Annotated in this window: 97 protein-coding genes, 1 tRNA gene and 1 pseudogene (2 of these 99 cut by a window edge); 50 read left to right on the top strand and 49 right to left on the bottom strand. The window is 62.1% G+C overall.

What is annotated here, in order from left to right:
- The 4 genes from KI242_RS28905 to KI242_RS28890 form a co-directional block, all read right to left on the bottom strand.
- A protein-coding gene (locus tag KI242_RS28905; RefSeq protein ID WP_065365119.1) for a FecR family protein crosses the window boundary here: on the bottom strand, window positions 1-63 show its start. It extends 915 nt beyond the left edge of the window; 63 of the gene's 978 nt are visible here — the first part of the coding sequence; its start codon is at window positions 61-63; its stop codon lies off the left edge, out of view.
- On the bottom strand, window positions 60-578 hold the full coding sequence (locus tag KI242_RS28900; protein WP_053154253.1) for an RNA polymerase sigma factor: 519 nt from the start codon (window positions 576-578) through the stop codon (window positions 60-62). The genes KI242_RS28905 and KI242_RS28900 overlap by 4 nt, the downstream gene beginning before the upstream one ends.
- Window positions 579-846: 268 nt before the next feature.
- Window positions 847-1,554, bottom strand: a complete 708-nt coding sequence (locus KI242_RS28895; protein WP_011063878.1) for a 3'-5' exonuclease — start codon at window positions 1,552-1,554, stop codon at window positions 847-849.
- Complete coding sequence (locus KI242_RS28890; protein ID WP_015637279.1) at window positions 1,551-3,485, bottom strand: putative nucleotidyltransferase substrate binding domain-containing protein; 1,935 nt, start codon at window positions 3,483-3,485, stop codon at window positions 1,551-1,553. The genes KI242_RS28895 and KI242_RS28890 overlap by 4 nt, the downstream gene beginning before the upstream one ends.
- A 258-nt stretch (window positions 3,486-3,743) precedes the next feature.
- Between KI242_RS28890 and KI242_RS28885 the strand changes: the two genes are divergently transcribed.
- Window positions 3,744-4,190 (top strand): response regulator, encoded by a 447-nt coding sequence (locus KI242_RS28885; RefSeq protein WP_015637278.1) that lies wholly within the window; start codon window positions 3,744-3,746, stop codon window positions 4,188-4,190.
- A 79-nt stretch (window positions 4,191-4,269) separates the two neighbouring features.
- On the opposite strand, the gene KI242_RS28880 is transcribed toward KI242_RS28885, so the two are convergent.
- Window positions 4,270-6,447: a malate synthase G gene (locus KI242_RS28880; protein WP_011063875.1), complete on the bottom strand. Its 2,178-nt coding sequence runs from the start codon at window positions 6,445-6,447 to the stop codon at window positions 4,270-4,272.
- Window positions 6,448-6,999: 552 nt separating this feature from the next.
- Between KI242_RS28880 and KI242_RS28875 the strand changes: the two genes are divergently transcribed.
- A complete protein-coding gene (locus KI242_RS28875; protein ID WP_011063874.1) occupies window positions 7,000-7,518 on the top strand; it encodes a glycine cleavage system protein R in 519 nt (172 codons plus the stop codon).
- 222 nt (window positions 7,519-7,740) lie between these two features.
- Here KI242_RS28875 and rarD read toward each other — a convergent pair whose 3' ends face one another.
- The 5 genes from rarD to KI242_RS28850 all read right to left on the bottom strand — a co-directional run bounded on the left by rarD (window position 7,741) and on the right by KI242_RS28850 (window position 13,560).
- On the bottom strand, window positions 7,741-8,628 hold the full coding sequence (gene rarD / locus KI242_RS28870) for an EamA family transporter RarD (protein ID WP_011063873.1): 888 nt from the start codon (window positions 8,626-8,628) through the stop codon (window positions 7,741-7,743).
- A 239-nt stretch (window positions 8,629-8,867) separates the two neighbouring features.
- Complete coding sequence (locus KI242_RS28865; protein WP_011063872.1) at window positions 8,868-9,842, bottom strand: serine/threonine protein kinase; 975 nt, start codon at window positions 9,840-9,842, stop codon at window positions 8,868-8,870.
- Between the two features lie 158 nt (window positions 9,843-10,000).
- Window positions 10,001-11,905 carry a PhoX family phosphatase gene (locus KI242_RS28860; protein WP_212805748.1) on the bottom strand — a complete coding sequence of 635 codons (1,905 nt, stop codon included), beginning with the start codon at window positions 11,903-11,905 and terminating at the stop codon, window positions 10,001-10,003.
- 84 nt (window positions 11,906-11,989) lie between these two features.
- Window positions 11,990-12,754 carry a TOBE domain-containing protein gene (locus tag KI242_RS28855; RefSeq protein WP_011063870.1) on the bottom strand — a complete coding sequence of 255 codons (765 nt, stop codon included), beginning with the start codon at window positions 12,752-12,754 and terminating at the stop codon, window positions 11,990-11,992.
- Window positions 12,755-12,819: 65 nt separating this feature from the next.
- Complete coding sequence (locus tag KI242_RS28850) at window positions 12,820-13,560, bottom strand: ComF family protein (RefSeq protein WP_077934884.1); 741 nt, start codon at window positions 13,558-13,560, stop codon at window positions 12,820-12,822.
- A 90-nt stretch (window positions 13,561-13,650) separates the two neighbouring features.
- Here KI242_RS28850 and bioB point away from each other — a divergent pair, with 90 nt between their 5' ends.
- From bioB to KI242_RS28800, 10 genes are all read left to right on the top strand, one after another.
- Window positions 13,651-14,706, top strand: a complete 1,056-nt coding sequence (bioB, locus tag KI242_RS28845) for a biotin synthase BioB (RefSeq protein ID WP_011063868.1) — start codon at window positions 13,651-13,653, stop codon at window positions 14,704-14,706.
- A gap of 123 nt (window positions 14,707-14,829) precedes the next feature.
- A complete protein-coding gene (gene bioF / locus KI242_RS28840; RefSeq protein ID WP_212805747.1) occupies window positions 14,830-16,008 on the top strand; it encodes an 8-amino-7-oxononanoate synthase in 1,179 nt (392 codons plus the stop codon).
- Window positions 16,001-16,732 carry an alpha/beta fold hydrolase gene (locus KI242_RS28835; protein WP_041120124.1) on the top strand — a complete coding sequence of 244 codons (732 nt, stop codon included), beginning with the start codon at window positions 16,001-16,003 and terminating at the stop codon, window positions 16,730-16,732. Before bioF ends, KI242_RS28835 begins: the two co-directional genes overlap by 8 nt.
- Entirely contained in the window at window positions 16,725-17,537 is an 813-nt protein-coding gene (gene bioC / locus KI242_RS28830) for a malonyl-ACP O-methyltransferase BioC (protein WP_212805746.1), read from the top strand. Before KI242_RS28835 ends, bioC begins: the two co-directional genes overlap by 8 nt.
- Window positions 17,534-18,214: a dethiobiotin synthase gene (gene bioD, locus KI242_RS28825; RefSeq protein WP_011063864.1), complete on the top strand. Its 681-nt coding sequence runs from the start codon at window positions 17,534-17,536 to the stop codon at window positions 18,212-18,214. The genes bioC and bioD overlap by 4 nt, the downstream gene beginning before the upstream one ends.
- A 107-nt stretch (window positions 18,215-18,321) precedes the next feature.
- Window positions 18,322-18,618 carry a hypothetical protein gene (locus KI242_RS28820; RefSeq protein WP_011063863.1) on the top strand — a complete coding sequence of 99 codons (297 nt, stop codon included), beginning with the start codon at window positions 18,322-18,324 and terminating at the stop codon, window positions 18,616-18,618.
- A gap of 296 nt (window positions 18,619-18,914) precedes the next feature.
- Entirely contained in the window at window positions 18,915-20,720 is a 1,806-nt protein-coding gene (locus KI242_RS28815) for a phenylacyl-CoA dehydrogenase (protein WP_015637270.1), read from the top strand.
- Between the two features lie 220 nt (window positions 20,721-20,940).
- On the top strand, window positions 20,941-22,233 hold the full coding sequence (locus KI242_RS28810) for a GGDEF domain-containing protein (RefSeq protein WP_011063861.1): 1,293 nt from the start codon (window positions 20,941-20,943) through the stop codon (window positions 22,231-22,233).
- A 91-nt stretch (window positions 22,234-22,324) separates the two neighbouring features.
- Window positions 22,325-24,121, top strand: coding sequence for an acyl-CoA dehydrogenase C-terminal domain-containing protein (locus tag KI242_RS28805; protein ID WP_011063860.1), 1,797 nt, complete (start codon window positions 22,325-22,327; stop codon window positions 24,119-24,121).
- Between the two features lie 183 nt (window positions 24,122-24,304).
- A complete protein-coding gene (locus KI242_RS28800) occupies window positions 24,305-26,083 on the top strand; it encodes an acyl-CoA dehydrogenase C-terminal domain-containing protein (RefSeq protein WP_019094528.1) in 1,779 nt (592 codons plus the stop codon).
- Between the two features lie 237 nt (window positions 26,084-26,320).
- Here the strand turns inward: KI242_RS28800 and KI242_RS28795 are convergent, their stop codons facing one another.
- Complete coding sequence (locus KI242_RS28795) at window positions 26,321-27,250, bottom strand: LysR family transcriptional regulator (protein ID WP_011063858.1); 930 nt, start codon at window positions 27,248-27,250, stop codon at window positions 26,321-26,323.
- Between the two features lie 102 nt (window positions 27,251-27,352).
- Here KI242_RS28795 and KI242_RS28790 point away from each other — a divergent pair, with 102 nt between their 5' ends.
- The 4 genes from KI242_RS28790 to KI242_RS28775 all read left to right on the top strand — a co-directional run bounded on the left by KI242_RS28790 (window position 27,353) and on the right by KI242_RS28775 (window position 30,512).
- Window positions 27,353-28,051, top strand: a complete 699-nt coding sequence (locus KI242_RS28790) for an MOSC domain-containing protein (RefSeq protein ID WP_015637267.1) — start codon at window positions 27,353-27,355, stop codon at window positions 28,049-28,051.
- Entirely contained in the window at window positions 28,048-29,331 is a 1,284-nt protein-coding gene (locus KI242_RS28785) for an aminotransferase class III-fold pyridoxal phosphate-dependent enzyme (protein ID WP_212805745.1), read from the top strand. Before KI242_RS28790 ends, KI242_RS28785 begins: the two co-directional genes overlap by 4 nt.
- Window positions 29,331-30,056: a type 1 glutamine amidotransferase gene (locus KI242_RS28780; RefSeq protein WP_011063855.1), complete on the top strand. Its 726-nt coding sequence runs from the start codon at window positions 29,331-29,333 to the stop codon at window positions 30,054-30,056. Before KI242_RS28785 ends, KI242_RS28780 begins: the two co-directional genes overlap by 1 nt.
- 297 nt (window positions 30,057-30,353) lie before the next feature.
- Window positions 30,354-30,512, top strand: coding sequence for a YqaE/Pmp3 family membrane protein (locus KI242_RS28775; protein WP_011063854.1), 159 nt, complete (start codon window positions 30,354-30,356; stop codon window positions 30,510-30,512).
- A gap of 36 nt (window positions 30,513-30,548) precedes the next feature.
- On the opposite strand, the gene KI242_RS28770 is transcribed toward KI242_RS28775, so the two are convergent.
- From KI242_RS28770 to KI242_RS28725, 10 genes are all read right to left on the bottom strand, one after another.
- The gene (locus KI242_RS28770; protein ID WP_212805744.1) at window positions 30,549-32,381 is read right to left on the bottom strand and encodes a S9 family peptidase; all 1,833 of its coding nucleotides are present in this window, start codon (window positions 32,379-32,381) and stop codon (window positions 30,549-30,551) included.
- On the bottom strand, window positions 32,347-33,516 hold the full coding sequence (pqqE, locus tag KI242_RS28765; protein ID WP_019094523.1) for a pyrroloquinoline quinone biosynthesis protein PqqE: 1,170 nt from the start codon (window positions 33,514-33,516) through the stop codon (window positions 32,347-32,349). Before pqqE ends, KI242_RS28770 begins: the two co-directional genes overlap by 35 nt.
- The gene (gene pqqD, locus KI242_RS28760) at window positions 33,488-33,763 is read right to left on the bottom strand and encodes a pyrroloquinoline quinone biosynthesis peptide chaperone PqqD (protein ID WP_011063851.1); all 276 of its coding nucleotides are present in this window, start codon (window positions 33,761-33,763) and stop codon (window positions 33,488-33,490) included. Before pqqD ends, pqqE begins: the two co-directional genes overlap by 29 nt.
- Window positions 33,760-34,512, bottom strand: a complete 753-nt coding sequence (gene pqqC / locus KI242_RS28755; protein WP_011063850.1) for a pyrroloquinoline-quinone synthase PqqC — start codon at window positions 34,510-34,512, stop codon at window positions 33,760-33,762. Before pqqC ends, pqqD begins: the two co-directional genes overlap by 4 nt.
- 91 nt (window positions 34,513-34,603) lie before the next feature.
- Window positions 34,604-35,515 (bottom strand): pyrroloquinoline quinone biosynthesis protein PqqB, encoded by a 912-nt coding sequence (gene pqqB / locus KI242_RS28750; RefSeq protein WP_212805743.1) that lies wholly within the window; start codon window positions 35,513-35,515, stop codon window positions 34,604-34,606.
- Window positions 35,516-35,619: 104 nt separating this feature from the next.
- Window positions 35,620-35,694, bottom strand: coding sequence for a pyrroloquinoline quinone precursor peptide PqqA (gene pqqA, locus KI242_RS28745; protein WP_003194766.1), 75 nt, complete (start codon window positions 35,692-35,694; stop codon window positions 35,620-35,622).
- Window positions 35,695-35,850: 156 nt separating this feature from the next.
- Window positions 35,851-38,313 carry a pyrroloquinoline quinone biosynthesis protein PqqF gene (gene pqqF / locus KI242_RS28740; RefSeq protein ID WP_053154226.1) on the bottom strand — a complete coding sequence of 821 codons (2,463 nt, stop codon included), beginning with the start codon at window positions 38,311-38,313 and terminating at the stop codon, window positions 35,851-35,853.
- 48 nt (window positions 38,314-38,361) lie between these two features.
- Window positions 38,362-39,156 carry a carbon-nitrogen hydrolase family protein gene (locus tag KI242_RS28735; RefSeq protein WP_041120107.1) on the bottom strand — a complete coding sequence of 265 codons (795 nt, stop codon included), beginning with the start codon at window positions 39,154-39,156 and terminating at the stop codon, window positions 38,362-38,364.
- Window positions 39,157-39,267: 111 nt separating this feature from the next.
- Entirely contained in the window at window positions 39,268-40,950 is a 1,683-nt protein-coding gene (locus tag KI242_RS28730; protein ID WP_212805742.1) for an NAD(P)/FAD-dependent oxidoreductase, read from the bottom strand.
- 168 nt (window positions 40,951-41,118) lie between these two features.
- The gene (locus KI242_RS28725; protein ID WP_011063845.1) at window positions 41,119-41,580 is read right to left on the bottom strand and encodes an Lrp/AsnC family transcriptional regulator; all 462 of its coding nucleotides are present in this window, start codon (window positions 41,578-41,580) and stop codon (window positions 41,119-41,121) included.
- 208 nt (window positions 41,581-41,788) lie between these two features.
- On the opposite strand from KI242_RS28725, the pseudogene KI242_RS28720 reads away from it, so the two are divergent.
- The 3 genes and pseudogenes from KI242_RS28720 (at window position 41,789) to KI242_RS28710 (ending at window position 46,281) form a co-directional block, all read left to right on the top strand.
- Window positions 41,789-44,163, top strand: a pseudogene (locus KI242_RS28720) (glucose/quinate/shikimate family membrane-bound PQQ-dependent dehydrogenase).
- 218 nt (window positions 44,164-44,381) lie between these two features.
- Window positions 44,382-44,687, top strand: a complete 306-nt coding sequence (locus KI242_RS28715; RefSeq protein ID WP_212805741.1) for a hypothetical protein — start codon at window positions 44,382-44,384, stop codon at window positions 44,685-44,687.
- 556 nt (window positions 44,688-45,243) lie between these two features.
- On the top strand, window positions 45,244-46,281 hold the full coding sequence (locus tag KI242_RS28710; protein WP_212805740.1) for a fimbrial protein: 1,038 nt from the start codon (window positions 45,244-45,246) through the stop codon (window positions 46,279-46,281).
- 681 nt (window positions 46,282-46,962) lie between these two features.
- On the opposite strand, the gene KI242_RS28705 is transcribed toward KI242_RS28710, so the two are convergent.
- From KI242_RS28705 to rpsU, 5 genes are all read right to left on the bottom strand, one after another.
- Window positions 46,963-47,039, bottom strand: a tRNA-Ile gene (locus KI242_RS28705).
- A gap of 15 nt (window positions 47,040-47,054) precedes the next feature.
- Window positions 47,055-50,798, bottom strand: coding sequence for an EAL domain-containing protein (locus KI242_RS28700; RefSeq protein ID WP_212805739.1), 3,744 nt, complete (start codon window positions 50,796-50,798; stop codon window positions 47,055-47,057).
- 116 nt (window positions 50,799-50,914) lie between these two features.
- Window positions 50,915-52,762, bottom strand: coding sequence for an RNA polymerase sigma factor RpoD (rpoD, locus tag KI242_RS28695; protein ID WP_011063840.1), 1,848 nt, complete (start codon window positions 52,760-52,762; stop codon window positions 50,915-50,917).
- A gap of 67 nt (window positions 52,763-52,829) precedes the next feature.
- A complete protein-coding gene (dnaG, locus tag KI242_RS28690) occupies window positions 52,830-54,803 on the bottom strand; it encodes a DNA primase (protein WP_212805738.1) in 1,974 nt (657 codons plus the stop codon).
- A gap of 483 nt (window positions 54,804-55,286) precedes the next feature.
- On the bottom strand, window positions 55,287-55,502 hold the full coding sequence (rpsU, locus tag KI242_RS28685) for a 30S ribosomal protein S21 (protein WP_002551877.1): 216 nt from the start codon (window positions 55,500-55,502) through the stop codon (window positions 55,287-55,289).
- Window positions 55,503-55,702: 200 nt separating this feature from the next.
- On the opposite strand from rpsU, the gene tsaD reads away from it, so the two are divergent.
- Window positions 55,703-56,728: a tRNA (adenosine(37)-N6)-threonylcarbamoyltransferase complex transferase subunit TsaD gene (gene tsaD / locus KI242_RS28680; protein WP_011063838.1), complete on the top strand. Its 1,026-nt coding sequence runs from the start codon at window positions 55,703-55,705 to the stop codon at window positions 56,726-56,728.
- Window positions 56,729-56,773: 45 nt separating this feature from the next.
- On the opposite strand, the gene plsY is transcribed toward tsaD, so the two are convergent.
- The gene (plsY, locus tag KI242_RS28675; RefSeq protein ID WP_011063837.1) at window positions 56,774-57,343 is read right to left on the bottom strand and encodes a glycerol-3-phosphate 1-O-acyltransferase PlsY; all 570 of its coding nucleotides are present in this window, start codon (window positions 57,341-57,343) and stop codon (window positions 56,774-56,776) included.
- Window positions 57,344-57,417: 74 nt separating this feature from the next.
- Between plsY and folB the strand changes: the two genes are divergently transcribed.
- Together folB and folK are read left to right on the top strand one after the other, a co-directional pair.
- Window positions 57,418-57,771 carry a dihydroneopterin aldolase gene (gene folB, locus KI242_RS28670; protein ID WP_011063836.1) on the top strand — a complete coding sequence of 118 codons (354 nt, stop codon included), beginning with the start codon at window positions 57,418-57,420 and terminating at the stop codon, window positions 57,769-57,771.
- On the top strand, window positions 57,762-58,277 hold the full coding sequence (gene folK, locus KI242_RS28665) for a 2-amino-4-hydroxy-6-hydroxymethyldihydropteridine diphosphokinase (protein WP_041120098.1): 516 nt from the start codon (window positions 57,762-57,764) through the stop codon (window positions 58,275-58,277). The genes folB and folK overlap by 10 nt, the downstream gene beginning before the upstream one ends.
- A 46-nt stretch (window positions 58,278-58,323) precedes the next feature.
- Here the strand turns inward: folK and KI242_RS28660 are convergent, their stop codons facing one another.
- The 11 genes from KI242_RS28660 to KI242_RS28610 all read right to left on the bottom strand — a co-directional run bounded on the left by KI242_RS28660 (window position 58,324) and on the right by KI242_RS28610 (window position 72,460).
- Entirely contained in the window at window positions 58,324-59,553 is a 1,230-nt protein-coding gene (locus KI242_RS28660) for a multifunctional CCA addition/repair protein (RefSeq protein ID WP_212805737.1), read from the bottom strand.
- 66 nt (window positions 59,554-59,619) lie between these two features.
- Complete coding sequence (locus KI242_RS28655; protein WP_011063833.1) at window positions 59,620-61,182, bottom strand: SpoVR family protein; 1,563 nt, start codon at window positions 61,180-61,182, stop codon at window positions 59,620-59,622.
- Window positions 61,179-62,453, bottom strand: a complete 1,275-nt coding sequence (locus KI242_RS28650; RefSeq protein ID WP_212805736.1) for a YeaH/YhbH family protein — start codon at window positions 62,451-62,453, stop codon at window positions 61,179-61,181. The genes KI242_RS28655 and KI242_RS28650 overlap by 4 nt, the downstream gene beginning before the upstream one ends.
- Before the next feature lie 118 nt (window positions 62,454-62,571).
- On the bottom strand, window positions 62,572-64,494 hold the full coding sequence (locus KI242_RS28645; protein ID WP_011063831.1) for a PrkA family serine protein kinase: 1,923 nt from the start codon (window positions 64,492-64,494) through the stop codon (window positions 62,572-62,574).
- 299 nt (window positions 64,495-64,793) lie between these two features.
- Complete coding sequence (gene glpE, locus KI242_RS28640) at window positions 64,794-65,123, bottom strand: thiosulfate sulfurtransferase GlpE (RefSeq protein WP_011063830.1); 330 nt, start codon at window positions 65,121-65,123, stop codon at window positions 64,794-64,796.
- A 33-nt stretch (window positions 65,124-65,156) separates the two neighbouring features.
- The gene (locus KI242_RS28635; RefSeq protein ID WP_015637253.1) at window positions 65,157-66,026 is read right to left on the bottom strand and encodes a symmetrical bis(5'-nucleosyl)-tetraphosphatase; all 870 of its coding nucleotides are present in this window, start codon (window positions 66,024-66,026) and stop codon (window positions 65,157-65,159) included.
- Entirely contained in the window at window positions 66,026-66,406 is a 381-nt protein-coding gene (gene apaG, locus KI242_RS28630) for a Co2+/Mg2+ efflux protein ApaG (RefSeq protein ID WP_011063828.1), read from the bottom strand. Before apaG ends, KI242_RS28635 begins: the two co-directional genes overlap by 1 nt.
- Before the next feature lie 124 nt (window positions 66,407-66,530).
- Complete coding sequence (rsmA, locus tag KI242_RS28625) at window positions 66,531-67,343, bottom strand: 16S rRNA (adenine(1518)-N(6)/adenine(1519)-N(6))-dimethyltransferase RsmA (protein ID WP_047289583.1); 813 nt, start codon at window positions 67,341-67,343, stop codon at window positions 66,531-66,533.
- Window positions 67,340-68,329 (bottom strand): 4-hydroxythreonine-4-phosphate dehydrogenase PdxA, encoded by a 990-nt coding sequence (gene pdxA, locus KI242_RS28620; RefSeq protein ID WP_015637252.1) that lies wholly within the window; start codon window positions 68,327-68,329, stop codon window positions 67,340-67,342. Before pdxA ends, rsmA begins: the two co-directional genes overlap by 4 nt.
- Window positions 68,326-69,642 carry a peptidylprolyl isomerase SurA gene (gene surA / locus KI242_RS28615; protein ID WP_036997049.1) on the bottom strand — a complete coding sequence of 439 codons (1,317 nt, stop codon included), beginning with the start codon at window positions 69,640-69,642 and terminating at the stop codon, window positions 68,326-68,328. The genes pdxA and surA overlap by 4 nt, the downstream gene beginning before the upstream one ends.
- A complete protein-coding gene (locus KI242_RS28610) occupies window positions 69,623-72,460 on the bottom strand; it encodes an LPS-assembly protein LptD (protein WP_015637250.1) in 2,838 nt (945 codons plus the stop codon). Before KI242_RS28610 ends, surA begins: the two co-directional genes overlap by 20 nt.
- Window positions 72,461-72,590: 130 nt before the next feature.
- On the opposite strand from KI242_RS28610, the gene KI242_RS28605 reads away from it, so the two are divergent.
- Genes KI242_RS28605 through KI242_RS28595 form a run of 3 tightly spaced genes read left to right on the top strand, consistent with a single transcriptional unit; the run spans window position 72,591 to window position 75,056 of the window.
- Window positions 72,591-73,616, top strand: a complete 1,026-nt coding sequence (locus KI242_RS28605) for a phosphotransferase (protein WP_212805735.1) — start codon at window positions 72,591-72,593, stop codon at window positions 73,614-73,616.
- Entirely contained in the window at window positions 73,613-74,287 is a 675-nt protein-coding gene (gene murU / locus KI242_RS28600; RefSeq protein WP_015637249.1) for an N-acetylmuramate alpha-1-phosphate uridylyltransferase MurU, read from the top strand. Before KI242_RS28605 ends, murU begins: the two co-directional genes overlap by 4 nt.
- A 1-nt stretch (window position 74,288) precedes the next feature.
- Window positions 74,289-75,056, top strand: coding sequence for a TerB family tellurite resistance protein (locus KI242_RS28595; protein ID WP_011063821.1), 768 nt, complete (start codon window positions 74,289-74,291; stop codon window positions 75,054-75,056).
- Window positions 75,057-75,101: 45 nt separating this feature from the next.
- Here KI242_RS28595 and KI242_RS28590 read toward each other — a convergent pair whose 3' ends face one another.
- Window positions 75,102-76,091 (bottom strand): alpha/beta hydrolase family protein, encoded by a 990-nt coding sequence (locus KI242_RS28590; protein WP_015637248.1) that lies wholly within the window; start codon window positions 76,089-76,091, stop codon window positions 75,102-75,104.
- A 74-nt stretch (window positions 76,092-76,165) separates the two neighbouring features.
- Here KI242_RS28590 and KI242_RS28585 point away from each other — a divergent pair, with 74 nt between their 5' ends.
- The 13 genes from KI242_RS28585 to trpE all read left to right on the top strand — a co-directional run bounded on the left by KI242_RS28585 (window position 76,166) and on the right by trpE (window position 92,652).
- A complete protein-coding gene (locus KI242_RS28585) occupies window positions 76,166-78,565 on the top strand; it encodes a sensor histidine kinase (protein ID WP_053154199.1) in 2,400 nt (799 codons plus the stop codon).
- Between the two features lie 13 nt (window positions 78,566-78,578).
- Complete coding sequence (locus KI242_RS28580; protein WP_011063818.1) at window positions 78,579-79,208, top strand: response regulator; 630 nt, start codon at window positions 78,579-78,581, stop codon at window positions 79,206-79,208.
- A gap of 262 nt (window positions 79,209-79,470) precedes the next feature.
- Entirely contained in the window at window positions 79,471-80,595 is a 1,125-nt protein-coding gene (locus tag KI242_RS28575; protein ID WP_011063817.1) for an ABC transporter ATP-binding protein, read from the top strand.
- 43 nt (window positions 80,596-80,638) lie between these two features.
- Window positions 80,639-81,682: an ABC transporter substrate-binding protein gene (locus tag KI242_RS28570; RefSeq protein WP_011063816.1), complete on the top strand. Its 1,044-nt coding sequence runs from the start codon at window positions 80,639-80,641 to the stop codon at window positions 81,680-81,682.
- A 148-nt stretch (window positions 81,683-81,830) separates the two neighbouring features.
- Window positions 81,831-83,078, top strand: coding sequence for an ABC transporter permease (locus KI242_RS28565; RefSeq protein WP_011063815.1), 1,248 nt, complete (start codon window positions 81,831-81,833; stop codon window positions 83,076-83,078).
- A gap of 13 nt (window positions 83,079-83,091) precedes the next feature.
- Entirely contained in the window at window positions 83,092-83,916 is an 825-nt protein-coding gene (locus KI242_RS28560) for an ABC transporter permease (protein WP_011063814.1), read from the top strand.
- A 102-nt stretch (window positions 83,917-84,018) separates the two neighbouring features.
- Window positions 84,019-85,392, top strand: a complete 1,374-nt coding sequence (locus tag KI242_RS28555; RefSeq protein ID WP_011063813.1) for a sigma 54-interacting transcriptional regulator — start codon at window positions 84,019-84,021, stop codon at window positions 85,390-85,392.
- Window positions 85,393-85,589: 197 nt separating this feature from the next.
- Window positions 85,590-86,738, top strand: a complete 1,149-nt coding sequence (locus tag KI242_RS28550) for an iron-containing alcohol dehydrogenase (protein WP_011063812.1) — start codon at window positions 85,590-85,592, stop codon at window positions 86,736-86,738.
- A 73-nt stretch (window positions 86,739-86,811) separates the two neighbouring features.
- A complete protein-coding gene (locus tag KI242_RS28545) occupies window positions 86,812-88,257 on the top strand; it encodes a hypothetical protein (RefSeq protein ID WP_125063642.1) in 1,446 nt (481 codons plus the stop codon).
- A 117-nt stretch (window positions 88,258-88,374) separates the two neighbouring features.
- Complete coding sequence (locus KI242_RS28540) at window positions 88,375-89,523, top strand: iron-containing alcohol dehydrogenase (RefSeq protein WP_011063810.1); 1,149 nt, start codon at window positions 88,375-88,377, stop codon at window positions 89,521-89,523.
- An 80-nt stretch (window positions 89,524-89,603) separates the two neighbouring features.
- Entirely contained in the window at window positions 89,604-90,278 is a 675-nt protein-coding gene (gene rpe, locus KI242_RS28535) for a ribulose-phosphate 3-epimerase (RefSeq protein ID WP_212805734.1), read from the top strand.
- Window positions 90,275-91,093, top strand: a complete 819-nt coding sequence (locus KI242_RS28530; protein ID WP_011063808.1) for a phosphoglycolate phosphatase — start codon at window positions 90,275-90,277, stop codon at window positions 91,091-91,093. Before rpe ends, KI242_RS28530 begins: the two co-directional genes overlap by 4 nt.
- Before the next feature lie 71 nt (window positions 91,094-91,164).
- Window positions 91,165-92,652: an anthranilate synthase component I gene (trpE, locus tag KI242_RS28525; RefSeq protein WP_011063807.1), complete on the top strand. Its 1,488-nt coding sequence runs from the start codon at window positions 91,165-91,167 to the stop codon at window positions 92,650-92,652.
- A 152-nt stretch (window positions 92,653-92,804) separates the two neighbouring features.
- Here trpE and KI242_RS28520 read toward each other — a convergent pair whose 3' ends face one another.
- Window positions 92,805-93,245, bottom strand: a complete 441-nt coding sequence (locus tag KI242_RS28520) for an Rrf2 family transcriptional regulator (RefSeq protein WP_015637243.1) — start codon at window positions 93,243-93,245, stop codon at window positions 92,805-92,807.
- Between the two features lie 238 nt (window positions 93,246-93,483).
- On the opposite strand from KI242_RS28520, the gene KI242_RS28515 reads away from it, so the two are divergent.
- The 8 genes from KI242_RS28515 (at window position 93,484) to KI242_RS28480 (ending at window position 102,705) form a co-directional block, all read left to right on the top strand.
- On the top strand, window positions 93,484-95,085 hold the full coding sequence (locus KI242_RS28515) for an ABC transporter substrate-binding protein (RefSeq protein ID WP_011063805.1): 1,602 nt from the start codon (window positions 93,484-93,486) through the stop codon (window positions 95,083-95,085).
- A gap of 52 nt (window positions 95,086-95,137) precedes the next feature.
- Complete coding sequence (locus tag KI242_RS28510) at window positions 95,138-96,097, top strand: ABC transporter permease (RefSeq protein ID WP_011063804.1); 960 nt, start codon at window positions 95,138-95,140, stop codon at window positions 96,095-96,097.
- A gap of 3 nt (window positions 96,098-96,100) precedes the next feature.
- A complete protein-coding gene (locus tag KI242_RS28505; RefSeq protein ID WP_011063803.1) occupies window positions 96,101-96,928 on the top strand; it encodes an ABC transporter permease in 828 nt (275 codons plus the stop codon).
- A 2-nt stretch (window positions 96,929-96,930) separates the two neighbouring features.
- Entirely contained in the window at window positions 96,931-98,562 is a 1,632-nt protein-coding gene (locus tag KI242_RS28500) for an ABC transporter ATP-binding protein (protein WP_015637242.1), read from the top strand.
- Between the two features lie 888 nt (window positions 98,563-99,450).
- On the top strand, window positions 99,451-100,044 hold the full coding sequence (locus KI242_RS28495) for an aminodeoxychorismate/anthranilate synthase component II (RefSeq protein ID WP_011063801.1): 594 nt from the start codon (window positions 99,451-99,453) through the stop codon (window positions 100,042-100,044).
- Window positions 100,045-100,053: 9 nt separating this feature from the next.
- Window positions 100,054-101,103, top strand: coding sequence for an anthranilate phosphoribosyltransferase (trpD, locus tag KI242_RS28490; RefSeq protein ID WP_011063800.1), 1,050 nt, complete (start codon window positions 100,054-100,056; stop codon window positions 101,101-101,103).
- The gene (trpC, locus tag KI242_RS28485; RefSeq protein WP_011063799.1) at window positions 101,100-101,936 is read left to right on the top strand and encodes an indole-3-glycerol phosphate synthase TrpC; all 837 of its coding nucleotides are present in this window, start codon (window positions 101,100-101,102) and stop codon (window positions 101,934-101,936) included. The genes trpD and trpC overlap by 4 nt, the downstream gene beginning before the upstream one ends.
- A gap of 67 nt (window positions 101,937-102,003) precedes the next feature.
- Window positions 102,004-102,705 carry a lipoate--protein ligase family protein gene (locus KI242_RS28480; protein ID WP_015637240.1) on the top strand — a complete coding sequence of 234 codons (702 nt, stop codon included), beginning with the start codon at window positions 102,004-102,006 and terminating at the stop codon, window positions 102,703-102,705.
- Here KI242_RS28480 and crp read toward each other — a convergent pair.
- Window positions 102,702-103,346, bottom strand: a complete 645-nt coding sequence (gene crp / locus KI242_RS28475; protein WP_011063797.1) for a cAMP-activated global transcriptional regulator CRP — start codon at window positions 103,344-103,346, stop codon at window positions 102,702-102,704. The genes KI242_RS28480 and crp overlap by 4 nt on opposite strands.
- Window positions 103,347-103,582: 236 nt before the next feature.
- Here crp and KI242_RS28470 point away from each other — a divergent pair, with 236 nt between their 5' ends.
- Window positions 103,583-104,005 (top strand): OsmC family protein, encoded by a 423-nt coding sequence (locus tag KI242_RS28470; protein WP_212805733.1) that lies wholly within the window; start codon window positions 103,583-103,585, stop codon window positions 104,003-104,005.
- A 72-nt stretch (window positions 104,006-104,077) separates the two neighbouring features.
- Here the strand turns inward: KI242_RS28470 and coq7 are convergent, their stop codons facing one another.
- The 6 genes from coq7 to hemJ all read right to left on the bottom strand — a co-directional run bounded on the left by coq7 (window position 104,078) and on the right by hemJ (window position 108,562).
- Complete coding sequence (gene coq7 / locus KI242_RS28465; RefSeq protein ID WP_011063796.1) at window positions 104,078-104,725, bottom strand: 2-polyprenyl-3-methyl-6-methoxy-1,4-benzoquinone monooxygenase; 648 nt, start codon at window positions 104,723-104,725, stop codon at window positions 104,078-104,080.
- Window positions 104,726-104,852: 127 nt separating this feature from the next.
- Window positions 104,853-105,191, bottom strand: coding sequence for a histidine triad nucleotide-binding protein (locus tag KI242_RS28460; protein WP_011063795.1), 339 nt, complete (start codon window positions 105,189-105,191; stop codon window positions 104,853-104,855).
- A gap of 70 nt (window positions 105,192-105,261) precedes the next feature.
- The gene (locus KI242_RS28455; protein ID WP_015637239.1) at window positions 105,262-106,050 is read right to left on the bottom strand and encodes an SDR family oxidoreductase; all 789 of its coding nucleotides are present in this window, start codon (window positions 106,048-106,050) and stop codon (window positions 105,262-105,264) included.
- A 62-nt stretch (window positions 106,051-106,112) separates the two neighbouring features.
- Entirely contained in the window at window positions 106,113-107,033 is a 921-nt protein-coding gene (locus KI242_RS28450) for a DUF805 domain-containing protein (RefSeq protein ID WP_077934863.1), read from the bottom strand.
- Window positions 107,034-107,129: 96 nt separating this feature from the next.
- On the bottom strand, window positions 107,130-108,098 hold the full coding sequence (locus tag KI242_RS28445) for a nitronate monooxygenase family protein (protein WP_019092762.1): 969 nt from the start codon (window positions 108,096-108,098) through the stop codon (window positions 107,130-107,132).
- Between the two features lie 32 nt (window positions 108,099-108,130).
- Window positions 108,131-108,562, bottom strand: a complete 432-nt coding sequence (hemJ, locus tag KI242_RS28440) for a protoporphyrinogen oxidase HemJ (protein ID WP_011063791.1) — start codon at window positions 108,560-108,562, stop codon at window positions 108,131-108,133.
- A gap of 135 nt (window positions 108,563-108,697) precedes the next feature.
- On the opposite strand from hemJ, the gene argC reads away from it, so the two are divergent.
- Both argC and erpA read left to right on the top strand, forming a co-directional pair.
- The gene (argC, locus tag KI242_RS28435) at window positions 108,698-109,732 is read left to right on the top strand and encodes an N-acetyl-gamma-glutamyl-phosphate reductase (RefSeq protein ID WP_053160213.1); all 1,035 of its coding nucleotides are present in this window, start codon (window positions 108,698-108,700) and stop codon (window positions 109,730-109,732) included.
- A 168-nt stretch (window positions 109,733-109,900) separates the two neighbouring features.
- Window positions 109,901-110,251 carry an iron-sulfur cluster insertion protein ErpA gene (gene erpA / locus KI242_RS28430; protein WP_011063789.1) on the top strand — a complete coding sequence of 117 codons (351 nt, stop codon included), beginning with the start codon at window positions 109,901-109,903 and terminating at the stop codon, window positions 110,249-110,251.
- A 70-nt stretch (window positions 110,252-110,321) separates the two neighbouring features.
- On the opposite strand, the gene KI242_RS28425 is transcribed toward erpA, so the two are convergent.
- Together KI242_RS28425 and KI242_RS28420 are read right to left on the bottom strand one after the other, a co-directional pair.
- Window positions 110,322-111,413 carry an anhydro-N-acetylmuramic acid kinase gene (locus tag KI242_RS28425; RefSeq protein ID WP_053154184.1) on the bottom strand — a complete coding sequence of 364 codons (1,092 nt, stop codon included), beginning with the start codon at window positions 111,411-111,413 and terminating at the stop codon, window positions 110,322-110,324.
- A 3-nt stretch (window positions 111,414-111,416) separates the two neighbouring features.
- On the bottom strand, window positions 111,417-112,838 hold the full coding sequence (locus KI242_RS28420) for a peptidoglycan DD-metalloendopeptidase family protein (protein ID WP_011063787.1): 1,422 nt from the start codon (window positions 112,836-112,838) through the stop codon (window positions 111,417-111,419).
- A gap of 209 nt (window positions 112,839-113,047) precedes the next feature.
- Here KI242_RS28420 and tyrS point away from each other — a divergent pair, with 209 nt between their 5' ends.
- Window positions 113,048-114,202, top strand: partial view of a tyrosine--tRNA ligase gene (tyrS, locus tag KI242_RS28415; RefSeq protein ID WP_212805732.1) — the 5' portion only. It continues 45 nt past the right edge of the window; only the first 1,155 of its 1,200 coding nucleotides appear in the window; it begins with the start codon at window positions 113,048-113,050; the stop codon falls past the right edge of the window.

Genomic DNA, 114,202 nt, shown 5'->3' with positions numbered 1-114,202 from the left:
CTGCCAGGCGATGGCGGCATCCAGCACCTGGGCCGACACCGGCTTGGAACTCATGGGGGTCATAGCGGCTCCCCGTACAGGGCGATGTAGCACTGGCGGATGCCCTGGGCCAGGTATTGGCGCACCCTTGGCACCGAGACCCCCAGGCGTTCGGCGATCTCGGCGTGGCTCAGGCCGTCGAGGCGGTTATAGAGGAAGGCCATGCGCGCCTTGCTGGAGAGCTTGCCCAGCAGGCGGTCGATGGCCTTGAGGTCTTCGAGGATCATCTGCTGTTCTTCGGGCGACGGTTGTTCGCCTTCGGGGATCAGCATCAGTTCGCTGAGGTATGCCTGTTCCAGCGCGGCGCGCCGGAAATAGTCGAACAGCAGGCCCTTGGCGATGGCCAGCAGAAACGCCCGCGGCTCCCGGGGCGCCTTGAGTTCGTCGCGGCCCAGCAGGCGCACGAAGGTGTCCTGGCTCAGGTCCTCGGCCCGCTGGCTGCAGGCAACGTTGCGCCGTAGCCAGGCCAACAGCCAACCACGATGGTCGCGATACAACGCACCAACCAGCTCATTGTGAGGGCTTTGGACTGACGACAACGGAACTCACCAATCGAGAAGTTTAAACTAACGAGAATTATTCGCGATTGTGGCAGAGGCGAAACAGTGGCGCAATTGACGCTGGTCGGCTGCCTGGTGGCTGAAGAGGGCGGGTGCCCAAGACAAGGAACCAGTTGTGTCGAGGGAACTGGCTCCCGTTGGCGTGCGCAGCACGCCCAAGGCGTTGTATCTGTTAGATCCAGGACTCCGGTTCTACGGCCGCGGCGCGGCCGAGCGGGAGCAAGCTCCTTCGCCACAGTGCGGCTGCTCAGAACGAAGGGGCCTGCTGCCGGCGTTTCCACTGGCCCAGGCGCTGTTGCAGGTTCAGCGGGCTGTGGATCTGCTGCTGGCGGGCGCGGTTGAACAGGATCAGCGCCAGCTCCGCGGTGGCCAGGGCATCGGCCGCCGCGTTATGGCGCTCCACCACTTGCAGGTTGAACCAGCGCACCCAGTCGTCCAGCCCGGCTTCGCGGATCTGGGCCTGGGGGCACAGCAACGGCGCCATGTCCGCTACATCGAGGAAGCTGTGTTGCAGGCGGTAGCCCAGGCTGTCCTTCAGCGCCCGGCCGAGCATGTGCTGGTCGAACGGGGCATGAAAGGCCAGCAGCGGGCTATCGCCGACGAACTCCATGAAATCCAGCAGGGCCTCCACCGGATCACAGCCGGCGGCGATGGCGCTGGGCCCCAGGCCGTGGATCAGTACGCTGGGGCTGAGCTTGTGGCCCTGGCGTTGCAGGGTGCGCTCGAACTGCTGGCTGAAGTCGATGGCACCGTCTTCGATCACCACCGCGCCAATGGACAGCACCTGGTCGCGGTTGAGGTTGAGGCCGGTGGTTTCCACGTCCACCACTACCCAGCGCTGCTCTCGCAGGCTGCTTTCATTCAGCTCGGTGAAGGCCGGTAGCCGATCGCGACGCTGTTGCTGCTCGGCACTCAGCAGGCTGACTGCGGGGCGGAACCAGGCAAACAGGCTCATAGCTGGTACCGCAAGGCCAGGCTGCTTTGCAGGCGCTGGGCCTGGCGCAGGGATTCACGCAGGATGCGCCGGTCCAGGTGGTTCAGGCTGTCCGGGTCGACCCGGTTGGAATAGGGCTGGTTCTCCCGGGTCTGGCGCTGGTGCTGCTGCATGCGGGTCTGCTGGATGAAGTGATAGGCCTCTTCATAGGCGGCGCCGTCCAGGGGCTCGATCACTTGTTTGGACACCAGCTGGCGCAGGCGCTCCAGGGTATTGATCGCGCCGATGCCGTTGGCCAGGGCCAGCAACCGGGCACCGTCGACGAAGGGGGTGAGGCCCTGGACCTTGAGGTCCAGGGTGGCCTTTTCGCCATTTTTCCTGGCCAGCACGAACTCGCGAAAACGCCCCACGGGCGGGCGCTGGCGCAGGGCGTTTTCCGCCATCATGCGTTGGAACAGACGGTTGTCCGCCACCTGGTCGAGGATGCCCCGACGCAGTTGTTCGGCGCTCTGTTCATCGCCCCAGACCACCCGCAGGTCGAAATAGATGCTCGAACCCAGCAGGTTTTCCGGGGTGGCCTCGCGGATGAAGGCCGCGAAGCGCCGGGCCCATTCAGCACGGGACAGGCACAGCTCGGGGTTGCCGGCCATGATGTTGCCCTTGCACAGGGTGAAACCGCACATGGCCAGGCTCTGGTTGATCTGCTGGGCGATGGGTAGCAGCTTGCCGCGGATTTCCGCGGCGTGGGCCGCGTCCCGGGCCTCGAACAGGATGCCGTTGTCCTGGTCGGTGTGCAGGGTCTGTTCGCGTCGGCCTTCACTGCCAAAGCACAGCCAGCTGAAAGGCACGCCGGGGTCGCCCTTGTCGGCCAGGGTCAGTTCGATGACCCGGCACACGGTGTGATCGTTGAGCAGGGTGATGATATGGGTGATCTGGGTCGAGGAGGCACCGTGGGCCAGCATGCGCTCCACCAACTGGCCGATCTCGCCCCGCAGCGCCACCAGGTGTTCGACCCGGGGCGCGTTGCGGATGGTCCGCGCCAGGTGCACCAGGTCGACCCGCTGCAGGGAAAACAGATCGCGCTCGGAAACCACCCCGCACAGGCGCTGTTCTTTCACCAGGCAGACGTGGGCGATATGCCGCTCGGTCATGGCGATGGCGGCGTCGAAGGCGCTGTGGTCCGGGCTGAGGAAGAACGGCGCCTGGGTCATGTGCTGTTCGATGGGCTGGTTGAGGTCCTGGGTGCCGTCGGCCACCACCTGGCGCAAGTCGCGCAGGGTGAAGATCCCCAGCGGGGCCTTGCGTTCGTCCACCACGACGATGCTGCCGACCTGCTGCTCATGCATCAGCGCCACGGCTTCGCGCAGCGGCGTCTGCGGTGAACAGGCCACCGGATGACGCATGGCCAGCTCGCCCAGGCGGGTGTTCAGCGAATACTGGGTGCCGAGGGTTTCCACCGCTTTCTGTTTGACTTGCTGGTTGACCTGGTCCAGCAGGCTGCTGACTCCACGCAGGGCGAAGTCGCGAAACTCCGCGGACAGGGCGAACAGCTTGATGAAAGCGCCCTTGTTCAGTTGCAGGCAGAACGTATCTTCGGCGGCGCGATGCTCGGTGCGGGTCGCGCGCTCGCCCAGCAGCGCGGCCAGGGGGAAACACTCGCCGGAAGTGATTTCGAAGGTGGTCTCGGTGCTGCCCTTGGCGGCGTGTGTGCGTTCGCCCACCACGCGGCCCTGCTTGACGATATAGAAGTGCTCGACCGGGCCGTCGGCCGGCTTGATGATGCTGTCGCCGGGGCCGTAGAAGCGCAGTTGGCATTGTTCTACCAGGTAGGCCAGATGCAGCTGCTCCATCTGGTTGAACGGCGGGAACCGTTGCAGGAACTGCACGGTCCCCTGGATGTTCTGCAACACCGCGGTCTTCCCGGCCTGGGTGAAGGCGTCCGCTTTACTCATAACGATTACCGCAGTCTTTTTGGATTTGTTGTGGTCGGATCACGGCATGGTCGGCTGCAACGTCTGGGGTGCCCATTGGACGTAAGTCTAGGTAGCGCCCTAGGGGCCGGACATTTGGCTTTGAAGCGTCGGCAATCAATGCGAAAAAGCTCTGATCAAGACTCTTGGCAATTTTTCCGACGAAGTGCACATTGGAGGCCTGCTTAGCGATGTCTGACCACTGTGCTAGGGGATTGATCTGTTCATGTAGAGAAATGTATGCCCGACCACGATATTTTGAGTGACGCCGAGCGCGAGGCCCTGAGTGCGGTCATGCTGGAACCGGATCTGCCGCCCCAGCGGGTGCTGATCGCCGATGACGACAAGGATGCACGGGAGCTGCTTGCGGAGATTCTTGGCCTGGATGGCATCCGTTGCATCACGGCGGCCAGTGGCAAGGCCGCACTTGAGTTGCTTGAATCGAATAAATCCATCGGCCTGTTGATCACCGATCTGCGCATGGCGCCCTGCAATGGCCTGGACCTGATCCGTCAGGTGCGTGAATCGGAGCGGGCGGCGCTGCCGATCATCATCATTTCCGGCGACGCCGATGTCCGCGATGCCATCGCCGCCATGCACCTGAGCGTGGTGGACTTCCTGCTCAAGCCGATCGACACCACCAAGCTGCTGGCCCTGGTCAAGCACGAGCTGGGCGTGGTGCTCTAGCCGATCCCTTGCCACACAGGCGAAAAAAAGCCCCGGCCTTGCGACCGGGGCTTTTTTAATTACTGCTGGTTACGCGGGCTTACAGACCGTTCTTGGCCTTGAACTCGCGACGCCGGCGGTGCAGGACCGGCTCGGTGTAGCCGTTTGGCTGCTTGGTGCCTTCGATCACCAGTTCCAGGGCGGCCTGGAAGGCGATGTTGCTGTCGAAGTCCGGTGCCAGGGGGCGGTACAGCGGGTCGCTGGCGTTCTGCCGGTCAACCACCGGAGCCATGCGCTTGAGGCTTTCCAGCACCTGCTCCTGGGTGACCACGCCGTGGCGCAGCCAGTTGGCGATGTGCTGGCTGGAGATACGCAGGGTGGCGCGGTCTTCCATCAGGCCGACGTCATTGATGTCCGGCACTTTCGAACAGCCCACGCCCTGGTCGATCCAGCGCACCACGTAACCGAGAATGCCCTGGGCGTTGTTGTCCAGTTCGTTCTTGATCTGCTCTGGCGTCCAGCTCGGGTTGACCGCCAGCGGGATGGTCAGGATGTCATCCACCGAGGCGCGGGCACGCTTGGCCAGTTCGGCCTGGCGGGCGAATACGTCGACCTTGTGATAGTGCAGCGCGTGCAGCGCAGCGGCGGTCGGGGATGGAACCCAGGCAGTGTTGGCGCCGGCCAGTGGGTGAGCGATTTTCTGTTCGAGCATCGCTGCCATCAGGTCCGGCATCGCCCACATGCCCTTGCCGATTTGCGCGCGGCCTTGCAGGCCGGTGCTCAGGCCGATATCGACGTTCCAGTTCTCGTAGGCGCCGATCCATTTCTCGGCCTTCATGTCGGCCTTGCGCACCATGGCGCCGGCTTCCATGGAGGTGTGGATTTCGTCGCCGGTACGGTCGAGGAAGCCGGTGTTGATGAACACCACGCGCTCGCTGGCCGCCTTGATGCAGGCCTTGAGGTTGACCGTGGTGCGGCGCTCCTCGTCCATGATCCCGACTTTCAGGGTGTTGCGCGGCAGGTTCAGCACCTCTTCGATGCGGCCGAACAGCTCGTTGGTGAACGCCGCTTCTTCAGGGCCGTGCATCTTCGGCTTGACGATGTACATCGAGCCGGTGCGGCTGTTCTTGCGCGACGTGTTGCCGTTGAGGTTGTGGATCGACGCCAGGCTGGTGACCAGGCCGTCGAGGATGCCTTCCGGCACTTCGTTGCCATCCTTGTCGAGGATCGCATCGATGGTCATCAAGTGGCCGACGTTGCGCACGAACAGCAGCGAACGACCGTGCAGTTTCACCGGCTCGCCATTGACCCCGGTGTATTCGCGATCGGCGTTCATGGTGCGGGTGAAGGACTTGCCACCCTTGGAAACTTCTTCCGCCAGGTCGCCTTTCATCAGGCCGAGCCAGTTGCGGTAGATCACCACCTTGTCGTCGGCATCCACTGCGGCGACCGAGTCTTCGCAGTCCATGATGGTAGTCAGGGCCGCTTCCATCAGCAGGTCCTTGACCCCGGCGGCGTCGGTCTGGCCGACCGGGCTTGTGGCGTCGATCTGGATCTCGAAGTGCAGGCCGTTGTGTTTGAGCAGGATCGCGGTAGGGGCCGCAGCGTCGCCCTGGTAGCCGATCAGTTGCGCGTCGTTGCGCAGGCCGCTGTTGCTGCCACCCTTGAGGCCGACCACCAGCTTGCCGCCGACGATCTTGTAGCTCACCGAGTCCACGTGGGAGCCGGCAGTCAGCGGCGCGGATTCATCGAGGAAGGCGCGGGCGAAGGCGATGACCTTGTCGCCGCGGACCTTGTTGTAGCCTTTGCCTTTTTCCGCACCATCGGCTTCGCTGATGGCATCGGTGCCGTACAGGGCGTCGTACAGCGAGCCCCAGCGAGCGTTGGAAGCGTTGAGGGCGAAGCGCGCATTCATCACCGGCACCACCAGCTGCGGGCCGGCCATGTGGGCGATTTCTTCATCGACGTTTTGCGTCGTGGCCTGGAAATCCGCCGCTTCTGGCAGCAGGTAACCGATGTCTTGCAAGAAGGCTTTATAAGCCACAGCGTCATGCGCCTGGCCGGCACGGGACTGGTGCCAGGCATCGATACGTGCCTGGAAGTCATCGCGTTTGGCGAGTAGGGCTTTGTTCTTCGGCGCCAGGTCGTGAATGACCTTGTCTGCACCGGCCCAGAACGAGTCGGCGGTGAGGCCGGTACCGGGAATGGCTTCGTTGTTCACGAAGTCGAACAGGACTCTGGCGACCTGCAGGCCACCGACTTGAACGTGCTCAGTCATTGCTTGCCTCACTCTGCTCAGCTATTTCGCTTTTCAGCTCTTCAAATTAACAATGAAGCCGGCGGCCATTTAAAGCACAACCCTGTTCTCCAGTACATGCCATCGCTGGCGGCTGGGTCCTTCCAATCAACGGCGGAGCCTTGCTGACGGGCTGTTGCGGGGGTTGCGATCAGGCCTTGGCGAACATCGTTCCAACGTTATGTAGTGCGCGCTGCGGCATACTACATGATGAACTGCGGTTGTGAAAATTAGACTAAAAGCGTCGTTCCGCGACTTTAAAGTGCAGTGCGGTCACGCAGGGGAATGCGATGTTCTCAAAAAACCGGTGGATTGTTCCATATAAATACAAAAAGTTGTACACGATTTGTGTTTTGCCTTGCGCACCCTCGTAGGAGCCGGCTTGCCGGCGAATGGGCCTTCGGGGTTTGCGTCGGCCTTGCGGGCGCATTCGCCGGCAAGCCAGCTCCTGCACAAGCTGCTGCTATGGGCTGGAAGGCGCGGGGAATGAGGCTGCCTATACTGGATCTTTCATTGCTCAAAGAGGGCTGCGCCATGGACCATCTCGTTCTCACGGTATTCGCCCCGGACAAGGCCGGCCAGGTCGAGCGCATTGCCCAGTGCATCGCCGAGCATGGCGGCAACTGGCTGGAAAGCCGCCTGTCACGCATGGCCGGGCAGTTCGCCGGGATCCTGCGGGTGGCAGTGCCGGCCGAAGCCTACGATGAACTGGTGGATGCCCTGCAAGGCTTGTCGGCCCAGGGCATTCGCGTGTTGATCGCCGAAAGCGGTGTGGAGCAATCCTGCACCTGGAAACCCATCGCCATGGAACTGGTGGGCAACGACCGCCCGGGAATCGTGCGCGACATCACCCGGCTGCTGGCCGAGCAGGGGGTGAACCTGGAGCGCTTGGTGACCGAGGTGCGCCCAGCGCCCATGAGCAGCGAGCCGCTGTTCCACGCCGAGGCGATCCTTGCGGTGCCGCTGACCCTGTCCCTGGAAGTGCTGCAGGCGCGCCTGGAAACCCTGGCGGACGACTTGATGGTGGAATTGGTCCTGCGCAGCGAGCCCTGAGCCTTGTGAGGGTTATCCCAGTAAACCGTGCATGTGCCTGTGGATAACCTGTAGAGACCAGGCCCTGGCCCAGAGCCAGCGCGGCGTTGCGCCAGTTGATCAAAAAACCAGCAGTTTCAAGGGCTTGTGCACAAAGGACGGGGATCAGGTTGTGGATAACCTTGGGAAGAACCGCTGCAAGCCACGAAGAACGTGGCCTGCAGGGCTTTGTGCGTTTATTGATCAGCGACGCCCGCGTAGGCTGAGCCAGGCATCCACGCTGTATACCGCCAGGCCGGCCCAGATAAACATGAAGGCCAGCAGGGTGCTGGAGGACAGGTGCTCGTCGAACAGCAGCACGGCCTGCAGCAGCACCAGGGTGGGAGCCAGGTACTGGAGGAAACCCAGGGTGGTATAGGGCAGGTCCCGTGCGGCAGCGTTGAAGCACACCAGAGGTACCAGGGTCACCGGGCCGGCGGCCACCAGCCACCAGGCCTGGGAACTGCTCCAGAACTCGGCATGGGCACTGCTGGCATCGGGGTGCAGCAGCAGCCAACCCAGAGCGATGGGCACCAGCATCCAGGTTTCCACCACCAGGCCGGGCAGGGCCTTGACCGGCGCCTGCTTGCGGATCAGCCCGTAGAAGCCGAAGCTCAGCGCCAGCATCAGCGAGACCCAGGGCAGGCTGCCTACCTGCCACACTTGCTGGGCCACGCCCACCGCCGCCAGGATCACCGCCAGCCACTGCATGCGCCGCAGGCGTTCGCCAAGAATCAGCATGCCCAGCAGCACGTTGACCAGTGGGTTGATGTAGTAGCCCAGGCTGGCTTCGAGCATGCGCCCGTTGTTCACCGACCAGACGTAGGTCAGCCAGTTGGCGGCGATCAGGGTGCCGCTCAGGGCCAGGATCGCCAGGCGCCTGGGGTTGTCCCGCAGTTCGCGCCACCAGCCGGGGTGCTTCCACACCATCAGCAGCAGGGCGCCGAACAGCGCCGACCAGAGCACCCGGTGGATGATGATCTCGACCGCGGGAACGCTGGCGATAGCTTTGAAATAGAGCGGGAACAGACCCCAGATGATGTAGGCGGTCAGACCCAGGATGTACCCGCGGCGCGGGTTGGCGGCTTGCATGCAGAATCCTTGCTTAGGCAGCTAACAAAGCCGCAATTGTAAGGACAATTGTCTAGACCTGTCCTGACTTTTACCCCGCTGCCCACTGTGGACGCCGGCTTGCCGAAGAGGGCAATCTCTCGGGCCCTTTCGCTGGCAAGCCAGCTCCTACGGCTGGCGCCCTTGTGTGGGTACCGGCTTGTCGGCGAAGGCGATTTCTCGGGTCCCCTTCGCTGGCAAGCCGGCTCCTGCAGGCCGGGTCAGAACAGCTTGAGGGGTTCTTCGTTGAGGGCCGCCAGCTGTTCGCGCAAGGCCAGCACCTGATCGCCCCAATAACGTTCGCTGCCGAACCAGGGGAAACTGTGGGGGAACGCCGGGTCGTCCCAGCGTCGTGCCAGCCAGGCGCTGTAGTGCATCAGGCGCAAGGCTCGCAGTGGTTCGATCAGGGCCAGCTCCCGCGGGTCGAAATCATGGAACTCGCTGTAGCCATCCATCAACTCGGACAACTGGCCCAGGCATTCCTGGCGGTCGCCGGCGAGCATCATCCACAGGTCCTGCACCGCCGGGCCCATGCGGCAGTCATCCAGGTCGACGATATGGAACATCTCGTCGCGGCACATCATGTTGCCGGGGTGGCAGTCGCCGTGCATCCGGATGTTCTGGTGTGGCGTGGCCTGGTAGACCTCTTCCACCCGCTTGAGCAGGTCCCGGGCCACCGACTCGTAGGCTGGCAGCAGGCTCTTGGGGATGAAGTTGCCCTGCAGCAGGGTTGCCAGGGAATCGTGACCGAAGTTCTTCACCCCCAGGGCTTCGCGGTGTTCGAACGGGCGGGTGGCACCCACCGCGTGCAGGCGGCCCAACAACTGGCCGAGACGGTAGAGCTGGTCCAGGTTGCCTGGCTCCGGGGCGCGCCCGCCGCGGCGGGGAAACAGGGCGAAACGAAAGCCCGCGTGTTCGAACAGGCTGGCGCCGTCGTGAATGATCGGCGCCACCACCGGCACGTCGCATTCGGCGAGTTCGAAGGTGAAGCGGTGTTCTTCCAGGATCGCTTCGTTGGTCCAGCGCTGGGGCCGGTAGAACTTGGCGATCAGTGGCTCGCTTTCGTCGATGCCGACTTGATAGACGCGATTTTCGTAGCTGTTGAGCGCCAGCACGCGGGCGTCGCTGAGAAAGCCGATGCTTTCAACGGCGTCCAGGACCAGATCGGGGGTCAGTGTTTCAAACGGGTGCGACATGCTTACTCCTGCGCGCAGCAGGCTGCCGCGTCCGGCCAAGCATGGTAACGCAGACGGGGAGCCAGCGGGGGAGGGTTTGCCGGTGGTTCGGCCGTGCGTCGGGTTCGCAACCCAGCCGGTTCCTGCGGGTGCAGAAGCCGGCCGGGCGCGAGGCGGGGTCAGGCGCCGATGACGCCGCCGTCTTCCCGGGTGATGGCCATGACCGAGGAGCGTGGCTTGCCGTTGGGCAGGTGTTCGGGGAAGGTCGAACCGCCGTTTTCCCCAGGGTGCTGGATACCCACGAACAGGGTCTTCTGGTCCGGGGCGAAGGCGATGCCGGTGACTTCGCAACCCACCGGCCCGACCATGAAACGGCGGATCTCACCGCTGTCCGGGTCGGCGCAGAGCATCTGGTTGTTGCCCATGCCGGCAAAGTCGCCGCTGTTGCTGTAGTCGCCGTCGGTGAGGATCCACAGGCGCCCGGCCTTGTCGAAACCCAGCCCGTCGGGGCTGTTGAACATGTTCTGCGGGGTGATGTTGGACGACCCACCCTTGGGTTGGCCGGCGTGCACCCCCGGGTTGCCGGCCACTACGAACAGGTCCCAGGAAAAACTCATGGCACCATGATCGTCGCCGCCGGTGCGCCAGCGCAGGATCTGCCCGTAGACGTTCTTCTCCCGCGGGTTGGGGCCGCCTACCGGCTGGCCGTCCTCGCCACGCTTGGAGTTGTTGGTCAGGGTGCAATAGACCTGGCCGTCCTTGGGGCTGACCACTATCCATTCCGGGCGGTCCATGCGCGTGGCCTGGACCACGCTGGCGGCCAGGCGAGCCTGGATCAGCACCTGGGCCTGGTCGGCGAAGCCGCTGCTGGCGTCGATGCCGTTCTTGCCGTGGGTCAGCTCGATCCACTGGCCCAGGCCCTTGGGGTGGTCCGGGTTGCCGTCGCCGGCATCGAAGCGCGCCACGTACAGGGTGCCGTGGTCCAGCAGGTCGCGGTTGGCCTTGGGGTTGCGGTGGTTGATCTTGTCGCGGCTGATGAACTTGTAGATGAATTCGCCACGCTCGTCGTCGCCCATGTAGACCACGGCGCGGCCGTCGCGGGTTTCGGCCAGGGCGGCGTTTTCGTGCTTGAAACGACCCAGGGCGGTGCGCTTGACCGGGGTCGATTGCGGGTCGAACGGATCGATTTCCACCACCCAGCCGTGACGGTTGAGTTCGTTGGGGTTCTTCGCCAGGTCGAACCGCGGATCGTACAGGTGCCAGTTGATCTCCTTGCTGGCCACCACGGCGCCGTAACGCTTCTGCGCGGCGTCGAATTTCTGCTCGGCGTTGCTGCTGCCGAAGCAGTCGGTGAAGTTCTCTTCGCAGGTCAGGTAGGTGCCCCATGGGGTCTTGCCGTTGGCACAGTTCTGGAAGGTGCCGAGGACTTTCCTGCCCTTGGGGTCGGCACTGGTCTTGAGCAGATCGTGACCGGCTGCGGGGCCACTCAGGCGGATCGGCGTGTTGCCATGGATCCGTCGGTTGTAGCGTGAGCCCTGGACGAACTGCCACTGGCCATTCTTGCGCTGCACTTCAATCACCGACACGCCTTCGCTGGCCTGGGCCTTGCGCACGTCTTCGGCGGATTGCGGCAAGCCGCCATGGGGGTAGAGGTAGCGGTAGTTGGTGTATTCGTTATTGATGGCCATCAGCGCGCGGTGGCGGTCGTCCGGGAAGGCGAACAGGCTCATGCCGTCGTTGTTGTCGCCAAACTGCACTTCCTGGGCCCGGGCGGTGCCATTGCCGCTGGGGTCGAAGGCCGGGCCGTTCTTGGCCAGGGGCTGGCCCCAACTGATCAGTACCGAGGACTTGTAGCCAGGTGGCAAGGTGATGCTGTCGCTGGTGGCGGCAGGGATGCCGGCAAAGCCCAGCAACTGGCTGGTGCCGGCGCTGACGCTGGCGGCCAGGGCGCTGCGGCTCAACAGGTTGCCGCCCAGGAACAGCGCTGCACCGCACAGGGCGCCGGCACCGATGAAACCGCGGCGGCTGAGGCCGACCATCTGTTCCAGGTCGGTGGGTTGGTCTTCTTCTAGTAACAGGCTCATATCAGGCTCCCTGCAGGTTTTTGCAGCCACCTTAATGAGCCCCCATGACGAATATGTTGCAGTGAAATGGCGGTGGAGCCTTGGTCAGAGCGGGGTTCCGATCAGCACGTGGGACGGTGAGAACTGCACCTGGACGGTCGAGGATTCCTTCAACTCCAGGGTCTTGAGCAGCAACGGCTCGGCCAGGGCGCACAACGTCTGACCATTGGGCAGGGCAATTCGCACCTCGCAGGGGCCGTCCTCGGCGTCGAGAATTTGCTCGATCGTGCCCCTCAGGCAATTGTGTCCAGTTGTTACTTGGGCGCCCGCGGCTTGTACGTCCAGCCAGCCAGCCTTGATCAGTGCCACCACTTCGGTCCCCGGCAGCAGTTCCAGGCGCAGGGTGCTGTCGTGGGTGATCTGCGCCTGGAGTTGCAGGCCCTCGGGTAGCTCCAGGACGATCAGGTCGTTGCAGCCCTGGCTTTCGACAGCCCGGACCTTGCCATGCAACTGATTGCGCGCGCTGGTGCGCAGCATCAGGCGGCTGAGCAAGTCGAGGTCGCTGGTGTCTTCCGCCGCTTCCAGTACCTGGGCCTGCAGAGCTTGCAGGCGCTGGTAAAGACGCAGCACTCGCTCACCCTCGGCGGACAGCTTGGCGCCGCCGCCGCCCTTGCCGCCGACGCTGCGCTCCACCAGCGGGCTCTGGGCCAGGTTGTTCAGTTCGTCGATGGCATCCCAGGCTGCCTTGTAGCTCAGGCCGGCGCTTTTTGCCGCGCGGGTGATGGAGCCTTGTTCGGCGATGTGTTGCAGCAAGGCAATGCGTTGCGGGCGGCGGACGATGTGCTGGGTCAACAGAGTGGGCAAGGACATGGCGGGGGGCGCTTTGAACACTGGGGGTGGACTGGGAGTTTGCGGCTTGGGCGACGAGAGTCAAGTCAGTCGCCGGTGCCGGGGCTTGGGGTCCTGGCCAGGCAGTAGATATCCACCCGACGGGCACCGGCGTTGATCAGCAAACGGGCCAGGGCCTGGGCGGTGGCTCCGGTGGTCAGGACATCGTCCACCAGGGCCAGGTGTCGTCCTGCAACCTGGGCCTGATCTGCTAGGGCGAAGGCCTGGCGCAGGTTGCGCTGGCGGGCCCGGGCATCCAGGCCCTGCTGGGCGGGGGTGTCTTGGGTGCGCAGGAGGAGCTCGGGTTGCACCACCAATTGCAACGAAGCGCCCAGCCACTGGGCCAGCATGCCTGCCTGATTGAAGCCGCGCTGGCGCAGCCGCCTGCGGGACAGTGGCACCGGCAGCAGGCAATCAGGCCGTGGCAGGCCTTCATCGAAGCGATAGTGGAGGAACTGGCCGAGAAGTTCGGCCATCAGCCGGCCAAAAGGCCATTTCTCATGGTGCTTGAAACGGCTGATCAGGCTGTCCACCGGGAAATCGTAGCGCCAGGGTGCGATCACCCGCTGAAACGCCGGCGGCTCTTGCAGGCACTGGCCACAGGTGAGGCCGGGCCCAGGCAGGGGCAGGGCGCAGACTGAACACTGGGCGCCGAGCCAGGGCAGCTCGTCCAGGCAGGGAGCACACAGGGCCAGGGCCGAATCGCTGGGTTCGTCACACAATAAACATGCCTGATTGTTTTTTAACCAGATGTAAACCGGTCCTTTGTATCTGGGTTGACAGTGCATGGCTCTTCCTTAAATATGCCGAACATCCGTGTCGCGGCTGTGGGCTTTCCTGTCCCGCACCGCTTGCCAAGCATAATCAAGGAATCGCCCATGAGCGCCAGCACCACCGCCACCCTGCGTCATGACTGGACTTTGGCTGAAGTCAAAGCCCTGTTCGTCCAGCCCTTCAATGACTTGCTGTTCCAGGCGCAGACGGTGCACCGCGCGCATTTCGACGCCAATCGGGTCCAGGTTTCCACGCTGCTGTCGATCAAGACCGGCGCCTGCCCGGAAGATTGCAAATATTGTCCGCAGTCCGGTCACTACAACACCGGCCTGGAAAAGGAAAAGCTCCTTGAGGTGCAGAAGGTCCTGGAAGAGGCCGCCCGGGCCAAGGCCATCGGTTCTACCCGTTTCTGCATGGGCGCGGCCTGGAAGCACCCTTCGGCCAAGGACATGCCCTATGTGCTGGAGATGGTCAAAGGCGTGAAGGCCATGGGCCTGGAAACCTGCATGACCCTGGGCCGTCTCGATCAGGACCAGACCGAGGCGCTGGCCAAGGCCGGCCTGGACTACTACAACCACAACCTCGATACCTCGCCGGAGTTCTACGGCAACATCATCACCACCCGCACCTACAGCGAGCGCCTGCAGACCCTGGCCTATGTGCGTGACGCGGGCATGAAGATCTGTTCCGGCGGCATTCTCGGCATGGGCGAATCCCTGGATGACCGCGCCGGCCTGCTGATCCAGCTGGCCAACCTGCCGGAGCATCCGGAGTCGGTGCCGATCAACATGCTGGTGAAGGTGGCGGGTACGCCGCTGGAAAATGCCGAAGAGGTAGACCCCTTCGACTTTATCCGCATGCTCGCGGTGGCGCGGATTCTCATGCCGCAATCCCATGTGCGGCTATCGGCCGGCCGTGAGGCGATGAATGAGCAGATGCAGGCCCTGGCGTTCTTCGCCGGCGCCAACTCGATTTTCTATGGCGACAAGTTGCTGACCACCGCCAACCCGCAGGCCGACAAGGACATGCAGTTGTTCGCGCGCCTGGGCATCCAGCCCGAAGCCCGCGAAGAACACGCCGACGAGGTGCACCAGGCCGCCATCGAACAGGCCCTGGTGGAGCAGAAAAGCAGCGAGCAGTTCTACAACGCCGCCGTCTGACCTTCTGCCGTAGGAGCCGGTTTGCCGGCGAATCTCGCGAGCCTCATGGATTTCGCGTCGCCTGCTTCGCCGGCAAGCCAGCTCCTGGCGATGAACTGTCCGTAAGCCAACATCGAGGCCTGCATGTCTTTTGATCTCGCCGCGCGCCTTGCTGCCCGCCGTGCCGAACACCTCTATCGCCAGCGCCCGCTGCTGCAGAGCCCCCAGGGGCCGCAAGTGGTGGTCGACGGTCAGCCATTGCTGGCCTTTTGTAACAACGACTACCTGGGCCTGGCCAACCATCCGCAAGTGATCGAAGCCTGGCGTTCCGGTGCCAGCCGCTGGGGCGTGGGCGGTGGTGCTTCCCATCTGGTGATCGGCCACAGCACGCCCCATCACGCACTGGAAGAGGCGCTGGCCGAACTCACTGGCCGCCCTCGGGCGCTGTTGTTTACCACCGGCTACATGGCCAACCTAGGGGCGGTGACGGCGCTGGTGGGGCAGGGCGATACGGTGCTGGAGGATCGTCTCAACCACGCGTCGCTGCTCGATGCGGGGCTGCTTTCCGGCGCGCGCTTCAACCGCTATCTGCACAACGATGCGCACAGCCTGGCCAATCGTCTGGAAAAGGCCACCGGCAATACCCTGGTGGTCACCGATGGGGTGTTCAGCATGGACGGCGATGTCGCCGACCTGCCGGCCCTGGCTCGGGCAACCAAGGCCCGTGGCGCCTGGCTGATGGTGGACGATGCCCATGGTTTCGGGGCGCTGGGGGCCAATGGCGGCGGGCTGGTGGAGCATTTCGGCCTGGGGCTGGATGAGGTGCCGGTACTGGTGGGCACCCTGGGCAAGGCTTTCGGCACCGCCGGAGCCTTTGTCGCCGGCAGCGAGGATCTGATCGAGAGCCTGATCCAGTTTGCCCGGCCTTATATCTACACCACCAGCCAGCCGCCAGCCCTGGCCTGCGCCACCCTGAAAAGCCTGGAGCTGCTGCGCAGCGAGCATTGGCGGCGCGAGCACCTGGCGGCCTTGATCCGTCAATTCCGCCAGGGCGCCGAGCAGATCGGCCTGCAGCTGATGGACAGTTTCACCCCGATCCAGCCGATCCTGGTGGGCGACAGTGCTCGGGCCGTGCGCCTGTCGCAGATGCTGCGTGAACGGGGAGTCATGGTCAGCGCCATTCGCCCGCCTACCGTGCCGGCCGGCAGCGCGCGGCTGCGGGTGACCTTGTCCGCGGCCCACAGCGAGGCCCAGGTGCAGCTATTGTTAAGCGCGTTGGCAGACTGTTTCAGAGAACTGCAAGCGGAGCCGAGCCATGCGTGATCGACTGATTCTGTTGCCGGGCTGGGGCTTGGGCGTGTCGCCGCTGGAACCTCTGGCGGCGGCCTTGCAGGGGCTGGATGAACACTTGCGGGTGGAGATCGAGCCCTTGCCGGAGTTGACCTCCAGCGACCCGCAGGACTGGCTGGACGAACTCGATGACGCCGTGCCGGACAATGCCTGGCTGGGTGGCTGGTCCCTCGGCGGCATGCTGGCTTCGGAACTGGCGGCGCGCCGTGGTGAGCGCTGCTGCGGCCTGCTGACCCTGGCCAGCAATCCCAGTTTTGTCGCCCATGAACAATGGGCCAGTGCCATGGCCGGGGAAACCTTCGACGGCTTCCTGGCCGGCTGCGCGGCCGATCCGCGAACCACCCTCAAGCGTTTTGCCTTGCTCTGCGCCCAGGGCGCCGCGGACACGCGAGGCCTGTCGCGGTTGCTCCTGAGCGGCGCGCCGACCACGGCGCCGGCGGTGCTGATGGCCGGGCTGGAGTTGCTGGCGCAGTTGGATACCCGCGAAGCCTTGCAAGGCTTTCGCGGGCCGCAGTTGCACTTGTTTGCCGGGCTCGATGCTCTGGTGCCTGCCGAGGCGGCCGGTGAATTGCTGGCCTTGCTGCCGGATATTGAAGTTGGCCTGATTGAACACGCCAGCCACGGATTTCTCCTGGAGGACCCCCATGGAGTGGCGGGAGCGATCCAGGCTTTCTTGCATGAGTCCGGTGATGACTGATCTTTCTCTGACTGCCTTTCCCGGTCGCCTGCCTGACAAGCGCCAGGTCGCGGCTTCGTTCTCCCGCGCGGCGGCCAGCTACGACAGTGTCGCGGAGCTGCAGCGTGCGGTCGGGCAACAATTGCTCAGCCGTCTGCCCCCGGGCCTTGAGCCACGGTGCTGGCTGGACCTGGGCTGCGGCACCGGGCATTTCAGCCGGGTGCTGGGGCAGCGTTTCCGTGCTGCCCAGGGGCTGGCCCTGGATATTGCCGAGGGCATGCTCAATCACGCCCGGCCTTTGGGTGGCGCGGACCATTTCATCGCCGGGGATGCTGAACGCCTGCCGTTGCAAGGCGACAGTTGCCAATTGATCTTCTCCAGCCTGGCGGTGCAGTGGTGCGACGATTTCTCTGCTGTGCTCAGTGAGGCTATGCGGGTGCTCAAGCCGGGCGGCGTGCTGGCTTTTGCCAGCCTGTGCGTGGGTACTTTGCAGGAACTGCGCGAAAGTTGGGCGCAGGTCGATGGCCAGGTTCACGTCAATCGCTTCCGTGAGTTCGAACATTATCGACAGCTGTGTGAAGCCAGTGGCTTGCAAGTGCGCAGTCTGGAAAAGGCGCCCCATGTCCTGTATTACCCGGATGTGCGCAGCCTGACCCATGATTTGAAAGCCCTGGGCGCGCACAACCTCAATCCCGGACGCCCGGGCGGCTTGACCGGACGGGCGCGGATCGCCGGGTTGATCGATGCCTACGAGGGTTTCCGACAGGCCAAGGGCCTGCCGGCGACTTATCAAGTGGTCTATGCCGTGCTGGAGAAACCGCTATGAGCCCTGCCTACTTCATTACGGGTACCGATACCGATGTGGGGAAAACCACCATTGCGGCCGGCTTGCTGCATGCGGCGCGTCTGGCCGGCCTGAGTACTGCTGCGGGCAAGCCGGTGGCTTCGGGTTGCGAGCTGACGGCCAAGGGCCTGCGTAACGCCGATGCCCTGGCATTGCAGGCGCAGTCTTCGTTGCCGTTGGCCTATGCAGAAGTGAATCCGGTTGCCTTCGAACCGGCCATCGCCCCTCATCTGGCAGCGCGAGAGGCCGGGGTTGCGCTGACCGTGCAGTCGCTGTTGACGCCCATGCGCCATCTGCTGGCCAAGGGCGCGGACTTCACGCTGATTGAAGGCGCGGGTGGTTGGCGGGTCCCCCTGGCAGACCAGGACAATCTGTCGGATCTGGCCATGGCGCTGGGGTTGCCGGTGATCCTGGTGGTGGGCGTGCGTCTGGGTTGCATCAATCATGCGTTGCTGACGGCCGAAGCCATCGCTCAGGACGGCCTGCAACTGGCGGGGTGGGTGGCCAATATCATCGATCCAAAGACCTCTCGTCTGGAGGAAAACCTCGCAACCCTGGCCGAGCGCTTGCCGGCCCCGTGCCTGGGCAGGGTGCCGAAACTCAAGCCGGCCAGCGCCGAGGCGGTGGCCGAGCATTTGCAACTGGATCTGCTGGACTAGATTTTGCCTATTGCAAGGCATATTGCCATTAGTGTTTTTGACGGGTGTTTTCTTGACGGGTCTGCTTCAATGACACCTGTCACTCATTCTCAAGGTCGAGTTCTCCCATGCAAATCTCCGGGAACACCGCTTTCTACGCCGGGCTGAACGCTATCCAGACCGGGCAGAATCGCGTCGATCAAGCCGCCGGCCAGATTGCCAGCACTGCAGTTGAACGCTCTGCCGGCAGCCAGTCGTCGGATGTTCAGGTTGACCGCCTGCGCGCTGTGGATCGCAGCCAGGAATCGGATCTGGCCAGCAGCATGGTGGAGATGTCCATGGGCAAGATCCAGGCAGAACTGGGCGTCAATGTCGCCAAGGCCTCGGATGAAGTCCTCGGCACCCTGATCGATACCTACGCCTGATTACCCTCTGCAAAAGCCCGGCCTCCCAGAGAGACCGGGCTTTTTCATGCCTTTTCTGTTGATAGCGGCTCTCGCTGATTCCTTTCCCTGACTGATTGCCGGTGCGTCGGCTCCTACACTTCATGGCAGTGCCGTGGGTGTTCGCCTGCGTATGCATTTTGTTTCGATGACGAAAGGCATTGGCGCGACGCTTGACAAGATTTGGGCGTAAACGTATGTTTCAAACAACTGTTTGACCGCTATAAAAACTCAACGCGGTTGTTCATTCCCGGTTACATCAGCAGAGGTTTATCGCTATGCCTGACTACAAGGCCCCCTTGCGTGATATTCGCTTCGTTCGTGACGAGCTGCTCGGCTATGAGGCGCATTATCAGAGCCTCCCGGCTTGCCAGGACGCCACTCCGGACATGGTTGACGCCATTCTCGAGGAAGGTGCCAAGTTTTGTGAGCAGGTGCTGGCTCCGCTGAACCGTGTGGGCGACCTGGAAGGTTGCACCTGGAGTGAATCCGGCGTTAAGACCCCTACCGGCTTCAAGGAAGCCTACAAGCAATTCGTCGAAGGCGGCTGGCCAAGCCTGGCTCACGACGTTGAGCACGGTGGTCAGGGCCTGCCTGAATCCCTGGGCCTGGCGGTCAGCGAAATGGTTGGCGAAGCCAACTGGTCGTGGGGCATGTACCCTGGCCTGTCCCATGGCGCGATGAACACCATTTCCGAACACGGTACTGCCGAGCAGCAAGAGGCCTACCTGACCAAGCTGGTGTCCGGCGAGTGGACCGGCACCATGTGCCTGACCGAGCCGCACTGCGGCACCGACCTGGGCATGCTGCGCACCAAGGCCGAACCTCAGGCCGATGGTTCCTACAAAGTCACTGGCACCAAGATCTTCATCTCTGCCGGTGAACACGATATGGCCGACAACATCGTCCACATCGTTCTGGCCCGCCTGCCGGACGCACCGGCCGGTACCAAGGGTATTTCGCTGTTCATCGTGCCCAAGTTCCTGCCTAACGCTGATGGCAGCGTAGGTCAGCGCAACGCCGTGAGCTGTGGTTCCCTGGAGCACAAGATGGGGATCCACGGTAACGCCACCTGCGTGATGAACTTCGACGCGGCCACCGGTTTCCTCATCGGCCCGGCGAACAAAGGCCTGAACTGCATGTTCACCTTCATGAACACCGCGCGCCTGGGTACCGCTCTGCAAGGCCTGGCCCATGCCGAAATCGGCTTCCAGGGCGGCCTGAAGTACGCTCGCGATCGCCTGCAAATGCGCTCCCTGACTGGCCCGAAAGCGCCGGACAAGGCTGCCGACCCGATCATCGTGCACCCTGACGTGCGCCGCATGCTGCTGACCATGAAGGCCTTCGCCGAAGGCAACCGGGCAATGGTCTACTTCACTGCCAAGCAGGTCGATATCGTCAAGTACGGTGTGGATGAAGAAGAGAAGAAGAAAGCCGACGCACTGCTGGCGTTCATGACTCCGATCGCCAAGGCGTTCATGACTGAAGTTGGTTTTGAATCCGCCAACCACGGTGTGCAGATCTATGGCGGCCACGGCTTCATCGCCGAGTGGGGCATGGAGCAGAACGTTCGCGACAGCCGTATCTCGATGCTGTACGAAGGCACCACCGGTATCCAGGCACTCGACCTGCTGGGCCGTAAAGTGCTGATGACTCAGGGCGAGGCTCTGAAAGGCTTTACCAAGATCGTCCACAAGTTCTGCCAGAACAACGAAGGCAACGAAGCCGTCAAGGAATTCGTCGCACCCCTGGCTGCACTGAACAAAGAATGGGGCGAGCTGACCATGAAGGTCGGTATGGCTGCCATGAAAGATCGCGAAGAAGTCGGCGCGGCCTCCGTGGACTACCTGATGTACTCCGGTTATGCCTGCCTGGCCTACTTCTGGGCCGACATGGCACGCCTGGCGGCAGAAAAGCTGGCAGCCGGCACCACCGAAGAGGCGTTCTACACCGCCAAGCTGCAGACTGCGCGTTTCTACTTCCAGCGCATCCTGCCGCGTACCCGCACTCACGTTGCAACCATGCTTTCGGGTGCCAACAACCTGATGGACATGAAGGAAGAAGACTTCGGCCTGGCTTACTAAGCCCGACCGCAGTGGTTCGAAAAGCCGTTCGCCCCTTGGGGCGAGCGGTTTTTTTATGCCCGCAGAATCTTCATGAAAATTCCCGACTAAATCGCTAAGCAGAAGCGATTTCCTGCCGTTAAAGAGATGGCAATGTGATGTCCATCACACCGCGTGTGCTTAACTTCAACAAATGAAGGCACAATGCCATTCATTGATCAGCCGGGTCGGAGTTTTACCCTTGCCGCGTTCTTTCGCTGTACGTTTCAGTCACTTTGTACCGTCTTTACTGCTTCTGCTTGCGGGGCTGGCGGCCGCCTACGTCAAGGACCTCAACGTCTTCTTCACCTCGCTGTTCAACGTGCTGCCAACCTTGGTGCTGTTGCTGGGCGGGGCGTATTGTGCGGTGTATCGGCGCCAGCGCGAACTGTTCTTGATGGTCACCGTGTACATCGCCTATTTCCTGCTGGACACCCAGACCGACTACTACCGGGACAACGGCAGGGTCCGGGAAGACGCGGCGGTGGTGTTCCATCTCTGCTGCCTGTTGCTGCCCCTGTTGTTCGGCCTGTTCGCTGCCTGGCAGGAGCGCACGCACCTGTTCCAGGACATGGTGGCGCGTTTTGCCGTGCTGCTGGCTTTCGGCAGTGTGGCTCTGGGGCTCGAGCAGAGTTACCCGCAGGCTCTGCTGAACTGGTTGGCGGAGATCCGCTGGCCGGCCCTGCATGGCAGTTGGATGAGTTTGATCCAGTTGTCGTATCCAGTGTTCTTCGCAGCCTTCCTGCTGCTGGCGATCCAGTACTGGCGCAGCCCGCGTCCGCTGCACGCGGCGCAGCTGGTGGGGCTTCTGGGGCTGTTCTGGATGCTGCCCAAGACCTTCATCCTGCCGTTCACCCTGAACATCATGTGCAGCCAGGTGATGCTGATGATCGCTGCTGCTGTCGCCCACGAGGCCTACCAGATGGCGTTCCGCGACGAGCTGACCGGCCTGCCGGGACGTCGGGCGCTTAATGAGCGCATGCAGCGCCTGGGGCGCAACTATGTGCTGGCGATGACCGACGTCGATCACTTCAAGAAATTCAATGACACCCACGGGCACGATGTGGGCGACCAGGTGTTGCGCCTGGTGGCCAGCAAGCTCTCGAAAGTCACCGGGGGCGGCCGGGCCTACCGTTACGGAGGCGAGGAGTTTGCCGTGGTGTTCGCCGGCAAGACCATGGACGAATGCATGCCGCATCTGGAGATGATTCGCGAGATCATCGCCACCTACAACATTCAACTGCGTAATCAGGACAACCGCCCTCAGGACGACCAGCAGGGTCGCCAGCGTCGCGGTGTCGCTGCCGCGTCCAGTGTCTCGGTGACCATCAGTATCGGCGTCGCCGAGCGGCTGGCAGAGCACCGGACTCCGGAGGAAGTGCTCAAGGCTGCAGACCAGGCGCTCTACAGCGCCAAGGGGGCGGGGCGTAACTGTGTCATTGCATTCGGGCAGAACCGCCGCGGTGCGGTGCGCATGGATACAGCTGCGGGTTGAGTGATGATGGCGCATTCAGCGCCTGCACAGTCATTGGCAGGCTGAGGGCGGCGGCAGTAGGTTGGTCTGATCTGCTGCCGGAGAAACCACCATGCCCGAGTATCAAGCCCCCTTGCGCGACATGCGCTTTCTGATCGATCACGTCTTCGACTTTCATGCCAGTTACGCGGCGTTGGGGGCCACTGACGCCAGCCCGGACATGGTCAGTGCCATCCTCGAGGAAGGCGCGAAATTCTGCGAAAACGTCCTGGCCCCGTTGAACCGTTCCGGTGACGAGGAAGGTTGCCACTTTGATAACGGCGTGGTCACCACGCCCAAGGGCTTCAAGCAGGCTTTCGCCCAGTACGTTGAAGGCGGCTGGCACGGGTTGGCCGCCGATCCGGCCTATGGCGGCCAGGGACTGCCCCACTCGCTGGGGCTGGTGATCAGCGAGATGGTGGGCTCCAGCAACACCTCCTGGGGCATGTACCCGGGCCTGACCCACGGTGCCATGTCGGCTATTCATGCCCACGGCAGCGCGGAACAGAAGCAGTTGTACCTGGGCAAGCTCACCGCCGGGCAATGGACCGGCACCATGTGCCTGACCGAAGCCCATTGCGGCACTGATCTTGGCATCATCAAGACTCGCGCGGTGCCCCAGGCAGACGGCAGCTATGCGGTGACGGGGAGCAAGATCTTCATCTCCGCCGGCGAGCACGACATGAGCGAGAACATCGTTCACCTGGTGTTGGCCAAGCTGCCGGACGCGCCGGCCGGAACCAAGGGTATTTCGCTGTTCATCGTGCCCAAGTTCCTGCCGGATGCGGCAGGTGAGGCCGGCGAGCGCAATGGCGTGAGCTGCGGCTCCATCGAGCACAAGATGGGGATCAAGGCGTCCGCGACCTGTGTACTGAACTTCGACGGTGCCAGGGGCTTTCTGATTGGTCAGGCCAACAAAGGCCTGAACTGCATGTTCACCATGATGAACCACGCCCGCCTGGGGACCGGAATGCAGGGCCTGTGTCTGGGCGAAACCAGCTTCCAGGGGGCGATCAGATACGCCAACGATCGTTTGCAGATGCGGTCGCTGACCGGCCCCAAGTCTCCGGACAAGGCGGCGGACCCGATCATCGTCCACCCTGATGTGCGGCGCATGCTGCTGACCATGAAGGCGTTCAACGAAGGCAACCGGGCCCTGGCCTACTTCACCGCCCAGTTGCTGGATGTGGCGCATCTGAGCCGCGATGAAGCCCAGCGCCAGGACGCCGAGAACCTCCTGGCGTTCCTCACCCCGATCTGCAAGGCCTTCATGACCGAGACCGGGCTGGAAGTGACCAACCACGGCATGCAGGTGTTCGGCGGTCATGGGTTTATTCGCGAATGGGGCATGGAGCAGTTGGTACGTGATTGCCGCATTGCGCCGATCTATGAAGGTACCAATGGCATCCAGGCCCTGGACCTGCTGGGCCGCAAGGTGCTGGGCAGCCAGGGCAAGCTGCTGCTGGGCTTTACCCGGATTGTGCACAAGTTCTGCAGCGCGCATGCCGAGCATCCGCAGCTCCAGGCTTATGTCGCGCAACTCGATGCCTTGAACCGTCAGTGGGGCGAGTTGACCACCAAGGTCGGCATGGCAGCCATGAACAACCCCGACGAAGTGGGGGCCGCGGCTTTGGATTACCTGATGTACAGCGGCTACATCGTCCTGGCCTATTTCTGGTTGCGCATGGCTCTGGTCGCCCAGCAGCAACTGGACGCCGGGCAGGGCGACCAGGACTTCGCCACCGCCAAGCTGATCACCTGCGAGTTCTATTTCAAGCGCCTGCTGCCCCGTACGGGGGCTCATCGGGCGGCCATCGAGGCCGGCAGTGATTGCCTGATGAAGCTTCCCGCGCAGTTGTTCGCCTTGTAACTGCTAGGGCGGCACGAACAAAGCCCGCTGCTGCGGGTTTTTTCGTGCTTGGGAATATCTGTGACTAAAAATTACATAAAGGTCACTAGTTGACCCTATGTGTCGCAAAAGTTGTTCGGGTACACTCTGGTTTTCTAAATGGGTCCGTTTCGGCCCGCTTTTTTAGTTCTTGCGAGGTTTGCCATGGCTGACTACAAAGCGCCCTTGCGCGATATGCGCTTCGTCCTCAATGAAGTTTTCGAGGTCGCCAAACTCTGGGCCCAGTTGCCGGCTCTGGCTGAGACTGTGGATGTCGAGACGGTCGAGGCGATTCTGGAGGAAGCGGGCAAAGTCACCGCCAGAAGCATCGCTCCGCTGAGTCGCGGTGCCGACGAGGAAGGTTGCCACTGGGACAACACCGTGGTGACCACCCCTGAAGGTTTCCCACAGGCCTATCAGACCTACGCCGAAGGTGGCTGGGTCGGCGTGGGTGGCGATCCCGAGTTCGGCGGCATGGGCATGCCCAAGGCGGTATCGGCCCAGGTCGAGGAAATGGTCAACTCCGCGAGCCTGGCCTTTGGCCTGTACCCGATGCTGACTGCCGGGGCCTGCCTGTCGATCAACGCCCATGCCAGCGAAGAGCTGAAAGCCACCTACCTGCCGAACATGTATGCCGGTGTCTGGGCAGGCTCCATGTGCCTGACCGAGCCCCATGCCGGTACCGATCTGGGGATTATCCGCACCAAGGCCGAGCCTCGGGCCGACGGTTCCTATGCCATCAGCGGAACCAAGATCTTCATTACCGGTGGTGAGCACGACCTGACGGAAAACATCATTCACCTGGTGCTGGCCAAGCTGCCGGATGCGCCGGCTGGTCCCAAGGGTATTTCCCTGTTCCTGGTGCCCAAGTTCATGGTCAATGCCGATGGCAGCCTGGGCGAGCGCAACCCGGTGACCTGTGGTTCGATCGAGCACAAGATGGGCATCCAGGCTTCGGCCACGTGCGTGATGAACTTCGATCAGGCCATCGGTTACCTGGTGGGTGAACCGAACAAGGGCCTGGCGGCCATGTTCACCATGATGAACTACGAGCGTTTGGGGGTAGGTATCCAGGGGCTGGCCACTGGCGAGCGTTCCTACCAGAACGCTATTGAATATGCCCGTGATCGCCTGCAGAGCCGCTCGCCTACCGGCCCGCAAGCCAAGGACAAGGTAGCCGACCCGATCATTGTGCACCCGGATGTGCGGCGCATGCTGCTGACCATGAAGGCTGCAAACGAAGGCGGCCGGGCATTTTCCACCTATGTGGCGATGCAATTGGATACCGCCAAGTTCAGCGAAGATCCGGATACCCGCAAGCGCGCGGAAAGCCTGGTGGCTTTGCTGACCCCGGTGGCCAAGGCTTTCCTGACCGACCTGGGTCTGGAAACCACGGTTCATGGCCAGCAGATATTCGGCGGCCACGGCTATATCCGTGAGTGGGGCCAGGAACAACTGGTACGCGATGTACGGATTACCCAGATCTACGAGGGCACCAACGGTATCCAGGCTCTGGATCTGGTGGGACGCAAGATCGTCGGGAGCGGCGGTGCGTTCTATAAGCTGTTTGCCGACGAGATCCGCCATTTCACCGCTACGGCGGATGAGCAATGGGGGGAGTTCACCCGCCCGCTGAACGCGGCGCTGGACAATCTGGATGAGCTGACCGCCTGGGTATTGGACCGGTCCGCCAGCAACCCCAACGAAATCGGGGCAGCGTCGGTGGAATACCTGCAGGTATTTGGCTACACCGCCTACGCCTACATGTGGGCACTGATGGCCAAGGCTGCGTTGGGCAAGGAGCAGGAAGACGACTTCTATGCCAGCAAACTGGGGACGGCGCGGTTCTACTTCGCCCGCCTGCTGCCGCGTATCCACTCGCTTAGCGCCTCGGTCAAGGCCGGTAGCGAATCGCTGTTCCTGTTGCAGGCTGAGCAGTTTTAACCAGCAAGGGCGTTTGTAAGTCATCTCTTACATAACGTGCTGCTGATCGTCCATATCGGTAGATGACGGCTGAAGCTAATCTACTTCACATGGACGTCGCGCAGGAAGCGCAAAGCAACAACACGGACACGTAGGATTCCGCCAGGATGGTGGAGTGAAAAGGATGTCAGGGAAACAGTCTGCAAAGCCCCGCTTCGGCGGGGTTTTCTTTTGTCCGGGTTTTTTATTTTGGCAGGCTTATCCCGGCACCTCCACGGCGGAAGTTCCCCCCAGGCGCGGCTCCTGCGCATTCATCGAGTCTTCCAACAAGCTGCGCAGCAGCTCCAGCGTCCCCTGTTGACGCTGCAGATCCCGGCAGACCAACCCCACCTTTAGCGGCACCCTGGGCTCGCTCAGCGGTTTCCACAACAGTTCCTTGTTGCCGTGCTGCTGTTGGGAGCGCCCGGGAAGCACGGTGGCCAGCCGTGTATGGGGCAGGCTGTCGAGAATCCCGGCCATGTTGTTCAGCTCCGCCTGCACCTGCGGGCGCCGCCCCAGATTGGCCAGTTGAGCCTGCCAGATCTGGCGGATCTGGAACTCCTCTCCCAACAACAGCATCGGCAACTCTGCTGCCTGGCTCATGGAGACCTTCTTGAACTCGCGCAGCGGATGCTGCTCCGGGATGACCAGAGTCAGTTCATCTTCGTACAGCGGTACCCCATGCAGACCTGGCTGGCGTGGCGGCAAGTAGCTGATGCCGATATCCAGCGAGCCATTGAGCAGGCGTCTTTCGATCTCCAGGCCGGTCAATTCATAGATCTGCACCACAAGATGGGGCTGGGCCTTGCGTACACGCTCAAGCATCTGCGGCACCAGGCTGGTATGCACGGTTTGCAGTACGCCGATCGCCAAGGTGCGCAGCGCCTGGCCCTTGAAGTTGCGCAAGGCTTCGCGGGCCTGTTGCAAGCCGTCGAGCAGGGGCAGGGCGTGGTTGTACAGCGTATGCGCCGCCAGTGTCGGCAACAGGCGTTTACTGCTGCGCTCGAACAGGCTGACGTCGAGGTTCTGTTCCAGCTGGCGGATCTGCTGGGAAAGCGCCGGTTGCGAGATCGACAGCCGTTCGGCGGCACGTCCCACATGACCTTCTTCATACACCGCGACGAAATAACGCAGCTGCTTAAAATCCATAAGTATTTCTTATCGAAAAAGCTTAAAAAACGAAATGGCCCGAAGCCCCGGAGGGGCCTAGTCTAGCGCCTATTCACAAGGCTTACAGGGCCACGAAGGGCGATGAATACCGTTTACGTCGATGGTGTTTACATAGGCAAGGCAAAAAATCTCGGCCAGGGTCTGGTCAGCGACACTGACAAGTACCCGGTTGCCAACCGACTCTGGTTGTGGCCACAAGGCCTGGGCAGCGATGAGCACGGCGATCCGCGCTTTCACACCGGTCCCGAGCGCGCCTTGCATCATTACCCCGCTGAACACTATGACCACTGGCGCAAACGTTACCCACAGTTCGCCTGGTGCGCGCCGGCCTTCGGTGAAAACCTGTCCACCCATGGCCTCACCGAAGAACAGGTGTGCCTGGGCGATCTGTTTCGCTGGGGCGGTGCACTATTGCAGGTCAGCCAGCCGCGTTCGCCCTGCTATCGCCTGAGCCATCGCTGGGGCCTGGCCAATCTGCCGCAACAGGCCCAGGACAATGGTCGTTGCGGCTGGTTTTACCGGGTCCTCAAGCCAGGTTTCGTACAAGCGGATGAACCTTTTGAACTGATTCAGCGCAGTTACCCCGGCCTCACCGTGGCCTGGGCCCTGCGCTGTTTTTTCCAGGAACCTCTGGAGCATGCTGGCTTGAAAACCCTCATTGATTGCCCGGCGCTTTCCTCGCGCTGGCGTGATATTGCTATCAAGCGCATGCGTACTGGCCGGGTTGAAGACTGGTCCGCGCGCCTGCTGGGGCTGCCGCTGGAGGGCCTGCGGGCATGAATCTGTTCAACCTGCGCCGCACTGTGCCGAGCCTGGAAGATCTGGCCGCCGAGCCCTATGCAAACGCTTCGGCCCCGGCCTTTTCCAACGAGTGCCTGATGCCCAGTGTGCAGCGTCCCCAACCGGTCTTCGTGCGCGGCCAGGGCTCTTGGCTATGGGACAGTGAAGACCGCACTTACCTGGACTTCACCCAGGCCGGGGCCGCCAACAGTCTTGGCCACAGCCCGTCGGTCCTGGTCGCCGCGCTTGCCGAGCAGGCGCAGTCGCTGATCAACCCGGGTTCCGGGTTCTACAACCGTGGCATGCTCAAGCTGGCCGATCGCCTGTGCCGCAGCACCGGCAGCGACCAGGCCTACCTGCTGAGCAGCGGCACTGAAGCTTGCGAGGCCGCAATCAAGCTGGCGCGTAAATGGGGGCAACTGCATCGTGGCGGCGCGGCTGGCATCATCACCGCCAGCCAGAGCTGCCATGGTCGTGGCTTTGCTGCGTTGTCGGCGGCTGGCAGCGGCGCTCCGGGCAATCGTTTCGGCCCCGGGCTGCCGGGTTTCAGCCAGGTGCCGTTCAACGATCTGCCGGCTTTGCACGCGGCGGTGGATGCGCAAACCGTGGCGATCATGCTGGAGCCGATCCAGAGTGAGGCTGGTGTCATTCCGGCGACCGAGCATTACCTCAAGGGTGTCGAGCGCCTGTGCCGTGAACTGGGCATCCTGCTGATTCTCGATGAGGTCCAGACTGGCATCGGCCGCTGCGGCACCCTGCTGGCCGAACAGCTGTATGGCGTGCGTGCCGACATCATCGCTCTGGGCAAGGGGCTCGGCGGTGGCGTGCCACTGGCGGCGTTGCTGGCACGGGGCAAGGCCTGCTGTTTCGAGGCGGGCGAGCTGGATGGTACTCACCATGGCAATGCGCTGATGACCTCGGCCGGCCTGGCGGTTCTGGACAGCTTGCAGGAGCATGGCTTTCTTCAGCAGGCGCGCCATAACGGCCAGTACCTGGGGCAGGAACTGACCCGCCTGGCGAGCCGGTATGCACAGGGCCAAGTGCGGGGGCAGGGTTTGTTGTGGGGCATGACCCTGGCGGATGAGTCCGCCGACGCGGTGATCAAGGCCGCCTTGCATGAAGGCTTGCTGCTCAGCGCGCCGCAACCGGACTGCCTGCGTTTTACCCCGGCATTGAGTGTCAGCAAAGGCAATATCGACGAAATGCTCCTGCGCCTGGCTCGGGCTTTTTCCCGGGTGCGCACGGCGCAATTGCAATGTCGCAAGGGAGTGGCCGTCTGATGCGTGTACTGATCCTGCAACATTCGCCTGCCTCCGGACCGGGGCGGATCAACCAGTGGCTGCTGGAGCGGGCGAGCGCCGTGCACATCTGCCATCTGTACGCCCAGGCACGTTTGCCGCGGCTCGACAGTTTCGACCTGCTGATCGCTCTGGGTGGGCCCATGAGTGTGCACGACGAGGCCCAGACTCCGTGGCTGGCTGCGGAAAAACGCCTGTTGCGCAAGGCCCTGTCTGCCGGCAAGCGCGTGCTGGGCATCGGCCTGGGTGGCCAGCTTCTGGCGCAGGCGCTGGGAGCGCAGGTTCGCCCCAGTGCAGCGCGGGAGATTGGCTGGTGGCCTGTGGAAAAGTACCCCAACGCCCAGGACTCGCCTCTGGGGCTGGCCTTGCCGGAACGTCTGATGGCCTTTCATTGGCACGGCGAAAGCTTCGATCTGCCCAAGGGCGCGTTGCCGCTCTATCGCTCGGCGGCCTGCGATCACCAGGGCTTTATCTGGCAGGAGCGGGCCATCGGCTTGCAATGCCTGTTGCAGAGCGACTTGCACAGCATCGAGGCACTTTTGCAGGCGCGCCCCAACGGTTGGCTGAGCGCTGAACACAGCGCCGAGCCCGATAGCGTCGAGGATCAACAGGCGATTCTCGCCGGAATCCCGCATTGCAGTGGTCTGGCACCCACGCTGTTCCGGGTGCTGGATTACCTTTCCGGGCCACATGCGACCTTACGTTGACTGACTTCCTGAACCGTCTCGCGGTATAACGCATCGCCCCGTGTCCGATTTTTCGCACGGGGCGTTTTTTTATCTCCAGCTTTTTCAAACCCCTTCTTTGTTCTTGCAACCTCCTTCAAGTACCGGCTCGTTGTACGGGCGCCATGGCCATCAAGCTGTTGAGCGTGGTGCAGGGACATGGCCTCCAGATCCTCGCCCGAGTGGCAGCGCGGCCTCGAATCGCTCTGAACCCTGGCGTATGGCCAAGGTCGATTGCAGGTAAGGCTCATTCGAGCCGATTGTTATCAGGAGCTGCCCATGGACTTGATCCGCATCATCTTCGCCATTCTCTTGCCGCCCCTGGGGGTCTTCCTGCAAGTGGGGTTTGGCGGCGCTTTCTGGCTGAACATCCTGCTGACCCTGTGCGGCTACATTCCGGGGATCGTGCATGCGGTGTACATCATCGCCAAACGCTGATGGTCTGCCCGTTCCAGGGGAACGGGCAGTAGCTGATCAGTGCTGTGCCTGCAGCACTCGGCGGTAAAACCGCCACTCCTGCTCCAGGGCGTGGGCCTGGTTGCTAGCCTTGCGAAAGCCGTGGCGCTCATCGGGATAGTAGTGGGCCTCGGCGGCGATGCCCTGGTCCTGTAGCGCCTTGAGCATGTCGCGGGTCTGCTTGGGCACCACCACCGCATCCTGCTCGCCCTGGAAAAACACCACCGGCACGCCGATGCTGCTGGCGTGGGCCAGGGGAGTACGGGCCAGATAACGTTCGCTGTCGCGTTCAGGATCGCCGATCAGCCAGTCCAGGTAGTCGCCTTCGAACTTGTGGGTGGCGCGGGCCAGGCTGATCGGATCGCTGACTCCGTAGAGGCTGGCTCCGGCGCAGAAGACCTTGGCGAAGGCCAGGGCGCAGAGGGTGGTGTAGCCCCCCGAGCTGCCGCCGCGTATGAATGCCTGTTGCGGATCGATCAGCCCCTGCTCATCCAGGTGGGCCACCACGGCGCAGGCGTCTTGCACATCCACCTCGCCCCAGCGCAGGTGCAGGGCCTGGCGATAGGCCCGGCCATATCCGGTGCTGCCGCGGTAGTTCAGGTCGGCCACGGCAAAGCCGCGCTGGGTCCAGAACTGGATACGCGGGTCGAGTATCGGGTAACAGGCCGAAGTCGGGCCGCCGTGGATGAACACCACCAGGGGCGGCCGGTTGACACCGTTCATGGCCGGGTAGAAGAAACCGTGGGCCTGGCCGTCGCCGCTGGGGTAGCACAGGGTCTGCGGGCGGCTGATGCGTTCCGCCGGTAGAGGGGCAATCCCTCCCGCCAGGACTTGGACCTGCCGGGTCTTGCGGTCTATGGCGATAACGGCCGAGGGGCTGACAGGCGAGGCCGCGATGCAGTACAGGTAGTGCTGGTGCAGCGCCAGGCTGCGGAAGCGGCTGTAGTTGCCGCTAAAGTCCTGCTGGAAACCGTCGTCCTGACGCAGCCCGAGGCGGCCAAAACCCTGCTCGGTCCAGCTGCCAAACCAGGCATCGCCGCCCAGGGGCAGCCAGGTGCAACTTCCCAGTTGCCAAGGCGCCGGGGCATGGTCCGCGGCGGTGCTGGGCAACGGCCGCAAACCATCGCTCGACTCGGTCCAGGGTTGCCAGAAACCGCCGCGATCGCTGAGACAATACAGATGATCGTGCTGGTCGAAGCGCGGCTGTTGCAGTGACTCTGGCTCGCCATCGCCCGCCACGCAGCGGGGATCCCCCCAGGTCCCGTTGCCCAGGCGCTCAGCAAGCATCAGGCGGGTGCTGGTCCAAGGTTGATGGGGCCGGTCCCACTCGATCCAGGCCAGGCGCAGACCATTGGGGCTGAGGGTAGGAGCGGCATAGAAGTCGGCCCCGGCAGCCAGTAGCCGGCGTTGACCGGTGATGCTGTCAATGCTCACCAGTTGGTGTTGTTCGGCGCACTCCTCGACGGCCAGCACCTGGCCAGCGTGGCATCGCAGGTCACCGTAGCGGCACGTGCCTTGAGTCAAGGCGCTGGGCGCTCCACCGGCCAGGGGCTGGCGATACAGCTGCTGGTCCGCCTCGTTGACGAACAGCAGGGCATCATCGCTGAGGCAGAAGGCGCCACCACCGTATTCATAGACCCTGCTGCGCACGCTGAAGCCGGTTGGCGTCAGGCACTGGGGCTGGCCCTGATGCCACTGCCAGATCCGACAGCGGCCGTCCTCGGGACGATATTCATTCCAGAACAGGCCGTGGGTCGTCAGTTGCAGTTCAGCAAAATCGACCCCGGCCGTAGTGGCCTGGCTGGCGCTGAAGGGCTCAACCCTTGGCGATGAGGCGGGAGTTTCGTTCATTGCGAAAAGCCAGTTGCTCGATGGTGTGGGTGGCCGTTTCAGATTCTTCACGGGCCTGGAGGATCATCCCATGGTGTGGCGATTTGCTGCACACCGGATCGGCATTGCTGGCATCTCCGGTGAGCATGAAGGCCTGGCAGCGGCAGCCGCCGAAGTCCTTTTCCTTCTCGTCGCAGGAGCGGCAGGGTTCGGGCATCCAGTCGTACCCGCGAAAGCGGTTGAAACCGAATGAGTCGTACCAGATGTGCTGCATGCTGTGGTCGCGCACATTGGGGAACTGCACCGGCATCTGCCGCGCGCCGTGGCAGGGCAGTGCGGTGCCGTCCGGAGTCACGGTGAGGAAGATGCTGCCCCAGCCGTTCATGCAGGCCTTGGGGCGCTCCTCGTAGTAGTCCGGAGTGACGAAGATCAGCTTGCAGGGATGCCCTTGGGCTTCCAGCCTGGCGCGGTATTCGTTGGTGATGCGCTCGGCGCGCACCAGTTGCTCCTTGGTCGGCAGCAGGCCCACGCGGTTGAGCTGGGCCCAGCCGTAGAACTGGCAGGTGGCGAGCTCGACGAAATCGGCTTCCAGTGCGATGCACAGCTCGATGATGCGGTCGATCTTGTCGATGTTGTGCCGGTGGGTGACGAAGTTCAGCACCATCGGATAGCCGTGGGCCTTGACCGCACGGGCCATTTCCAGCTTCTGCGCGAAGGCTTTTTTCGAACCGGCCAGCAGGTTGTTCACCTGTTCGTCGCTGGCCTGGAAGCTGATCTGGATATGGTCCAGGCCGGCTTTCTTGAAGTCGCTGATCTTCTGCTCGGTGAGGCCGATGCCGGAGGTGATCAGGTTGGTATAGAAGCCCAGCTTGCGCGCCTCGCCGATCAGTTCGGCCAGGTCCTGGCGCACCAGCGGCTCGCCGCCGGAGAAACCCAGCTGCGCTGCACCCATTTCCCGCGCTTCGCGAAATACCTTGATCCACTGCTCGGTGCTCAGCTCCTTGCCCTGCTCGGCGAAGTCCAGGGGGTTGGAGCAGTAGGGGCACTGCAGCGGGCAACGGTAGGTCAGCTCGGCCAGCAGCCACAGCGGCAGGCCAACTTCCGGTTTGCCGGGCAGAACCGCCGGTTCAGGCGAGTTCGATCCAGTGCTGAGCACGGGCGACCTCCATGAACTGCTCGATATCTTCACCGAGCTCGGCCACCCCCGGGAACTGGATTTCCAGCTCGCTGATGATCGCCGCCACGTCACGTTCGCCATCGATCAGGCCGCCAATCAGGGCGGCACTGTCGTTGAGCTTGATCATGCCCTCGGGGTACAGCAGGACGTGGCCCTTTTGCGCCGGTTCATACTGGAAGCGGTAGCCGGGGCGCCAGCGTGGGGTTTTACTGCGGTCGAAACTCATAGGGTGATCCCCTTATGCCAGACCCGCTGATCGGTGACGCTGTGATAGGGCGGGCGGTTCAGTTCATAGGCCATGCTCATGGCGTCGAGCATGCTCCAAAGGATGTCCAGTTTGAACTGGAGAATTTCCAGCATGCGTTCCTGGCCGGCACGGGTGGTGTAGTGCTGCAGGGTGATCGCCAGGCCGTGCTCGACATCGCGGCGGGCCTGGCCCAGGCGGGTGCGGAAGTACTCGTAGCCAGTGGGGTCGATCCATGGGTAATGCTGGGGCCAGCTGTCCAGGCGCGACTGGTGGATTTGCGGCGCGAACAGTTCGGTCAGCGAGCTGCTGGCCGCCTCCTGCCAACTGGCCCGGCGAGCAAAATTGACATAGGCGTCCACGGCAAAGCGCACACCGGGCAGCACCAGTTCCTGGGAGCGCAACTGGTCCGGGTCCAGGCCCACGGCCTGGCCCAGGCGCAGCCAGGCCTCGATGCCGCCGTCCTCGCCCGGGGCGCCGTCATGGTCCAGCAGGCGCTGGATCCATTCGCGGCGAATCTCCCGGTCCGGACAGTTGGCGAGGATCGCCGCGTCCTTCATGGGGATGTTCACCTGGTAATAGAAGCGGTTGGCGACCCAGCCCTGGATCTGCTCGCGGGTCGCCCGGCCTTCATACATCGCCACGTGATAAGGGTGATGGATGTGGTAGTAGGCGCCTTTGGCGCGCAGTGCCTGCTCGAATTCGGCGGCGGACAGCGGGGTGTCGGTCATGTGTGTTCTCCGGGGGCAGCCCTTTCGCGGGCAAGCCCGCTCCTACGCAAAGGGGCCAAGGCTCGTGGGGCGAGCTTGTGGGCGATTCGCCCTACAGCTCAATACTCATTCCGTCGTAAGCCACTTCCACCTTTCGGCGTACCAGTTCGGCACGTTCGGCGGAGTCTTCATCGAGGATCGGGTTGGTGTTGTTGATATGTATCAGCACCTTGCGCTGGCGGGGCAACTGTTCCAGCACTTCGAGCATGCCGCCGGGGCCGTTCTGCGCCAGGTGGCCCATTTCCCGGCCGGTACGGGTGCCCACGCCACGACGCTGCATTTCATCGTCTTCCCACAGGGTGCCGTCCACCAGCAGCACATCGCTGGCGGCCATGATCTCCAGGAGTGGCGCGTCGACCTTGCCCAGGCCCGGCGCGTAGAAGAGTTTGCCGCCGCTGCGCAGGTCTTCGACGATCAGGCCGATGTTGTCCCCCGGGTGCGGGTCGAAACGGTGGGGCGAATAGGGCGGCGCTGCGCTGCGCAGGGGCAGCGGCGTGAAGCGCAGGTTGGGGCAGGCGGGGATGCTGAAGCTCTGGTCCAGCTCGATGCGGTTCCAGCTCAGGCCGCCGTTCCAGTGGCTGAGCATCTTGAACAGCGGGAAACCGGTGCTCAGGTCTTCATGGACCATGTCGGTGCACCAGACCTGGTGCGGGCAGCCTTCACGCAGGCTGAGCAGGCCGGTGGTGTGGTCGATCTGGCTGTCCATGAGGATGATGGCGCCGATGCCGGTGTCCCGCAGTGCGCGGCCCGGTTGCATGGGGGCGAAGCTTTGCAACTGCGCGCGGGTATCCGGAGAGGCGTTGCACAGCACCCAGTTCACCCCGTCATCGGAAATCGCGATGGACGATTGAGTGCGCGCCTGGGCCCGCAGGCTACCGTCGCGAAATCCGGCGCAGTTCACACAGTTGCAGTTCCACTGCGGAAAACCACCGCCGGCGGCGGAACCTAGAATCTGGACAAACATGGACGCTCCCTGGGCTCAAGACTGAAAAAAGGACGGAGAACTGAAAATAAAAACGCCCCGGACGGGCCGAGGCGTTGCGCTGCGTTTCTGGCCAGAGGCAGAAATTAGCGGCTGGCGAAGTACATGGTGACTTCGAAGCCGATACGCAGGTCGGTGTAAGCAGGTTTGGACCAGGTCATAAAATTGCTCCTTTGAGGTGGGTGGGACGGGTGTTGCCTATACATATAGTCCACCTCCGGCGGGAGATGTTCAGATGCTTAGGAGGCTATCTTACTAAATTCCCGCGGAAGGTTGCCCGCAATTCTGAAGAAAGCTCATTGCAGCGCTGGTAATGATCATTCTGCCACTTGCCAGGGTGTACCCGGGCACGGCCTGTTGGCCAGCGCGCTGCAGCCGCCGGCAGCCTCTCTGAGTTGGCGGGCGGCCTGGATCACGATGGCGGGCGTCAGGGCCTCTATGCAGCCTTGCAACTGCGGCAGGTAATCCGACGAGTGGCCGGCCAGTTTTGCCTGCCACAACAGCTCCATGGCCTGGTCCAGGGGCAGGGTCGCGGGCTGCAACTGTTGAGCCAGGGCCTGTTGCTGATCATTCCAGCTGGGCTCGTCGAGTGCCTGGAGTTGTTCGGGCAGGTGCTCAAGGAATTGTGCGATGTGCTGAAGTATCTCGGTGACTGTCGCGCCGGGGGATTGCACGCCGAACAACAGACCCGTCCGGCCGTTGCGCTGGCGAACGGCACTGAAGACGCCATAGCCCAGTTGCAGCTCAACCCGCAGGCGCTGATAGAACGGGGTCTGGCAGAGCTGGCCGAGCAGGCGCCATGCGGCTTCATCGGCAAGGCTGGCGCTGGGCACGGGATAGAACAGCAGCAGGGCATGCTCACCGGCACTCCCGGGCAGGTTCTGCCACTGCTGGCCGGTGCCTGCTGGCACCGGCCGGCAGAGGGTGGCGTCCGCTGTGCCGGGCATCTGTTGCAGGGTTCGGCTCAAGGCTTCCTGGATGGCGGCTGGCAGCGCCAGGCCCAGTCCGTCCCAACGAGCGCTGGCCCAGAGTGCTTGCAAGGCCTCTGGGTCGGGCTGGGCCGGGCTGTCGGGCTGTGGCTGTTCGCTGAATGCCTTGAGCAATTGGCGGATCGGCAGCAGGGGCGCTTCAGCATTGACGCTTGCCTGCTCCTGCCAGAACGACTCGGCAGGTCGTCCCAGGGCTTTCAATGCTTGCAGTAGTACTGCGGGCATGGGGGACGGCAAACCGTGCAGTTTCAGCAGCCAGTCTTTGCCACAAGAGGTGAAAATCAGCTCTACGCCGGCCTGGCGGGCATCGTCGCGCAATGTCGCCAGGCTGCGCAGCAACCGGGCATGCAAGCCCATCGGAGCAGGCGAGGCCAGTTGCCAGCGCAGAGTCAGGGCGCTACCAGAAGGATCTGCTGGCAGCGCCTGGCTGAAGCTCAGGGCCGAGCTTTCCTTGCGGCCCCGGGAGCGATCCTGGGCAAAGGTGCGCAGCCCGCGATGAGCGCTGGTCTGCCCGCGAATCAACCCGGCCCGTGGTGCCTCGATCGTGCTGCGTAGAAAGGGGTTGGCAGGAGGCAGGCGCCAGTCGTGGCTGAAGTGCTCCACAGCCTGGGGTTGCAACTGCTTGAGCACCTGCTTGAGGGCGGCCAGCCCCGACTCATCCAGCCCATCGGCAGCTTGGCGGCTGTCGCGTCGGGACAGTTCCAGGGCGCTGGCAACTTCGATCTGGCGCTGTTGCAGCAAGACATATTCTTCGCGCAACGGTGCCCAGTCGGCCTGGGCACTGAAGAACCCCAGCCACTCTGTCAGCAGCTCGCGTACCTGAACCGGGGCTGATGCCGCCACGCTGGTCAGATCGAACTCCAGGTGCAGCAGGGCCTGGCCGGCGAACTCATACAGGAGCGTTGCCTTGAGGCTGTGAGCCAGTTGGCGCTGCTGGAGTTCCGCCAGCAACCCGCCGGGCTTGGCCGATTGCAGCCAGGTGCAGAGAAAATCCACAGCGGCAGTAGCGCCCGCGGGCAGCCGCTCTAGAGCAAACAGCAGGTCCAGCCGCTGGCCGCTGAGTTGTTGGTAAGTCTGGTTGCCCGTGGCCATTAGGGCGGGAGGCGCTGCCTGCTCAAGGTGTCGACCGCTCGGCAGGCAACTGCCGTAGCGTTCCGCCAGGGCTCGGAGCTCCTCCAGTGGCTGGGGGCCGGCGAGGCTCAAGACCATTTGCCCGGCCTGGTAATACTCGCGATGGAACTGCTGCAAGGCCTGCTGGAAGGCGTTATTGGGCAGGTTCAGGCTGTAGCGGTTGCCGGCATGGAAGGCCCTTAGCGGGTGCGCGGCATGAAGACCGTCAAACAGTGCGAACTGACGCTGCGCTGTCGCATCCCGGGACCAGGCGATGAACTCCGCGTGCAGGACTTCCCGCTCCCGGTGTTGGTCCTCCAGGCTCATGCGCGGTTGAGCGAGCATCTCGCACAGACGTTCCAGGCCACCGGCAAAGGCGCTGGCCGGCAGCTCGAAAAAGAACTCGGTGGCACGTTCGCAGGTTCGCGCGTTCAGTTGCCCGCCCTGGGCCCGTACATAGGCCATCAGCCCCAGTTCGACAGGAAAGCGCTCGGTCCCGAGAAACAGCAGGTGTTCCAGAAAGTGCGCCAGGCCCGGCCAGGCCAGCGGCACATCGTGGCTGCCGGCGGCGACGCGCAATGTCGCGGCACAGCGTTTCAAATGGGGAGCATGACGCAGGGAAACCCGCAGGCCGTTGGCCAGGGTCTCCAGTGGGGGCAGAGGGTGATTCGGCGCGGGCATGAGCACTTCCAGAACAGAGAAGCGCTCATGCTAGCGGATATCCCCGGATCAGCGCTTGCTCAGGTCGTCGTAAAGCTCGGGGCGGCGATCGGACAGGTAGCGGTTGAGCGCCCGGGATTCGCCCATCAGTTGGCGGTCCAGGGTGCCGATGATCAGGGCCTCGTCGAGACCGGCCAGGGCAATCCGGCTGCCGTCGGGGGCGGCGATGCTGCTCTGGCCGCAATAGCGGATCTGTTCTTCATGGCCACAGTAGTTGGCATAGGCCACGTAGCACTGGTTCTCGAAGGCCCGGGCACGGATCGTCACGTCGGCGACGAAGTCGTAGGGGATCATGTTGGCGGTCGGCACCAGAATCAGCTCCGCGCCTGCCAGTGCCAGGCGTCGTGCATTCTCCGGGAACTCGATGTCGTAGCAGATCAGAAAGCCGAGTTTCCAGCCGTCCAGTTCCACCAGGGGAAAGTCATCTTCGCCGGCGCTGAACATCGAGTGGTCGAGGTCACCGAACAGGTGGGTCTTGCGGTAGTTGCACAGGCGCTGCCCCTGGGCGTCGATCAACTGCACGGCGTTGTAGATCTGGCCGTCGTCACTGCGCTCCGGGTAGCCATAGAGGATCGCCGTGCCGGCGGCCTGGGCGATGGCGGCGATGCGCTGGGCCGAAGGGCCGTCCTGGGCCTCGGCCAGAGCGCCCACCGCTTCCAGGCCGATGTTGTAGCCGCTGAGAAACATCTCCGGCAGCACCAACAGATCGGCATCGGTGGCCTCCATGGCCACCTGATGCAGGCGTTGCAGGTTGCCGGCCACATCCAGCGGCCGTGGCGGGCACTGATACAGGGCGACGCGCATGGTCTTCACTCCACTCACTGACAGACCGGCCACTGTAGCCGCTGTCGCAGGTTCGTACGACATCCCCGCAGGGCAAGCCTGCGGGAACGAGCGCCTGCCCGGCCGCCGGTTTCAGTCGGCCAGGGCAATCGGCCCGATCTCGTGGAACACATCCCCCGGGCCCGGGTTCTCGGCGTGGGTAGCGCCACCGAAGTGCTTCATGATCCCCCACACCGCGTTCAGCGAGGTCTGCACCGCACCCTCGACCCAGGCCGGAGTCCAGGAGACATCGTCACCAGCGATGAAGATACCGCGCTGCTCGGCGGGCATGTCGTCCTGCATGAAGTGCGCGTACATCCGCTGGTTGTAGCGGTAGTGGCCCGGCAGCGCGCCCTTGAAGGCACCGAGGAAATGCGGGTCGGCCTCCCAGGAGACGGTGATCGGGTCGCCGATGATACGGCTGGCGATATCCACCTTGGGGTAGATCTTCTTCAGCGCATCCAGGGCCAGCTTCACGCGTTTTTCCACCGGCTGCGGGAGCATCTTCAGGGCATCGCTCATCCACGAGTAGGACAGGCAGATCACCCCCGGCTTGTCGTCGCCGTTGTCGAACAGGTAGGTGCCGCGGGTCAGGCGGTCGGTGAGGGTCATGCTCATCAGGTCGCGACCGGTTTGCGGATCCTTGTCCTTCCAGAACGGCCGGTCGACCATGACGAAGGTCTTCGACGACTGCATGTAGCGGGTGCGGTCCAGGGCCATCCACATCTTTTGCGAGAACAGCGATTCCTCGCATTCGATCTGGGTGGTCAGCAGCCAGCTCTGGCAGGTGGTCAGCACCGCGGCGTATTCCCGGGTGTCGCCCCAGTTGTCGGTGACGCTGAAACGGCCATCGGCGGCCCGGGCAATGCGCTTGACCCCGGTACGCGGCGCGCCGTGGTGCAGCGAGCTGAGGCTGGTACCGGCCGGCCAGTGGGCACAACGCTCCGGCACGTGGCGCCAGATGCCCAGGGGCACCTGCTCGACGCCGCCCACCACCAGGTGCTGGTGGTCGTCGCAGTTGGTCATGACCACGCGGAAGATTTCCAGCATCGAGTTGGGGAAGTCCGAGTCCCAGCCGCCGGTGCCGAAGCCCACCTGGCCGAACACCTCACGGTGATGGAACGACAGCTTGGCGAAGGCCTTGGAGGTGGCGACGAAGTCGTAGAAGGTGCGGTCGTCCCACAGCGGCACCAGGGTGTTCCACAGTTCCTTGAGGCGCGGCACGTCGCGGTCACGGATTGCCTGCTGGATTTCGCTGAAGCGCGAACCATCTTCCAGGGCATCGGCCCAGGCATCGGCGACTTCCTGGAACAGCGCCGGCAGGTCGGCGAGTTTCTGGGCGTAGTGGGTCTGGCCTTCGAGGTCGATGACGGTACTGCCCGAGGCCGGGGTCAGCGGGTTGGGAAAGGGCTTGGTTTCAAGGCCGAGCTTGTCGACGTAATGGTAGAAGGCCGTGGACGACACCGGAAAGCGCATGCCACCCAGCTCGGCGATGATCCCCTCGGCTCCCTCAAAGGCCTGGGAGCGCAGGCGGCCGCCCATTTTCGAGGCTTCATAGACCACTGGCTTGAGGCCCAGCTTCATCAGCTCGTAGGCCGCCACCAGCCCGGCGATACCGGCGCCGACAATCGCCACTTCGGTGCCGTGCCGTGTCTGGGGAATGCTGCCCAGGCCGGCAGGATGCTCGATCCAGTCGTCGAAGGCGAAAGGGAAGTCCGGGCCGAAAATGGTGATCGGCTTCTTACCGTCTGCAGGATGGCGATTGTTCTTGTTCATGGCTGACCTTGGCGGGCGGCTCAGCAGAGTGCTGAGTATAGGAAAAGATGGCAGCCATTCTAGAGAGGGTGAAACACGTAAATAAGACGCAAACTGTCGTCGTTATGCTCGGTTATTTATCGATATGACGAATTTGTGCGTCAGATTGGCTGATTGGCAGGGCGCACCTTACAGCGCGTGCCCGCGATCGATCTTGCTGCTGAGGATGATCGAGGTGGTGGTTTTCTCCACGCCGTCAACGCTGCCGATCTGGTCCAGCAACTGGTCCAGCTGTTCCGGTGAGTCGGTGCGCAGCCAGGCCACATAGTCGAATTCGCCGCTGACCGCACACAGTTGCTGGACCTGCGCCATGCCGCTCAGGCGCCGCAGCACTTCCTTGCCAGAGCGCGGCTGGACCTTGATGCCGACATACGCCTGCAAGCCGCCATCGACTACCCGCTGCCCCAGGCGCACGCCATATCCGGTAATGACCCGGGTCTTTTCCAGGCGGGCCAGGCGCGAGGTCACGGTGGTGCGGGCGATACCCAACTGCCGGGCCAGCATCGCCACGCTTTCGCGGGCGTTGATCTGCAAGGCTGCGATCAATTGACGGTCGACTTCGTCAAGAACGGGAGGGCGGCTATCGGACAAGGTGGGCTCCAGCACGGCTATCGGGGGAGCGCACATGTTACAGGCTCCCGTGAACACCCGCCGCAGCTCCCGGAGAACATGGCGCAAGCGACAGCTACGCTCTGCAAGTCGGGAATTTTTTTGAAACAAATGACCTGCGACAGATTGTCATAAGTAACTGGTTAGTACATTCTCGCCGTCAGGTTTTGAAGATGGGAGAGTTTTTAAGATGAAAAACATGGGGGCTGCCGCCGGCAGCAAATGGTTGCTCGGGGGCTGGGTATTTTGATTGCCCTGATTGGGCTGGGCCTGGCCGCAGGCGGGGGTTACCTCCTGAGCCTGGGCGGCAGTGCCTATTTCCTGTTGATGGGCCTGGCGATGCTGGTGTCCGGGCTGTTGATCGCGCGGCGCAACCCGCGTGGTGCCTGGCTGTATGGGGTGGCCCTGGTGCTGACGGCGATCTGGGCGGTCTGGGATGCGGGCCTGGAATACTGGCCGCTGGTCTCGCGGGTACTGACCTTCGCCGTGATCGGCCTCGTGGTGGCGCTGATCTACCCGACCCTGGTGCGTGCCTCCGGAGCCCATGCCGGGCGCGGTGCCTATGGCCTGGCTGGGCTGTTGGGGATCGGTGTGGTCGCGACCCTGGCCTACATGTTCGTGCCGACCCATGTGGTCAAGGCGGATAAGGTGCCAGCGGTCCAGCCGGTGGCTCCCGGGACGGAACAGAAAGACTGGGCCCACTGGGGCAATACCACTGCGGGCAACCGCTTCGCCGCACTGGACCAGATCAACAAGGGCAACATCGACCAGTTGCAGGTGGCCTGGACCTTCCGCACCGGTGACCTGCCCGAAAGCAACGGCGCTGGTGCCGAAGACCAGAACACACCCCTCCAGATCGGCGATACCGTCTACACCTGCACCGCCTACGGCAAGGTGTTCGCCCTGGACGCCGACACCGGCGCCGAGCGCTGGAAGTTCGACCCTCAGGGCTACGCGCCAAACTGGCAGCGCTGCCGCGGCCTGGGTTATTTCGACGCCTCTGCCACCCCGGTAGCCGATGCTTCGGCGCCCGCTGCTCCGGCGGCCTGCACCAAGCGCCTGTTCCTGCCGACCGGTGATGCGCGCCTGATCGCGATCAACGCTGAAACCGGCAAGCCCTGTGAAGACTTTGGCAACCAGGGCACGGTCGATCTGAAAACCGACATGGGCGAGATCAAGCCGGGCTATTACCAGCAGACTTCGACACCGTTGGTGGCGGGCACCGTGGTGATCGTCGGCGGCCGGGTGGCGGACAACTTCTCCACCGGCGAACCGCCGGGCGTGGTTCGGGCTTTCGATGTGCGCAGCGGCGAGCTGATGTGGGCCTGGGACCCGGGCAATCCGGCCACCACCAAGCGCCCGCCGGCGGGTGAAACCTACACCCGTGGCACGCCCAACGTCTGGTCGGCAATGTCCTATGACGCCAAGCTGGGCCTGGTGTACCTGCCCACTGGCAACGCCACCCCGGATTTCTTCGGCGGCCAGCGCACCGAGTTCGACGACAAGTGGAACTCCTCCATCGTCGCCATCGACGTGAAGACCGGCCAGGTTCGCTGGCACTTCCAGACCACCCATCACGACCTCTGGGACTTCGACCTGCCGGCACAGCCGCTGCTGTACGACATTCCGGACGACAAGGGCGGTGTGCAACCGGCGCTGGCCCAGGTCACCAAGCAGGGCGAGATATTCCTGCTCAACCGTGAGACCGGCAAGCCGATTGCCCGGGTGGAAGAGCGCCCCGTGCCCCAGGGCAATGTGCCGGGCGAGCGGTATTCGCCGACCCAGCCGTTCTCGGTGGAAATGCCGTCGATCGGCAACCAGACCCTCACCGAGTCCGACATGTGGGGCGCGACTCCCTTCGACCAGCTGATGTGCCGTATCCAGTTCAAGGGCATGCGCCATGAGGGTGTGTACACCCCGCCGGGCCTGGATCATGCGTTGCAGTTTCCGGGCTCCCTGGGCGGCATGAACTGGGGCAGCGTGTCGGTGGACCCCACCAGCAACTACATGTTCGTCAACGACATGCGTCTGGGCCTGGCCAACTACATGATTCCCCGGGACCAGATCGCCGCTGGTGCCAGTGGCATCGAGATGGGCGTGGTGCCCCAGGAAGGCACGCCGTTCGGCGCCATGCGCCAGCGCTTCCTCTCGGCGGCGGGCATTCCCTGCCAGAAGCCGCCGTTCGGTACCATGTCGGCCATCGACCTGAAGACCCGCAAGCTGGTGTGGCAAGTGCCGGTGGGTACCGTGCAGGACACCGGCCCGCTGGGGATCCGCATGCACCTGCCGATCCCGATTGGCATGCCGACCCTGGGCGCGTCCCTGGCTACCCAATCCGGCCTGCTGTTCTTCGCCGGTACCCAGGATTTCTACCTGCGGGCCTTCGATACCGGCAATGGCAATGAGATCTGGAAAGCGCGCCTGCCCGTGGGCAGCCAGTCGGGCCCCATGACCTACGTGTCGCCCAAGACCGGTCGCCAGTACATCCTGCTCACCGCTGGCGGTGCGCGGCAGTCGACGGATCGTGGGGACTACGTGATTGCTTACGCGTTGCCCAAGAAATAAGCGCAGCCTGGCAACACCATGAAAAGCCGCGCAATGCGCGGCTTTTTCATGGGCGCAGGCAACGGGCTTCAGCCCCGTGCGATTTGGGGAAGGCGGGGCATGTTCCGGGAGGGCGTTGGTGGTTGCCTGCAGGGGAGTGTAAATAAGAACTGTCTTAGATACTGTTTGTGGGCATTTTGCTAAAAAAGCCGCCTTTTCCAGGTCCCGAAATAGTGGGAATGAATATGGATTTCGGCATGACGTACAGGCTGTCTCTTTCAGGCTTTCAGGATGCGGTCGAGCATTTCCACACGGTGGTCGAGGCCCTGGCCTTCTATGAAAGCCTTCAGGAGAGGGAGGGGGATGCACCTGGCGCAGGCCGTGCAGAATTGCACTGTCTGCAAAGGAATACCTTCGTCGTCCTGCTTCCGGGAATCAGTGTGCAAACCGTCACCGAAGAACTGGAAACCGTGTGGGAGTGGGCGCCGGAAGATCGCCTGAAAATTCGCCCCATGTTGAAAGAGCGCTATCGGAACAAGACTTGATGAGGTTTGCTTTTCAAGCAATAACACAGAGCTGCGCATTGCATGGATTTTGTGTTTGGTGGGCTTCGAGACATACGCCCCGCCGCCTCTGCAGTCGGTAAGCGCCGCGATCTTGAGATGGGTAAAAAAGTGAGTGCAGAACTCGTCGGCGAGCGGGGAATGCTTTCTACATCCGATTTATGTGTGGTTACTAATGTATACCTATACGGATTATCATCGGTGGCTGCCTAAAAAAGTGTCCATCGGAGAGCGGAGGCTTGCAGCTGGAGGTTTATCGCCCACTACTACTTCCCCGTCATTAAGTAACTGCGATTTGGTCGGTCGGATGTTTCACAGTTGGAAATTCGATCTTTTCGATAGATACGAATTTTTGGGCGCTCTATTTGTTTTCAGGGTGCCGTATCACTCACTAAGAATTTAACTTGTTCAAGGTGTGTCCCACCTCCGAAAATCTGTCTTTAGGCGTGTTTTTTAAGAATTGCCTTAGATCGTGGTCGGTTTGAATGAAATAGAATTTTAAGAGGTGAGTTTTTCAAGCGACTAGGGCGATGAAGTCATGATTAGCTATTTAGGCGGTTACAGTTTTTTTCGGAGCTATCTTGTAATATTTTTTGTTTGTGTGATCTATTCCGGTTTCGTAAGTGCGGATTATCGAAATAATTACTGTAACTCCGGAGCGGAGTTGGGTAGTAACTCTATATCTTTTAAGCTCGGATACTTACGCCCTTTCTCTGAGGTGGAAGTTGGAGGTGTTCTCGGAACCGCAGCGCTGGTGGGTGCAGTGACATGTAACGCTGTAGAAGAACCTTACGGAAAGTTGGGCTTTAGTCTGCAAGTTGTTCCTGGTACAGGCGAGCCTGGTGACATTTGCAGCACGCCGATTGATGGAGTTGGAGTGCGATATAGATCGGCTTATGGTAGAGCCATACCATGTGACCATTGGGACGAAGTTTTCCTGGTCCAGCCAAAAAAAGGCGGGTACTACGCGGTCTCATTGGATCAAGCAGTGGAGTTCATTAAAACCAAGCCGAGAACCTCCCTCGGGCCAGGGTTGCATGAGCTGCGACTGCCTCCAAGTAGCTATATCTACTCATACTGGAAAGGTATAACCACTAGCAATACTTGGGGGCACTATGCATTTTATTCAGCCGCCAAACTGCTGGTAGCAGACTGCCGAATGGTTGACGCAAACAAAACAGTTGACTTCGAAGGAGTGAATCCATATCACCTTGCAGATGGCGGCATGGTAGAAAAGAAATTTGATCTTACGCTTGGGAGTTGTGGCAGCCAAAGCGCAGCCGAAGAATTCAACAGCGTTGCCAGTTTCCATTTTCAGTCGAAAAATATACGAACAGATGGAAGGCTGGAAAATGACCGATGCGAGGGGTGCGCCAAAGGCATATTGATCACAGTGGCAAATGCTAAGGGGGAAATGATTGATTTAAATAAATCTTATTTGATGAGAGGTGGTGATTATAGCCTGAGCGGAGAAAGAATAACGCACCACTTTTTGGCTAGGTTAGAGCGCGATTTTAAAAATATTGAAGCAGGAAGAATTCAGGTGGTGCTTACGCTGATAATAAGTTCGCTTTAATTGTGAATACGATGTAGTTGCTGTATGGGTATGCATGATGGTGTTTTTGCGTTGATGTTTGATTGTTGAATTGTAAGGTTCTGGCTGATTGATATATCTATTTAGGCTCTCTCTTGTAGTTGGTCGATAATGTGATGTTAATTGTTTTGTTGTCAGTTGACTTTTTAAAGCTTGGAATCGCATGAGTATATTTGAGTGCATTAGCATTGCTCGGCGGCAGGGCCTGCTAATAAATATGCTCGGCGAGTTGAGTGTTCATACCCGCCAGTGGGGTGAGCGTATTGCAAACAATCTTGAATAGATTCACGTCCTTAGATCGGATCCAGCTGTTTGGCGCTTGCAGGCTCTGACCATGCGCCAGGATCTGGACGTCTCACAGAACGACGTGCTTCAGATTCAGGAGCGGCGGATCGGTCAGGGTCGCCGCCAGTTCGCGTCAGACCAGTATCCGCCGCACGTCTTTAGTGGAGGTTTAACTCTCCGCGCAACTGATGAAGTTGCGCTATGGCAGTAGAAGTTGACTGTATGTATCGGCGGTCGGCGATGAGGGCAGAAGGGGCTTCTAGGGTCTATACCAACCCTGTCCAGGGTTAACTGAGCTTGTGTGGGTGGAAAGGAAAGGGGGCTATTTGTTGAACGATTCAGAAAAGCGAAAGCCGCGCATTGCGCGGCTTTCTTGTTTGGTGGGCCCACACGGACTTGAACCGTGGACCAAAGGATTATGAGTCCTCTGCTCTAACCAACTGAGCTATAGGCCCTCAGTAGGCGCCGGATTATAGCGATGGTTTCTCGGCTGTGCTATCCGAAAAATCGGAAACTCGGATTCGCAGGAAGGTCGTACAGAACTCCTCGGCTTCAAGGGGCAGGCTGACGATATAACCCTGGATCTGTTCGCAGCCTTCCAGGGTGAGGAAAGTCTGCTGCTCCTGGTTTTCCACACCTTCGGCAATCACCGTGAACTGCATGCTGCGCCCCAGGGCGATGATGGCGCGGACAATCGCCACGTCGTGGGGGTCGTCCGGCAGCCCGCGGACAAAGGACTGGTCGATCTTGAGAAAGTCCAGGGGCAGGCGTTTGAGGTAGCTGAGGGACGAGTAGCCGGTGCCGAAGTCGTCGATGGCCAGTTGCACGCCCAGGCGCTTGAGCTGATGCAGCACTTCCAGGGCTTCTTCTGCCTGGCTCATGATGAAGTTCTCGGTGATTTCCAGCTGTAGCATTCCGGGCTGCAGGTCATAGTCGCGCAGCAGTTGCTCGATGCGCCCCAGCAGGTTGGGCTGGCGCAACTGGGCGCCGGCGAGGTTCACCGACAGGGGGCCGAAATCCTCAAAGCGTCGGTTCCAGTTGTTGAGTTGCAGGCAGGCCTGTTCCAGTACCCAGTCGCCGATCAGCAGGATCATGCCGTTTTCTTCGGCCAGGGGAATGAAGTGCTCGGGGGGCACATCGCCGAAAGTGGGGTGATGCCAACGGATCAGGGCTTCGGCGCCCACCAGCTCGTGGTTGCTGAGGCTGATCTTGGGTTGGAAATACAGCGACAGCTCGTTGCGCTCAATGGCTCGCCGCAGCTCGTGCTCCAGGGCTACCCGTTCGCTGGCCTGGGCGGTCAGGTCGCGGGTGTAGCGCTCCACGCGGTTGCGGCCCTTGGCCTTTGAGCGATACATGGCGGCGTCGGCGTTCTTGATCAGGGTGGCGACATCGCAGCCGTCCTTAGGGTACAGGCTGGTGCCGATGCTGGCGCTGATGAAAAACTCGTGTTCGCCGGCCTGGAAGGGGGCGGTAAAGCAGTTCAGCAGCTTGGTGGCGATGTGATCGGCATCGCTGGCCTGGTGCAGGCCCGGCAGCAGGATGATGAATTCGTCGCCACCCAGGCGGGCCACGGTGTCGATATCCCTCAGCTGTTCCTTCAGACGCACGGCGATGCCCTTGAGCAGCAGGTCGCCCACCGGGTGGCCGAGGCTGTCGTTGATGTGCTTGAACCGGTCCAGGTCTAGGAACAGTACCGCGCCCTGGCTGCCGTTGTCCTGTTGACTATTGAGAGCACTGAGCAGTCGGCTTTCGAACAGGGTGCGATTTGGCAGGCCGGTCAGGGGGTCGTGGTGAGCCTGGTAGTCGAGCCGCGCCTGGGCGTGCTTGAGGCTGGAAATATCGGCGAACACCGCGACGAAATGGGTGATCTGGTTTTCCCGGTTGCGCACCGCATTGATGGTCAGCCAGTTGGGATAAAGCTCACCGTTCTTGCGCCTGTTGGAGATCTCACCCTGCCAGTGGCCCTCCAGGGTCAACTGATGCCACATCGCGGCGTAGAAGGCGCTGTCATGCAGGCCCGAGGCAAGTAGGCGCGGAGTGTGGCCCAGGGCTTCACGTTCGCTGTAGCCGGTGATTTCGCTGAAGGCGCGATTGACTGCGCTGATGCGCTGCTGGGTATCGGTGATCATCACGCCTTCGGCTGTGCTTTCGAATACGGTCGCCGCCTGTTGCAGCTTCTCCTGCATCAGGCGTCGGTCGGTGATGTCCCGGGCGATGGTCAGCATGCAGTCGTCACCGCCGATGGGCAGTGGCCGGCTCGACAGCTCGCAGAGGCGGATCTGGCCATCGTTGCGCCGGATATGGCAGTTGAAGTCGCGGACAAAACCATCGCGCTGCAGCAGGTCGAGCATCTGCTTGCGCTCATTGAGATTGACCCAGATGCCCAGGTCCAGGGTCGAGCGGTCCAGCGACATGGCGCTGTTGAAGCCGGTGATGCGACTGAAGCCTTCGTTGACCTCGATCAGTAGCCCGTCGCGCTGACGGGTCAGCAGCAGGCCATCGGGGGAGGCATGGAAGGCCTTGGCGAACTTCTCCTCGGAGGTCTGCAGTTGTTGCTGGGTCTCCTTGAGTTGGCTGATGTCGCGTACCACTACCACCAGCGCCGGCGTGGTGTCGAGGTCGAAGGGCTCGGCGGAGATCAGGCCGGTGAACAACTGGCCGTTATGCCGGCGAAAGGGCATTTCCAGATTGCGGATGCTGCCTGCCTGCAAGCGTTGCAGCAGCCCTGGCCCGACCCCGGGGATGCCCCAGATATTGAGCTCGGTGGCGGTCTGGCCAACCACGCTTTGCGCGCTCAGGCCGATCTGCTCCTCGAAGGCCTTGTTGACTTCCAGCAGGCAGCCGTCGGACAGCCGGGCAATCACCAGGATGTCCGGACATTGCTGGAACACCGAGGCGAACTTCTGTTCGGACAGGCGCAGGGCCTCTTCGGTGTGCTTGGTCTCGCTGATGTCGATCATCAACCCGCGCATCACCGGTTCGTGGCCATGCTCGATCAGGCTGACGATGTCGCGCACCCAGAGGCAGCGACCGTCGGCGGCGATCACCCGGTAATCGAGGCTGTGATCCCGCCCGGCCTGCACTTCGTGGTCGCAGAAGGCCTGGGCCCGGGTCAGGTCCGCGGGGTGGATGATGTTGCGCCAGAAACCGGGAATCAGCCAATGGGCCAGGGGATAGCCCAGCAGGGCTTCGGCATGGGGCGAGACATAGCTGTAGGTAAAGTCGCTGATGCGCGCTTCCCAGGCAATCGCGGACAGGCTTTCCACTAGGCTGCGGTAGTGGTATTCACTGCTGCGCAGTTCCTGTTCCAGGGCGACCCGCCGGGAAATTTCCGAGCTCAAGCGGCGGTTGATACGGATCACCACCGCGAGCACGGTCACCAGCAGCAGTAGACCGGGCAGGCCATACATCAGGACATCTGACCAGAAGGTCCTGTGGTCGAGCACGCTGCCCACCCAGTGTTGCTGGATGGTGCTGATTTCCTCGGGGCTGAGGTCGGCGAGCACCTTGTCGAGAATGCTTACCAGGACCTTGTTTTTCCGCGGGACGCCCATCGCCAACTGATAGCGATAGGGGGTTTCGCCGCTGACGTAGAGACCGTCGAGCTTGAGCTGACGCAGGCTCCAGACACTGGAGGCGAGGTCGCCGACCACGGCGTCCACTTCGTCGGTGGCCAGGGCCTGCAGCGCCGAGCTGACATTGGGCATGGCCACCAGGTTCAGGTCCGGGTGGTGGGTGCGCAACAGTTCGTGAGGGGCGTAGTTTTCCACCACCGCTATCTTGAGGCCGTACAGTTCCTTGAGGTTGTGGGGTTGCGCGCCGCCTTCATGGGCGAGGATGACGATGGGAAAGTCCAGGTAAGGCCGGGTGAAGGCCATGTAGCTCTGGCGTTCGGGGGTCGACATGATCCCGGGCAGCAGGTCCAGCTTGCCCTGCTTGGCGTCCTCTAGCACCGCGGTCCAGCTGGCGGGCTCGACGGGCTTGAGGTTTACGGACAGGCGTTCCTGGATCAGGTGGATGTAGTCCGCGGCCAGGCCCTGATAGCGGCCTTCTTCATCCCGATACTCGAAAGGCGGCCATGAAGCGTCCACACCCAGGCGCAGTTCCGGGTGAGTCTTGAGCCAGCTACGTTCTTCGTCGGTGAGAGTCAGCGCGCCAGCCGTTGCGGTCCAGGTGAGCAGCGCCAGCAGGAGCATGGCCGACAGTCTGGGCATAACCGTCTCGTTATGGCACGGGGAATGTTTCGAGTGTAGACCGGCTATGGGGCGGGGAAGGAAAGAAGGACGGGCTGCAAAAAGCAAAACCCCCAGCTGGGCTGGGGGTCTTGGGCTTACTCGTCGAGGAAGGAGCGCAGATGCTCGCTTCGCGTCGGGTGGCGCAGCTTGCGCAGCGCCTTGGCTTCGATCTGGCGGATCCGCTCACGGGTCACATCGAACTGCTTACCGACTTCCTCGAGGGTATGGTCGGTATTCATGTCGATGCCGAAGCGCATGCGCAGTACCTTGGCTTCACGGGCAGTGAGGCCGGAGAGTACTTCGCGAGTTGCTTCCTTCAGGCTCTCAACCGTGGCGACATCGATTGGCGACTGCATGGTCGAGTCTTCGATGAAGTCGCCCAGATGGGAGTCTTCGTCATCACCGATCGGGGTTTCCATGGAGATCGGCTCTTTGGCGATCTTCAATACCTTGCGGATCTTGTCCTCAGGCATTTCCATGCGTTCGCCCAGCTCTTCCGGAGTCGGTTCGCGACCCATTTCCTGCAGCATCTGCCGGGAAATACGGTTGAGCTTGTTGATCGTCTCGATCATGTGCACCGGAATACGAATGGTGCGGGCCTGGTCGGCGATCGAGCGAGTGATCGCCTGACGGATCCACCAGGTGGCATAAGTCGAGAACTTGTAGCCGCGACGGTATTCGAACTTGTCCACGGCTTTCATCAAGCCGATGTTGCCTTCCTGGATCAGGTCGAGGAACTGCAGGCCACGGTTGGTGTACTTCTTGGCGATGGAGATCACCAGACGCAGGTTGGCTTCAACCATCTCTTTCTTCGCGCGGCGGGCCTTGGCCTCACCGATCGACATGCGACGGTTGATGTCCTTGATCTCGGCGATCTTCAAGCCTGTTTCGACTTCAAGAGCGGTCAGCTTCTGCTGGCAACGGATGATGTCCGGCTGCAGGCGGGCGATGGCTTCGGCGTACTTGCTCTTGCCTTTGGCCAGGGCGTCGGTCCAGCTTTCATCCACTTCGTTGCCCGGGAACTGGCGCAGGAAGTCGGCACGTGGCATGCGGGCATCACGCACGCAGAGCTGCATGATGGCGCGTTCCTGCTGGCGCAGGCGATCCAGGGCACTGCGTACACGTTCAACCAGGCCTTCGAATTGCTTCGGAACCAGTTTGATCGGCATGAACAGTTCAGCCAGGGCCAGCATTTCGGCGATGGCTTGCTTGTTCTCGCGGCCGTGTTTCTTCAGCGCCTTGCGGGTGACTTCCATCTGGTCGGCGACGGCGCCAAAGCGCTGTGCGGCGATGACCGGATCCGGACCGCTTTCGGCTTCTTCTTCGTCTTCGGTCGCTTCCGCTTCTTCGTCTTCGCTGTCGTCATCCGCTTTCGCGGTCTTGGTGTCGACAGGCGGCGGCACTTCGGCGGCAGGCGGCGTAATGCCGTCATCCGGGTCGATGTACCCGCTTAGAACGTCGGACAGGCGTCCACCTTCGGTGGTGACGCGAGTGTACTCGGAGAGGATGTGATCAACCGTGCCAGGGAAGTGCGCGATTGCGCCCATCACTTCACGGATACCCTCTTCGATACGCTTGGCGATTTCGATTTCGCCTTCACGTGTGAGCAGCTCTACCGTGCCCATTTCGCGCATATACATGCGCACTGGGTCGGTAGTGCGACCAATGTCGGTTTCCACAGCCGCCAACGCTGCGGCGGCTTCTTCAGCTGCTGCTTCGTCGGTATCGGCTTCGGCCAACAAAAGGGCATCCGCATCCGGAGCACTCTCGAATACGTTGATCCCCATGTCGTTGATCATGCGGATGATGTCTTCCACCTGTTCCGGATCTGAAATATCCTCCGGCAGGTGGTCGTTGACCTCCGCGTAAGTCAGGTAACCCTGCTCACGTCCACGGCTGATCAACTCTTTGAGGCGAGACTGCTGTTGCGCTTTTCCGGACATAACACCCTATCCACTGAAGGTCTTGGCGGGCAAAAAACAAGCCGAGGATTATACCCGAGCTATGACCTCACGCGCCAGTTGAGGTCGGGTTTGATGCGGGAACATTGCGTTTTAGAAGCTCAACCAGCTGCTTTTTCTCTTCGCTGCTGAGCTCGCTTTGACGCGATTTCCTGAGAAGTTGCTCTAAAACACGCTCGCGTTGGCGAGCTGACAAACTATTAATGGTGTCGAAAAACTGTTGTTCAAGGTTATCTCCGTCGATCAGCCATTCTTTTTCCGCCAATGCGGTGAGCAGATGCCCTTGCTGGGTGCCGTGCCAGCGCGCCATCAATTGATGAATAGAGCGTAGCTTAGGATTTTTCTGCACGGCTTCGATCAGAGCCACCAGCAACTGGGTATTGGTGTTGTCGTCATCGGCAAAATGCCCGGCATCTTCAACTTTTTCTGCCAATTGCGGGTGATGCAGCAAAGTGCGCAAGGCTGAAAGGGTCGGCGGTTCCACTGCAGCGGGAATGCGCGGGCCGCGTGGCTGGTCGCGATCGCCCTGGCGCTTGCCCTTGCCGTTCTTGTCCCAGGGTTTGTTTTCCCATTTCTTGCCGCCGGCATTTTTCTTTGGCGTCCACTCTTGTTGTGGGGCGTACGCCTCCTGATGCGGCTCATGGTAGTCGGCATAATCCGGCATCGCGTCGTAATCGATGCCTGCGTCGTAGGCGGGTGGCGCTTCGGGCGGTGCGCTGTGGGCCAGTTGGTTGACCGTTTCGTTGGTCAGGCCGGTGATTTCGCTGAGGCGCTGGCGCATCAGGGTGCGCAGGTTGGCCCCGGGGATTTTCTCGATCAGGGGCGCGGCCAGGGTCGCCAGATGGGCCTTGCCTTCCAGTGAGCGCGGGTCGGCTTCATCGATCAGTTGCTGGAAAAAGTAATCGGCCAGCGGCTGTGCGTGCTGGTTGATTCGAGCGCGGAAGGCATCGGTGCCTTCGGCGCGGACCAGGGTATCCGGATCTTCGCCTTCGGGAAGGAACAGAAAGCGCGCGCGGCGCCCGTCCTGCAAGCAGGTCAGGGTCGCCTCCAGGGCGCGCCAGGCGGCCTTGCGCCCGGCCTGGTCACCGTCGAAGCAGAATAGTACGTTGGGTACGATGCGGAACAGGCGCTTGAGGTGTTCTTCGCTGGTGGCGGTCCCCAGGGTGGCCACGGCGTTGCGCAGGCCTTGCTGGGCCAGGGCGATGACGTCCATGTAGCCCTCGACAACGATGATTTCGTCGAGGTTGCGGTTGTTCTTGCGGGCTTCAAACAGGCCGTAGAGTTCCTGGCCCTTGTGAAAGACCGGGGTCTCCGGAGAGTTCAGGTATTTGGGCTTGTCGTCCCCCAGAACCCTGCCGCCGAAGGCGATGATCCGACCGCGAGTGTCGCGGATCGGGAACATCACCCGGTCGCGAAAGCGGTCATAGCGCTTGCCGGTCTCTGCGTTCTCGATCAGCAGGCCGGCATCGATCATGGCTTTCTGCTGCAGGGTGTCGCTGCTCAGGTGTTTGAACAGGTTGTCCCAGCCAGGCGGAGCGAAGCCCAGGCCGAAGTCCCGGGCGATCTCGCCGGTAAGGCCGCGCCCCTTCAGGTAGTCGACCGCAGCCTTGCGCGCTGGATGGCTTTTCAGGGCCTGGCGGTAGTAATCGGCGGCGGCGGTGAGCAGCGGATACAGCGGTGAGTCGGTGGGTTGCCGAGGCTTGCGCTGGCCGCGGCTGCTCTCTTCGCGGGGGATTTCCATGCCAGCCGCCTTCGCCAGTTCCTCGACGGCCTGGGGAAAGTCCAGGTTGTCGTAGTCCATGATGAAGCCGAGGGCGTTCCCGCCTGCGCCGCAGCCGAAGCAGTAGTAGAACTGCTTGTCGGGGCTGACGCTGAAGGAGGGGGTCTTTTCCTTGTGGAAGGGGCAGCAGGCGGTGTAGTTCTTGCCGGCTTTCTTGATTTGCAGGCGCGAACTGACGACATCGACGATGTCGGTGCGGTTCAGAAGGTCGTCAATAAAGCTCTGGGGAATAAGCCCGGCCATGGCGTTCTCGTCATCACTGCGCGCAAAGATAGCCCTGGCGACACTGTCGAAAGTTCGGGTGGCGGCCAAGCGTGAGGTTGCGCGGCTCGACCCTGGTTTTCGGCGTGATCGCAGTCGGGAAGTGTATCTGCCGAACGTCCACTGACGTTAGTTTCAATCAGTATTCGACTATTTGAAGGTGTTGCGCTGAGTCCGACAGTGGCTTTGGGCTGGCCTCGGATAGCTCATTAAGCGGGCGCTGGAGAAGGGCGCCTTGGGCTGATCGTCTGTAGGAATCAGATAAGGGTGTGCTCGTCAGTAGCCTTGGAAGGCTCGTCAGAAAAGACGTGCACCGCTGGCAAGAAGCCAGGTCTGACGTGGTGAAGCAGAATCGTCTGGGTCGCATGGGCGGCTTCGACGGTGAAGCATCAAGCGTATTCCGCAAATGCCATTAGCCCGGCTGAGGGCCGGGCTTGGCAGAAGCTTGCAACGAACGTCTGTGTATTAGTACAGACGTACGGCGCGGCGCTGTTCGCGCTGAACTTTCTTGGCGTGACGCTTAACAGCAGCAGCTGCTTTGCGCTTACGCTCAGAAGTCGGCTTCTCGTAAAATTCGCGGCTACGAACTTCAGCCAGAACACCGGCTTTTTCGCAGGAGCGCTTGAAACGACGCAGAGCTACGTCGAAGGGTTCGTTCTCTTTAACTTTGACGGCTGGCATCCAGAGCTACCTTCATTCATTACCGGGGTCAACGTTCTCGTCGCAAAAATCGCGGCTGAGGTCGTCGGTTTTTAAGGGTTGCGGATGTTAACCCCTCAACGCTCGGAATGCAAAGCCTCTGATCGAAAACCGCTGGTCGGGCGCGGGAGTGGCGACTATTATGCGCGCCTTCGAATTCAGCCTCTACAAGGCGCAAACCCATGCTAGTACTGGGATTAGAAACGTCCTGCGACGAAACCGGCGTCGCGTTATACGACAGTGAGCGGGGCCTGCTGGCCGACGCGCTGTTCAGCCAGATCGACCTGCATCGCGCCTACGGTGGCGTGGTGCCGGAGCTGGCCTCCCGGGATCACGTCAAGCGCATGCTGCCCTTGATCCGCCAGGTGCTGGCCGAGGCCGACTGCGTGCCTACCGAGATTGACGCGATTGCCTACACCGCTGGCCCCGGCCTTGTCGGTGCCTTGCTGGTGGGGGCTTCCTGCGCCCAGGCGCTGGCCTTTGCCTGGGGCATTCCAGCCCTGGGCGTGCACCATATGGAGGGCCACCTGCTAGCGCCGATGCTGGAGGAGCAACCTCCGCAATTCCCGTTCGTCGCTTTGTTGGTGTCCGGTGGTCATACCCAGTTGGTTCGGGTCGATGGTATCGGCCAATACGAGTTATTGGGCGAGACCCTGGATGACGCCGCAGGCGAGGCATTCGACAAGACGGCGAAGATGATCGGCCTGAATTATCCGGGCGGCCCCGAGATTGCGCGCCTGGCGACTCAGGGCGTAGCAGGGCGCTTTGTCTTTCCGCGGCCGATGACCGATCGCCCGGGGCTGGATTTCAGCTTCAGCGGCTTGAAAACCTTCGCCTTGAACACCTGGCAGCAGTGCGTCAGCGCTGGAGACGACGGCGAGCAAACCCGTTGCGACATCTCCCTCGCGTTCCAGCAGGCGGTGGTGGAGACTCTGACCATCAAATGCAAGCGTGCCTTGAAGCAGACCGGTCTCAAACGTCTGGTTATTGCGGGAGGTGTAAGTGCCAACAAGGCATTGCGCGCTTCGCTGGAAAAGATGCTGGCTGAAATGAAGGGCAATGTGTTCTATGCCCGTCCCGAGTTCTGCACCGACAACGGAGCGATGATCGCCTTTGCCGGTTGCCAGCGTTTGCAGGCCGGGCAGCAGGAAAGTCTGGCGATCAGCGTACAGGCGCGTTGGCCGATGGAGCAGCTGTCAGCTCTCTGATTTCATGCGGGGAGGCTCGGGCTGAGGCCTCTACATCTGAGGGATTCAAAAATGCCGTTCGCGCCCGGCAAACAGGTCGCGTAAATTGCCGCGGTGGCGCCAGACGATCAGCAGTGTCAGCACGCTCATCGGCAATAGCGCCTCCGGTTCCTGCCAGGCCAGCAGTGGCAAGGTCAGGGGGGTGGCGATCAGTGCGGCCAGTGAACTGGTGCGAGTGAGATAGAAGGTCAGCGCCCAGGCGGCGATGGCCAGCAGCGCGGCCGGGGGGTAGAGCCCCAGCAGCATGCCGGCGGCGGTGGCGACACCCTTACCGCCGCGGAAGCGGAAGTACAGTGGAAACAGATGGCCGAGGACGGCATAGAGCCCCACCCAGGCCTGTTGTTGCAGGGACAAGCCCGCGAGGTGGGCGATCAGCACAGGTGCCAGGCCTTTGCACAGGTCTCCCAGCAGGGTCAGGACTGCGAGTTTCTTGCCGGCCAGGCGCAGCATGTTGGTGGCGCCGGCATTACCCGAGCCACTCATTCGCGGGTCGGGATTACCCGTAAGGCGGCTGAGCAAAATGGCGAAGGACAGAGAGCCGAGCAGGTAGGCGAAAATCGCCAGTAACCAAAACATGCTAACTATTCCGGGCGAGGAAGCCCTGATTCTAACGGCGCATTGCGCCCTTGTCGTGCTGCGGAGAAGAGTGCTTGGACAGAGTGTTTATCGAAGGGCTGGAAGTGGACACCGTGATTGGTGCCTACGACTGGGAGCGCGGCATCCGACAGTGCCTGCGTCTTGATCTGAGCTTTGCCTGGGACAATCGCCCGGCAGCTGCTGGAGATGATCTGACGCTGGCATTGGACTATGCCAGTGTCTCCACCCGGATCCAGGCGTTTGCCGAGCATGCCCAGTACCAGTTGGTGGAAACCTTTGCCGAGCGTCTTGCCGAGGTTCTGATGAATGAATTTCACATCCCTTGGTTGCGCTTGAAACTGACCAAGCCTGGCGCCGTCCCGGCTGCCTCTGGTGTGGGTGTGGAGATCGAGCGCGGATGTCGCTGACTCAGGTGTATCTGGGGCTCGGTAGCAATATCGAGCGTGAAGTTCATCTGCGGGCCGGGCTCGATGCCCTGGCCGGTTTTCTGGTGGATATGCGTTGCTCGCCGGTGTTCGAAAGCCAGCCGGTGGGGATCAAGAGCGGCCCGTTTTTCAACCTGGTGGTGACGGCTTTTACCGACTTGCCTCTGATCGAGCTGGACCGGCGCCTGAAGTTCATCGAGGCCGATAACGGCCGTTATGCCCCTGATCGTAAAGGCCTGCCGCTGGATATCGATGTATTGCTCTACGGTGAACTGACCGGCAATTTCGATGGCCTGATCCTGCCCCGGGCAGAGATTCTGAAGAACGCCTTCGTGCTCTGGCCGCTGTCGCTGATGGCGCCCGAGCGGGTGCATCCGCTGGCGGGCAAGAGCCTCGGGGCGCTCTGGGCCGAGGCGCAGATCGATCAGGTGCTGGCCCCGGTCGCCTTCCAATGGCGGGGCATGCAACTGACCCCACCAGACCTGTAGCTGCGCTCGACTAATCGCGGACCCGGCGGGGCGGTTCGCGACTCACTCAAGGCGCGTGCTGTTCCTTGTAGGCCTTGATGACCTTCAGTCGTTCCAGCCTTAGTGCCTCGCCCAGTTGCGGCCCCTTGAACCTCTGTTCCAGCAAGGGTTGAACCGCCACCTCGCGCGCCGCCTCGGCGGCTCCTCGCAGGTAATCGGCTTGCGGATAAGGCCGCGACTCCAGCCCAAGACGGCCGCGAGCATCCATTTCGCATGCCGCTATGAACTCTTCGAAACGCTGTGGGCGTCGGAACACGTCGAAACTTTGCAATAGTTCCAGGAGTGTCGAGGCCTTGAGTTCCAGCGCCTTGTGGCCGTGGGTATGGTACTGGCCCACCAGCAGTGCCAACTCCTGGCATTCCCGGGGCGCCTTGAAGCGTTCATTGACCGCCTTGATCAGTTCCAGGCCTGTGCGCTCATGGCCAATGTGCCGTGGCCACTCCTCCTCGGGTGTCAGGCCTTTGCCCAGGTCGTGGAGCAGGCAGGCCCAGCGCACGCTGAGGGGTTGCTGATGCAACGCGGCTTGCAGCAGAACGCTGAGGGTGTGCGCGCCGGTGTCTATCTCCGGGTGATGGACCGCGGGTTGAGGTACGCCGAACAGTGCGTCGATTTCGGGCATCAGCACCGCCAGCGCGCCGCAGTCGCGCAATACCTGGATAAAGACCTGGGGCTGATCCTCCATCAGGGCGCGAGATATCTCTTTCCAGCTGCGTTCGGCCGTCAGGGCCTGAAGCTCACCGGATTCACTGAGTTCGCGCATCAGCTCGAGTGTCTCTGGCGCCACGCGAAAACCCAGCCCGGCGTAGCGGGCGGCGAAGCGGGCGACCCGCAGTACTCGCAGGGGATCTTCGGCGAATGCCGGGGAAACGTGGCGCAATAGCCGCTCTTCAAGGTCCTTCTGACCGTTGTAGGGATCGGTGAGGCGGCCCTGTTCATCTTCGGCCATGGCGTTGATGGTCAGGTCGCGACGGATCAGGTCCTCTTCCAGAGTGACTTCCGGGCTGGCATGGAAGGTGAAACCGCCATAACCCCGCCCACTCTTGCGCTCGGTGCGGGCCAGGGCATATTCCTCGCCGCTCTTGGGGTGCAGGAACACCGGGAAGTCCGCGCCCACGGGGCGAAAGCCCTTGGCGAGCATCTCCTCTGCGCTGGCACCCACTACCACCCAGTCGATATCGGTAACCGGCCTGCCGAGCAGGCGGTCGCGCACGGCGCCGCCGACTTTGTAAATCCGCATAAAAAAACCTCCGTTAGCGCGACAGGATAACCCTTGTATCGCGCATCCGGAGGCTTGTTATCGGGCTTAAAGGTGGATAACTGCCAGGTCCAGGCGACCGTAGTCGTTTTCGTTGTGATCGCTCTTTGGCGGTACGTGGTGGGTTTTCATCACCTGGTCGCCCTGCAGGGTTTCCAGGTGAATGTCGAAGCCCCAGAGGCGGTGCAGGTGCTTGAGCACTTCGTCGGTGGAATCCCCCAGGGGTTTACGGTCGTGTTGCTGATGACGCAGGGTCAAGGAGCGGTCGCCCCGGCGGTCGATGCTCCAGATCTGCACGTTGGGTTCGCGGTTGCCCAGGTTGTATTGCGCGGCCAGGGTTTCACGGATGATCCGATAGCCGCTTTCATCATGGATTGCCGGTACCAGCAGGTCGTCCTTCTGGTCGTCGTCCATGATGCTGAACAGCTTGAGATCGCGGATGACCTTGGGCGACAGGTACTGCAGGATGAAGCTCTCGTCCTTGAAGCTGCTCATGGCGAACTTGATGCTCGACAGCCAGTCGGTGCCGGCCAGTTCCGGGAACCAGCGCCGGTCCTCTTCCGTGGGCTCCTCGCAGATGCGTCGGATGTCGCGGTACATGGCAAAGCCCAGGGCATAGGGGTTGATGCCGTTGTAGTAGGGGCTGTCGAAGCCTGGCTGGAATACCACGCTGGTATGGGAGGTGAGGAATTCCATCATGAAGCCATCGGTGACCAGGCCTTCGTCGTACAGATCGTTCATCAAGGTGTAGTGCCAGAAGGTAGCCCAGCCTTCGTTCATCACCTGGGTCTGGCGTTGCGGGTAGAAGTACTGGGCGATCTTGCGCACGATGCGCACGATCTCGCGTTGCCAGGGCTCCAGCAGTGGCGCGTGTTTTTCGATGAAATAGAGGATATTTTCCTGAGGTTCGGCGGGGAAGCGCGCATTGTCCTTGTCGCTGTACTTGTCCGCACCCTTGGGAATGGTGCGCCACAGGTCGTTGATCTGTTTCTGCAGGTGTTCCTCCCGGTCTTTCTGCCGGCGCCGTTCTTCTTCGGCGGAAATCGGGTAGGGCCGCTTGTAGCGGTCGACACCGTAGTTCATCAAGGCATGGCAGGAGTCCAGCAGATCTTCCACGGCATCGATGCCATGGCGCTCCTCGCATTGCATGATGTACTGCTTGGCGAACACCAGGTAGTCGATGATCGAGCTGGCATCGGTCCAGGTGCGGAACAGGTAATTGCCCTTGAAGAAGCTGTTATGGCCATAGCAGGCGTGAGCCACCACCAGCGCCTGCATGCAGATGGTGTTCTCTTCCATCAGATAGGCAATGCAAGGGTCGGAGTTGATGACGATTTCGTAGGCCAGGCCCATCTGGCCCCGGCTGTAGGATTTTTCGGTGCTGAGGAAGTGCTTGCCGTAGGACCAGTGGTGATAGCCCAGGGGCATGCCCACCGAGGCATAGGCGTCCATCATCTGCTCGGCGGTGATCACTTCGATCTGGTTGGGATAGGTGTCCAGGGCATAGCGGGCCGCGATACGGCTGATTTCACGGTCGTAGGCCTGGATCAGCTCGAAGGTCCATTCCGAGCCGGTGGAGATGGGTTGGCGCTTCTGCTCTCTGGCGGTCATGTCACTAACCTGCGCTGGAAGAGTTCACGGAAGACCGGATAGATGTCTCCGGCCGAAACCAGTTGTTGCTGGGCGAATGTATCGGAATAGGCCTCGGCGATGCGTTCGTACTCGAACCACAGGGCCTGGTGCTCGCGCGGGGTGATTTCCACGTAGGTGTAGTACTGCACGAACGGCATGATCTGGTTGATCAGGATGTCGCGGCAGATCGGCGAGTCGTCGTTCCAGTTGTCGCCATCGGAGGCCTGGGCAGCGTAGATGTTCCACTCGTTGCTCGGGTAGCGTTCGGCCATGATCTCCTGCATCAGCTTCAGGGCGCTGGAGACGATGGTGCCGCCGGTTTCCCGGGAATAAAAGAATTCCTCCTCGTCCACTTCCCGGGCACTGGTGTGGTGGCGGATGAACACGACGTCGATCTTGTCGTAGTTGCGCTTGAGGAACAGGTACAGAAGGATGAAGAAACGCTTGGCGATGTCTTTGGTGGCCTGGGTCATGGAGCCAGAAACGTCCATCAGGCAGAACATCACCGCCTTGGAGCTGGGGTTGGGCTGTTTCACCAGCAGGTTGTACTTGAGGTCGAAGGTGTCGAGGAAGGGCACGCGGTGAATCCGGGCACTCAGGCGCTCGATTTCCGCCTCAAGCTCCTGGATATCGCCGAAATTGTCCGGTTCTTCCCGCTTCAGGCGCGCCAGTTCTTCCTTGGCTTCCCGCAGCTTGGCCCGGCTGCTGCCGGACAAGGCAATGCGTCGCGCGTGGGCCGACCGCAAGGTACGGATGATATTGATCCGAGCCGGGTTGCCTTCGTTGCTGATCCCGGCTCGTACGGTCTTGAAGGTGTCGGTTCCGGTCAGGTTGCGTTTCACCAGGTTGGGCAGTTCCAGGTCCTCGAACATGAATTCGAGGAATTCCTCCTGGGTGATCTGGAACACGAACTCGTCCATGCCTTCGCCGGAATTGCCGGCCTTGCCCCGGCCGCCACCGCCCCCACCGCCGCCTTGAGGCCTGGCAATGTGCTCGCCGGCAGTGAATTCCTTGTTGCCAGGGTGAACCACGGTCTGCTTGCCGCCACGGCCGTGGTGCAGCACCGGCTCGTCGATATCCCGCCCGGGAATGCTGATTTGCTCGCCGTGCTCCATGTCGGTGATGGAGCGCCGGCTAACCGCCTCTTCGACGGCCTTTTTAATGTGGTCACGGTAGCGCCGCAGAAACCGCTGGCGGTTTACCGTGCTCTTGTTCTTGCCATTGAGACGTCGGTCGATCACATAGCTCATGGGCCCCTCCGGGGAGCTTCAAGACATAAGCTTCAAGCGGTAGGCAGCGTTGCAGCAGAGCCCCCAAGGGCTCTACGGCAAGGTGCCCGCAGCTTGGGGCTAGAAGCTTGCAGCTGCTTTACTGCGACTTTCTGACCCGCAGATACCATTCGGATAGCAGCCGTACCTGTTTGTCGGTGTAGCCGCGCTCGACCATTCGTGTGACGAAGTCGTTGTGCTTCTGCTGATCCTCCTTGCTCGCCTTGGCGTTGAAGCTGATGACCGGCAACAGGTCCTCGGTGTTGGAGAACATTTTCTTCTCGATGACCACCCGCAGCTTCTCGTAGCTGAGCCAGGTGGGGTTCTTGCCGTTGTTGTTGGCCCGGGCGCGCAGGACGAAATTGACGATTTCGTTGCGGAAATCCTTCGGGTTGCTGATCCCGGCCGGTTTTTCGATCTTTTCCAGTTCCTCGTTGAGGGCCACGCGATTGAGGATTTCGCCGGTCTCCGGATCGCGGTATTCCTGATCCTGGATCCAGAAGTCCGCATAGAGCACGTAGCGGTCGAAGATGTTCTGGCCGTACTCGCTGTAGGACTCGAGGTAGGCGGTCTGGATCTCCTTGCCGATGAATTCGATATAGCGCGGTGCCAGATATTCCTTGAGGAAGCGCAGGTAGCGCTCACGGGTTTCTGCCTGGAACTGCTCTTGCTCGATCTGTTGTTCCAGCACGTACAGCAGGTGCACCGGGTTCGCCGCCACTTCGTGAGGGTCGAAGTTGAAGACCTTCGACAGGATCTTGAAGGCAAAGCGAGTCGACAACCCGTTCATCCCCTCGTCGACGCCGGCGCTGTCACGGTACTCCTGGATCGACTTGGCCTTGGGATCGGTGTCCTTGAGGTTTTCGCCGTCATACACCCGCATCTTCGAGTAGATGTTGGAGTTCTCCGGTTCCTTGAGGCGCGAAAGCACGGTGAACTGCGCCAGCATCTTCAGGGTGTCGGGGGCGCAGTGGGCCTTGGCCAGGGAGCTGTTGAACAGTAGCTTGTCGTAGATCTTCACCTCATCGGTGACCCGCAGGCAGTACGGCACCTTGACGATATAGATCCGGTCGATGAAGGCTTCGTTGTTCTTGTTGTTGCGGAAGGTGTGCCATTCCGATTCGTTGGAGTGCGCCAGCAGAATGCCGGTAAACGGAATCGCCCCCAGGCCCTCGGTGCTGTTGTAGTTGCCTTCCTGAGTCGCGGTCAGCAGTGGGTGCAGCACCTTGATCGGTGCCTTGAACATTTCGACGAATTCCATCAGGCCCTGGTTGGCCCGGCACAGCGCCCCGGAGTAGCTGTAGGCGTCGGCGTCGTTCTGGGGGAATTCTTCCAGCTTGCGGATATCCACCTTGCCCACGAGGGCCGAGATGTCCTGGTTGTTCTCATCCCCAGGCTCGGTCTTGGCCACGGCAATCTGGTTGAGGATCGACGGATAGAGTTTCACCACTCGGAACTGGCTGATGTCACCGCCGAACTCCGACAGGCGCTTGGTGGCCCAGGGCGACATGATGGTGTTGAGGTAACGCCGGGGAATGCCGAAGTCTTCTTCGAGAATCGCGCCATCTTCCGTGGCGTTGAACAGGCCCAGCGGTGATTCGAAGACCGGAGAGCCCTTGATGGCGTAGAAGGGCACTTTCTCGATCAGTTGCTTGAGTTTCTCGGCGAGGGAGGATTTACCACCGCCCACCGGCCCCAGCAGATAGAGGATCTGTTTCTTTTCTTCCAGGCCCTGAGCGGCATGACGGAAGTAGGAGACGATCTGATCGATGCATTCTTCCATGCCATGGAAGTCTTCGAACGCCGGATAGCGGCGAATCACTTTGTTGGAGAAGATTCGCGACAGCCTCGAATTGGTCGAGGTATCCAGCAATTCGGGCTCGCCGATGGCCAGCAGCAGGCGCTCGGCGGCCGAGGCGTAGGCGCTTCGATCCTTCTTGCACAGCTCCAGGTATTCCTGCAGCGAAAACTCTTCCTGGCGTGTGGATTCGAAGCGTTGTTGGAAGTGGCTAAAAATACTCATGACGTCACCTCGCTCGATACGTGGAGCCGGCGTCGGATCAGTCAGTCAAGTGCTGGCATGCAGCTGAGTTTCCAGCTGCTGTTTACCCCCCAGAACACTTTCAAAGCTATCGACCTTGAAAGCTAGTACCGATGACCCGCTCGCCGGTGTACCGGCTCTCCCCTGATTTGGATGGCCTGAGGCTAAGGATAGTTCGGAATCCGGGAGGTCAAGGCGAGATGGGGAATTAGTTGCCCGCTACCGTTCGTCTGGTGCTGCGTCAGCCCGCGTCGTACGCGGGCTAGAGCGTCGGAAAAAAATTATTCAGGGTTGCCCTGAGCGGTTTCCGCTGGATAAGTGCTGCGCCACAGTTCGAAGCCGCCATCCAGGCTGTAGACGTCGGAAAAGCCCTGGCTGACCAGGTAGGCTGCCGCGCTCTGGCTCGAGTTTCCGTGGTAGCAAACCACCACTAGCGGAGCGTCGAGGTCAGCCGCGCGGATGAAGTCGGAAATGGAGTGATTGTCCAGGTGTTGCGAGCCACTGATGTGGTTCAGTGCGTAGGTTTGCGGATCGCGGATGTCCACCACCACGGCACCTTGCTCGCGCAGTGCCTGGGCCTGTTCTGGGGGGATGCGTTTGAATTCGCTCATGGCGGGCTCCTGGAGCTTGATAATCAGCGCCGGCTAGCGCTTTGCCGGTGCCGGCAGGGGTTCGGGGGAAAGAGCGGCGGTGCGGCCTTGGGCATCGCAGTCGCAGGTCAGGCGTACGCCGCTATCGACATTCAGCAGGGTCATGGCCCCGCCCCAGACGCAGCCGCTGTCCAGGGCGAAGATGCCGGGCTCGTTGCAATGGCCTTCCAGGGCTGCCCAGTGGCCGAAGATGATCTTCAGGTCCCGGGTCTTGCGCTCCTTGTGGCTGAACCAGGGGGCGTAGCCCGGTGGCGCGGTGTCCAGGCCCTCCTTGCTCTTGAGGTCCAGCTTGCCGTCGCTGGTACAGAAGCGCATGCGGGTGAAGTAGTTGGTGATGACCCGCAGGCGAGTCACGCCTTTGAGATCACTGTCCCATTTCGCTGGATCATTGCCATACATACCGTCCAGGAAGGGGTCGAAGAGGTTGTCGTCGCGCAACGCTTCTTCGACCTCGGCGGCACATTTCTGGGCTTTCTTCAGCGACCACTGGGGGGCTATGCCGGCGTGCACCATGGCGATGTTGCGGGCTTCGTCGTAATGCATCAGCTTCTGCTGGCGCAGCCACTGCAAGAGCTCCTCGCAATCGGGAGCCTCCAGGATCTCGCGCAGAGTGTCGGATTTCTTCAGGCGCTCGACGTTGCGCCAGACGGCCAGCAGGTGCAGGTCGTGATTGCCCAGCACGCAGACCAGCGAGTCGCGGATCGAATACAGGTAGCGCAGGGTTTCCAGCGACTGCGGGCCACGGTTGACCAGGTCGCCCACCAGCCACAGGCGATCCCGGGCGGGATCGAAGGCTACTTGTTCAAGCAGGCATTGCAGAGGTTCCAGGCAGCCTTGCAGGTCGCCGACGGCGTAGGTCGCCATCAGTGCAAGGCTCCGGGCACGGCCAGGCGGAAGGGCGCAATGACGGCGTCGAACTGTTTGCCATCCTCGGCGAGCATCTGATAGCTGCCCTGCATGTTGCCAACCCGGGTGGTCATTACCGTGCCGCTGCTGTAGGTGTGGCTTTTGCCTGCGGCGATCAGCGGTTGCTGGCCCACCACGCCGGCACCACGGACCTCTTCGACATGCCCGTCGCCATCGGTGATCACCCAGTGCCGGGACAGCAGCTTGGCTGGAAGCGAGCCATTGTTCTGCACGGTGATGGTGTAGGCGAAAGCGAAGCGGTTCTGCTCGGGTTGCGATTGGTCTGCCAGAAAGCGAGTGACGACGCTGACGTCGACCTGGTAACGAGGATCGGACATGCAAGAGGCCTTTAAAGCAAAGCGGGACGCGGGACGGGACTGATGGAGGTCAGTCTAGGTCAAGTATCGGGTAGTAGACCAGACATCCCGTCTGGCGTCCTACCCGATATCAGCCGAGGGCGTTTCAGTCGGCGGCGGGCTTGGGCTGGTCTGCCAGCTGATCGGCCAGGCGCACGAAGGCGGCCAGGTCCAGTTGCTCGGGACGCAGGCTGCCGTCGACGCCGGCCGCCTCGATCTCGGCGCTGCTGAGCAGTGCCTTGAGGGTGTTGCGCAGGGTCTTGCGGCGCTGGTTGAAGGCTTCGCGGACGATGCGCTCGAGCAGGCGATGATCCTTGGCCGGGTGGGGCAGTACGGCGTGGGGCACCAGGCGCACGATCGCCGAGTCGACTTTTGGCGGCGGATTGAAGGCGCCCGGGCCGACGTTGAACAGGTGCTCCACACGGCAGTGATACTGGACCATGATCGAAAGACGGCCCCAGTCACCACCGCCAGGGCCGGCAGCCAGGCGTTCGACCACTTCCTTTTGCAGCATGAAGTGCATGTCGCGGATCAGGCCGGCGTTCTGCAGCAGGTGGAAGATCAGCGGAGTAGAGATGTTGTAGGGCAGGTTGCCGACCACCCGCAGGCTGCCTGGCGCTGCGCCCAGGGTGTTGAAGTCGAACTTCAGGGCGTCGCCCTGGTGCAGGTTGAAGTTGCTCTTGCCGGCGAATTGCTGGTTGAGGATCGGGATCAGGTCCTTGTCCAGTTCCACCACGTCCAGCTGGGCGCCGCTGCCCAGCAGGCCCTCGGTCAGGGCGCCCTGGCCCGGGCCGATTTCCAGCATGCGGTCCTCGGGCTTGGCGTGGATGGACCGCAGGATGCGGTCGATGACGCCAGCGTCATGCAGGAAGTTCTGGCCGAAGCGCTTGCGCGCCCGGTGTTGGTATTGCTCGGTCATATACGGTTCTCGGCCATCTGGTAGGCGGTTTCCAGGGCGACCTGCAGGCTGCCGGTGTCGATCTTGCCGCTGCCGGCCAGGTCCAGGGCGGTGCCGTGGTCGACGGAGGTGCGGATGATCGGCAAGCCGAGCGTCACGTTGACGGCCGCGCCGAAGCCTTTGTATTTCAGCACAGGCAAGCCTTGGTCGTGGTACATCGCCAGCACTGCGTCGCAGTGCTCCAGATATTTGGGGGTAAACAGAGTGTCGGCAGGCAACGGACCGCGCAGGTCCATGCCTTCGGTACGCAGGCGCTCTAGGGTAGGTTCGATGATGTCGATTTCTTCGCGGCCCAGGTGACCGCCTTCACCGGCGTGGGGGTTGAGCCCGCAGACCAGGATGCGTGGCCGGGCGATGCCGAACTTGTGCTGCAGGTCGGCATGCAGGATCCGCGTGACCCGCTCCAGGCGCTCGACAGTGATGGCGTCGGCGATTTCCCGCAAGGGCAGGTGGGTGGTTACCAGCGCCACGCGCAGGCCGTGGGTGGCCAGCATCATCACCACTTGCTCGGTGTGGGTCAGGTCGGCGAGGAATTCGGTATGGCCGGAAAAGGCGATCCCGGAGTCGTTGATCACGCCTTTGTGCACGGGGGCGGTGATCATGCCGGCAAAGTGCCCGTCCAGGCAGCCCTGGCCGGCGCGGGTCAGGGTTTGCAGGACAAAAGCCGCATTGGCCTGGTCCAGCTGGCCGCTGATCACAGGTTTGGCCAGGGGCGTGTCCCAGACATACAGGCTGTTCGCCGGGGCGGGTTCAGTCGGCAGTTGCTCCAGGGTTACCGGCAGCAGATCGACGGCCACGCCCAGCTGCGCGGCCCGCTCTAGGAGCAGGTCGCGGCTGGTAATGGCAATCAGGGGGTGAGGCTGGGGTTGCGAAGCGAGCAGCAGGCACAGGTCAGGACCTATACCCGCCGGTTCGCCGGGTGTCAGAGCGAAACGTCTGGGTTTCACTGTGCGGCCTGTTCAGCGCCGGGCAGCTTGATTTCGACGTAGGCCTCGTCACGGATCTGCCGCAACCAGGTCTGCAGCTCTTCGTCGTACTTGCGGTTACGCAGGACGGTCATGGCTTGCTGTTCGCGGGCCTGGCTGGTGCTGTCGGTGGCGCGACGGCCAAGGACTTCCAGTACGTGCCAGCCGTAAGGGCTCTTGAAGGGCTTGGACAGTTGACCTTGTGGGGTCTTGGCCATCACTTCGCGGAATTCCGGCACCAGGGCGTTCGGGTCGATCCAGTTGAGGTCGCCGCCGTTGAGGGCGGAGCCTGGGTCTTCCGAGTAGCTTTTCGCCAGTTCGGCGAAGTCTTCGCCGGCCTCGATGCGATCGTAGAGTTTCTGCGCCAGGCGCTTGGTCTCTTCTTCGCTGCGAATTTCGCTTGGCTTGATCAGGATGTGACGCACGTGCACTTCGTCACGCACCTGATTGCCACCGCCACGCTTGTCCAGCAGCTTGAGGATGATGAAGCCGCCAGGGGTACGGGCCGGTTGGGTAATGTCGCCCACGGCCATGGCGCTCAGTTCGCGATCGAATGGAGGGGGCAGTTGAGCCGCTTTGCGCCAGCCCATGTCGCCGCCTTCCAGAGCGTTGTCGCTGCCGGAGCGGGCGATTGCCAGCTGGGCGAAGTCCGCACCCTGCTTGAGCTGCTGGTACACCTCCATGGCCTGGCGGGCAGCACTCTGAATGGCTTCGGAGTTGGCGCTTTCCGGGGTCGGGATCAGGATGTTGGCCAGGTGCAGCTCTTCGGAGAGCTGCATCTTGCCCAGGTCCGAGGCCAGGAAGTTCTTCACTTCCTGTTCCGATACCTGGATGCGTTCGGCCACACGGCGCTGGCGCACGCGGCTGATGATCATCTCGCGGCGAACCTGGTCACGGGCGTCCTCATAAGAGAGACCATCGTGGGCCAGGGCGGCACGGAATTGCTCGATGCTCATGCTGTTGCGCTGGGCAATGGTGCCGATCGCCTGGTTCAGTTCTTCATCGGTGATGCGGATGCCGGAGCGTTCGCCAATCTGCAGTTGCAGGTTTTCAACGATCAGGCGTTCCAGAACCTGTTGCTCCAGGACGCTGGTAGGCGGTACACCACCGCCACGCTTGGCGATGGTTTGCTGGACTTCGTGAACCCGTTGGTCCAACTGGCTCTGCATGACTACGTCGTTGTCGACGATGGCCACGACCTTGTCGATGGACTGTACTGCGGCGCTGGCCGCAGTACTCAGGAACAGCGCGCCCAGCATCAGCGGGCGCAGACAATCAGAAAGCTTGGTCTTCACGTTCACGATAACCTTGGATGCCTTTGTCGAGGAAGCTCTCTACTTTGGTGCCCATGACGCCACCGAGACCCTTCAGAACAATTTGGAGGAAGATGCCGCGGTCGCCTTTTTCGTTCTCCGGAGCGTTCTGACTGAACTCGTCATACTTGACCCAGTAACGGCTGATCAGGCGCAGTTTCCAGCAGCAGTTGTCGTATTCGAAACCACCGAAGGCCTCGAGCGTGCGGTTACGGTTGTAGTCGTACTGCCAACGGCTGATGGCGTTCCATTGCGGCACGATCGGCCAGATCACCGAGAAGTCATGCTGCTGGATCTTGTAGTAGTCCTTCACGTAGCCAGGCTGGCCTGGAGTGCCGTAGTCGCCACCCATTTTCCAGGTACCGCTGTTCTGGTCGTAGCGAATCTGGTCGTTGCGATAGCGATAGCCGGCGTTGACCACCTTGTTCGGGTTGTCTTCAGGCTGATAGTGGAACATCGCACTGCCGGAACGCGGGCTGTGGCTGTCCGGGTCCCAGTTGTAGTCGGCAGTTGCACGCCAGTCGCGGTTGTAGCGGTATTCGTACTCAAGTGCGTAAGGCGAGACGTTCGAGGTGGCGTCCGCGCGGGTACGGTAATCGATGCCCGGGAGCTGGACGGTACGGTCCTTGAAGTACAGAGCCTGGCCGACGCTGATGCGCTGGCGTTGGAAACCGTTGTCTTCGATCCAGCGGCTGGTCACACCCAAGGACAGCTTGTTCTCGTCGCCGACACGGTCAGAGCCGGAAAAGCGGTTGTCGCGGAACAAGGAGGCGTAGTTGAACGTGGGCTCGCCAGTATCGAATACCGGGATGTCTTTCTGATCCTCTTCAGGAACGTAGAGGTAGAACGCGCGTGGTTCCAGGGTTTGACGATAGTTCTTGCCAAACCATTGGGTGTTGCGGTCGAAGTACAGGCCACCGTCGAGGCTGGCGATCGGGACGCCGCGGTTTTGGTTTCGGCTGTAGTCGCCGCCGACATAGCGGGTGCCTGTAGCGGTCGCGTAGTTGCGTGCCGCGACGATGCCTTCTTTGCCAGTACCATCAAGATCAAGGTTGTATTGGGTGTACATGTACTTCAAGGACGGCGTCAGGTAGCCGTAGCTCCAGTTCAGCGGCAGGCTGACGCCCGGCTTGAGGTTCAGACGATCGCCATTCGCGCGGGCTAGCCCAGCGACGTTGGTATCCAGGCGTCGCGTGCCCACTGCACCGGTAACCGGATCGATCGGCCCACCGTCCTTGTCCGTATAATTGCCTGTCAGCAGATCCCGATCGAAGCGCACCAACTCGGTTTCATAAGTGAAATCCAGGCCTTGCGGATGGTACGGCAGCGCGCCGTTGAAGGTGATTTGCGGCAGCTTGTTGTACGGAGTGATGTTGGACACGCTGGCCAGCTCGTACGCCTGTACGTTCAGGCGTGCGGTGTAGCTGTCGCCACGGTAGGTCACGGCACCTTGCTGGTTGACGTAATCGGTGGACTTCACGCCGATCTGGTCGGTCTGCAGATCCTGGAAGTAGTACGGATCGCTGATCTTGGTGTAGTCGACTTCGGTCATCAGACGCGAATCAAGCCCGCCCTTGTGCTGCCAGTTGAGCATATAGCGGGTTTTTTCGTAGTCGGTCTGCTTCTTGCGATCGGTGTCGTCGTCGTTGAGGTAGGCCGCGCCGAACTGACCTTCGCTGCTTTTGGTCAGGTAGCGGAACTCGCCTTCCATCAACAGGCCGCGCTTGGCCATGTAGCGTGGGTACAACGTGGCGTCGTAGTTGGGTGCCAGGTTGAAGTAGTACGGGGTCACCAGCATGAAGCCGGTATCGCTGCCGGTACTGAAGCTAGGCGGCAGGAAGCCGGACTGGCGACGATCGTCGATCGGGAAGTAGATATACGGGGTGTAGAGCACCGGAATATCTTTGACCCGAAGGGTCACGTTGGTCGCGGTACCGAAGCCGGTGGCCGGGTTCAAGGTGATGTTGTTGCCCTTGAGCTGCCAGGCGTTGCTGTTCGGCTCGCACGTGGTGTACGTACCATCCTTGAGGCGGATGATGGCGTTTTCCGCACGCTTGGCGTACAGCGCATTACCGCGGACGCGGGATTTGTGCAGTACGTACTCGGCGTTGTCGACCTTGGCTTCACCGGTATCCAGCTGGATGTCGGCGTGGTCGCCCACCAGCAGCGCGCCATTGTCGCGTACGCGCACGTTGCCGCTTAGTTCGCCGCGGTTCTCGGCCTGATACAGGCTGGCCTCGTCGGCCTCGACCTGCATGCTGCCCTGGCGCATGACCACGTCACCGGCCAGGGTCGCCACCTGTTCTTCCTGCTGATAGCGGGAAGCCTTGGCGCCGATAAAGGTCGGAGCGTCACTTTTATTCGTCTTGTCATTCATGCCAGGACGAATCGGTTCGATATAGGAACCAGAGCAGTAAGGACCGGTCTCGGCCAATTGAGCGGCGGTGAGCTTCTCACGCGGTACCCAGTCGAGGTGGCTGTAGTCCGCACTGCGGGACTTCAGGCCACGGCCCTTGGCCTCGGTCACCAGCTTCGACTTGTCGCCGCTGGCTTCTTCGCCCGTAGCATCGGCTGCCGTGGCAACGCTGGAGCTGACCGAGTTGGCGTCGTGGACCGGGCGCGGCGGCAGTTGGGCGGCGCTGGTTTTCGGCGCACAGGCCCAGCCACCCGAAGCAGAGACTGAGCAGTCATACTGTTCCGCGGCGACCACGAAGGAAGTGGCTAGAGGTTGCAGGGCCAGCAAACTGCCGGTAACCAGCAACGGAAATTTTTTACGAAACGCGGGGGATTTCAATGCCATCTTATTAGTCCGGGCTTCCTGCGTGCCATCTGCCCGCGGTGTGGGCCGCACGCCTCTCGATGGTCTGAAAAAGATGCTGGATAATAAAGCATGACCCGCTTGACGGCTAGCGCCGTCGGAGACCCTTGTAATGCATGACCAAGATGTACGCTTGCAACACCTGAAAGTTTGGCTCGATGAGCAGTTGGCGATTGTTTATGCAACACAGGGCTGGGGTGAAGTGCCCCCGGCAACATTGACCGCAGCCAGCAGCGACGCGAGTTTCCGTCGTTATTTCCGTTGGCAGGGCGCGGGTCGCAGCTTCGTGGTGATGGACGCTCCGCCCCCCCAGGAAAACTGCAAACCCTTCGTGGATATCGCCCGTTTACTGGCGACTTGCGGCATCAACGTGCCGAAAATTTATGCAGAAGATTTGCCTCGCGGCTTCCTGTTGCTCAATGACCTGGGCAATCAGACCTACCTGGACGTGATCAACGAACATAATGCCGACGCACTGTTCGAGGATGCATTCCAGGCTTTGCTGGCCTTCCAGCAGTTGCCGATGGACACGCCCCTGCCCAGTTACGACGTGGCCCTGCTGCGCCGCGAACTGGAGCTGTTCCCCGAGTGGTACATCGGCCGTGAGCTGGGCATCAGCCTGAGTCCGCAGCAGCGCGAGCAATGGCAGCGTGCCAGCGACCTGCTGATCGACAGCGCCCTGGCGCAACCTAAGGTGCTGGTGCACCGCGACTATATGCCACGCAACCTGATGCACAGCGAACCGAACCCCGGCGTGCTGGACTTCCAGGATGCGGTCTACGGCCCGGTGACCTATGACGTGACCTGTCTGTTCAAGGATGCCTTCCTCAGCTGGCCGGAGTCCCGGGTACAAGGCTGGCTGAGCCAGTACTGGCACCAGGCGCGGGCGCGGGGTATCCCGGTGCAGGACGACTTTGACGAGTTTCTGCGGGCCAGCGACCTGATGGGCGTGCAGCGTCACCTCAAGGTGATCGGTATCTTCTCGCGGATTTGCCACCGCGATGGCAAACCACGCTACCTGGCCGACGTGCCGCGCTTCTTTGCTTATATAGAGGCGGTGACGTCCCGACGCCCCGAGCTTGCAGAGCTGTCGCAACTGCTGCTCAGCCTGCGCCAGCCGGCGGGAGCCCATGCATGAAGGCGATGATCCTGGCAGCCGGCAAGGGCGAGCGCATGCGCCCCCTGACCCTGACCACTCCCAAACCCTTGCTGCCTGTAGCGGGCATGCCGCTGATCGAGTACCACCTGCGGGCCCTGGCGGCGGCAGGTTTTCGCGACATCGTCATCAACCATGCCTGGCTCGGCCAGCAGATCGAGGATGCCCTCGGCGATGGCCAGCGCTGGGGCCTGAACATTCAGTATTCGGCCGAAGGCCAGCCGCTGGAAACCGGCGGCGGGATTTTCCAGGCATTGCCCTTGTTGGGGGACGCGCCGTTCCTGGTGGTCAATGGCGATATCTGGACCGACTACGATTTTGCCGCCCTGCGCCGGCCCCTGGCCGGGCTGGCTCATCTGGTGATGGTGGACAACCCGCCGCACCACCCCAGTGGTGGCGACTTCTGCCTGGTAAACGGCCAGTTGCACGACCGCCAGCCAGGCGTAGCGGCGCTCACGTTCAGCGGCATATCGGTGCTGCATCCGCGGTTATTCCAGGGTTGTGTTGCCGGTCCGTTCAAGCTGGCGCCGCTATTGCGCGAAGCCATGGCCCAAGGCCAGGTCAGTGGCGAACATATGCAGGGGCACTGGGTCGATGTCGGCACCGTCGAGCGTCTGGCCCAGGTTGAACACTTGCTGCAAGCGAGTCGCTGATATGTGGTGGCCAGGGACTCTGATCGGAGCCGGAGCTGGATTTGCAATCGCCAGTATTCCGGGGGCCATGCTCGGTGCGTTGCTGGGGCAGGCGCTGGACCGGCGCCTGCAACTGCACAGCTGGGCGCAGGTGCGTGAACGCCTGGGCGGTCGCCCGGCGTTGCGCAATGATGAATTGCTGTTCGTGCTGCTGGGGCGGCTGGCCAAGAGTGATGGCCGGGTGATGGACGGGCATATCCAGCAGGCGCGCCAGGAAATGCGCTCGCTGGAGATGAACGATGCGGCCCAGCGCCGGGCGATTGCCGCATTCAACCGCGGCAAGTCGGGCAATGACCGTCTGCGCGGCTATCTGCGTCGCCTCGCGGCTCAGCCCCATGCCGCCGAAGGCGTGCTGCGGGCCTGTTGGCGCATGGTCTGGGCCGACGGCCGGGTCGGGCCGGCGGAGCGCGAACTGATCCAGCTCTGGGGCAAATGGCTGGGCTGGACCCGTGAGCAGGTGCAGGCGTTGGCGCAGGACTACGGTCCGGCGAGGAAGTCACTGGCCGAAGGCGCCCTGACTTATCAAGAGGCGCTGCGCCTGTTGGGGGTTGCAGCTACCAGCGAGCCGGCGCAGATCAAGCGGGCCTATCGGCGCCTGCTCAGCCGCCATCACCCGGACAAGATCGCCGGCAACGGCGCCAGCGAGGCACAGGTGCGTGAGGCTACGGAAAAGACCCGGGAGCTGCACAGCGCCTATGCCCTGATACGCCAGCGCCGGGAATTCCGCTGAGGGTGCAGGCCGCGATTGCCGCTGCGGCAGTCGCGGCCTGTGGGCTCAGCTATCGGTGTTCTGAGGGTTCAACCAACCGCGTACCCGGCGAAACAGCTGCTCTTGCTGGGCGGTGTTGTTGCCGGGCAGGGCCTTGAGGGGAATCTGGCTGAAGTTCGAGTGCTTCAGGCGCTTGCTCGCTTGCAGTCGCTCCAGGGCGGCTTTTTGCGCCAGAGGCTTGTCGACATAGAAGAAGTCGGCAGTGGCCAGCTTCAACGTAGGCGTGATCTCCACCAGTTGCGGTTTGCCATTGGCCGGGGACTGGGCTGCTACCATCACCAGCTTCTGTACTTGGGCCGGCTGTTTCTCGCTGAGGTAGCGTGCGGCCCAGTAGGCACCCGTACCATGACCCAGGAGCACGATACTGCGGGCGTTCTGCTGTTCGGCAAAGGCCAGGGCAGCATCGACGCGGGTGAAGATGCGCTCGGCATCGGCCTTGATCTGCTCTTCCGTGCTTTCTGCTACTACCCGGTCGGCCACGTCGGCTTCGCCGCCAGCGACCTGCTCGATCGGCTTGGCCTCGGTGCTGGCATCCTTGGCGGTGTTGGCCTTGTCCGTAGGGGCCGGTGCGGCTTCGACCACCCGTGGTTGCGCGGCCTCGCTGAGCATGTCGGGCAGGGTCAGGCTCAGGCTGGCCCACTCGGTGTCCGGCAATTTGTTGCGCAAAGGTGCAATGGCTTGCGGCCAGTCAGCGGTTTCACCCGCTCCCGGGAGGATAATCACCACGCCCTTGGGGTCGCTGGTGTTGGCCGGCTTCCACAGGGCCAGGAAGGTATCGCCGCCGGCTTGCAACTGCTGCTGTTCCAGGGCGGGCAACTGGCGCTCCAGGGCGGCGGCGTCTTCCTGGCTACGCTCAGGCAGGGGTTGGCGTTGCGCCGGTTGTTCCTCGGGAGTCTTGGTTTCTGGAGCCGGGTCGGCAGCTTGCACAGAAAAGGTCCAGGGCAGGATCAGCGACAGGCACAATGCGGGCAGTGCCGAGCGGTGGACAAGGGGCATCGGATATTCCAGGCCAGAAGTAATTCCGGCAGCCTAATGGGTTGGTCAGTATTTGTCAGGGTGTGAGACTTCAGATGATGCGTTTTCGCTGCCTTCTGCTTATCGGCTGTCTGTGCCTTCCCTTGATAGGTCATGCGGCCCCGGCGCCCCAGGTGCCGACTGCGCCCTTGAGCCTGGAACAGCGCCAGTGGCTGGCGCAGCACCCCGAGTTGCGGGTGGGGCTGGTGTTGCAGGCGCCGTTCGCCCAGTACGACCGGCGCCTGCAGCGGCTGTCCGGGGCTAATGTCGAGTTGATGCAAGCCCTGGCCAAGGCGCTGAACATCGAGCTCAGCTGGCGCAACTTCCCTGACCAGGCACAGCTGGAGCGGGCCCTGCGCGACGGCGAGGTGGACATGGCCCCGGGCCTGACCCAGACCCCGGCCGGTCTGCGCCTGTGGTTGTTCAGCGACCCCTATATGCGCGTGCCGCAGCTGGTGGTCGGGGAGCGCAAGGGCGCAGGTGCGGTGGAGCTGGAAAAACTCGACAGCCAGGCCCGGGTCGCCGTGCGCATGCCCAGTGCGGTGGCCGATTACCTGCGCCTGACTTACCCCAACCTCAACCTGCAAGGAGTGCCCCTGGAGCGCCAGGCCCTGCAGTTGCTGCTGAGCCAGCAGGCCCGCTACGCGGTGGTGGACGAGGCTCAGCTCAGTCGCCTTTCGGGGGAGGCGGAGTTCGCCGGGCTGGCCGTGGTGGGGGATATCGGCCTGCCGCAATTGCTGCGGGTAGCCACTCGCCGCGATTGGCCGGAACTGGCGAGCATTGTCGAAGCGGCCTTGCATGCGATCCCGGCCAAGGAGCTGGAGCAGCTCCATGGCCGCTGGCTGCAGCCCAAGTACCCGCGGCTTGGCGAGTCCCCCGGAGTCTGGCAGAACCTCAGCCTGCTGTTGGTGATCCTGCTGCTGGCGAGTCTGGCGATCGTCTTCTGGCAGCGCCGCCAGCAGCGCAGCCTGGAGCAGCGCCTGCTGGCGGCGCGGGAGGACATCGCCTTGCGTGCCGCCAGCGAGGAAGCCCTGCGCCTGACCCAGTTCTCCATCGATCAGAGCACCGTGGGCATTCTCTGGGTCAATTGGGACAGCCATGTGCGCTACGCCAACCGGGCAGCCGAAGAGATGCTCGGTTACCCGGCGGGCGGGGTGATCGACCGGCCGCTGATCGATTTCGAGCCCAACCTGCATATGGATCGCTGGCTCAACCTGTGGAAGCGGGCCCGGGCCAGCGAGGAGGGCGTGCAAAGTTTCGAGACCCAGTGTGTGCGTGCCGATGGCAGCATCCTGCCGGCTGACGTGTCCCTGAGCTTCCTGCGCTTTCGCGACAGCGAATACCTGGTGGTCTATCTCAATGACGTGACCGAGCGCCGTCGCGCGCTGGCGGCCCTGCGCGAAAGCGAGGCGCGTCTGCAGGGGATTGCAGCCAACGTGCCGGGCCTGGTGTTCCGCCTGGAGCGGGCGCCGGTCACCGGGCAGATCGACTTCGCCTATATCAGCGAAGGCAGCGAGACCCTGGTGGGCTACTCGCCAGCAGTGCTGGCCCACCGGGACAAGGGCCTGCGCAGCCTGGTGCACCCGGACGACAAGGCCAGCTATCACCAGACCCAGGACCAGGCCCTGGACACCGACAGCGACTGGTCCTGGCAGGGCCGCATCCTCACTCGCCAGGGCCAGCAGCGCTGGGCCGAGATCAAGGCCATCACCCGGCGCCTGGATGACGGCGCGTTTGTCTGGGACGGCATTGTCTGGGACATCAGCGAAAGCAAGCGCATCGAGCTGGAACTGGCCAGCTCCCGTGAACAGTTGCGGGAGCTGTCGGCGCACCTGGAAAGCGTGCGCGAAGAGGAAAAGGCCCGCATTGCCCGGGAAGTCCATGACGAACTGGGGCAGATGCTGACTGTGCTCAAGCTGGAAACGTCCATGTGTGAGCTGGCCTATGCCCAGCTCGACCCGGGCCTGCATGAACGCCTCAACAGCATGAAGCGCCTGATCGCCCAGCTGTTCCAGCTGGTGCGGGATGTGGCTACCGCACTGCGGCCGCCGATCCTCGATGCGGGCATCGCCTCGGCCATCGAATGGCAGGCCCGCCGGTTCGAGGCCCGCACCCAGATCCCTTGCCTGGTGCAGGTGCCGGACAACCTGCCGCGCTTGAGCGACGCCAAGGCCGTCGGCCTGTTCCGTATCCTCCAGGAGGCCCTGACCAATGTCATGCGCCATGCCCAGGCGCATACTGTGGAACTCACCCTGACCCTGGAAGCACACGAGCTGTGCATGAGCATCAGCGATGACGGCCTGGGCTTCGACACCGCTTCGGCGCGCCCGACGTCCTTTGGCTTGGTAGGCATGCGCGAGCGGGTGCTGATCATGGGCGGGAGCCTGTCGCTGCACAGTGAGCGGGGCGAAGGCACCACCCTGAGTGTCCGGGTGCCCCTGGACCAAGAACAATAATGAGGAGACACGCGTGATCCGTGTACTGGTAGCCGAAGACCACACCATCGTTCGCGAAGGCATCAAGCAACTGATTGGCCTGGCCAAGGACCTGGTCGTGGTGGGCGAGGCGAGCAACGGCGAGCAGTTGCTGGAGACCCTGCGTCAGGTGCCCTGCGAAGTGGTGCTGCTGGATATCTCCATGCCCGGGGTGAACGGCCTGGAGGCCATTCCGCGGATCCGTGCCCTGAGCAATCCGCCGGCGATCCTGGTGCTGTCGATGCACGACGAGGCGCAGATGGCCGCCCGGGCGCTGAAGATCGGCGCTGCCGGCTACGCCACCAAGGACAGTGATCCGTCGCTGCTGCTGACGGCCATTCGCAAGGTGGCATCCGGCGGCCGCTATATCGACCCGGACCTGGCTGACCGTATGGTCTTCGAGGTCGGCCTGACCGATACCCGGCCCTTGCATTCGCTGCTTTCCGAGCGTGAATTCTCGGTTTTCGAGCGCCTGGCCCAGGGCGCCAATGTCAACGACATTGCCCAGCAACTGGCCCTGAGCAGCAAGACCATCAGTACCCACAAGGCGCGGCTGATGCAGAAGCTCAACATCACCTCCCTGGCCGAACTGGTGAAATACGCCATGGAACACAAGCTGCTCTGACACCCTCTGCGGTGCTCTCCCTCCCCTTGGGGGAGGGCACTTATCCATTTGCGACATTCCGCGCTTTCAGGCTTTCGCCGTTTCTTGCCGCTTGCAGCCTGCCGTTTGCCTCCGCCCTTATCCAATCGCGCCATTCTTGTAGGGCAATCCCTACACGCAACCTTCCAGAGGGCTGAGGCGAATCTCTCCTGGCCCCCGATTTGCGCGCTCTGCAGGCTCCTCTAGGCTTGTTCCACAGCCGTCTAAAACAAAAGGTGCGGGTATGAGCGAGGTCGTTTCAAGTGCTGGGGCCAACGATGTTCTGGTCAGCTTTCGTGGTGTCCAGAAGAGCTACGACGGCGAGAACCTGATCGTCAAAGACCTCAACCTGGAAATTCGCAAAGGCGAGTTCCTCACCCTGCTGGGGCCGTCCGGTTCCGGCAAGACCACCAGCCTGATGATGCTGGCCGGTTTCGAAACCCCGACCGCCGGCGAGATCCAGCTGGCCGGGCGCTCGATCAACAATGTGCCGCCGCACAAGCGCGACATCGGCATGGTGTTCCAGAACTACGCGCTGTTCCCCCACATGACCGTGGCCGAGAACCTGGCCTTTCCGCTGTCGGTGCGCGGCCTCGGCAAGACCGACATCAGCGAGCGGGTCAAGCGCGTGCTGAGCATGGTCCAGCTCGACGCTTTCGCCCAGCGCTACCCGGCCCAGCTGTCCGGTGGCCAGCAGCAGCGGGTGGCCCTGGCCCGGGCCCTGGTGTTCGAGCCACAGCTGGTGCTGATGGACGAACCCCTTGGTGCCCTCGACAAGCAACTGCGCGAACACATGCAGATGGAGATCAAGCACCTGCACCAGCGCCTGGGCGTGACCGTGGTCTATGTGACCCACGACCAGGGCGAAGCCCTGACCATGTCCGACCGGGTGGCGGTGTTCCACCAGGGCGAGATCCAACAGATCGCGCCGCCGCGCACTCTCTACGAAGAGCCGAAGAACACCTTCGTCGCCAACTTCATCGGCGAGAACAACCGCCTCAACGGCCGCCTGCACAGCCACAACGGCGAGCGTTGCGTGGTGGAGCTGGGGCGTGGCGAGAAGGTCGAGGCGCTGGCGGTGAATGTCGGCCAGGTCGGCGGCCCGGTGACCTTGTCCATCCGCCCGGAGCGGGTGAGCCTCAACGGTTCCAGCGAAAGCTGCGTCAACCGCTTCTCCGGCCGGGTGGCGGAATTCATCTATCTGGGCGACCACGTCCGGGTGCGCCTGGAAGTCTGCGGCAAGAGCGACTTCTTCGTGAAACAGCCGATTGCCGAGCTCGATCCTGCGCTGGCAGTAGGTGACGTGGTGCCGCTTGGCTGGCAAGTCGAGCACGTTCGCGCGCTCGACCCGCTTCTAGAGGCGAATTGATCGCCCCCCTGCAACACCAACCTGCACGTGGAGAACACAATAAATGTTGAGATCCCTGAAATTCACCGCCCTGGCACTGGGCATGATGGGTGCGGCGCACGCCATGGCGGCGGGCCCGGACCTGACCGTGGTGTCCTTTGGCGGGGCGAACAAGGCGGCCCAGGTCAAGGCCTTCTATGCCCCTTGGGAAGCGGCGGGCAAGGGCAAGATCATCGCCGGCGAATACAACGGCGAGATGGCCAAGATCAAGGCCATGGTCGACACCAAGAGCGTGTCCTGGGACCTGGTAGAAGTGGAGTCCCCGGAACTGTCCCGCGGTTGCGACGAGGACATGTTCGAGCAACTGGACCCGGCGCTGTTCGGTAACAGCGAAGACTACGTCAAGGGCGCGATCCAGCCGTGCGGCGTGGGCTTTTTCGTCTGGTCCACGGTACTGGCCTACAACGCCGACAAGCTGAAAACCGCTCCGAGCAGTTGGGCTGATTTCTGGGACGTCAAGCAGTTCCCGGGCAAGCGCGGCCTGCGCAAGGGCGCCAAGTACACCCTGGAGTTCGCCCTGATGGCCGACGGCGTCGCGCCCAAGGACGTGTACAAGGTCCTGGCCGGCAAGGATGGCCAGGACCGCGCCTTCAAGAAACTCGATGAGCTCAAGCCCTACATTCAGTGGTGGGAAGCCGGCGCCCAGCCGCCGCAGTACCTGGCTTCCGGCGACGTGGTCATGAGCTCGGCCTACAACGGCCGGATCGCCGCGGTGCAGAAGGAAAGCAACCTGAAAGTGGTGTGGAACGGCGGCATCTACGACTTCGACGCCTGGGCCATTCCAAAAGGCCTGGACAAGGCTCGCGCCGAAGCGGCGAAGAAGTTCATCGCCTACTCGGTGCAACCGCAGCAGCAGAAGACCTATTCGGAGAATATCGCCTACGGCCCGGCCAACACCCAGGCCGTGCCGCTGCTGGCCAAGGACATCCTCAAGGACATGCCGACCACTCCGGAAAACATCGCCAACCAGGTGCAGATCGACGTCAGCTTCTGGGCTGACAACGGTGAGCAACTGGAACAGCGCTTCAACGCCTGGGCAGCCAAGTAACCACCCCCTGCCGTTGTAGGAGCGAGCTTGCTCGCGAAGGCGTCATCAGCATCAACCTTGATGGTGAAGCACAGCCTTCGATGCGCGGCCAAGCCCGCTCCTGCCGCCTGGTGGTTTGTATTCGAAAGATCGATTCGCGGAGTTTGTCATGACCATCACCGTTCCCCTGAACGCGGTCACCGGCCCGACCCTCAAGCAGCGGCTGGCCCGTGCCGAGCGGGTCAACCGCTGGAAGGCCCAGGCGCTGATCGCGCCCCTGGTGCTGTTTCTGCTGCTGGTGTTCCTGGTACCGATCGTGGCGCTGCTGTACAAGAGCGTCGGCAACCCGGAAGTGGTCGGCGGCATGCCGCGTACTGTGGCGGCCGTGAGTGCCTGGGACGGTCGTGGCCTGCCTGCCGAAGGGGCCTACAAGGCGTTGAGCGAAGACCTGGCGGATGCCCGCAAGAATCAGACCCTGGGCGACCTGTCCAAGCGCCTGAACATGGAGTTGGCCGGCTACCGCAGCCTGCTGACCAAGACCGCTCGCGCCCTGCCGTTCAAGGCCGAGCCCGAATCCTATAAAGAAGCCATGGAAAGCCTGGATGAGCGCTGGGGCGACCCGGCCTACTGGCAGGCGATCCGCCGCAACACCAGCAGCCTGACCCCTTACTACCTGCTGGCGGCGGTGGACCATCGCATCGACGACCTGGGCGAACTGGCCCCGGCCACCCCGGACCAGTCCATCTACCTGGACATCTTCGCCCGCACCTTCTGGATGGGCCTGGTGATCACCGCCATCTGCCTGGCCCTGGCCTATCCCCTGGCGTACCTGCTGGCCAACCTGCCGGCGCGCAAGAGCAACCTCCTGATGATCCTGGTGCTGCTGCCGTTCTGGACCTCGATCCTGGTGCGAGTGGCGGCGTGGATCGTGCTGCTGCAATCGGGTGGCCTGATCAACAGCGCGCTGCTGGCCATGGGGGTGATCGACAAGCCCCTGGAACTGGTGTTCAACCGCACCGGGGTCTACATCTCCATGGTGCACATCCTGTTGCCGTTCATGATCCTGCCGATCTACAGCGTGATGAAAGGCATCTCGCCCACCTACATGCGTGCGGCGATCTCCCTGGGCTGCCATCCGTTCGCCAGCTTCTGGCGGGTGTATTTTCCGCAGACCTACGCCGGGGTCGGCGCTGGTTGCCTGCTGGTGTTCATCCTGGCGATTGGTTACTACATCACCCCGGCATTGCTGGGCAGCCCGAACGACCAGATGGTCAGCTACTTCGTCGCCTTCTATACCAACACCAGCATCAACTGGGGCATGGCCACGGCCCTGGGCGGCCTGCTGTTGCTGGCGACCATCGTGCTCTATCTGATTTACAGCTGGCTGGTGGGCGCAAGCCGCCTGCGCCTGAGCTAAGGAGAGAATCGAAATGCTGAGCCCCTACATGTCGCCCGTCGAACGGGTCTGGTTCTACAGCTTGCGGATTCTCTGCGGCTTGATCCTGTTGTTCCTGGTGTTGCCGGTGCTGGTGATCATCCCGCTGTCGTTCAACTCCGGCAGTTTCCTGGTGTACCCGCTGCAGGGCTTTTCGCTGCACTGGTACCAGGACTTCTTCGCCTCTGCCGAGTGGATGCGCGCGCTGAAGAACAGCGTCATCGTGGCGCCGGCCGCAACCTTGCTGGCCATGGTCTTCGGCACCCTGGCGGCCATCGGCCTGACCCGCGGTGATTTCCCCGGCAAGGCGCTGGTGATGGCCCTGGTGATTTCGCCGATGGTGGTACCGGTAGTGATCATTGGTGTGGCCAGCTACCTGTTCTTCGCCCCGCTGGGCATGGGCAACAGTTTTTTCTCGCTGATCATCGTGCACGCGGTGCTTGGGGTGCCCTTCGTGATCATCACCGTGTCGGCAACCCTGCAGGGCTTCAACCACAACCTGGTGCGGGCCGCGGCCAGCCTGGGCGCCTCGCCGCTGACCACGTTCCGCCGGGTGACCTTGCCGTTGATCGCCCCCGGGGTCATCAGTGGCGCGCTGTTCGCCTTCGCCACCTCGTTCGATGAAGTGGTGGTGACCCTGTTCCTCGCCGGCCCGGAGCAGGCCACCCTGCCGCGGCAGATGTTCAGCGGCATCCGCGAGAACCTCAGCCCGACCATCGCCGCTGCGGCCACGTTGCTGATCGCCTTCTCGGTGATCCTGCTGCTGACCCTGGAATGGCTGCGCGGGCGCAGCGAGAAACTGCGCACGGCTCAGGCCTGAGCCCCTTGGGCGGCCTTGTACTAAGGTCTGGGCCGTCCCGTCCCCTCTGCATGTCGTTCACCCGTAAACTGCGCGCTTCCCATGCTTACTGTGGAGTCGCGGGTGAACTTCAACGATGCCAGTTTCGAAGAGCTGCTCAATGCGCTGCATGACGGCGTCTACATCACCGATGGCCAGGGCCAGACCCTCAAGGTCAACCAGGCCTACGAGCGCCTCACCGGCCTGAACGGCGCCGAGCTGCTGGGGCGGCCGATGCAGGAGCTGGTGAAGAGCGGGGTGATTTCCCAGTCCGCTTCACTACGGGTACTGCAGGACGGTCGGCCGGTGTCGGTGATGCAGAGCCTCAGCCACGGCAAGAAGTTGCTGGTCAGTGCCACGCCGATCCTCGCCGCCGACCAGAGCATTCGCTATGTGGTCAGCACCGTGCGCGACATGACCGAGCTGCTGCGCATCAAGCGCGAGCGCGACGAGTTGCAGCAGCTCAAGCAGCTGCGCACCAGCACTGCGCGGCTGCATGCGGGCCAGCGTGACGACCTGTTGCAATCACCGCTGATGGCCGACCAGGAGGTTTCCGGGCGGGTCTTTGCCCAGGCCCGGCAAGTGGCCGACTGCGACGTGAAGGTGCTGCTGCAAGGGGAGACGGGTGTGGGTAAAACCCTGGTGGCGCAATTTATCCACAACGCCAGTGCTCGTGCCCGCGAACCGTTCCTGGCCCTCAACTGCGGGGCGCTGCCGGAGAACCTGATCGAGGCCGAGCTGTTCGGCTATGCCCCGGGTGCCTTCACCGGTGCCGGCAGCAAGGGCAAGCGCGGGCTGCTGGAACTGGCACACAACGGTACGCTGTTTCTCGATGAGATCGGCGATCTGCCCCTGGCGGTGCAGGTCAAGCTGCTCAAGGTCATCGAAGAGAACCGCTTCATTCCGGTGGGCGGCCTGGAGCTCAAGGAGGTGGATGTGCGCATCATCAGCGCCACCCATCACGACCTCAAGCAGCGGGTGGCCGAGGGCAAGTTCCGCGCCGACCTGTATTACCGCCTGAATGTGGTGCCCATCGCGATCCCGGCCCTGCGCGAGCGCAGCGAGGAAATCGGCCCCTTGCTGGAGTACTACCTGGAGCACTTCAACCAGCGCTATCAGCGTCAGGTGCAGTGGAGCCTGGAGGCCCTGGAACTGCTGGGCGAGTACGCCTGGCCGGGGAACATCCGCGAGCTGATCAACGTGGTGGAGCGCCTGGTGGTGACCTGCTCCGGCCAGGTGATAGAGGCCCTGGACCTGCCGGAGGACCTGATCGAGCAACAGGCCCGCAACACCGACGACAGCCGCCTGCCGCTGCGCAAGGTGCTGGAGAACGCCGAGCGCCAGGCGATTCGCGCGGCCCTGCAACTGCACAAGACCACCCGCCTGGCCGCCAAGGCGCTGGGGGTGAGCCAGGCCACGGTGGTGCAGAAGATGAAGCGCTGGGAACACTCTGATTAGGATTCTGATCAGAGCTGCCTGCAGCGATCAGCAATTCAATCGCGACGGCCCGGTCATTCCCCTGGATTTCCTTCCAGAGCCTTGTAGATCAAGGCTTTGCGTATCTTGGCACAGCTTTCGCTCTACAGCCTGCGAGCCCATTCGAGAGTGGCCGCCTGACGGCGCTCTTGCCACAACAATTAAACAAGGCCGAGCTGATGAGTATCTCTGCGTTCAAGATTGCCAACAAACTGATTACCGGCCAGGGCGCCATCGAGCAGCTGGACGCCGAACTGGCGCGCCTGCAGATCAGCAACCCGCTGATCGTCACCGATGCGATCCTGGTCAAGTCCGGCACCGTCGATCTGGCCCTGGCCCACCTGGGCGGGCGCGCCTACCGGATCTTCGACGAGGTCCAGCCGGAGCCGGAAATCGCCATAGTCCAGGCCTGCACCCAGGCTTACCGGGCCGGTGGCCACGATGGCCTGATCGGCCTGGGCGGCGGCAGCGCCATTGATATCGCCAAGGCGGTGGCGGCGTTCGCCGGCCATGAAGGCGCGCTGGAAGAACTGTTCGGGGTGGATCAGGTGCAGCGCAAGGGGCCGCCGCTGATTGCCATTCCTACCACTGCGGGCACCGGTTCGGAGGTGACCAACGTGGCGATCCTCTCGGACAAGGTGGCCCAGTTGAAAAAGGGCATCGTCAGCGATTACCTGCTGCCGGACGTAGCGCTGGTGAGCCCGGTGATGACCCTGACCTGCCCGCGCAGCGTCACCGCCGCCAGTGGCGTCGACGCGCTGGTGCATGCGGTGGAGTCCTACCTGTCGCTCAACGGTTCGCCGATCACCGACTCCCTGGCCCTGGGCGCGATCCGCCTGATCGTCAGGGCGCTGCCCAAGGCCTACGCCAACCCGGCCAACCTGCAGGCCCGGGAAGACATGGCCACCGCCAGCCTGATGGCCGGCATGGCCTTCGGCAATGCCGGAGTCGGTGCGGTGCATGCCCTGGCCTATCCCCTGGGCGGGCGCTTCAATATCGCCCACGGGGTGAGCAACGCGCTGCTACTGCCCTACGTCATGGCCTGGAACAAGATGGCCTGTGTCGAGCGCTTTCGCGATATCGCCCAGGCCATGGACCTGCCGATCGCCGGGCTCAGTGATGGCCAGGCCGCAGAGCAGGCGGTCCAGGCCATGGCTGCGCTGTGCGCTGCGGTGGACATCCCCACGGGCATGCGCAGCTTCGGTGTGCCCGAGGACGCGATCCCGGCCATGGCCGTGGAAGCGGCGGGTATCCAGCGGCTGATGCGCAACAACCCGCGCCAACTGAGCCCCGGCGATATCGAGCAGATCTACCGGGCTGCCTATTGATCGATCCTTGCCCGTGCCAACTGGCGCGGGCCGCTTTACACCGCCACCAATACCAATAAGACAGGTGCAGTTGATGCCAACGCCTTCCGACACTCGGCACGAAACGCCGTACATCGCCCTTGGCCCGTTCAAGGTGCGTTTGCCCTTTATCCACTACAAATTCGAGCTGCCGGACTACCTGCAAGGCTTGCTGATGTGCGCCGTCGACCTGGCGGCCATTCCACTGATGACCGAGTTCCTCGGCATGCCCTTCGAGATGGCCCTGGCCGTGGTCATGCTCAACGGCCTGTTGTACCTGGCCCACCATCTGCTGGGCGACCCCGTGGTGCCCGGCTGGATCACCCCGGCAGTGCCGCTGCTGATGGCCTATTGCGCGCAGTTTCCCGTGGGCCCGGAGCGTGTCCACGCGCTGATTGCCTTCCAGCTGATGCTCGGGGTGTTCTCCATCGCCCTGGGGGCCACCGGCATGGCACGCAAGGTGGTGGGCTTCGTGCCCTCGGCGATCAAGTCGGGAATCATTGTCGGCGCCGGGCTCAGTGCGGTGACCGCGGTGTTCCAGGTGGGCGGCAAATTCGACAGTTTTCCCTGGACCATTTCCATCGCCATCGGCATTGCCTTCTACCTGATCTTTTCCCAGCATTTTGCCCAGCTCAAGCTGCGCAACCGCTTCTGGTGGAACTTCGCCAAGCTGGGCATCCTGCCGATCATCCTGCTGGCGGTAGTGCTGGCGCCGCTGTTCGGTGAAGCGCCGTGGCCGACCATCCAGTGGGGCCTGAGCAAGCCGGACTTCATCGGCCTGTGGAACAACTACACCGTGTTCGGCCTGGGCATGCCGCCGCTGTCGATGTTCATCAGCGCGCTGCCAACCATGCTCGCGGTGTACATCATCGTCTTTGGCGATGTGCTCAGCGCCAAGGTGTTGCTGGACGAGGCCGAGCAGATCCGCACCGACGAAAAGGTCGACTACGACCCGGACCGCTCGCACCTGATCTTCGGCGGGCGCAACGCATTCATGAGCATCTTCGGTCCGGACATTGCCATGTGCGGGCCGAAATGGGCGGCGATGCTGGTGGTGGTGATCGAGCGCTTCAAGGGCGGGCCCAAGGCCATGAAGTCGATCTATGGCGGCATGGGCTCGTTCCGCTGGGGCACCAACACAGGCTTGCTGCTGTTGCCGGTAGTGACCCTGGTGCAGCCGATTCTCGGGGTCGCGCTGGCGCTGACCTTGCTGATCCAGGGTTACGTCAGCGTGCGCCTGGGCATTCTCGAGGCCCGTAGCCAGCGTGACCTGGGCATCGCAGGGGTGATCGGTGCAGTGCTGGCGATCAAGGGCGCCAGTTGGGGCTTTGCCATTGGCGTGGTGCTGTGCCTGCTGATCTACGGCAAGAACTTCTTCAAGGGCGAGAACGACCGGACTTTCAGCAAGGACCTGGGCGCCGCGGACGCAACTGCCGTCCCGGGTGCCCAGCCAGGGCCCCAGGCCAAGCCCGCCCGGGCGGTGGAAAGCGAGGTGGCTTGAGCCTTCGCGGGCAACGTGAGCACTGTCGTGATGCCGATCGGGCATCGCGACAGCCCGGTTGCGCAATCCCCAGCTACGCTTGTGCCGGCTCCCACCTTTATATAAGAGGCTGCGCACATGAGTATTTCCTCTTTCAAGATCGCCCATAAATTGCTGACCGGCAGCACCGCCATCGAGCAACTGGCTGCCGAGCTGACCCGCCTGGATGTCGATAACCCGCTGATCGTCACCGATACTGCCCTGCTCAGGTCCGGCACGGTGGAGCTGGCGCTGGCCCACCTGGGGGAGCGCAGTTACGAAGTCTTCGACCGGGTGCAGCCCGATCCGGAAATCGCCATCGTCGAGGACTGCATGCAGGTGTACCGCGAGGGCGGGCATGACGGGCTGATCGGCCTGGGCGGCGGCAGCGCCATCGATATTGCCAAGAGTGTCGGGGCCTATGCCGGCTATCACGGCGCCCTGGAGGACCTGTTCGGCATCGACCAGGTGCCGCGCAAGGGGCCGCCGCTGATCGCCATTCCCACCACCGCAGGCACTGGTTCGGAAGTGACCAATGTGGCGATCCTCTCGGACCGGGTCGCGCAATTGAAGAAAGGCATCATCAGCGACTACCTGCTGCCGGACGTGGCCCTGGTCAGCCCGCAGATGACCCTGACCTGTCCACCGCGTGTCACCGCGGCCAGCGGCGTCGATGCCCTGGCGCATGCCATCGAGGCCTACCTGTCCCTCAATGCTTCCGCGATCACCGACTCCCTGGCCATCGGCGCCATCAAGCTGATCGTCAAGGCTTTGCCCAAGGCCTTTGCCAACCCGGCCCACCTGCAGGCCCGGGAGGACATGGCCACCGCCAGCCTGATGGCCGGCATGGCCTTCGGCAATGCCGGGGTCGGTGCGGTGCATGCGATGGCCTATCCCCTGGGCGGACGCTTTCATATGTCCCACGGGGTCAGCAATGCCTTGCTGCTGCCCTATGTCATGACCTGGAACAAGATGGCCTGCGTCGAGCGTATGCAGGATATCGCCGAGGCCATGGGGGTACAGACCGCGCACCTGAGCGCCAGCGAGGCGGCCGACCGGGCAGTGGAGGCCATGGCAGCGTTGTGTGCGGCGGTGGAAATTCCCAGCGGCTTGCGCAGCTTCGGCGTGCCCGAGGATGCGATCCCGGCCATGGCCGTCGAGGCCGCGGGTATCGAGCGCTTGATGCGCAACAACCCGCGCCGGCTGAGCCCCGCCGATATCGAGAAGATCTATCGCGCGGCCTACTGATCATCGCGGTTACGGTGTGCGCTCCAAAGCATGAGGTATACAATGCGCGCCATCGTGATTCTGCTCAAAAAAGGTGCGTCATGCAGCCCTTCGCTATTGCTCCGTCGATTCTCTCCGCCGACTTCGCCCGTCTGGGCGAGGAAGTGGACAATGTCCTGGCCGCCGGCGCCGACATCGTGCATTTCGATGTCATGGACAACCACTATGTGCCGAACCTGACCATCGGCCCGATGGTCTGCGCTGCACTGCGCAAGTACGGGATCACCGCGCCGATCGATGCACACCTGATGGTCACTCCGGTGGACCGCATCATCGGTGACTTCATCGAAGCGGGCGCCACCTACATCACCTTCCACCCCGAAGCCACGCTGCATGTGGACCGTTCCCTGCAGATGATCCGCGAAGGCGGTTGCAAGGCCGGCCTGGTGTTCAACCCGGCAACTCCGCTGGACGTGCTCAAGTACGTGATGGACAAGGTCGACATGGTGCTGCTGATGAGTGTCAACCCGGGCTTTGGCGGGCAGAAGTTCATTCCGGGCACCCTCGACAAGCTGCGTGAGGCTCGTGCCGTGATCGATGCCTCCGGGCGGGATATCCGCCTGGAAATCGACGGTGGGGTGAACGTGGGCAACATCCGCGAAATCGCTGCCGCAGGCGCCGATACCTTTGTGGCAGGCTCGGCGATCTTCAATGCGCCGAACTATCAGGAAGTCATCGAGAAGATGCGTGCCGAACTGGCGTTGGCGCGACCATGAGCGCCTTTGAGCAGCTGTTCCAGGGGCGCCTGCCACGGCTGGTGATGTTCGACCTGGATGGCACCCTGGTCGATTCGGTACCGGACCTTGCGGCCGCCGTGGATCAGATGCTGCTCAAGCTGGGGCGCAAGCCTGCCGGTGTCGAGGCGGTGCGTGAGTGGGTTGGCAACGGTGCGCCCATGCTGGTGCGCCGGGCCCTGGCCAACAGCCTGGAGGCCCAGGGTGTCGACGATGTCGAGGCCGAGTATGCGCTGGAGCTGTTCAATACCGCCTACGAGGACAGCCACGAGTTGACCGTGGTCTATCCCGGTGCGCGCGAGACTCTCAAGTGGCTGCACAAGCAGGGCGTGGAAATGGCCCTGATTACCAACAAGCCCGAGCGTTTCGTGGCCCCCTTGCTGGACCAGATGAAAATCGGTCGGTATTTCCGCTGGATCATCGGCGGCGATACCCTGCCGCAGAAGAAACCCGACCCAGCGGCGCTGTTCTTTGTGATGAAGATGGCCAGCGTGCCAGCCTCGCAATCACTGTTCGTCGGCGATTCGCGCAGTGACGTGCTGGCAGCCAAGGCGGCGGGGGTCAAGTGCGTCGCCCTGAGCTACGGCTACAACCACGGCCGGCCGATTGCCGAGGAGTCGCCGGCGCTGGTGATCGACAACCTGCGGGCGCTGATCCCCGGTTGCTTAGAACCTGCCGCTGAGATAACGTTGCCCGACGCTGTTCCATCCCATTCTGGAAACTCCATCGTGGTGGTCACTCGCAAACTCTGGATGAAAGTCATCAAGGCCCTGGCCCGCTGGCGTTGGCGCGCCTGATTTTTGTCTGGCCGGCCCCGCCGGCGCGTTTGCATACCTGACTGTTAGACCCTCAAGCCACGAGGCACCCCATGATTCGCGAAGAATTCCTGCGTTTGGCCGCAGCCGGTTACAACCGTATCCCGCTGGCCTGCGAAACCCTTGCCGACTTCGATACCCCGCTGTCGATCTACCTGAAACTGGCCGACCAGCCCAACTCCTATCTGCTGGAGTCGGTGCAGGGCGGTGAGAAGTGGGGGCGTTACTCGATCATCGGCCTGCCGTGCCGCACTGTGCTGCGGGTGCACGGCTTCCAGGTCAGCGTGACCCATGATGGCGTGGAGATCGAAAGTCACGAAGTGGCCGACCCGCTGGCCTTCGTCGAGGAATTCAAAGCCCGCTACAACGTCCCGACCATTGCCGGCCTGCCGCGTTTCAACGGTGGCCTGGTGGGCTATTTCGGCTATGACTGCGTGCGTTATGTCGAGCCGCGCCTGGGCCCGTGCCCGAACCCGGATCCGATCGGTGTGCCGGATATCCTGCTGATGGTCTCCGACGCGGTAGTGGTGTTCGACAACCTGGCGGGCAAGGTGCACGCCATCGTGCTGGCCGACCCTGGCCAGGACAACGCCTTCGAAGCCGGCCAGGCACGTTTGCAGGAATTGCTGGCGCAACTGCGCCAGCCGATCACTCCGCGTCCGGGCCTGGATTTCAGCAAGCAGCTGGCCGCCGATCCGCTGTTCCGCTCCAGCTTTACCCAGGCTGACTATGAACGGGCCGTGGACACCATCAAGGAATACATCCTGGCCGGTGACTGCATGCAGGTGGTGCCGTCCCAGCGCATGTCCATCGATTTTTCGGCGGCGCCCATCGACCTGTACCGGGCGCTGCGCTGCTTCAACCCGACCCCTTACATGTACTTCTTCAACTTCGGTGATTTCCACGTAGTGGGCAGCTCGCCGGAAGTGCTGGTGCGGGTCGAAGACAACCTGATCACTGTGCGGCCGATCGCCGGTACCCGCCCGCGGGGCGCCTCCGAGGAGGCCGACCTGGCCCTGGAGCAGGACCTGCTGTCGGACGCCAAGGAGATCGCCGAGCACCTGATGCTGATCGACCTGGGACGCAACGACACCGGTCGGGTCTCGGAAATCGGTTCGGTGAAACTCACCGAAAAGATGGTCATCGAGCGCTATTCCAACGTGATGCACATCGTTTCCAACGTCACCGGCCAGCTCAAGGCCGGGCTGACGGCCATGGATGCGCTGCGGGCGATCCTGCCGGCGGGCACCCTGTCCGGCGCACCGAAAATCCGTGCGATGGAAATCATCGACGAGCTGGAACCGGTCAAGCGTGGGATCTATGGCGGCGCCGTGGGTTACTTCGCCTGGAACGGCAACATGGACACCGCCATTGCCATTCGCACGGCGGTGATCAAGAACGGCGAGCTGCATGTACAGGCCGGCGGCGGGATTGTTGCCGACTCGGTGCCGACCCTGGAGTGGGAAGAGACGCTGAACAAGCGTCGCGCAATGTTCCGTGCCGTGGCACTGGCGGAACAGACCCCTGCATCCAAGGCTTGAGGAGTTGCTGTCGTTGATTGGTTTTATGAGGATCCTGATGTCTATCAGGTCCTCATGAAATCCAGTGCTGTGGTGTATATCAATCGAGCGCGGGAGCGATAAGCGCCCAGCTGTTGCGCTGATGAAGGTCCCGAGCATTGCGCCCTAAGGTCTTAGGCCTGCCTGATATTTTCCTGCGGCTTTTCGAAGGCAACGAACAGTTGGTCTGCGGTGATAGTGCCAAGGTCCAGGCGCATGTTGGCTTCAAGCATGGCGAACAGGCGGGTGAATACATCGAATACCTTGCAATGTTCTTCCATGCCTGAGAACGGGTTGTCGATCTTCTCGGCGATCAGCGAGCTTTCCTGTACGGCGTCATAGACCTCACGCAAGGTGATATCGCTGGCTGGGCGTGCGAGGGTCAGGCCGCCGTGGGCGCCGCGCCATGACTTCAGAATATTGGCTTTGACCATCAACGACACGAGACTGCGTACCCGGGTGGGATGAGTCTTGACCCACTTGGCAATGGTCTCGGTACGCAACCTCTGCGGCGCGTTGGCCGCTACGAACGAGAGGATGTATGAGGCGGTGATCAGGCGGGTCGACTGACTCATCTAGTTTGAATTCTCTCTTCAGTGGTAGGGCAGTAGCGACATTCCGATCTGCCCCTTCGAACCGATAGTACTGACAAAACCCCGCCTAGCAAGAGCCTCGCTCGTAAAGAGAAGGGGATTGGCAGCGACCTGTTTTTGAGCTTAATGTATTTGTCACGATGACAATTACAAATATTTAGCATCAGTGCGTGCGAGGTCGGCTGAATCCTTTTCTCTGCGGTTCAACAGAGGCAATGCCATGAGCGATAACAACAACAAAATAACTCAAGCGATGCACGACAGCGGCCTGCCGCGTCGGGATTTTCTCAAGTACAGCGCAGCGGCGGTTGCCGTGGCCGGGGCGTTTTCAATGGGCTTGCCGCAACGCGGCTGGGCCGGGGAGGCCACCCCGAAAGCGGGCGGCGTGCTACGCATGGGCCTGGCCGGTGGCAGTACTACCGATTCTCGTGATCCAGGTTCATGGAGCGACACCTTTACCTTTGTCGGTTTCTCGGCGGTGTACAACACCCTGAGCGAAATCGGCGTCGATGGCACGGCGATCCCCGAGCTTGCCGAGCGCTGGGAATCCAGCCCCGATGCACGCATCTGGACCTTCACCTTGCGCCAGGGGGTGACCTTCCATAACGGCAAGACTCTGGATGCCGGCGATGTGGTCGCCTCAATCGGGCATCACCTGGGCGACAAGTCCACCTCGGCGGCCAAGACCGTGCTCGGCGATGTTGCCAAGGTCAGCGCCCAGGGCAATGACACCGTGGTGTTCGAACTGCATTCGGGCAATGCCGACTTCGCCTACGTGGTGGCCGATTATCACCTGGTGATCATGCCCGCCAAGGACGGCGCCGCCGACTGGCAGGCCGGGATCGGCACCGGCGGTTATCGCCTCAAGGGCTTCGAACCCGGCGTGCGCATGGACCTTGAGCGCAGCCCGGATTACTGGAAAGCCGGCCGCGCGCATTTCGCCAGCGCCGAGCTGCTGGCCATCGCCGATGGCGCCGCGCGGGTCAACGCCCTGGTCACCGGCCAGGTCGATGTGATCAACAAGGTCGATCTCAAGACTGTCGCCTTGCTCAAGCGCAACCCCAATCTGGTCATCGAAGAGACCAAGGGAGCCCAGCACTACACCTTCCCGATGCTGACCGACAGCCAGCAGTTCCAGGACAACAACATCCGTCTGGCGCTCAAACATGCGATCAACCGCGAAACCCTGCTGGCCTCGGTGCTTTATGGCTATGGCCAGATTGGCAACGACCACCCGATCCAGCCCGGTAGTCGCTTCATCAACAGCGCCCTGGAGCAGCGTGGCTATGACCCGGACAAGGCGCGTTTCTACCTGCGCCAGGCCGGGGTCGACTCTCTCAAGGTGCGCCTGCAGGCCTCTGATGCCGCTTACACCGGCGCGGTGGATGCCTCGGTGCTGTTCAAGGAGCAGGCACGCCAGGCCGGTATCGACATCGACGTGGTGCGCGAACCTGCCGACGGCTTTTTTTCCAATGTGTGGATGAAGCAGCCCTTCACCACCTCGTTCTGGTACAGCAGCCTGACCGCCGACCGCATGTTCAGCATCGGCTACGCCAAGGGCGCGGCATGGAACGAGACGCACTGGGACAACGCCCGTTTCAACCAGCTGCTCAACGCCGCTCGCGGCGAGATGAACGCGCCGCTGCGCCAGGAGATGTACAACGAAATGCAGGCCCTGTGCCGTGACGAGGGCGGGGCGATCGTGCCGCTGTTCGCAAGCTCCGTGGCCGCACGCTCCAAGCGCGTGGCCCACGGCGGGCTGACCGCGCCCTATGGCGAGCTCGACGGCCTGCGCTTGATCGAGCGCTGGTGGCAGGCGTAAGCCCGACACTTTTTGCACCTTTCTTCGTTGATCCTGTTCGAGGAGCTGTACGGTGAATAGCCTTTGCAAACTGTTGCTCCAGCGCCTGGCCCTGGGCCTGTTGTCGCTGTTGGCGGTGTCGGTGATCATCTTCCTGGCCGTTGGCATGCTCCCGGGCGATGTCGCCCAGGCCATGCTCGGCCAGGCGGCAACTCCCGAGACCGTCGCTGCCTTCCGTGCCCAACTGGGCCTGGACCTGCCGCCGCTGACCCGCTTCGGCCACTGGGCCTGGCAACTGCTGCACGGTGACCTGGGCCTGTCGCTGGCCAACCAGCGGCCGATTGCCGAGCTGATCGGCACGCGCCTGGGCAACACCTTTACCCTGGCCTTGCTGGCGGCGCTGGTGTCGGTGCCGGTAGCCTTGCTGCTGGGCATGCTCGCGGCGCTGTACCGCAACAGTTGGTTCGACCGCCTGCTCAACACCAGCGCCCTGAGCGCGGTGTCGTTCCCGGAGTTTTTCGTCGCCTATATCCTGATCCTGGTGTTCGCGGTCAAGCTCAACTGGTTGCCGAGTATCTCCAACCTGGCTCCGGGGGCATCGTTCGCCGAGGTGCTGGAGCGCTCGCTACTGCCGGTGCTGACCCTGAGCCTGGTGGTGGTCGCGCAAATGATGCGCATGACCCGCGCGGCCTTGATCAACGTGCTGGCCAGCCCCTATATCGAGATGGCCCGGCTCAAGGGCATCAGCCAGGCGCGGATCATCTTCCACCACGCCTTGCCCAATGCCCTGGCACCGATCATCAATGTGGTGGCACTGAACCTGGCCTACCTGGTGGTCGGCGTGGTGGTGGTCGAGGTGGTGTTCGTCTATCCGGGGCTCGGCCAGTTACTGGTCGACTCGGTGTCCAAGCGCGATATCCCGGTGGTGCAGGCCTGCAGCCTGATCTTCGCCGCCACCTACATCCTGCTCAATACCACGGCCGACGTGCTGTCGATTGCCAGCAACCCACGCCTGATGCATCCGAAGGGGTAAGCCATGAGCCTGATCAAAGCGTTGTTGCGGGCGCCCATGAGCGCCCAGTTCGGCCTGCTGGTGATTGTTGCCTACATACTGGTGGCGCTGTTCGCGCCGGTGCTGGCGCCGTATGGCGAGACTGAAGTGGTCGGCGAAGGTTTTGCGCCCTGGGGCGGGCAGTTCCTGCTGGGTACCGATAACCTGGGCCGCGACATGTTCAGCCGCCTGGTGTATGGCGCGCGCAACACTCTGGGGATTGCCTTCCTGACGACGCTATTGGCCTTTGCCGTCGGCGGTTTCTGCGGGCTGGTAGCGGCGATCAGGGGCGGCTGGATCGACCAGGGCCTGTCGCGGCTGGTGGATATCCTCATGGCCATCCCGCAGCTGATCTTTGCCTTGCTGATCCTCAGCGTGGTCGGCACCAACGCCACCTCGCTGGTGCTGGTGATCGCGCTGCTGGATGCCACCCGGGTGTTTCGCCTGTCACGGGCGGTGGCGATGACCGTGGTGGTCCAGGACTTCGTCGAGGCCGCCCGGCTGCGTGGGGAAGGGCTGTGGTGGCTGGTCAGCCGCGAGGTGCTGCCCAATGCCGCCGCGCCGCTGATTGCCGAGTTCGGCCTGCGTTTTTGCTTCGTGTTTCTGTTCATCAGTGCGTTGTCGTTCCTGGGCCTGGGCATCCAGCCGCCGACCGCCGACTGGGGCAGCATGGTCCGCGACAATGCCGTGCTGATCACCTTCGGCGATATCAGCCCGCTGCTGCCGGCCCTGGCAGTGGCGCTGATCACCGTCAGCGTCAACTTTGTCGTGGACTGGGTGCTGCATCTTTCCAGCGGCCTGAAGGAGTGCTGAGCATGACCGTTCATCCAAGTGACAAGCCGCTACTGGAAATCCACGACCTGCGTATTGAAGGCCATTATCAGGACGCTTGGCACCCGCTGATCAAAGGCATCGACTTGAGCTTGCAGCGGGGCGAAGTACTGGGCCTGATTGGTGAATCGGGGGCGGGAAAGTCGACTCTGGGCCTGGCCTCCATGGGTTATGTGCGCGACGGTTGCCGTATCACGGGTGGCTCGGTGCGCTTCGATGGCCAGGAACTGGTGGGCGCCAAGCCCGAAGCCCTGCGCAAGCTGCGCGGCCTGCGTATCGCCTATGTCGCGCAAAGCGCGGCGGCCTCGTTCAACCCCGCGCACCGGCTGATCGACCAGCATGTCGAAACCGCGGTAAGGAACGCTGGTATCGACCGTGCCAAGGCACAAGCCGAAGCAGTGGAGCTCTACCGCATACTGCGTCTGCCCAACCCCGAGCAGATCGGCCAGCGCTACCCGCACCAGGTCTCCGGCGGTCAGTTGCAACGGGTGATGACCGCCATGGCCATGGCCTGCCACCCGGACCTGATCATCTTCGACGAACCGACCACGGCGCTGGATGTCACCACCCAGATCGAAGTGCTGGTGGCGATTCGCGATGCGGTGAAAACCTACGGGAGCGCCGCCTTGTACATCAGCCACGACCTGGCAGTGGTGGCGCAAATGGCCGATCGCATCATGGTTCTGCGTCACGGCAAGTTGGTGGAGGAGGCCGACACCCGGACCATGCTCGACGCCCCGCAGCAGGATTACACCAAATCGCTGTGGGCAGTACGTAGCTTGCGCACCGAACCCAAGCCGTGCCCACCGCAGGCAACACCGCTGCTGGAGGTACGCAAGGCCAGCGCCAGCTACGGCCATCAGCCGGTGCTGCATGATGTCTCGCTCAAGCTCTATCGTGGCCAGACCCTGGCGGTGATCGGCGAGTCGGGCAGCGGCAAGAGCTCTACGGCACGCTTGATCACCGGGTTGTTGCCGCCGACCAGCGGCCAGGTGTTGTATGACGGAAAAGCGCTGCCAGCTGATTATCGCCAGCGCAGCAAGGAGCAATTGCGCCGATTGCAGATGATTTACCAGATCCCCGACACCGCGCTCAACCCGCGCCAGCGCATCGTCGACATCATCGGCCGGCCGCTGAGTTTCTACCTCGGCCTCAAGGGCCAGGCGCTGCGCCAGCGGGTCGCCGAGCTATTGGAGATGATCGAGCTGGACCCGGCGTTGTACATGGATCGCCAGCCCCGCGAACTGTCTGGCGGGCAGAAGCAGCGAATCTGTATCGCCCGGGCTCTGGCGGCCGAGCCGCAACTGATCATCTGCGACGAAGTCACCTCGGCCCTCGACCAACTGGTGGCCGAAGGCGTTCTGAAGCTGCTCAACCGCATCCAGCAGCAACTGGGCGTGGCCTACTTGTTCATCACCCACGACGTCGCCACCGTGCGCGCCATTGCCGACGAGGTACTGGTGATGCAGCGTGGGAAGGTGGTCGATCACGGCTGCCGGGAGGAGATCTTTACCCCGCCGTACCGCGACTACACCGGCTTGTTGTTCTCCAGTGAGCCAGAAATGGATCCGGACTGGCTCGACCATTTGCTGGAGAAAAGGGCGCTGGTTTCCTGACTTGGCCATGGTAAGAATAGCGCCCCTTTGATCAAGTGGCCGTGCTTCCTGTTCTGGCAGAGGCGTAATGCCCCTTGAGCCGCACGACAAAGGAGAGCAAGCAGGCGGCCACCACATTACGAACCGCGCCGTTTCGGTGATGGACTTGTGGCGTTTAAAGGGCCTCCAAGCCAGCTGCCGAGGCGGGCTGCGCAAAACGGTTTGCATGTCGTGCCGCCCGGCGCTCTGGAGCGCACGGCATACGCGGGGCCAGCCATGCATTGCGCTCCAACGGAGTGGGGCAGGTATCAACCATCGGAGTGAGTGCCGCAAGACCCAGCGGCAAATTGCAATCGACGCAGCCCCTTGATGAACGGTACAATCGCGCCTCGAAGCTCGGCTGCGGAACGCCGTCGAGTGCTCAATTACGGTTAGGTCCTATGCTTTACATTGCAACGATTCGTTTTAGTCAGTGGTGGCGCTTCCAATAGGAAGCGGCACGTCGTTGCGGTTTTTTAACCGAACCCTGCCGCCGTAATCGGCAAGCAGGGATCAAGGATCTAATAGCTCTCCGGCACGGCGGCTCCAAACCCCAGGAGAACGCTGCATGCCAATCAGTCTCCCCACGCAGTACACCTTCGCCCGGCGGCAATGCCATCGGGTGCATCGTCATGCCCAACGTTCTGCCGGCTTGCGCTGGCGATGGCCGACGATGGCGTGGCGAGCTGAGCGACATTGCATAGATAAGGCGGTTCAATTCCATCACCTTGTCTGCCCTGCCGACAGCTTGCAGCATTCGGGTGCGCAAGCTCGCCCGGCACGCTCCACTGCGCTTGTGTATATCAATGTGCATATCGACACCCTGAGTTGCATGCACACCTACTTTAAAATCAATAAGTTGGAGCATGTATGCTGCTGATGATTGATAACTACGACTCCTTCACCTACAACGTCGTCCAGTACCTGGGCGAGTTGGGAGCTGAGGTGAAGGTAGTGCGCAATGACGAACTGACCGTGGCTCAGATCGAGGCGCTCAAGCCCGAGCGCATCGTGGTCTCGCCCGGGCCTTGCACGCCGACCGAAGCCGGTATTTCCATCGAGGCGATCAAGCATTTCGCCGGCAAGCTGCCGATTCTCGGCGTATGCCTGGGGCATCAGTCCATCGGCCAGGCCTTTGGCGGCCAGGTGGTGCGTGCCCGGCAAGTGATGCACGGCAAGACCAGCCCGGTGTTCCACCGTGACCTGGGGGTGTTCAACGGCCTGAACATGCCGCTGACCGTAACCCGTTACCACTCGCTGGTGGTCAAGCACGAGAGCTTGCCCGAGTGCCTCGAAGTCACGGCCTGGACCCAGCTGGAAGACGGCTCCGTCGACGAGATCATGGGGTTGCGCCACAAGACGCTGAATATCGAGGGGGTGCAATTTCACCCCGAGTCTATTCTCACCGAGCAGGGCCACGAGCTGTTCGCCAACTTTCTCAAACAGAGCGGCGGCACGCGCTAAGGACTTTTCATGGATATCAAGACTGCCTTGAGCCGTATCGTCGGCCACCTGGACCTGAGCACCGAAGAAATGCGTTCGGTAATGCGTGAAATCATGACCGGCCAATGCACCGATGCGCAGATTGGCGCCTTCATGATGGCCATGCGCATGAAAAGCGAAAGCATCGACGAGATCGTCGGTGCGGTATCGGCAATGCGCGAGCTGGCGGACCGGGTCGAGCTGAAAACCCTGGATGGCGTGGTGGATGTAGTGGGCACCGGCGGCGACGGGGCGAACATCTTCAACGTGTCCACGGCTTCCTCCTTTGTGGTCGCAGCGGCCGGTTGCACTGTGGCCAAGCACGGCAACCGCGCGGTGTCCGGCAAGAGCGGCAGCGCCGACCTGCTGGAAGCGGCAGGGATCTATTTGAACCTGACCCCGGTCCAGGTGGCGCGCTGCATCGATAACGTCGGCATCGGCTTCATGTTTGCCCAGTCCCATCACGGGGCGATGAAATATGCCGCCGGCCCGCGTCGCGACCTTGGCCTGCGCACCCTGTTCAACATGCTCGGCCCGCTTACGAATCCGGCCGGAGTCAAGCATCAGGTGGTAGGCGTGTTCACTCAGGCGTTGTGCCGGCCCTTGGCCGAAGTCTTGCAACGCCTGGGCAGCAAGCACGTTCTGGTGGTGCATTCCCAGGATGGTCTGGACGAGTTCAGCCTGGCTGCGCCCACCTATGTGGCCGAGCTGAAGAATGACCAGATCACCGAGTACTGGGTACAGCCCGAGGATCTGGGCATGAAGAGCCAGAGTCTGTTCGGCCTGGTGGTGGAAAGCCCGGCGGCCTCCCTGGAGCTGATCCGCGATGCCCTGGGGCGCCGCAAGACCGAGCATGGCCAGAAGGCCGCCGAAATGATTGTGCTCAATGCGGGTGCGGCGCTGTATGCCGCCGATCATGCCAGTAGCCTGAAAGAGGGCGTGGCCCTGGCTCACGACGCCTTGCACACCGGCCTGGCCCGGGAGAAGCTCGAAGAGCTGGGTGCCTTTACCGCGGTGTTCAAGCAGGAGAATGAAGGATGAGTGTGCCGACAGTTCTGGAAAAAATCCTCGCCCGTAAAGCCGAGGAGGTTGCCGAGCGCAGCGCCCGCGTCAGCCTGGCCGAGCTGGAAACCCTGGCGCGTGCTGCCGATGCACCACGGGGTTTCGCCCGGGCCTTGCAGGATCAGGTCAAGCTCAAGCAGCCGGCAGTGATAGCCGAGATCAAGAAGGCTTCGCCGAGCAAAGGCGTGATCCGTGAGAACTTCGTTCCGGCGGACATTGCCAAGAGCTACGAGAAAGGCGGTGCCACTTGTCTGTCCGTGCTGACCGATGTCGATTACTTCCAGGGTGCCGATGCGTACCTGCAGCAGGCCCGCGCCGCCTGCAAGCTGCCGGTGATCCGCAAGGACTTCATGATCGACCCGTACCAGATCGTCGAAGCCCGTGCCCTGGGCGCCGACTGCGTATTGCTGATTGTCGCTGCGCTGGATGACGCGCGGATGGCGGAGCTGGCGGCGGTGGCCAAGGGCGTTGGCCTGGATGTGCTGGTGGAAGTGCATGATGGTGATGAGCTGGAGCGGGCGTTGAAGACCCTCGACACACCGCTGGTTGGGGTCAACAACCGCAACCTGCACACCTTCGAAGTCAATCTGGAGACCACCCTCGACCTGCTGCCACGCATTCCCCGCGAGCGCCTGGTGATTACCGAGAGCGGCATCCTCAACCGTGCCGATGTCGAGCTGATGGAAATCAGCGATGTCTATTCGTTCCTGGTGGGTGAGGCGTTCATGCGTGCCGAAAGCCCGGGCAGCGAATTGCAGCGTCTGTTCTTCCCTGAGCGCGGCGTGCCGGTCAGCGGCTCGACCCTGGACTGAACCCGTGACAATGAACAAGCCGGCGATGCCGGCTTTTTCATGCCTATCGCCAAGGATTTCTACTGCCATGACTCAACCCCTTGCCTTGACTGTCGAAGCCGGCCTGCAGGCCGAGCAAGATCTGCTGGCCCTGGTGTGTACCGGTGAACAAGAGTTCGGCCTGCTGTTCTGGCAGCCCAGTGACCGGGCGCTGGTGATGCCTCGGCGCTTGAGCCGCCTGCCTGGATTTGAACGGGCCTGCGAGGAGTCGGCCGCCAACGGCTGGCCGGTGCTGTTGCGCGAAACCGGCGGCGAGCCGGTGCCGCAGTCGGCGGCCACGGTGAACATCGCACTGGTCTACGCCCCGCCGCGCAGCGAAGGGGATCAGGGCCGGATCGAAACCGCGTACCGGCGCCTGTGTCAGCCGATCTGCGACCTGCTCAGCGAGCTGGGGGGCAACCCGTCATTGGGCGAAGTGGAAGGGGCGTTCTGCGATGGTCGCTTCAACGTCAACCTGGACGGGCGCAAGATGGTCGGCACCGCCCAGCGCTGGCGTCAGAGCAAGGGTGGCCAGCGGCCAGTGGGCCTGGTGCATGGTGCCTTGCTGCTGGATAACGAACGCGATTCGATGGTGAACGCGGTCAATACTTTCAATCAGGCCTGTGGCCTGGAACAGCGCTGCCGGGCCGAAAGTCATATCGCCCTGCACGAGGCCTTTGCGGCGCCCGATGCGCTAGTGCGGCTGGAGAGCCTGTACCGGCAGATGCTCAAGGGCTTCCTTGGGGATTAGCGGGTGCCGAATACCACCATGGTCTTGCCCTTGACGTGAACCAGGTTGCGTTCTTCCAGATCCTTGAGGACGCGACCGACCATTTCCCGTGAACAACCGACGATCCGGCCGATTTCCTGGCGGGTGATCTTGATCTGCATGCCATCCGGGTGGGTCATGGCGTCCGGTTGCTTGCACAGCTCCAGCAGGCAGCGGGCCACCCGCCCGGTCACGTCGAAGAATGCCAGGTCGCCGACCTTGCGCGTGGTGTTGCGCAGGCGCTGGGCGATCTGCCCGCTGAGCACATAGAGGATGTCCGGGTCGTTCTGCGACAGTTCGCGGAACTTGGCGTAGCTGATCTCGGCAACCTCGCACTCTACCTTGGCGCGCACCCAGGCGCTGCGCTGCTGCTCATGGCCGGCCTCTTCGAAGAGCCCCAGTTCGCCGAAGAAGTCTCCGGCATTGAGGTAGGCGATGATCATCTCCCGACCGTCATCGTCTTCGATGAGGATGGTCACCGAGCCCTTGATGATGAAGTACAGGCTGTCGGACACATCACCGGCGCAGATGATGTTGCTCTTGGCCTGATACCGGCGGCGTTGACAGTGCATGAGCAACTTGTCGAGATTTTTGATCTTGGGGGTGGGGGCAATAGCAACCATGGTTGTATCCCGAAAAGACTGCACGGTATGAGGTGTTTTTTTTATGGGGCGTAAAACGAAGGTGTTGAACGCTGGCGATGCGCCAGTCATTTGGCGTCAGCTTAACAGACACGTCCTTGGCTCAATTAAGATTTTTCTTATCGAAAACCGGTATTGAGGGACAAACGGTCAAAGCGCTGTGGCTGGAAAACCCTGTGCTAAGCTGGCGACCCTTTTTTAACAGTGGAGTCTTGGCGATGAAGGCACGCATCCAATGGGCTGGCGAAGCCATGTTCCTCGGCGAATCGGGCAGTGGCCACGTAGTGGTGATGGATGGCCCGCCGGAAGCCGGTGGCCGCAACCTGGGTGTTCGCCCTATGGAAATGCTCCTGCTCGGCGTGGGCGGTTGCAGCAACTTCGATGTGGTCAGCATTCTCAAGAAGTCGCGCCAGGCGGTTGATAGCTGCGAGGTGTTCCTGGATGCCGAGCGTGCCACCGAAGACCCCAAGGTCTTCACCAAGATCCACATGCATTTCGTGGTAAAGGGCCGAGGCCTCAAAGAAGCCCAGGTCAAGCGGGCCATCGAGCTGTCTGCCGAGAAATACTGCTCGGCGTCTATCATGCTCGGCGCGGCCGGTGTGGCCATCACTCATGATTACGAAATCGTCGAGCTGGGCTGAACCCGCGCGGATTCTGGCGGTAAAAGAAAAGGGCGCTTCGATAGCGCCCTTTTTGATGCCCGTGGTTTGGAATCAGATCCGGTAGGTGCTCTTGGTCATGACCTTGGCCAGCAGGCTCATGCCGAATTTCACCGGTGCCGGGAAGCGGAACCCGCCGGCTTCGAGCGCGGTTTCAGCATGATGTTCTTCGTCGATGCGCATCTGTTCGAGAATCGCTCGGGACTTTTCGTCTTCGGCCGGCAGTTGCTCCAGATGCTCGTTCAGGTGCTTGCACACCTGGTCTTCAGTGGCGGCAACGAACCCCAGGCTGACCTTGTCGCTGATCAGGCCTGCCGCGGCGCCGATGCCGAAGGACAAACCGTAGAACAGCGGGTTGAGCACGCTCGGGTGGCTGCCCAACTGGCGGATGCGCTGTTCGCACCAGGCCAGGTGGTCGATTTCTTCTTCGGCGGCATGTTCCATGGCCTGGCGTACCTGAGGCAGCTTGGCGGTCAGGGCCTGGCCCTGGTACAGCGCCTGGGCGCAGACTTCCCCGGTGTGGTTGATGCGCATCAGGCCGGCCACGTGCCGGGTGTCCTCGTCACTCATCTGCGCTTCCGGCTGCACGATGGCCGGCGACGGGCGATAAGGTTGGCCGCTGAAAGGCAGCAGCGTGCGCATCGCCATATCGGCTTGCAACAGCAGGCGGTCGATCGGCGAGTAGTGACGTTGGGTAGTCATGCTTATCTCCGGGAGAAATCTCGGCGGCCAGTTTACTCCAATCAAAGGAGCGAAAACTGCGCTGGATCAGCGCACCCTCGTCCTCGATGGTCCGAGAGGGCGCTGCGCAAGGGGTGGGTGGGGGCAATCAGCCCGGCGGCCAGTTCATCTGGCGCTGACCCAGCACGTGCATGTGAATGTGATACACGGTCTGCCCACCCAGCTCGTTGCAGTTCATGACCACCCGGAAGCCGTCTTCGCAGCCTTGCTCCTTGGCCAGGCGCTGGGCGGTGAACAGAATGTGTCCGGCCAGGGTCTTGTCGTCCTCGGTGAGGTCGTTGAGGGTACGGATGGGTTTCTTCGGGATCACCAGGAAATGCACCGGCGCTTGCGGGGCAATATCGTGGAAGGCCAGAACCTGGTCGTCCTCGTAGATGATCTTCGCGGGTATTTCTCTGTTGATGATCTTGGTGAACAGAGTATCCACAGCTGTTTCTCCATTGGGTTGGTCCGGGCCGAGTGTACTCAGGTGCACAAGGTGCGCCCAGCCCCGACTCTTAACGTGGGCAGTAGGCCCGATTGACGTAACCGACGATCTTGCGGGTCAGCCAGCGTGAACTCAGGCGGGCGCTGAAGGCCATCCAGCGGTTCAGGCGGCCGGGAATGATGATGGCGCGGTTCTTTTCCAGGGCGCGGATCGCATACAGCGCGACCTCCTCGGGGCTCATGAGCAGCTTGCTGTCCTTGAGTTTGGTGGTGTCCATTTGTGCGGTGCGGAAAAATGCGGTGCGGGTCGGCCCCGGGCAGAGTACCGAGACCTTCACCGCGCACTTCTTCAATTCTTCGCGCAACCCTTCGGAGAAATGCAGGACATAGGCCTTGCTGGCGTAGTAGCTGCTCATCCAGGGGCCGGGATAGAAGGCTGCCACCGAGGCGACATTGAGGATCTGCCCGCCGCCCAGCAGCGCCATGCTGTTGCCCAGGGCATGACACAGGCGGGTGAGGGCGAGGATGTTGACCTCGATCAGGTCCTGCTCGGTCATCCAGTCCTGGGCCAGGAACGGGCCGCTGGTGCCGATGCCGGCGCAATTGACCAGCAGGTCGATCTGCCGGTCACCCTCCTCCAGCTCCAGCAGGAAACCGGACAGGCGCAGTGGTTCGCCCAGGTCGCAGGCGCGGAACAGCACTTCGACGCCGAAGCGCTGGGTCAATTCCAGGGCGATGCATTCCAGCTGATCACGCTGACGGGCCACGAGAATCAAGTTACGGCCGCGCCGGGCCAGTGCTTCGGCCAGGGCCAGGCCTATGCCGCTGGAAGCACCAGTGATCAGAGCGTAACGGGTCATGCATTTCTCCATCGCAACGGCCGGCGGCCTGCGACGGGGGAGGGTCGCAGGCCCGGGCGCGTTTATTCTTGCTCGGACTCGGATTCTACAGGGGCGGCGATATCGGCGGGTTCGGCATCTTCATCGGCGCTGCTGGAGTCGATGCTTTCGCTGTAGCTGGTTTCGCTGTAGCGATCTTCCAGGGAGCTCAGGCCGCCGGCCACCATGCCCACGATCAGTGCGACGATCAGGACGACCCACATCCAGGACAGCACCTTGACGGCGGTGGTGTTGGGCGGTGGTGGGGCGCCGTAGCGGTTGGCCACGTTGCTGCCCGGGCTGACCATCAGCACCAGAGGGAAGATGCTGCCGACGATGGGCACGAAGTTCAGCAGCCACAGCCAGCCCGACCAGCCGAGATCGTGCAGGCGCTGCACGCTGATCTGAATGCTGACCACGAGGAAACCGATGAAGACCACGATGCCGCCGACAATTCCCAGGCCGGTGAGCAGGGTGGAATTGAACACCGCCGCGGACAGGATACCGAAGAAGGCGCCTACCCCGACCACGGCCAGCATGGCCACCGTCAGGACCAGAGTCCAGGCCAGGTAGCGCAGGCGACCGATACGGCCTTCGAAGCTGAATACGTTGAGTGCGGCGTATTGTGGGATTGCATCGCCTACTACGGCTTGCGGGGGCGCATAGGGCGACTCGCTGAGGCTGCTGGCCCTGGGTGTGGGGGTTACTGCGTCTAGATCCAGCTTCAGGGCCTGCTCGGATTCGATGCGGGCATCGATCCCGGCGTTCTTCAATGCTTCCAGATAGCGCTGGGCGTCGGCCTGCGTCAGGTCGCGCTTGAGCTCCACCTGCTGGCCGCTGAACAGGCGTTCTACGGCGGCCGTATCGCTTTTGAACAGTTCGGCGAGGTTCAGTTGGGCAGTGGCTTTTTCCACGCCGGGCAGCAATGTGCCGTCGAAAACGATCTTGTAGCGGGTTTCGCTCATGGGGGCATCCCTGTCACTTGAAAAGAAGGTTTACATAAAAGACCGACAGTTTAAGGCCAGCGCCCCTCGGCTGGCCAAAAAACTAATGAGAACGGGTTAACGTGGCCAGCGTTTGCTCAGTTGGCTGGCGCGTTGCTGGGCCGCCTGATATTCGCTGTCCAGGCGCGCGATCAATTGGTCGACGCTGGGCAGGTCGTCGATTTCACAGACCCCCTGGCCTGCGGACCAGACGGTTTTCCAGGCTTTTGCCTCATCACTGATGGGTTTGAGCTTGGAGCCGAAGTTGATCTCACCTTTGCCTTGCAGGGCGGCCAGGTCGAAACCTGCGTTCTCCAGGCTTTGGCGCATGAAGCTGGCAGGTACTCCAGAAACCGCGGCGGTATGCACGATGTCGGCGGCTCGAGAGCTGAGTAGCATCTCTTTATAGGCATCCGGTGCGTGGCTTTCGGTGGTACCGATAAAGCGGGTGCCCAAGTAGGCAAGGTCGGCGCCAAGCAGCTGTGCGGCAAGAATCTCGTGGCCCCGGTTCAGGCAGCCGGCCAGTAGCAGGGTCTTGTCGAAGAACTGGCGGATCTCGGCGACCAGAGAGAAGGGGCTCCAGGTGCCTGCATGGCCACCCGCTCCGGCTGCGACGGCGATCAGCCCATCGACACCCGCCTCGGCGGCTTTCTCTGCGTGCCGGCGGGTGGTCACGTCATGAAATACCAGGCCGCCGTAGCTGTGCACGGCGTCCACTACTTCCTTGACCGCGCCGAGGCTGGTGATGACGATCGGTACCTTGTGCTCGATGCAGATCTGCAAGTCGGCCTGCAGCCGTGGATTGCTGTTGTGCACGATCAGGTTCACGGCGTAGGGAGCAGGGTTCTCCAGCTTGGCCAGGCCCGCTTCGATCTCCTCCAGCCAGGCCTTGAAACCGCTGCTTTCGCGCTGATTGAGGGCGGGAAAGCTACCCACCACACCATTGCGACAGCAGGCCAGGACCAGTTCCGGGTTGGAGATCAGAAACATCGGCGCGGCCACCAGGGGCAGGCGCAGACGTTGTTCGAGCAAAGCGGGCAGTGACATTGGAGTACCCCCAGGGAAGCGACTAGTTAGAGTTAGAACGGCCGTACAACGACCAAAATTACAATAGCCAGCAATATCAGAACCGGTACTTCATTGAACCAGCGATAAAAGACATGGCTGCGGGTGTTTTCGCCACGGGCGAAGCGCTTCACTTGCGCGCCGCACATGTGGTGATAGCCGATGAGGATGACCACCAAGGTCAGTTTGGCGTGCATCCAGCCGCCCTGGCCGAAATACGCGCTGGGGTTGAGGCTGATCAGCCAGATGCCAAAGATCAGTGCCGCGATCATCGCAGGCCCCATGATGAAGCGGTACAGCTTGCGTTCCATCAGGCAGAAGCGCTCGCGGCTGATGCTGTCCTCGCTTTGGGCGTGGTAAACGAACAGGCGTGGCAGGTAGAAAAGGCCGGCAAACCAGCAGACCACGCTGACGATATGAAAGGCTTTGAGCCATAGATAGAGCATTTTTAGTTATTCCCAGGTTCACGGTGGCGAAGATAGTAGAGGGTAGAGCGTCCGCACGTCACCTTGACGGTTGTCGCAGGGGCGCGCCGCCCCTATTATCGGCAGCTTTCCAGTGGGTTCGTTGAGGGCAGGTTTATGGTCAAGGTCGGTATCGTCGGCGGCACGGGTTACACCGGTGTCGAACTGCTGCGTCTGTTGGCACAGCATCCGCAAGCGCGAGTGGAAGTCATCACTTCGCGATCCGAGGCTGGCCTGGCCGTTGCTGACATGTACCCGAACCTGCGTGGCCATTACGACGGCCTGGCGTTCAGCGTGCCGGATATCAAGACCCTTGGTGCCTGTGACGTGGTGTTCTTTGCCACCCCCCATGGCGTGGCGCATGCACTGGCTGGCGAACTGCTGGCTGCGGGGACCAAGGTCATCGACCTATCGGCAGACTTCCGCCTGCAGGATGCCGATGAGTGGGCCAAGTGGTACGGTCAGCCTCACGGTGCCCCTCAATTGCTGGAGGAAGCGGTCTACGGCCTGCCGGAAGTCAATCGCGAACAGATCAAGGAAGCCCGTTTGATTGCGGTTCCTGGCTGCTATCCAACCGCAACCCAGCTCGGTTTCCTGCCGCTGCTGGAAGCCGGTCTTGCCGACACTTCCCGGCTGATCGCCGACTGCAAATCCGGTGTCAGCGGTGCTGGCCGTGGGGCCAGCGTCGGGTCGCTGTACTCGGAAACTTCCGAGAGCATGAAGGCCTATGCGGTCAAGGGGCACCGTCATTTGCCGGAAATCCGTCAGGGCCTGCGCCGGGCAGCAGGCAAGGAAGTTGGCCTGACGTTCGTACCGCACCTGACGCCGATGATTCGCGGTATCCACTCCACGCTCTACTCCACGGTGGTGGATAAGTCGGTGGATCTGCAGGCGTTGTTCGAGAAGCGTTATGCCAATGAGCCGTTTGTCGATGTAATGCCGGCCGGCAGCCATCCGGAGACCCGCAGTGTGCGGGGTGCCAACGTGTGCCGGATTGCCGTGCACCGGCCGCAGGATGATGATCTGGTAGTGGTACTGTCGGTCATCGACAACCTGGTCAAGGGCGCTTCGGGCCAGGCGGTGCAGAACCTCAATATCCTGTTCGGCCTGGATGAGCGTCTGGGGCTGTCCCACGCGGGCATGCTGCCTTAACGTCGTTTTTGCGTGAACAAAAACGCCCGTCTGACGGGCCTTTCTGCTTTATACGGGTGGCTGTACGACTATTGATATACCGTAACAATAGTTGACCGCTTTTCTGGGAGAAGCGGATAATGCGCGTCATTACGCAGTATGGCGGCTTAACGCCGGGAGATAGTCAGCATGAGCGTTGAATCCTTCACCCCCACGGCTTTGCAATTCACTCAAGGTGCAGCGCACAAGGTGAAGACCCTGGTCGATGAAGAGGGTAATGATCGCTTGAAGCTGCGCGTATTCGTTACGGGCGGCGGTTGTTCGGGGTTTCAGTACGGTTTCACTTTCGATGAGGAAGTGGCCGAGGATGACACCATCGTCGAGCGCGAGGGCGTGAGCCTGGTGGTCGATCCGATGAGCTTCCAGTACCTGGCCGGTGCTGAAGTGGACTACCAGGAAGGCCTGGAAGGTTCGCGGTTCGTGATCAAGAACCCCAATGCCACCACTACCTGTGGTTGCGGGTCGTCGTTCTCGATCTGACCAGCCGGCAGTAGCCATTCGCCGAACGCCGCAGGGGCCTGGGATCCTGCGGCGTTTTGCTGTCTGCTGTTCAAGCCGGGTAGATGGCGCCTAGTACACGCAGGCCACGGGCGCCGGTGACGCTGGGCCGGTTGGCAGCGATGCCTTCCAGGCAGCAGTGGGCCAGCCAGGCAAACGCCATAGCCTCTACCCAGTCGGGATCTACGCCATACGCCGCAGTGCTGCTGACCCGTGTTTGCGGGAGGAGGGCTGCCAGGCGGCCCATGAGCGCTGCGTTATGCGCGCCGCCGCCGCACACCAGCAGCTCCTGGGTGTCACTTTGAGCGCTCTGCAGCGAATCGACGATGGTTAGAGCTGTCAGTTCGAGAAGGGTAGCCTGCACGTTTTCGGCGGCAATAGCGCCCCGTGCCCTCAGATGCCGCTGTAGCCAATCAAGATTGAATACCTCGCGCCCGGTGCTCTTCGGGCCTTGGGTGGCGAAGAACGGGTCGCTGAGCAGGGCTTGCAGGAGGGGCGGATCAACCTGGCCGCTGGCAGCCCACTGGCCATTGCGGTCGAAGTTCTCTGCGCGTTGGGCCTGGATCCAGGCATCGAGCAGGACGTTGCCCGGGCCACAGTCGAATCCGGCCACCGGCTTGGCGGTTTCGATCAGGCTCAGGTTGCTGAACCCGCCAACGTTCAGCACGGCGCGGTTTCCCGGGCGCTGGTCGAACAGGGCTTCGTGAAAGGCCGGAACCAGCGGCGCGCCTTGCCCGCCCGCTGCCACGTCGCGGCTGCGGAAGTCGCTGACGACAGTGATCCCGGTCAGCTCAGTGAGCAGGGCTGGGTTGCCGATCTGCACCGTGAACCCGCGGCTTGGCTCATGGCGCACGGTTTGTCCGTGGCTGCCGATAGCGCGAATGTCTTGAGGGTGCAGTTGCTGTTGTTGCAGAAGCTGGTTGATGGCCTGGGCGGCCAGTTCGACCCAGTGCTGTTGGGCGATGGCGGAACGGGCGATCTCGTCGGGGCCACTGGCGCACAAACCCAGGAGTTCGGCGCGCAGGGCATCGGGCATGGGGATGTAGCGAGTGGCGACCAATCTGAGCGCCGGGCTTTGCTCGATCAGGGCGATGTCCAGGCCATCAAGGCTGGTACCGGACATCACACCTATATAGAGCGCCATGGCTTAGCGCTTGCTGGAGGCCAGCATCGTGGCCTTTTCCTGATCCATCCGGGCCATCAGAGGCTGGCTCTGCTGCAGGAAGCGTGCTCGTTCGGCCTTGGCGATCGGGTCGGCCATGGGCAGCTTCTGGCCCAGCGGATCCACGTGGACACCGTTGACCTGGAACTCATAGTGCAGGTGCGGTCCGGTGGACAGCCCGGTGGTACCGATATAGCCGATGACCTGGCCCTGTTTCACCGAGCCGCCAGTCTTCACACCCTTGGCAAAGCCCTGCATATGGCCGTACAGGGTGCGGTAGGTGTTGCCGTGCTGGATGATCACGGTATTGCCATAACCGCCACGACGGCCAGCTAGCAGCACCTTGCCATCACCGGCAGCCTTGATTGGCGTGCCCCGTGGCGCGGCATAGTCCACGCCCTTGTGGGCACGGATCTTGTTCAGGATCGGGTGCTTGCGGCCCATGGAAAAGCGCGAGCTGATGCGCGCGAAGTCCACCGGTGTACGGATGAAGGCCTTGCGCATGCTGTTGCCATCAGCGGTGTAGTAGCTGCTGGAACCCTGTTTGTTGGTGTAGCGCACTGCGGTGTAGGTCTTGCCACGGTTAGTGAAGCGCGCGGAGAGGATATTGCCTGTACCGACTACCTTGCCGTTGGCGACTTTTTGCTCATAGATCACGTCGAATTCGTCACCCTGGCGAATATCCTGAGCGAAGTCGATGTCGTAGCCGAAAACGTTGGCCATATCCATGGTCAGGCTGTGGGACAGCCCGGCGCGTGCGGCAGACTGCGAAAGCGAGCTGTTGATGACGCCGTGGACATAGGCAGAACGAACCACTGGCTTGGTGATCACGCGGCTGAACGTAAAGCCCTTGGGGCCTTTGGTCAGGGTGATGGTTTCCAGGTCGCTGACCTTGCTGTGCAGGTTGTTCAGTTGGCCATCAGGCGTCAGCTCGAACTCCAGCTTCTGGCCATGCTTGAGCTGGGAGAACTGCTTGGCCTGCTTGTCGCTGGCTAGTACTTCATGGACAGAAGTGGCTGGCAGGCCAACCTTTTCAAAGAGTGTGGAGAGGGTGTCGCCCTTGGTGACCAGAACTTCCCTGTGGCCGGGGGCTTTTGGCTCCTCCACGGCAGCAGGCACAGGTGCGGTTTCTGCGGTTTGCGTGGTGTCTTCGGCGGTGTTTTCGATCTGTGCGAAAGGTGAGGCAACGGCCTCGCTTGTGGCTTGTTCGGTGGATGCGGCGTCTTGATCTTGTGTCAGTTGCTCGATCGGGCTTTCCAGATCAAGGCTCAATGTCGTTTTTTTTGCTTCTACATCACTGGATGGAAATACCAGAAGGGCCAAGCTGAGAAGGGCCGCGATGCCACTTGCGGCGAGCAGGTGGCTCTTCGGATAAAGCGGTGGCGCTTTAGACGGTTCGGTGGTCATAGGTAATTTGACTTTGAAAAGATGAAATGGAAAAGATGAATGACATGATGAAGATGAAATAACTGTATAAAATATAACCAAATCATCTGTGACGCAAGGGCGCGGGCACTCTGCTTTCGGAATGCTCCCGTACGCCGGGCAAAACTTGTAATTAGTCCATGATCTTGTATGGTTGGTTCCCTTTTGAATCTGAGCCTTGCGGGTCTGTTATGAAGTCGGTTGAAGAGCAGCTAGCGCTGATCAAACGTGGTGCGGAAGAGTTGTTGGTCGAGTCCGAGTTGATCGAGAAGCTCAAGCGCGGCGAACCGCTGCGCATTAAGGCTGGCTTCGATCCGACGGCGCCGGATCTGCATCTCGGGCATACCGTACTTATTAATAAGCTGCGTCAGTTTCAGGACTTGGGTCACCAGGTAATCTTCCTGATTGGCGACTTCACCGGCATGATCGGTGACCCCAGTGGCAAAAGTGCCACGCGCCCACCCTTGACTCGCGAGCAGGTCCTGGAAAACGCAGATACCTATAAAAGCCAGGTTTTCAAGATTCTTGATCCTGCCAAGACTGAGGTGGCTTTCAACTCCACCTGGATGGACAAGATGGGACCGGCGGACTTCATTCGTCTAACTTCCCAGTACACCGTTGCGCGGATGCTCGAGCGCGACGACTTCGACAAGCGCTATTCGACCAATCAGCCGATTGCCATTCATGAGTTCCTGTATCCGTTGGTGCAAGGCTATGACTCGGTGGCATTGCGCGCCGATGTCGAGCTGGGCGGTACCGACCAGAAGTTCAACCTGCTGATGGGGCGTGAGCTGCAGCGCGGTTACGGTCAGGAGGCTCAGTGCATTCTGACCATGCCATTGCTCGAAGGGTTGGATGGCGTCAAGAAGATGTCCAAGTCTCTGGGTAACTATGTCGGTATCCAGGAGGCGCCTGGCGTGATGTACGGCAAGCTGGTGTCCATTCCTGATGCGTTGATGTGGCGTTACTTCGAGTTGCTCAGCTTCCGCTCCATGGATGAGATCAATGCATTCAAGGCGGATGTAGATGCTGGCGCTAACCCGCGTGACATCAAGATCAAGCTGGCCGAAGAGATTGTTGCGCGCTTCCATGGTGAAGAGGCTGCTGCAAATGCTCACCGTGCCGCAGGTAATCGCATGAAAGATGGCGAGCTGCCTGATGATCTGCCGGAAATCGAGCTGGTTGCTGCCGAGGATATGCCGATTGCGGCTGTCCTTAATAAGGCAGGGCTGGTGAAGAACGCCGCGGTGGCTCGGGATCTTCTAGGTTCGGGTGGTGTGCGGGTGGATGGTGAGGTTGTCGATCGCACCTATATATATGCAGTAGGTTCAACCCATGTGTGCCAA

Source organism: Pseudomonas sp. Eqa60, from assembly GCF_018326405.1.
In the GTDB taxonomy this organism is placed as follows: domain Bacteria; phylum Pseudomonadota; class Gammaproteobacteria; order Pseudomonadales; family Pseudomonadaceae; genus Aquipseudomonas; species Aquipseudomonas protegens.
This window is presented reverse-complemented; position numbering and strand designations above follow the sequence as displayed.

What these genes read in the sequence shown, in the direction of transcription:
- KI242_RS28895 (WP_011063878.1), bottom strand. Translation starts at nt 1,554, where the DNA reads ATGAGCCTGTTTGCCTGGTTCCGCCCCGCAGTCAGCCTGCTGAGTGCC.
- KI242_RS28890 (WP_015637279.1), bottom strand. Translation starts at nt 3,485, where the DNA reads ATGAGTAAAGCGGACGCCTTCACCCAGGCCGGGAAGACCGCGGTGTTG.
- KI242_RS28885 (WP_015637278.1), top strand. Translation starts at nt 3,744, where the DNA reads ATGCCCGACCACGATATTTTGAGTGACGCCGAGCGCGAGGCCCTGAGT.
- KI242_RS28880 (WP_011063875.1), bottom strand. Translation starts at nt 6,447, where the DNA reads ATGACTGAGCACGTTCAAGTCGGTGGCCTGCAGGTCGCCAGAGTCCTG.
- KI242_RS28875 (WP_011063874.1), top strand. Translation starts at nt 7,000, where the DNA reads ATGGACCATCTCGTTCTCACGGTATTCGCCCCGGACAAGGCCGGCCAG.
- rarD (WP_011063873.1), bottom strand. Translation starts at nt 8,628, where the DNA reads ATGCAAGCCGCCAACCCGCGCCGCGGGTACATCCTGGGTCTGACCGCC.
- KI242_RS28865 (WP_011063872.1), bottom strand. Translation starts at nt 9,842, where the DNA reads ATGTCGCACCCGTTTGAAACACTGACCCCCGATCTGGTCCTGGACGCC.
- KI242_RS28860 (WP_212805748.1), bottom strand. Translation starts at nt 11,905, where the DNA reads ATGAGCCTGTTACTAGAAGAAGACCAACCCACCGACCTGGAACAGATG.
- KI242_RS28855 (WP_011063870.1), bottom strand. Translation starts at nt 12,754, where the DNA reads ATGTCCTTGCCCACTCTGTTGACCCAGCACATCGTCCGCCGCCCGCAA.
- KI242_RS28850 (WP_077934884.1), bottom strand. Translation starts at nt 13,560, where the DNA reads ATGCACTGTCAACCCAGATACAAAGGACCGGTTTACATCTGGTTAAAA.
- bioB (WP_011063868.1), top strand. Translation starts at nt 13,651, where the DNA reads ATGAGCGCCAGCACCACCGCCACCCTGCGTCATGACTGGACTTTGGCT.
- bioF (WP_212805747.1), top strand. Translation starts at nt 14,830, where the DNA reads ATGTCTTTTGATCTCGCCGCGCGCCTTGCTGCCCGCCGTGCCGAACAC.
- KI242_RS28835 (WP_041120124.1), top strand. Translation starts at nt 16,001, where the DNA reads ATGCGTGATCGACTGATTCTGTTGCCGGGCTGGGGCTTGGGCGTGTCG.
- bioC (WP_212805746.1), top strand. Translation starts at nt 16,725, where the DNA reads ATGACTGATCTTTCTCTGACTGCCTTTCCCGGTCGCCTGCCTGACAAG.
- bioD (WP_011063864.1), top strand. Translation starts at nt 17,534, where the DNA reads ATGAGCCCTGCCTACTTCATTACGGGTACCGATACCGATGTGGGGAAA.
- KI242_RS28820 (WP_011063863.1), top strand. Translation starts at nt 18,322, where the DNA reads ATGCAAATCTCCGGGAACACCGCTTTCTACGCCGGGCTGAACGCTATC.
- KI242_RS28815 (WP_015637270.1), top strand. Translation starts at nt 18,915, where the DNA reads ATGCCTGACTACAAGGCCCCCTTGCGTGATATTCGCTTCGTTCGTGAC.
- KI242_RS28805 (WP_011063860.1), top strand. Translation starts at nt 22,325, where the DNA reads ATGCCCGAGTATCAAGCCCCCTTGCGCGACATGCGCTTTCTGATCGAT.
- KI242_RS28800 (WP_019094528.1), top strand. Translation starts at nt 24,305, where the DNA reads ATGGCTGACTACAAAGCGCCCTTGCGCGATATGCGCTTCGTCCTCAAT.
- KI242_RS28795 (WP_011063858.1), bottom strand. Translation starts at nt 27,250, where the DNA reads ATGGATTTTAAGCAGCTGCGTTATTTCGTCGCGGTGTATGAAGAAGGT.
- KI242_RS28790 (WP_015637267.1), top strand. Translation starts at nt 27,353, where the DNA reads ATGAATACCGTTTACGTCGATGGTGTTTACATAGGCAAGGCAAAAAAT.
- KI242_RS28785 (WP_212805745.1), top strand. Translation starts at nt 28,048, where the DNA reads ATGAATCTGTTCAACCTGCGCCGCACTGTGCCGAGCCTGGAAGATCTG.
- KI242_RS28780 (WP_011063855.1), top strand. Translation starts at nt 29,331, where the DNA reads ATGCGTGTACTGATCCTGCAACATTCGCCTGCCTCCGGACCGGGGCGG.
- KI242_RS28775 (WP_011063854.1), top strand. Translation starts at nt 30,354, where the DNA reads ATGGACTTGATCCGCATCATCTTCGCCATTCTCTTGCCGCCCCTGGGG.
- KI242_RS28770 (WP_212805744.1), bottom strand. Translation starts at nt 32,381, where the DNA reads ATGAACGAAACTCCCGCCTCATCGCCAAGGGTTGAGCCCTTCAGCGCC.
- pqqD (WP_011063851.1), bottom strand. Translation starts at nt 33,763, where the DNA reads ATGAGTTTCGACCGCAGTAAAACCCCACGCTGGCGCCCCGGCTACCGC.
- pqqC (WP_011063850.1), bottom strand. Translation starts at nt 34,512, where the DNA reads ATGACCGACACCCCGCTGTCCGCCGCCGAATTCGAGCAGGCACTGCGC.
- pqqB (WP_212805743.1), bottom strand. Translation starts at nt 35,515, where the DNA reads ATGTTTGTCCAGATTCTAGGTTCCGCCGCCGGCGGTGGTTTTCCGCAG.
- pqqF (WP_053154226.1), bottom strand. Translation starts at nt 38,313, where the DNA reads ATGCCCGCGCCGAATCACCCTCTGCCCCCACTGGAGACCCTGGCCAAC.
- KI242_RS28735 (WP_041120107.1), bottom strand. Translation starts at nt 39,156, where the DNA reads ATGCGCGTCGCCCTGTATCAGTGCCCGCCACGGCCGCTGGATGTGGCC.
- KI242_RS28730 (WP_212805742.1), bottom strand. Translation starts at nt 40,950, where the DNA reads ATGAACAAGAACAATCGCCATCCTGCAGACGGTAAGAAGCCGATCACC.
- KI242_RS28715 (WP_212805741.1), top strand. Translation starts at nt 44,382, where the DNA reads ATGAATATGGATTTCGGCATGACGTACAGGCTGTCTCTTTCAGGCTTT.
- KI242_RS28710 (WP_212805740.1), top strand. Translation starts at nt 45,244, where the DNA reads ATGATTAGCTATTTAGGCGGTTACAGTTTTTTTCGGAGCTATCTTGTA.
- KI242_RS28700 (WP_212805739.1), bottom strand. Translation starts at nt 50,798, where the DNA reads ATGCCCAGACTGTCGGCCATGCTCCTGCTGGCGCTGCTCACCTGGACC.
- rpoD (WP_011063840.1), bottom strand. Translation starts at nt 52,762, where the DNA reads ATGTCCGGAAAAGCGCAACAGCAGTCTCGCCTCAAAGAGTTGATCAGC.
- dnaG (WP_212805738.1), bottom strand. Translation starts at nt 54,803, where the DNA reads ATGGCCGGGCTTATTCCCCAGAGCTTTATTGACGACCTTCTGAACCGC.
- rpsU (WP_002551877.1), bottom strand. Translation starts at nt 55,502, where the DNA reads ATGCCAGCCGTCAAAGTTAAAGAGAACGAACCCTTCGACGTAGCTCTG.
- tsaD (WP_011063838.1), top strand. Translation starts at nt 55,703, where the DNA reads ATGCTAGTACTGGGATTAGAAACGTCCTGCGACGAAACCGGCGTCGCG.
- plsY (WP_011063837.1), bottom strand. Translation starts at nt 57,343, where the DNA reads ATGTTTTGGTTACTGGCGATTTTCGCCTACCTGCTCGGCTCTCTGTCC.
- folK (WP_041120098.1), top strand. Translation starts at nt 57,762, where the DNA reads ATGTCGCTGACTCAGGTGTATCTGGGGCTCGGTAGCAATATCGAGCGT.
- KI242_RS28660 (WP_212805737.1), bottom strand. Translation starts at nt 59,553, where the DNA reads ATGCGGATTTACAAAGTCGGCGGCGCCGTGCGCGACCGCCTGCTCGGC.
- KI242_RS28655 (WP_011063833.1), bottom strand. Translation starts at nt 61,182, where the DNA reads ATGACCGCCAGAGAGCAGAAGCGCCAACCCATCTCCACCGGCTCGGAA.
- KI242_RS28650 (WP_212805736.1), bottom strand. Translation starts at nt 62,453, where the DNA reads ATGAGCTATGTGATCGACCGACGTCTCAATGGCAAGAACAAGAGCACG.
- KI242_RS28645 (WP_011063831.1), bottom strand. Translation starts at nt 64,494, where the DNA reads ATGAGTATTTTTAGCCACTTCCAACAACGCTTCGAATCCACACGCCAG.
- glpE (WP_011063830.1), bottom strand. Translation starts at nt 65,123, where the DNA reads ATGAGCGAATTCAAACGCATCCCCCCAGAACAGGCCCAGGCACTGCGC.
- KI242_RS28635 (WP_015637253.1), bottom strand. Translation starts at nt 66,026, where the DNA reads ATGGCGACCTACGCCGTCGGCGACCTGCAAGGCTGCCTGGAACCTCTG.
- apaG (WP_011063828.1), bottom strand. Translation starts at nt 66,406, where the DNA reads ATGTCCGATCCTCGTTACCAGGTCGACGTCAGCGTCGTCACTCGCTTT.
- rsmA (WP_047289583.1), bottom strand. Translation starts at nt 67,343, where the DNA reads ATGACCGAGCAATACCAACACCGGGCGCGCAAGCGCTTCGGCCAGAAC.
- KI242_RS28610 (WP_015637250.1), bottom strand. Translation starts at nt 72,460, where the DNA reads ATGGCATTGAAATCCCCCGCGTTTCGTAAAAAATTTCCGTTGCTGGTT.
- KI242_RS28605 (WP_212805735.1), top strand. Translation starts at nt 72,591, where the DNA reads ATGCATGACCAAGATGTACGCTTGCAACACCTGAAAGTTTGGCTCGAT.
- murU (WP_015637249.1), top strand. Translation starts at nt 73,613, where the DNA reads ATGAAGGCGATGATCCTGGCAGCCGGCAAGGGCGAGCGCATGCGCCCC.
- KI242_RS28595 (WP_011063821.1), top strand. Translation starts at nt 74,289, where the DNA reads ATGTGGTGGCCAGGGACTCTGATCGGAGCCGGAGCTGGATTTGCAATC.
- KI242_RS28590 (WP_015637248.1), bottom strand. Translation starts at nt 76,091, where the DNA reads ATGCCCCTTGTCCACCGCTCGGCACTGCCCGCATTGTGCCTGTCGCTG.
- KI242_RS28585 (WP_053154199.1), top strand. Translation starts at nt 76,166, where the DNA reads ATGATGCGTTTTCGCTGCCTTCTGCTTATCGGCTGTCTGTGCCTTCCC.
- KI242_RS28575 (WP_011063817.1), top strand. Translation starts at nt 79,471, where the DNA reads ATGAGCGAGGTCGTTTCAAGTGCTGGGGCCAACGATGTTCTGGTCAGC.
- KI242_RS28570 (WP_011063816.1), top strand. Translation starts at nt 80,639, where the DNA reads ATGTTGAGATCCCTGAAATTCACCGCCCTGGCACTGGGCATGATGGGT.
- KI242_RS28565 (WP_011063815.1), top strand. Translation starts at nt 81,831, where the DNA reads ATGACCATCACCGTTCCCCTGAACGCGGTCACCGGCCCGACCCTCAAG.
- KI242_RS28560 (WP_011063814.1), top strand. Translation starts at nt 83,092, where the DNA reads ATGCTGAGCCCCTACATGTCGCCCGTCGAACGGGTCTGGTTCTACAGC.
- KI242_RS28550 (WP_011063812.1), top strand. Translation starts at nt 85,590, where the DNA reads ATGAGTATCTCTGCGTTCAAGATTGCCAACAAACTGATTACCGGCCAG.
- KI242_RS28545 (WP_125063642.1), top strand. Translation starts at nt 86,812, where the DNA reads ATGCCAACGCCTTCCGACACTCGGCACGAAACGCCGTACATCGCCCTT.
- KI242_RS28540 (WP_011063810.1), top strand. Translation starts at nt 88,375, where the DNA reads ATGAGTATTTCCTCTTTCAAGATCGCCCATAAATTGCTGACCGGCAGC.
- rpe (WP_212805734.1), top strand. Translation starts at nt 89,604, where the DNA reads ATGCAGCCCTTCGCTATTGCTCCGTCGATTCTCTCCGCCGACTTCGCC.
- KI242_RS28530 (WP_011063808.1), top strand. Translation starts at nt 90,275, where the DNA reads ATGAGCGCCTTTGAGCAGCTGTTCCAGGGGCGCCTGCCACGGCTGGTG.
- trpE (WP_011063807.1), top strand. Translation starts at nt 91,165, where the DNA reads ATGATTCGCGAAGAATTCCTGCGTTTGGCCGCAGCCGGTTACAACCGT.
- KI242_RS28520 (WP_015637243.1), bottom strand. Translation starts at nt 93,245, where the DNA reads ATGAGTCAGTCGACCCGCCTGATCACCGCCTCATACATCCTCTCGTTC.
- KI242_RS28515 (WP_011063805.1), top strand. Translation starts at nt 93,484, where the DNA reads ATGAGCGATAACAACAACAAAATAACTCAAGCGATGCACGACAGCGGC.
- KI242_RS28505 (WP_011063803.1), top strand. Translation starts at nt 96,101, where the DNA reads ATGAGCCTGATCAAAGCGTTGTTGCGGGCGCCCATGAGCGCCCAGTTC.
- KI242_RS28500 (WP_015637242.1), top strand. Translation starts at nt 96,931, where the DNA reads ATGACCGTTCATCCAAGTGACAAGCCGCTACTGGAAATCCACGACCTG.
- KI242_RS28495 (WP_011063801.1), top strand. Translation starts at nt 99,451, where the DNA reads ATGCTGCTGATGATTGATAACTACGACTCCTTCACCTACAACGTCGTC.
- trpD (WP_011063800.1), top strand. Translation starts at nt 100,054, where the DNA reads ATGGATATCAAGACTGCCTTGAGCCGTATCGTCGGCCACCTGGACCTG.
- trpC (WP_011063799.1), top strand. Translation starts at nt 101,100, where the DNA reads ATGAGTGTGCCGACAGTTCTGGAAAAAATCCTCGCCCGTAAAGCCGAG.
- KI242_RS28480 (WP_015637240.1), top strand. Translation starts at nt 102,004, where the DNA reads ATGACTCAACCCCTTGCCTTGACTGTCGAAGCCGGCCTGCAGGCCGAG.
- crp (WP_011063797.1), bottom strand. Translation starts at nt 103,346, where the DNA reads ATGGTTGCTATTGCCCCCACCCCCAAGATCAAAAATCTCGACAAGTTG.
- KI242_RS28470 (WP_212805733.1), top strand. Translation starts at nt 103,583, where the DNA reads ATGAAGGCACGCATCCAATGGGCTGGCGAAGCCATGTTCCTCGGCGAA.
- coq7 (WP_011063796.1), bottom strand. Translation starts at nt 104,725, where the DNA reads ATGACTACCCAACGTCACTACTCGCCGATCGACCGCCTGCTGTTGCAA.
- KI242_RS28455 (WP_015637239.1), bottom strand. Translation starts at nt 106,050, where the DNA reads ATGACCCGTTACGCTCTGATCACTGGTGCTTCCAGCGGCATAGGCCTG.
- KI242_RS28450 (WP_077934863.1), bottom strand. Translation starts at nt 107,033, where the DNA reads ATGAGCGAAACCCGCTACAAGATCGTTTTCGACGGCACATTGCTGCCC.
- KI242_RS28445 (WP_019092762.1), bottom strand. Translation starts at nt 108,098, where the DNA reads ATGTCACTGCCCGCTTTGCTCGAACAACGTCTGCGCCTGCCCCTGGTG.
- hemJ (WP_011063791.1), bottom strand. Translation starts at nt 108,562, where the DNA reads ATGCTCTATCTATGGCTCAAAGCCTTTCATATCGTCAGCGTGGTCTGC.
- argC (WP_053160213.1), top strand. Translation starts at nt 108,698, where the DNA reads ATGGTCAAGGTCGGTATCGTCGGCGGCACGGGTTACACCGGTGTCGAA.
- erpA (WP_011063789.1), top strand. Translation starts at nt 109,901, where the DNA reads ATGAGCGTTGAATCCTTCACCCCCACGGCTTTGCAATTCACTCAAGGT.
- KI242_RS28425 (WP_053154184.1), bottom strand. Translation starts at nt 111,413, where the DNA reads ATGGCGCTCTATATAGGTGTGATGTCCGGTACCAGCCTTGATGGCCTG.
- KI242_RS28420 (WP_011063787.1), bottom strand. Translation starts at nt 112,838, where the DNA reads ATGACCACCGAACCGTCTAAAGCGCCACCGCTTTATCCGAAGAGCCAC.